The organism is Pseudomonas veronii, from assembly GCF_001439695.1.
GTDB lineage: Bacteria > Pseudomonadota > Gammaproteobacteria > Pseudomonadales > Pseudomonadaceae > Aquipseudomonas > Aquipseudomonas veronii.
Window position 1 is genome coordinate 1 of the sequence record NZ_JYLL01000018.1, and the last position, 114,611, is coordinate 114,611.

At 61.9% G+C, this 114,611-nt stretch carries 101 protein-coding genes and 2 pseudogenes; 46 read left to right on the forward strand and 57 right to left on the reverse strand.

Translation table 11 applies throughout. From position 1 onward, the window contains the following. The coding region (locus TU80_RS33120; protein ID WP_082643878.1) for a type VI secretion IcmF C-terminal domain-containing protein at positions 1–296 on the forward strand (296 nt) is incomplete at its 5' end. Between the two features lie 32 nt (positions 297–328). On the opposite strand, the gene TU80_RS20140 is transcribed toward TU80_RS33120, so the two are convergent. Beyond that, positions 329–1,276: a DUF1853 family protein gene (locus tag TU80_RS20140; RefSeq protein ID WP_046383152.1), complete on the reverse strand. Its 948-nt coding sequence runs from the start codon at positions 1,274–1,276 to the stop codon at positions 329–331. A 143-nt stretch (positions 1,277–1,419) separates the two neighbouring features. Between TU80_RS20140 and TU80_RS20145 the strand changes: the two genes are divergently transcribed. From TU80_RS20145 to TU80_RS20190, 10 genes are all read left to right on the forward strand, one after another. Beyond that, positions 1,420–2,310, forward strand: a complete 891-nt coding sequence (locus TU80_RS20145; RefSeq protein WP_003217892.1) for an NAD(+) kinase — start codon at positions 1,420–1,422, stop codon at positions 2,308–2,310. Further along, positions 2,310–3,281: a metallophosphoesterase gene (locus tag TU80_RS20150; protein WP_046383153.1), complete on the forward strand. Its 972-nt coding sequence runs from the start codon at positions 2,310–2,312 to the stop codon at positions 3,279–3,281. Before TU80_RS20145 ends, TU80_RS20150 begins: the two co-directional genes overlap by 1 nt. Continuing rightward, positions 3,278–4,150, forward strand: coding sequence for a rhomboid family intramembrane serine protease (locus TU80_RS20155; RefSeq protein ID WP_017848372.1), 873 nt, complete (start codon positions 3,278–3,280; stop codon positions 4,148–4,150). Before TU80_RS20150 ends, TU80_RS20155 begins: the two co-directional genes overlap by 4 nt. Positions 4,151–4,162: 12 nt before the next feature. Beyond that, positions 4,163–4,423 carry a YeaC family protein gene (locus TU80_RS20160; RefSeq protein WP_017848373.1) on the forward strand — a complete coding sequence of 87 codons (261 nt, stop codon included), beginning with the start codon at positions 4,163–4,165 and terminating at the stop codon, positions 4,421–4,423. Further along, on the forward strand, positions 4,420–5,250 hold the full coding sequence (locus TU80_RS20165) for a DUF2797 domain-containing protein (protein WP_017848374.1): 831 nt from the start codon (positions 4,420–4,422) through the stop codon (positions 5,248–5,250). Before TU80_RS20160 ends, TU80_RS20165 begins: the two co-directional genes overlap by 4 nt. 13 nt (positions 5,251–5,263) lie before the next feature. Then, positions 5,264–7,921, forward strand: a complete 2,658-nt coding sequence (gene pepN / locus TU80_RS20170) for an aminopeptidase N (protein ID WP_057005227.1) — start codon at positions 5,264–5,266, stop codon at positions 7,919–7,921. Positions 7,922–8,054: 133 nt separating this feature from the next. Further along, positions 8,055–8,771 carry a helix-turn-helix transcriptional regulator gene (locus TU80_RS20175; RefSeq protein WP_026140198.1) on the forward strand — a complete coding sequence of 239 codons (717 nt, stop codon included), beginning with the start codon at positions 8,055–8,057 and terminating at the stop codon, positions 8,769–8,771. 51 nt (positions 8,772–8,822) lie between these two features. Next, positions 8,823–9,158, forward strand: coding sequence for a nuclear transport factor 2 family protein (locus tag TU80_RS20180; protein ID WP_017848377.1), 336 nt, complete (start codon positions 8,823–8,825; stop codon positions 9,156–9,158). Between the two features lie 15 nt (positions 9,159–9,173). Beyond that, complete coding sequence (gene zapE, locus TU80_RS20185) at positions 9,174–10,280, forward strand: cell division protein ZapE (RefSeq protein ID WP_057005263.1); 1,107 nt, start codon at positions 9,174–9,176, stop codon at positions 10,278–10,280. 165 nt (positions 10,281–10,445) lie between these two features. Beyond that, complete coding sequence (locus TU80_RS20190) at positions 10,446–10,937, forward strand: GNAT family N-acetyltransferase (protein WP_017848379.1); 492 nt, start codon at positions 10,446–10,448, stop codon at positions 10,935–10,937. A gap of 101 nt (positions 10,938–11,038) precedes the next feature. Here the strand turns inward: TU80_RS20190 and TU80_RS20195 are convergent, their stop codons facing one another. From TU80_RS20195 to TU80_RS32750, 4 genes are all read right to left on the reverse strand, one after another. Continuing rightward, positions 11,039–11,260, reverse strand: a complete 222-nt coding sequence (locus tag TU80_RS20195) for a hypothetical protein (RefSeq protein WP_057005228.1) — start codon at positions 11,258–11,260, stop codon at positions 11,039–11,041. Positions 11,261–11,403: 143 nt separating this feature from the next. Beyond that, positions 11,404–13,641, reverse strand: coding sequence for a TonB-dependent siderophore receptor (locus TU80_RS20200; RefSeq protein WP_057005229.1), 2,238 nt, complete (start codon positions 13,639–13,641; stop codon positions 11,404–11,406). 128 nt (positions 13,642–13,769) lie between these two features. Then, on the reverse strand, positions 13,770–15,512 hold the full coding sequence (locus TU80_RS20205) for a phosphoethanolamine transferase CptA (RefSeq protein WP_046383159.1): 1,743 nt from the start codon (positions 15,510–15,512) through the stop codon (positions 13,770–13,772). 152 nt (positions 15,513–15,664) lie between these two features. Continuing rightward, entirely contained in the window at positions 15,665–15,841 is a 177-nt protein-coding gene (locus TU80_RS32750; protein ID WP_155678519.1) for a DUF6026 family protein, read from the reverse strand. 268 nt (positions 15,842–16,109) lie between these two features. Here TU80_RS32750 and gnd point away from each other — a divergent pair, with 268 nt between their 5' ends. From gnd to TU80_RS20220, 3 genes are read left to right on the forward strand one after another with little or no spacing between them, the layout of a single operon-like run. After that, on the forward strand, positions 16,110–17,093 hold the full coding sequence (gnd, locus tag TU80_RS20210; protein WP_017848384.1) for a phosphogluconate dehydrogenase (NAD(+)-dependent, decarboxylating): 984 nt from the start codon (positions 16,110–16,112) through the stop codon (positions 17,091–17,093). Beyond that, positions 17,090–18,613, forward strand: coding sequence for a glucose-6-phosphate dehydrogenase (zwf, locus tag TU80_RS20215; RefSeq protein WP_046483711.1), 1,524 nt, complete (start codon positions 17,090–17,092; stop codon positions 18,611–18,613). Before gnd ends, zwf begins: the two co-directional genes overlap by 4 nt. Further along, on the forward strand, positions 18,610–19,458 hold the full coding sequence (locus tag TU80_RS20220) for a Cof-type HAD-IIB family hydrolase (protein ID WP_057005230.1): 849 nt from the start codon (positions 18,610–18,612) through the stop codon (positions 19,456–19,458). The genes zwf and TU80_RS20220 overlap by 4 nt, the downstream gene beginning before the upstream one ends. Before the next feature lie 73 nt (positions 19,459–19,531). Here TU80_RS20220 and TU80_RS20225 read toward each other — a convergent pair whose 3' ends face one another. Then, the gene (locus tag TU80_RS20225; RefSeq protein WP_017848387.1) at positions 19,532–19,792 is read right to left on the reverse strand and encodes a hypothetical protein; all 261 of its coding nucleotides are present in this window, start codon (positions 19,790–19,792) and stop codon (positions 19,532–19,534) included. Positions 19,793–20,137: 345 nt separating this feature from the next. Between TU80_RS20225 and TU80_RS20230 the strand changes: the two genes are divergently transcribed. Continuing rightward, positions 20,138–21,463, forward strand: coding sequence for a sigma-54 dependent transcriptional regulator (locus tag TU80_RS20230; RefSeq protein ID WP_046383162.1), 1,326 nt, complete (start codon positions 20,138–20,140; stop codon positions 21,461–21,463). Between the two features lie 64 nt (positions 21,464–21,527). On the opposite strand, the gene TU80_RS20235 is transcribed toward TU80_RS20230, so the two are convergent. From TU80_RS20235 to TU80_RS20265, 7 genes are all read right to left on the reverse strand, one after another. Beyond that, positions 21,528–22,838, reverse strand: a complete 1,311-nt coding sequence (locus TU80_RS20235) for a hypothetical protein (RefSeq protein WP_057005231.1) — start codon at positions 22,836–22,838, stop codon at positions 21,528–21,530. 50 nt (positions 22,839–22,888) lie between these two features. Then, positions 22,889–23,638: a hypothetical protein gene (locus TU80_RS20240; protein ID WP_057005232.1), complete on the reverse strand. Its 750-nt coding sequence runs from the start codon at positions 23,636–23,638 to the stop codon at positions 22,889–22,891. Between the two features lie 41 nt (positions 23,639–23,679). After that, positions 23,680–24,357, reverse strand: coding sequence for a C39 family peptidase (locus tag TU80_RS20245; protein ID WP_057005233.1), 678 nt, complete (start codon positions 24,355–24,357; stop codon positions 23,680–23,682). Positions 24,358–24,419: 62 nt separating this feature from the next. Then, positions 24,420–25,115: a hypothetical protein gene (locus TU80_RS20250; protein WP_057005234.1), complete on the reverse strand. Its 696-nt coding sequence runs from the start codon at positions 25,113–25,115 to the stop codon at positions 24,420–24,422. 67 nt (positions 25,116–25,182) lie between these two features. After that, complete coding sequence (locus TU80_RS20255; RefSeq protein ID WP_057005235.1) at positions 25,183–25,746, reverse strand: hypothetical protein; 564 nt, start codon at positions 25,744–25,746, stop codon at positions 25,183–25,185. Further along, the gene (locus tag TU80_RS20260; RefSeq protein WP_057005236.1) at positions 25,743–26,192 is read right to left on the reverse strand and encodes a hypothetical protein; all 450 of its coding nucleotides are present in this window, start codon (positions 26,190–26,192) and stop codon (positions 25,743–25,745) included. Before TU80_RS20260 ends, TU80_RS20255 begins: the two co-directional genes overlap by 4 nt. Before the next feature lie 341 nt (positions 26,193–26,533). Then, positions 26,534–27,523 (reverse strand): FecR family protein, encoded by a 990-nt coding sequence (locus TU80_RS20265; RefSeq protein ID WP_046383165.1) that lies wholly within the window; start codon positions 27,521–27,523, stop codon positions 26,534–26,536. Between the two features lie 267 nt (positions 27,524–27,790). Between TU80_RS20265 and TU80_RS20270 the strand changes: the two genes are divergently transcribed. Continuing rightward, positions 27,791–28,825, forward strand: a complete 1,035-nt coding sequence (locus TU80_RS20270; protein ID WP_057005237.1) for an Ldh family oxidoreductase — start codon at positions 27,791–27,793, stop codon at positions 28,823–28,825. 59 nt (positions 28,826–28,884) lie between these two features. Here the strand turns inward: TU80_RS20270 and TU80_RS20275 are convergent, their stop codons facing one another. After that, positions 28,885–29,205 (reverse strand): ElaB/YgaM/YqjD family protein, encoded by a 321-nt coding sequence (locus TU80_RS20275; protein ID WP_017848397.1) that lies wholly within the window; start codon positions 29,203–29,205, stop codon positions 28,885–28,887. 162 nt (positions 29,206–29,367) lie between these two features. On the opposite strand from TU80_RS20275, the gene TU80_RS20280 reads away from it, so the two are divergent. Then, on the forward strand, positions 29,368–29,622 hold the full coding sequence (locus tag TU80_RS20280; RefSeq protein WP_017848398.1) for a hypothetical protein: 255 nt from the start codon (positions 29,368–29,370) through the stop codon (positions 29,620–29,622). Here TU80_RS20280 and TU80_RS20285 read toward each other — a convergent pair. Further along, positions 29,594–30,523, reverse strand: a complete 930-nt coding sequence (locus tag TU80_RS20285; protein WP_079443641.1) for a LysR family transcriptional regulator — start codon at positions 30,521–30,523, stop codon at positions 29,594–29,596. The genes TU80_RS20280 and TU80_RS20285 overlap by 29 nt on opposite strands. An 83-nt stretch (positions 30,524–30,606) precedes the next feature. On the opposite strand from TU80_RS20285, the gene TU80_RS20290 reads away from it, so the two are divergent. Continuing rightward, positions 30,607–31,533: a carbon-nitrogen hydrolase family protein gene (locus tag TU80_RS20290; protein WP_026140204.1), complete on the forward strand. Its 927-nt coding sequence runs from the start codon at positions 30,607–30,609 to the stop codon at positions 31,531–31,533. A 138-nt stretch (positions 31,534–31,671) separates the two neighbouring features. Here the strand turns inward: TU80_RS20290 and TU80_RS20295 are convergent. The 3 genes and pseudogenes from TU80_RS20295 to TU80_RS20305 form a co-directional block, all read right to left on the reverse strand. After that, positions 31,672–31,902 (reverse strand): annotated as a pseudogene (locus TU80_RS20295) (GNAT family N-acetyltransferase); the annotation flags it as partial. A gap of 6 nt (positions 31,903–31,908) precedes the next feature. Further along, entirely contained in the window at positions 31,909–32,370 is a 462-nt protein-coding gene (locus tag TU80_RS20300; protein ID WP_017848402.1) for an LEA/WHy family protein, read from the reverse strand. A gap of 12 nt (positions 32,371–32,382) precedes the next feature. Then, entirely contained in the window at positions 32,383–33,810 is a 1,428-nt protein-coding gene (locus TU80_RS20305; RefSeq protein ID WP_046383168.1) for a nucleobase:cation symporter-2 family protein, read from the reverse strand. 234 nt (positions 33,811–34,044) lie between these two features. On the opposite strand from TU80_RS20305, the gene TU80_RS20310 reads away from it, so the two are divergent. Further along, positions 34,045–35,670 (forward strand): methyl-accepting chemotaxis protein, encoded by a 1,626-nt coding sequence (locus TU80_RS20310; RefSeq protein WP_057005238.1) that lies wholly within the window; start codon positions 34,045–34,047, stop codon positions 35,668–35,670. Positions 35,671–35,806: 136 nt separating this feature from the next. On the opposite strand, the gene TU80_RS20315 is transcribed toward TU80_RS20310, so the two are convergent. The 10 genes from TU80_RS20315 to TU80_RS20360 all read right to left on the reverse strand — a co-directional run bounded on the left by TU80_RS20315 (position 35,807) and on the right by TU80_RS20360 (position 47,566). Beyond that, positions 35,807–36,784: an NAD(P)-dependent oxidoreductase gene (locus TU80_RS20315; protein WP_046383170.1), complete on the reverse strand. Its 978-nt coding sequence runs from the start codon at positions 36,782–36,784 to the stop codon at positions 35,807–35,809. After that, complete coding sequence (locus TU80_RS20320; RefSeq protein ID WP_017848406.1) at positions 36,784–38,079, reverse strand: MFS transporter; 1,296 nt, start codon at positions 38,077–38,079, stop codon at positions 36,784–36,786. The genes TU80_RS20315 and TU80_RS20320 overlap by 1 nt, the downstream gene beginning before the upstream one ends. A gap of 45 nt (positions 38,080–38,124) precedes the next feature. Further along, positions 38,125–39,066, reverse strand: coding sequence for a sugar kinase (locus TU80_RS20325; RefSeq protein ID WP_046383172.1), 942 nt, complete (start codon positions 39,064–39,066; stop codon positions 38,125–38,127). After that, the gene (locus TU80_RS20330; RefSeq protein ID WP_057005239.1) at positions 39,059–39,841 is read right to left on the reverse strand and encodes a sugar phosphate isomerase/epimerase family protein; all 783 of its coding nucleotides are present in this window, start codon (positions 39,839–39,841) and stop codon (positions 39,059–39,061) included. Before TU80_RS20330 ends, TU80_RS20325 begins: the two co-directional genes overlap by 8 nt. A 76-nt stretch (positions 39,842–39,917) precedes the next feature. Then, positions 39,918–40,934, reverse strand: coding sequence for a LacI family DNA-binding transcriptional regulator (locus tag TU80_RS20335; protein ID WP_090234923.1), 1,017 nt, complete (start codon positions 40,932–40,934; stop codon positions 39,918–39,920). 109 nt (positions 40,935–41,043) lie between these two features. Further along, positions 41,044–41,643, reverse strand: a complete 600-nt coding sequence (locus TU80_RS20340; RefSeq protein ID WP_057005241.1) for a LysE family translocator — start codon at positions 41,641–41,643, stop codon at positions 41,044–41,046. A gap of 54 nt (positions 41,644–41,697) precedes the next feature. Further along, entirely contained in the window at positions 41,698–42,537 is an 840-nt protein-coding gene (locus tag TU80_RS20345; protein ID WP_057005242.1) for an AraC family transcriptional regulator, read from the reverse strand. A 75-nt stretch (positions 42,538–42,612) separates the two neighbouring features. Then, positions 42,613–43,254, reverse strand: coding sequence for a DUF1345 domain-containing protein (locus TU80_RS20350; protein ID WP_057005243.1), 642 nt, complete (start codon positions 43,252–43,254; stop codon positions 42,613–42,615). A gap of 52 nt (positions 43,255–43,306) precedes the next feature. Continuing rightward, on the reverse strand, positions 43,307–46,396 hold the full coding sequence (locus TU80_RS20355) for an efflux RND transporter permease subunit (protein ID WP_057005244.1): 3,090 nt from the start codon (positions 46,394–46,396) through the stop codon (positions 43,307–43,309). A 12-nt stretch (positions 46,397–46,408) separates the two neighbouring features. After that, complete coding sequence (locus TU80_RS20360; RefSeq protein ID WP_057005245.1) at positions 46,409–47,566, reverse strand: efflux RND transporter periplasmic adaptor subunit; 1,158 nt, start codon at positions 47,564–47,566, stop codon at positions 46,409–46,411. 225 nt (positions 47,567–47,791) lie between these two features. Here TU80_RS20360 and TU80_RS20365 point away from each other — a divergent pair, with 225 nt between their 5' ends. The 4 genes from TU80_RS20365 to TU80_RS20380 all read left to right on the forward strand — a co-directional run bounded on the left by TU80_RS20365 (position 47,792) and on the right by TU80_RS20380 (position 51,507). Next, entirely contained in the window at positions 47,792–48,493 is a 702-nt protein-coding gene (locus tag TU80_RS20365; RefSeq protein ID WP_017848415.1) for a response regulator, read from the forward strand. 3 nt (positions 48,494–48,496) lie between these two features. Beyond that, entirely contained in the window at positions 48,497–49,801 is a 1,305-nt protein-coding gene (locus TU80_RS20370) for an ATP-binding protein (protein ID WP_046383182.1), read from the forward strand. Positions 49,802–49,859: 58 nt separating this feature from the next. Next, positions 49,860–50,630 (forward strand): class I SAM-dependent methyltransferase, encoded by a 771-nt coding sequence (locus tag TU80_RS20375; RefSeq protein WP_017848417.1) that lies wholly within the window; start codon positions 49,860–49,862, stop codon positions 50,628–50,630. 91 nt (positions 50,631–50,721) lie between these two features. Further along, the gene (locus TU80_RS20380) at positions 50,722–51,507 is read left to right on the forward strand and encodes a sulfite exporter TauE/SafE family protein (RefSeq protein WP_046383183.1); all 786 of its coding nucleotides are present in this window, start codon (positions 50,722–50,724) and stop codon (positions 51,505–51,507) included. Between the two features lie 38 nt (positions 51,508–51,545). Here TU80_RS20380 and TU80_RS20385 read toward each other — a convergent pair whose 3' ends face one another. Beyond that, entirely contained in the window at positions 51,546–52,646 is a 1,101-nt protein-coding gene (locus tag TU80_RS20385; RefSeq protein WP_057005246.1) for a peptidase C39 family protein, read from the reverse strand. Positions 52,647–52,740: 94 nt separating this feature from the next. On the opposite strand from TU80_RS20385, the gene TU80_RS20390 reads away from it, so the two are divergent. Together TU80_RS20390 and TU80_RS20395 are read left to right on the forward strand one after the other, a co-directional pair. Beyond that, a complete protein-coding gene (locus TU80_RS20390; RefSeq protein ID WP_057005247.1) occupies positions 52,741–54,327 on the forward strand; it encodes a RimK family ATP-grasp domain-containing protein in 1,587 nt (528 codons plus the stop codon). Positions 54,328–54,333: 6 nt separating this feature from the next. Then, a complete protein-coding gene (locus tag TU80_RS20395) occupies positions 54,334–55,272 on the forward strand; it encodes a magnesium transporter CorA family protein (RefSeq protein WP_057005248.1) in 939 nt (312 codons plus the stop codon). 24 nt (positions 55,273–55,296) lie between these two features. Here the strand turns inward: TU80_RS20395 and map are convergent, their stop codons facing one another. Together map and TU80_RS20405 are read right to left on the reverse strand one after the other, a co-directional pair. Continuing rightward, positions 55,297–56,052: a type I methionyl aminopeptidase gene (gene map / locus TU80_RS20400; RefSeq protein WP_057005249.1), complete on the reverse strand. Its 756-nt coding sequence runs from the start codon at positions 56,050–56,052 to the stop codon at positions 55,297–55,299. Continuing rightward, positions 56,052–56,252: a ParD-like family protein gene (locus tag TU80_RS20405; protein WP_003190946.1), complete on the reverse strand. Its 201-nt coding sequence runs from the start codon at positions 56,250–56,252 to the stop codon at positions 56,052–56,054. The genes map and TU80_RS20405 overlap by 1 nt, the downstream gene beginning before the upstream one ends. Positions 56,253–56,524: 272 nt before the next feature. Here TU80_RS20405 and ilvA point away from each other — a divergent pair, with 272 nt between their 5' ends. Both ilvA and TU80_RS20415 read left to right on the forward strand, forming a co-directional pair. Then, positions 56,525–57,547 (forward strand): threonine ammonia-lyase, biosynthetic, encoded by a 1,023-nt coding sequence (gene ilvA, locus TU80_RS20410; RefSeq protein WP_079443655.1) that lies wholly within the window; start codon positions 56,525–56,527, stop codon positions 57,545–57,547. 245 nt (positions 57,548–57,792) lie between these two features. Then, entirely contained in the window at positions 57,793–58,062 is a 270-nt protein-coding gene (locus tag TU80_RS20415) for a DUF1652 domain-containing protein (RefSeq protein WP_017848424.1), read from the forward strand. Between the two features lie 105 nt (positions 58,063–58,167). Here TU80_RS20415 and TU80_RS20420 read toward each other — a convergent pair whose 3' ends face one another. The 8 genes from TU80_RS20420 to TU80_RS20455 form a co-directional block, all read right to left on the reverse strand. After that, on the reverse strand, positions 58,168–59,106 hold the full coding sequence (locus tag TU80_RS20420; protein WP_046383188.1) for a carbohydrate kinase family protein: 939 nt from the start codon (positions 59,104–59,106) through the stop codon (positions 58,168–58,170). A 12-nt stretch (positions 59,107–59,118) separates the two neighbouring features. Continuing rightward, positions 59,119–60,600, reverse strand: a complete 1,482-nt coding sequence (gene xylB / locus TU80_RS20425; protein ID WP_046383189.1) for a xylulokinase — start codon at positions 60,598–60,600, stop codon at positions 59,119–59,121. Between the two features lie 138 nt (positions 60,601–60,738). Next, positions 60,739–62,220, reverse strand: a complete 1,482-nt coding sequence (locus TU80_RS20430) for a mannitol dehydrogenase family protein (RefSeq protein WP_057005250.1) — start codon at positions 62,218–62,220, stop codon at positions 60,739–60,741. 16 nt (positions 62,221–62,236) lie between these two features. Then, positions 62,237–63,340: an ABC transporter ATP-binding protein gene (locus tag TU80_RS20435; RefSeq protein WP_057005251.1), complete on the reverse strand. Its 1,104-nt coding sequence runs from the start codon at positions 63,338–63,340 to the stop codon at positions 62,237–62,239. 46 nt (positions 63,341–63,386) lie between these two features. Then, positions 63,387–64,217: a carbohydrate ABC transporter permease gene (locus tag TU80_RS20440; RefSeq protein WP_012723930.1), complete on the reverse strand. Its 831-nt coding sequence runs from the start codon at positions 64,215–64,217 to the stop codon at positions 63,387–63,389. A 10-nt stretch (positions 64,218–64,227) separates the two neighbouring features. Then, on the reverse strand, positions 64,228–65,118 hold the full coding sequence (locus tag TU80_RS20445) for a carbohydrate ABC transporter permease (RefSeq protein WP_046385260.1): 891 nt from the start codon (positions 65,116–65,118) through the stop codon (positions 64,228–64,230). Positions 65,119–65,252: 134 nt separating this feature from the next. Further along, positions 65,253–66,575, reverse strand: coding sequence for an ABC transporter substrate-binding protein (locus tag TU80_RS20450; RefSeq protein WP_046383192.1), 1,323 nt, complete (start codon positions 66,573–66,575; stop codon positions 65,253–65,255). Between the two features lie 178 nt (positions 66,576–66,753). Further along, a complete protein-coding gene (locus TU80_RS20455; RefSeq protein ID WP_017848432.1) occupies positions 66,754–67,659 on the reverse strand; it encodes an AraC family transcriptional regulator in 906 nt (301 codons plus the stop codon). 245 nt (positions 67,660–67,904) lie between these two features. Between TU80_RS20455 and TU80_RS20460 the strand changes: the two genes are divergently transcribed. Continuing rightward, positions 67,905–68,417 (forward strand): GNAT family N-acetyltransferase, encoded by a 513-nt coding sequence (locus TU80_RS20460; protein WP_026140209.1) that lies wholly within the window; start codon positions 67,905–67,907, stop codon positions 68,415–68,417. Between the two features lie 76 nt (positions 68,418–68,493). Here the strand turns inward: TU80_RS20460 and TU80_RS20465 are convergent, their stop codons facing one another. Then, positions 68,494–69,783, reverse strand: a complete 1,290-nt coding sequence (locus tag TU80_RS20465; RefSeq protein WP_057005252.1) for a glycosyltransferase — start codon at positions 69,781–69,783, stop codon at positions 68,494–68,496. 170 nt (positions 69,784–69,953) lie between these two features. Between TU80_RS20465 and tpx the strand changes: the two genes are divergently transcribed. The 7 genes from tpx to TU80_RS20500 all read left to right on the forward strand — a co-directional run bounded on the left by tpx (position 69,954) and on the right by TU80_RS20500 (position 82,703). Beyond that, the gene (gene tpx / locus TU80_RS20470) at positions 69,954–70,454 is read left to right on the forward strand and encodes a thiol peroxidase (RefSeq protein WP_017848435.1); all 501 of its coding nucleotides are present in this window, start codon (positions 69,954–69,956) and stop codon (positions 70,452–70,454) included. Positions 70,455–70,686: 232 nt separating this feature from the next. Continuing rightward, positions 70,687–71,985: an MdtA/MuxA family multidrug efflux RND transporter periplasmic adaptor subunit gene (locus tag TU80_RS20475; protein WP_046383194.1), complete on the forward strand. Its 1,299-nt coding sequence runs from the start codon at positions 70,687–70,689 to the stop codon at positions 71,983–71,985. Continuing rightward, a complete protein-coding gene (locus TU80_RS20480; protein WP_057005253.1) occupies positions 71,982–75,083 on the forward strand; it encodes an MdtB/MuxB family multidrug efflux RND transporter permease subunit in 3,102 nt (1,033 codons plus the stop codon). The genes TU80_RS20475 and TU80_RS20480 overlap by 4 nt, the downstream gene beginning before the upstream one ends. Further along, on the forward strand, positions 75,080–78,187 hold the full coding sequence (locus TU80_RS20485) for an efflux RND transporter permease subunit (RefSeq protein WP_057005254.1): 3,108 nt from the start codon (positions 75,080–75,082) through the stop codon (positions 78,185–78,187). Before TU80_RS20480 ends, TU80_RS20485 begins: the two co-directional genes overlap by 4 nt. Continuing rightward, positions 78,184–79,653 (forward strand): efflux transporter outer membrane subunit, encoded by a 1,470-nt coding sequence (locus TU80_RS20490; protein ID WP_017848439.1) that lies wholly within the window; start codon positions 78,184–78,186, stop codon positions 79,651–79,653. The genes TU80_RS20485 and TU80_RS20490 overlap by 4 nt, the downstream gene beginning before the upstream one ends. Positions 79,654–79,805: 152 nt before the next feature. After that, positions 79,806–81,902, forward strand: a complete 2,097-nt coding sequence (locus TU80_RS20495; RefSeq protein WP_057005255.1) for a putative bifunctional diguanylate cyclase/phosphodiesterase — start codon at positions 79,806–79,808, stop codon at positions 81,900–81,902. A gap of 54 nt (positions 81,903–81,956) precedes the next feature. Further along, entirely contained in the window at positions 81,957–82,703 is a 747-nt protein-coding gene (locus TU80_RS20500) for an SDR family oxidoreductase (protein ID WP_017848441.1), read from the forward strand. 12 nt (positions 82,704–82,715) lie between these two features. Here TU80_RS20500 and TU80_RS20505 read toward each other — a convergent pair whose 3' ends face one another. The 5 genes from TU80_RS20505 to TU80_RS33125 form a co-directional block, all read right to left on the reverse strand. Continuing rightward, positions 82,716–83,180: a hypothetical protein gene (locus TU80_RS20505; RefSeq protein WP_234427196.1), complete on the reverse strand. Its 465-nt coding sequence runs from the start codon at positions 83,178–83,180 to the stop codon at positions 82,716–82,718. A gap of 69 nt (positions 83,181–83,249) precedes the next feature. Next, a complete protein-coding gene (gene mapR, locus TU80_RS20510) occupies positions 83,250–84,659 on the reverse strand; it encodes a GntR family transcriptional regulator MpaR (RefSeq protein ID WP_017848443.1) in 1,410 nt (469 codons plus the stop codon). A 94-nt stretch (positions 84,660–84,753) separates the two neighbouring features. Beyond that, positions 84,754–86,169 carry a cytochrome c oxidase accessory protein CcoG gene (gene ccoG / locus TU80_RS20515; protein WP_057005256.1) on the reverse strand — a complete coding sequence of 472 codons (1,416 nt, stop codon included), beginning with the start codon at positions 86,167–86,169 and terminating at the stop codon, positions 84,754–84,756. Positions 86,170–86,353: 184 nt separating this feature from the next. Next, on the reverse strand, positions 86,354–86,593 hold the full coding sequence (locus TU80_RS20520) for a DUF3203 family protein (RefSeq protein WP_017848445.1): 240 nt from the start codon (positions 86,591–86,593) through the stop codon (positions 86,354–86,356). 13 nt (positions 86,594–86,606) lie between these two features. Then, complete coding sequence (locus TU80_RS33125) at positions 86,607–86,774, reverse strand: hypothetical protein (RefSeq protein ID WP_017848446.1); 168 nt, start codon at positions 86,772–86,774, stop codon at positions 86,607–86,609. Positions 86,775–86,979: 205 nt separating this feature from the next. Between TU80_RS33125 and TU80_RS20525 the strand changes: the two genes are divergently transcribed. The 4 genes from TU80_RS20525 (at position 86,980) to TU80_RS20540 (ending at position 95,913) form a co-directional block, all read left to right on the forward strand. Continuing rightward, positions 86,980–88,968 (forward strand): alpha-1,4-glucan--maltose-1-phosphate maltosyltransferase, encoded by a 1,989-nt coding sequence (locus TU80_RS20525; protein ID WP_046383200.1) that lies wholly within the window; start codon positions 86,980–86,982, stop codon positions 88,966–88,968. 145 nt (positions 88,969–89,113) lie between these two features. Continuing rightward, complete coding sequence (gene treS, locus TU80_RS20530) at positions 89,114–92,461, forward strand: maltose alpha-D-glucosyltransferase (RefSeq protein WP_046383201.1); 3,348 nt, start codon at positions 89,114–89,116, stop codon at positions 92,459–92,461. Further along, a complete protein-coding gene (glgB, locus tag TU80_RS20535; RefSeq protein WP_046383202.1) occupies positions 92,458–94,695 on the forward strand; it encodes a 1,4-alpha-glucan branching protein GlgB in 2,238 nt (745 codons plus the stop codon). Before treS ends, glgB begins: the two co-directional genes overlap by 4 nt. A gap of 51 nt (positions 94,696–94,746) precedes the next feature. Beyond that, positions 94,747–95,913, forward strand: a complete 1,167-nt coding sequence (locus tag TU80_RS20540; protein WP_057005257.1) for a GGDEF domain-containing protein — start codon at positions 94,747–94,749, stop codon at positions 95,911–95,913. A 3-nt stretch (positions 95,914–95,916) separates the two neighbouring features. Here TU80_RS20540 and TU80_RS20545 read toward each other — a convergent pair whose 3' ends face one another. The 3 genes from TU80_RS20545 to TU80_RS20555 form a co-directional block, all read right to left on the reverse strand. Then, positions 95,917–98,103 carry a GAF domain-containing protein gene (locus TU80_RS20545; RefSeq protein ID WP_057005258.1) on the reverse strand — a complete coding sequence of 729 codons (2,187 nt, stop codon included), beginning with the start codon at positions 98,101–98,103 and terminating at the stop codon, positions 95,917–95,919. Between the two features lie 158 nt (positions 98,104–98,261). After that, positions 98,262–99,116 (reverse strand): CAP domain-containing protein, encoded by an 855-nt coding sequence (locus TU80_RS20550; protein WP_017848452.1) that lies wholly within the window; start codon positions 99,114–99,116, stop codon positions 98,262–98,264. A gap of 193 nt (positions 99,117–99,309) precedes the next feature. Beyond that, positions 99,310–100,512, reverse strand: a complete 1,203-nt coding sequence (locus TU80_RS20555) for an MFS transporter (protein WP_057005259.1) — start codon at positions 100,510–100,512, stop codon at positions 99,310–99,312. Between the two features lie 113 nt (positions 100,513–100,625). On the opposite strand from TU80_RS20555, the gene TU80_RS20560 reads away from it, so the two are divergent. Both TU80_RS20560 and TU80_RS20565 read left to right on the forward strand, forming a co-directional pair. After that, on the forward strand, positions 100,626–101,507 hold the full coding sequence (locus TU80_RS20560; RefSeq protein ID WP_046383206.1) for a LysR family transcriptional regulator: 882 nt from the start codon (positions 100,626–100,628) through the stop codon (positions 101,505–101,507). 136 nt (positions 101,508–101,643) lie between these two features. After that, positions 101,644–102,321: a GNAT family N-acetyltransferase gene (locus TU80_RS20565; RefSeq protein ID WP_046383207.1), complete on the forward strand. Its 678-nt coding sequence runs from the start codon at positions 101,644–101,646 to the stop codon at positions 102,319–102,321. Positions 102,322–102,331: 10 nt separating this feature from the next. On the opposite strand, the gene TU80_RS20570 is transcribed toward TU80_RS20565, so the two are convergent. Further along, entirely contained in the window at positions 102,332–102,943 is a 612-nt protein-coding gene (locus tag TU80_RS20570; protein ID WP_046483623.1) for a TetR/AcrR family transcriptional regulator, read from the reverse strand. Between the two features lie 69 nt (positions 102,944–103,012). On the opposite strand from TU80_RS20570, the gene TU80_RS20575 reads away from it, so the two are divergent. Both TU80_RS20575 and TU80_RS20580 read left to right on the forward strand, forming a co-directional pair. Further along, positions 103,013–103,612, forward strand: a complete 600-nt coding sequence (locus TU80_RS20575; protein WP_017848457.1) for an NAD(P)H-dependent oxidoreductase — start codon at positions 103,013–103,015, stop codon at positions 103,610–103,612. 73 nt (positions 103,613–103,685) lie between these two features. Then, a complete protein-coding gene (locus TU80_RS20580; protein WP_057005260.1) occupies positions 103,686–104,063 on the forward strand; it encodes a hypothetical protein in 378 nt (125 codons plus the stop codon). Between the two features lie 67 nt (positions 104,064–104,130). On the opposite strand, the gene TU80_RS20585 is transcribed toward TU80_RS20580, so the two are convergent. The 3 genes from TU80_RS20585 to TU80_RS20595 all read right to left on the reverse strand — a co-directional run bounded on the left by TU80_RS20585 (position 104,131) and on the right by TU80_RS20595 (position 106,452). Then, positions 104,131–104,517, reverse strand: a complete 387-nt coding sequence (locus tag TU80_RS20585; protein WP_046383210.1) for a hypothetical protein — start codon at positions 104,515–104,517, stop codon at positions 104,131–104,133. A 32-nt stretch (positions 104,518–104,549) separates the two neighbouring features. Next, positions 104,550–105,806, reverse strand: a complete 1,257-nt coding sequence (aroA, locus tag TU80_RS20590; protein ID WP_017848460.1) for a 3-phosphoshikimate 1-carboxyvinyltransferase — start codon at positions 105,804–105,806, stop codon at positions 104,550–104,552. 91 nt (positions 105,807–105,897) lie between these two features. Continuing rightward, positions 105,898–106,452, reverse strand: a complete 555-nt coding sequence (locus TU80_RS20595; protein ID WP_017848461.1) for a UPF0149 family protein — start codon at positions 106,450–106,452, stop codon at positions 105,898–105,900. Positions 106,453–106,657: 205 nt separating this feature from the next. Between TU80_RS20595 and TU80_RS20600 the strand changes: the two genes are divergently transcribed. After that, positions 106,658–107,470, forward strand: a complete 813-nt coding sequence (locus TU80_RS20600; RefSeq protein WP_017848462.1) for a crotonase/enoyl-CoA hydratase family protein — start codon at positions 106,658–106,660, stop codon at positions 107,468–107,470. Between the two features lie 5 nt (positions 107,471–107,475). Next, positions 107,476–108,309 (forward strand): NAD(+) diphosphatase, encoded by an 834-nt coding sequence (gene nudC, locus TU80_RS20605; protein WP_017848463.1) that lies wholly within the window; start codon positions 107,476–107,478, stop codon positions 108,307–108,309. Here nudC and TU80_RS20610 read toward each other — a convergent pair. From TU80_RS20610 to TU80_RS20620, 3 genes are all read right to left on the reverse strand, one after another. Beyond that, entirely contained in the window at positions 108,277–109,056 is a 780-nt protein-coding gene (locus tag TU80_RS20610) for a TSUP family transporter (RefSeq protein ID WP_046383211.1), read from the reverse strand. The two genes, nudC and TU80_RS20610, sit on opposite strands and share 33 nt — an antisense overlap. 122 nt (positions 109,057–109,178) lie before the next feature. Further along, a complete protein-coding gene (gene pcsA, locus TU80_RS20615) occupies positions 109,179–109,895 on the reverse strand; it encodes a phosphatidylcholine synthase (RefSeq protein ID WP_017848465.1) in 717 nt (238 codons plus the stop codon). A gap of 148 nt (positions 109,896–110,043) precedes the next feature. After that, positions 110,044–110,970 carry a class I SAM-dependent methyltransferase gene (locus tag TU80_RS20620; RefSeq protein WP_057005261.1) on the reverse strand — a complete coding sequence of 309 codons (927 nt, stop codon included), beginning with the start codon at positions 110,968–110,970 and terminating at the stop codon, positions 110,044–110,046. 191 nt (positions 110,971–111,161) lie between these two features. Here TU80_RS20620 and mdeB point away from each other — a divergent pair, with 191 nt between their 5' ends. Further along, positions 111,162–113,852, forward strand: a complete 2,691-nt coding sequence (gene mdeB, locus TU80_RS20625; RefSeq protein ID WP_057005262.1) for an alpha-ketoglutarate dehydrogenase — start codon at positions 111,162–111,164, stop codon at positions 113,850–113,852. Positions 113,853–113,943: 91 nt separating this feature from the next. Here the strand turns inward: mdeB and TU80_RS20630 are convergent, their stop codons facing one another. Further along, a complete protein-coding gene (locus tag TU80_RS20630) occupies positions 113,944–114,432 on the reverse strand; it encodes a DUF1289 domain-containing protein (RefSeq protein WP_017848468.1) in 489 nt (162 codons plus the stop codon). A gap of 54 nt (positions 114,433–114,486) precedes the next feature. Then, positions 114,487–114,611, reverse strand: a pseudogene (locus TU80_RS33225) (ribonucleotide-diphosphate reductase subunit beta); the annotation flags it as partial.

Consider the following 114,611-nt stretch of genomic DNA (forward strand, 5'->3'; position numbering starts at 1 on the left):
TCAACTGGCCGGGACGCAGCGACTATCCCGGCGTGAGCCTCAGCTGGACCAGCGTGCATGCCGGCGAGCGGCTATTTGGCGACTACCCCGGCACCTGGGGCCTGATCCGCCTGCTGGAAAACGCCCAAGTCACGCCATTGGACGACGGCAACAGCCGCTACCGCCTGGCCCTCAAGGCGCCCGACGGCCTGAGCCTGACGTGGCACCTGCGCACCGAACTGGATGCGGGGCCGCTGGCGTTGCTCAAGCTGCGTGATTTCAGGTTGCCGCAACAGATATTTCTCAATGAGGGCTGAGCCTTCGAGTCGGTGAGACCGCTCCTTGCAGGTCAGGGAGTGCCCGGTACATTCGGCCAAAGATCCGCCACCAGAAACAACCGCTCGGCTTCCTCCCACTCCTCGCCGTTCTGAACCAGTCGCACCAGCAACTGAGCCGGTGCCATCGGTGCCAGGTCCGCCAGCCATTCCAGCATCTGTTCTTCGCTCCACACCGCTTCTGCCTGGTAATGCGCTGGCGCCAGCCACGCATGTCGGGGCAAGGGCTGCCAGCGGCCGGGCGCGCTGGCGCTGACAAAGTCCCGCCAATCACGTTGATGCAGCCAGCGCCCACGCAAATGCTGCGGGTGAGCGCCATAGGGCGGTTCAGCCTGGCCGGGCCAGGGGTAAAGCAAATAGCCGCCGAGCCACAAGTGTGCATCGAACTGCGCGATGCCCAGCGCGGCCAACACCTCGCGGCTCTCCGGTCGTGCCGAAATCGGCAACTGATGCTGGGCCAGGTGCGCCAGCTTGCGATCCAGCCGATCATGACAGCCCGGACCCAGCCACTGCGCGGTGTCCTGGCCATTGCCGTCCTGCGGGCCGAGGTAGAGTTTGATCGCCAGTTCCAGGTGATGCACGCCCTTGCGGTCGCGCAGCAGCATGTCCAGTTCGCCCAGGGTATGCCCGGCGCGGCGGATCGGTAGGTTGGCGGCCAACAGTTCCACGCCCGGCGCATGCTGCACGGCGAACTGCCACAGGCGTTCGTAGTAGAGGCCCAGGCGTCGGGTGCGCGCCAGGTTCAGCCAATGCTGTAGGGGGGTGCTGTCCTGGTCCAATTGCCGCAGCCAGTGTTCGAGACGGTCGGGCGCCTGTACCCAGTCGCTGCCGGCCAGCGGATGGCGTTGCGGCCACGGCGTTTGCGCGAGCATCGGCGGGGCGAGCATCACCCACGCAAGGTCGCGCACCTCGGGATGGCGCAGTTGGCGGGGCAGGTTGTGCAAGTCGGGGAACACGGTCATGGTCCGAGCATAGCCTTTTACACAGGGGAGGGTGGCTGAGAAGCGTTGTCATCAAGGCTTCACGGCGACAAAGGATTTTGCCTGACGCGGCCTTTCGCCCATAATCGTTCTTTTTTGCCACACCCCAATCCCGCAGGAGCCCCATGGAGCAATTTCGCAATATCGGCATTATCGGTCGCCTGGGCAGTACCCAGGTGTTGGACACCGTCCGCCGGCTGAAAAAGTTTCTGCTCGAGCGCCACCTGCATGTGATCCTCGAAGACACCATCGCCGAAATCCTCCCGGGTCATGGCCTGCAAACCTCGTCGCGCAAGATGCTCGGTGAAGTCTGTGACATGGTGATTGTGGTCGGCGGCGACGGCAGCCTGCTGGGCGCCGCACGGGCGCTCGCGCGGCATAACGTGCCGGTGCTGGGGATCAACCGTGGCAGCCTGGGGTTCCTGACCGATATTCGTCCCGATGAGCTGGAAGTCGAAGTGGCCAAGGTGCTCGACGGCCATTACCTGGTGGAGAACCGCTTCCTGCTGCAAGCTGAAGTGCGCCGCCACGGCGAAGCCATCGGCCAGGGCGACGCCCTCAACGATGTCGTGCTGCACCCCGGCAAATCCACGCGGATGATCGAATTCGAGCTGTATATCGACGGCCAGTTCGTGTGCAGTCAAAAGGCCGATGGCCTGATCGTCGCCACGCCCACCGGCTCCACCGCTTATGCGCTGTCGGCGGGCGGCCCGATCATGCACCCCAAGCTCGACGCCATTGTGATCGTGCCGATGTACCCCCATATGTTGTCCAGCCGGCCGATTGTGGTCGATGGCAACAGTGAGTTGAAAATCGTGGTTTCCAAAGACATGCAGATTTACCCGCAAGTCTCCTGCGACGGGCAGAACCATTTCACCTGCGCCCCCGGTGACACCATCACCGTGAGTAAAAAAGCGCAGAAGCTGCGGCTGATCCACCCGCTGGACCACAACTACTATGAAGTGTGCCGCACCAAGTTGGGCTGGGGCAGCCGCTTGGGGGGTGGAGGCGACTGATGCTCGATCCCGCGCGTAGCTACGACCTGATTGGTGATGTGCATGGTTGCGCCCACACCCTTGAGCACCTGCTCGACCAGTTGGGCTACCACAAGCACGCTGGCACCTGGCGCCACCCGTCGCGCATGGCGGTGTTCCTCGGCGATATCATCGACCGTGGCCCGCGGATTCGCGAGGCGCTGCACATTGTCCACGACATGACCGAGGCCGGGCAGGCGCTGTGCATCATGGGCAACCATGAGTTCAACGCCCTGGGCTGGGCCACGCCCGCGCCACCGGGCAGCGGCAAGCAGTTCGTGCGCGAGCACACCCCGCGGCATGAGCGCTTGATCCACGAGACCCTGACCCAATTCGAGGATCACCCGGCCGATTGGCACGACTTCCTCGGCTGGTTCTATGACATGCCGCTGTTCGTCGACGCCGGACGTTTCCGTGTGGTGCATGCGTGCTGGGATGACGGGTTTATCCAGCCGCTGCGCGCGACTTTTCCCGATGGCTGTATCGATCAGCATTTCCTGCAGGCCGCCGCCGTGCCGGGCAGCTTCGCCTGCAATGCCTTTGACCGCCTGTTGCGCGGCACCGACATGCGTCTGCCGGACGGTTTGACCCTGACCGGCGGCGACGGCCTGACACGCTCGTTCTTCCGCACCAAGTTCTGGGAAGAAGACCCGAAAACCTACGGCGACATCGTGTTCCAACCCGACGCGTTGCCGGAGCCCGTGGCGCGCACACCGTTGTCGTCTTCTGAAAAAAACTCCCTGCTGCGCTACGGCGTCGACGAGCCTGTGCTGTTCGTCGGGCATTACTGGCGCAGTGGCAAACCGGCGCCGATCCGTCCGAACCTGGCCTGCCTGGACTACAGCGCGGTGCTGTACGGCAAGCTGGTGGCGTACCGACTGGATCAGGAAACCCGCCTCGATCCGCATAAATTCGTATGGGTCGACGTTGAGCGCCCCGAGGTGATTACATGAGTGCCGTGCCCGTATTACGCTTGCCGCTGAGCGTCGACCTGGGCGGTTTCGTCAAACTGCTGCAACGCATGCAGGTGCCCCATCGCGTCAGTGAAGAAGCGGGCGAGCAGGTGTTGTGGGTGCCCGAGACCATCAGCGACGACGTGCGCGTCTTGTATCAACGTTTTCCGGCCGGCGATCCGGACCAGCAACTGGATATTCCGGAGCAGGCGGCGGTCACGCGCCCGGGGTTTGTTCAGCAAGTGCGCCATAGCCCGGTGACGGCGCTGGTGCTGCTGGCGAGCCTGATCGTTGGCGCGGTGACCTTGCTCGGTGAAAACCTGCAAGCGATGAGCTGGCTGACCTTCCTGCCGTTCCGGGTGATGGGTGAGTACATCCAGTTCACGCCGCTGGCCGACACCTTGGCCTCGGGCCAGTGGTGGCGGCTGGTCACGCCGATGCTGATCCACTTCGGCATCCTGCACCTGGCCATGAATGGCATGTGGTACTGGGAGCTGGGGCGGCGTATTGAAGCGCGCCAGGGCAGTATCAACCTGCTGGGGCTGACGCTGTTGTTCAGCCTGGCCTCCAATTTCGCTCAATACCTGTATGGCGGCCCCGGCCTGTTTGGTGGCTTGTCCGGCGTCTTGTATGGGCTGCTGGGGCATTGCTGGATCTATCAACTCATCTCGCCCAACCCGGCTTATCGCCTGCCCCGTGGGGTGCTGGTGATGATGCTGGTGTGGTTGGTGCTGTGCCTGTCGGGGCTGGTCTCGATGATCGGTTTCGGCGAAATCGCCAATGCCGCCCATGTCGGCGGCCTGGCCATCGGTTGCCTGACCGGCTTGTTGGGCGGTTTATACAGTCGTCGCAAATCCACTATTCGTTAAGGAAGAGCCTGAATGTCCTCTTTTGCTGAAATGATCGAAAACATCACCCCGGACATCTACCGGAGCCTCAAGCTCGCCGTGGAAATCGGCAAATGGTCTGATGGCCGCAAGCTCACCGCCGAGCAGCGGGAGCTGTCGCTGCAAGCGATGATCGCCTGGGAGATCCAGAACCTGCCGGAAGACCAGCGCACCGGCTACATGGGAACGCAGGAGTGTGAATCGAAGTCGACCACGGTGCCGAACATCCTGTTCAAGTCGGACGCGATCCATTGATTGAAATCGGTCGCGGTGCAGTCAGCAAAATGTCGGCGCAACTCGGTGAGCCGACCGTTCAATATGCGTTTCGTCTGGGCGATACCGAGGTGCCGGTCAACCCGTTGATCGGTACCCATGTGCGCCTGGAGTACCTGGGTGCGATCCATTGCAGCCATTGCGGCCGCAAGACCAAGACCAGCTTCAGCCAGGGTTATTGCTACCCGTGCATGACCAAGCTGGCTCAGTGCGACCTGTGCATCATGAGTCCCGAGCGTTGTCATTACGCCGCCGGCACCTGCCGTGATCCGGCGTGGGGCGAGCAGTTCTGCATGACCGACCATGTGGTCTATCTGGCCAATTCGTCGGGGATCAAGGTCGGCATCACCCGCGCCACCCAATTGCCCACGCGTTGGCTCGACCAGGGCGCCAGCCAGGCGCTGCCGATCGTGCGTGTGTCCACGCGCCAGCAGTCCGGTTTCGTCGAAGACCTGTTCCGCAGTCAGGTCGCCGACAAGACCAACTGGCGGGCCTTGCTCAAGGGCGATGCACAATCGGTTGACCTCAAGCAGGTGCGCGATGAGTTGTTCGCGTCTTGCGCCGAGGGCCTGGCGAGTTTGCAGGAACGCTTTGGCCTACAAGCCATCCAAACGATTGCCGACATTGAACCGATCGAAATCCGTTACCCGATCGAGCAGTATCCGACCAAGATCGTCAGCTTCAACCTGGACAAGAACCCGATTGCCGAAGGCACGCTGCTGGGGATCAAGGGCCAATACCTGATCTTCGACACCGGGGTCATCAATATTCGCAAGTACACGGCCTACCAGCTCGCCGTGCATCAGTAAAAGGATGCCACCCATGCGTACCGAACAACCGAAGATGATTTACCTGAAGGACTATCAGGCGCCGGACTACCTGATCGACGAGACGCACCTGACCTTCGAGTTGTTCGAGGACCACAGCCTGGTCCACGCGCAACTGGTGATGCGCCGTAACCCCGCACGTGGCGCCGGCTTGCCGCCGCTGGTGCTGGACGGTCAGCAGCTCGAACTGTTGAGCGTGAACCTGGCTGACCGGGAATTGACGGACGCTGACTACCAGTTGACCGACAGCCACCTGACCGTGCAGCCCACGAGTGAGACCTTCACCCTCGACACCAGCGTCAAGATCCACCCCGAAACCAACACGGCCCTCGAAGGCTTGTACAAGTCCGGCGGCATGTTCTGCACCCAGTGCGAGGCCGAAGGGTTCCGCAAGATCACTTACTACCTCGACCGTCCGGATGTGATGAGTACCTTCACCACCACCGTGATCGCCGAGCAACACAGCTACCCGGTGCTGCTGTCCAACGGCAACCCGATTGCCAGCGGTCCTGGCGAAGACGGCCGCCACTGGGCGACCTGGGAAGACCCGTTCAAGAAGCCGGCGTACCTGTTCGCGCTGGTGGCCGGTGATTTGTGGTGTGTCGAAGACCGCTTCACCACCATGACCAACCGTTCCGTGGCGCTGCGTATCTATGTCGAGCCGGAAAATATCGACAAGTGCCAGCACGCCATGACCAGCCTGAAAAAATCCATGCGCTGGGATGAAGAAACCTACGGCCGCGAGTACGATCTCGACATCTTCATGATCGTCGCGGTCAACGACTTCAACATGGGTGCCATGGAGAACAAGGGCCTCAACATCTTCAACTCCAGCGCCGTGCTGGCCCGCGCCGAAACCGCCACCGATGCCGCGCATCAGCGGGTTGAGGCTATCGTCGCGCATGAATACTTCCACAACTGGTCGGGCAACCGCGTGACCTGCCGCGACTGGTTCCAACTGTCGCTCAAGGAAGGCTTCACCGTGTTCCGCGACTCGGGCTTCTCTGCGGACATGAACTCAGCCACGGTCAAGCGCATTCAGGATGTGGCGTACCTGCGCACTCACCAGTTCGCCGAAGACGCCGGCCCGATGGCCCATGCCGTGCGCCCGGAAAGTTTTATCGAGATCTCCAACTTCTACACCCTGACCGTGTACGAAAAGGGCTCGGAAGTGGTCGGTATGATCCACACCTTGCTCGGCGCCGAAGGCTTCCGCAAAGGCAGCGACCTCTATTTCGAGCGTCATGACGGTCAGGCCGTGACCTGCGACGACTTCATCAAGGCCATGGAAGACGCCAACGGTGCCGACCTCAGCCAGTTCAAGCGCTGGTACAGCCAGGCCGGTACGCCGCGCTTGGCGGTGAGTGATTCCTACGATGCTGCGGCCAAAACCTACAGCCTGACTTTCCGCCAAAGCTGCCCGGAAACCCCGGACAAGGTGGAAAAGCTGCCGTTCGTGATTCCAGTGGCATTGGGCCTGCTGGACGGCAAGGGCGCCGCTGTCGCGTTGCGCCTGGCCGGTGAGGCAAGTGCTGCCGGTACGTCCCGCGTGATTTCGGTGACCGAGGCCGAGCAGACCTTTACCTTCGTCGATATCAACGAACAGCCGCTGCCTTCGCTGCTGCGCGGTTTCTCGGCGCCGGTGAAACTGAGCTTCGCGTACACCCGTGATCAGTTGATGTTCCTGATGCAGCACGACAGCGACGGGTTCAATCGCTGGGATGCCGGCCAGCAACTGTCGGTGCAGGTGTTGCAGGAGCTGATTGGCCAGTACCAGGCGGGTCAGCCGCTGAAGCTGGATCAGCGCCTGATCGACGCTCTGCGCACGGTATTGAGCGACGAAAGCCTGGACCAGGCGATGGTCGCCGAAATGCTCTCGTTGCCGGGTGAGGCCTACCTGACGGAAATCAGCGAAGTGGCCGACGTCGACGCCATTCATGCCGCCCGTGAATTCGCCCGCAAGCAACTGGCCGACCAGTTGTTCGACGGCTTGTGGCTGCGCTACCAGGCCAACCGCGAACTCTCCAAGCAAACCCCGTATGTAGCGGCTGCCGAGCACTTTGCCCGGCGTGCCTTGCAGAACATTGCGCTGTCGTACCTGATGCTCAGCGGCAAGCCGCAAGTGCTGGCGGCAACGTTGGACCAGTTCGACACCAGCGACAACATGACTGAACGCCTGACCGCGTTGGCGGTGTTGGTGAATTCGCCGTTCGAGGCGGAAAAAGCCAAGGCCTTGGCGGTGTTTGCCGAGAACTTCAAGGACAACCCGCTGGTCATGGACCAGTGGTTCAGCGTGCAGGCTGGCAGCGTGTTGCCGGGCGGGCTGGCGCGGGTCAAGGCGTTGATGGAACATCCGGCGTTCACCATCAAGAACCCGAACAAAGTGCGTGCACTGGTGGGCGCGTTTGCCGGGCAGAACCTGATCAACTTCCACGCCGCGGACGGCTCGGGCTATCGTTTCCTGGCGGACCTGGTAATTCAGTTGAACGGTTTCAACCCGCAGATCGCCTCGCGTCAATTGGCGCCGTTGACCCGCTGGCGCAAATACGACAGCGCGCGGCAGGCGCTGATGAAGGCGGAACTGGAACGTATTCGAGCTTCCGGTGAGCTGTCGAGCGATGTGTTCGAGGTGGTCAGCAAGAGCCTTGCGTAAACCACGCAATTAAAAAAACGGCCGACAGGCCGTTTTTTTTCGTCCCGGATAATCGGCGGCCGAACGGCTGCTGACATTTTCTGACAGGGTGCTCTGATAAGCTGTGCCACTTTCTTTTTTTGATGGGCTCAACGTGTCGCGTACCACTCGTCTACTGACTTTGCTCCAGGCTCTGCGGGGCAAGAAGCGTCCGGTGACCGCTGCCGTACTGGCGGCGCAGTTGGAGGTGTCCGAGCGCACGCTGTATCGCGACATCGCCGAATTGACCGCGCTGGGCGCGCCTATTTTTGGCGAGGCCGGAGTTGGGTATGTGTTGCGCAGCGGGCTGTTTTTACCGCCCTTGATGCTCAATGCCGAGGAAACCGAAGCCATCGTGCTTGGTCTGCGCTATGTGGATCAGCGTGGCGACGATGTCTTGAGCCATGCCGCGGCCAACGCCTTGGCAAAAATTGCCGACGTGCTGGACCCCGCCGCCCAGGAAGCGTTACGCAACCCGACGCTGCTACCTGGCCCGCCAGGGTTCGGCTACCCGGAAAACCGCGTACCGCTCAATGTGTTTCGCGAAGCCATTCGCAACCAGGCCAAGCTGCACATCGATTACGCCGACGCGAGCCAGACCCAGAGCCAGCGGCTGATCTGGCCCCTGGCGCTGGGCTTTCTCAATGAGGTGCGGGTGATCGTGGCCTGGTGCGAACTGCGTGACGCGTATCGCACCTTTCGCACCGACCGCGTGGCTGCCGCCGAGTCTCGCGGTGAGCGCTATCCGGGGCGCCGCAGTGATTGGTTGCGGGGCTGGCGCAAGTTGATGGAGCAGCAGCATTCCTCGCCGTTCACTCCTGACAAAAATTGACACAGCCCTGGTTTAGCATGGCGTCATAACTCATCACAAAGGAGCTGTGCCATGTCCCACGCTGATCTGGCCCCGGCCATCGCCGCCTACATTGCGGCAACCAATGCCTGCGACACTTCGGCCGTCGCCCATTGTTTTGCTGACGACGCCAACGTGTTCGATGAGGGCGCGCATCAGGTCGGCACCGCCGCCATCGCACGTTGGATGGAAGACACCGCGCAGCGTTATCAGCCCAGGGTCGAAGTGCTCAACGTGCAGCATCGCACCGGCAAGGTATTGGTCAGCAATGTGGTTTCCGGCAACTTCCCCGGCAGCCCGCTGGAGCTGCGCTACACCTTTCGCTTGAACGAACAGGGCAAGATTTCACGGTTGGATATCTCCTTGTAAGTCATAATGGCGCGCATGACTTTCGACTCGCCGCTCGCCGCTTATCAATACGCCACCACCCAACTGGGCTTCGTCGCCGACGATGCCCAGCGCCGTGCGGTGGATGCCCTGCAGACCTGCCACCAAGCCTTGCACCAAGGGCGCTCGCCGATTCTCGGGGTTTACCTCTGGGGCCCGGTGGGCCGGGGTAAAACCTGGCTGATGGACCAGTTTTACCTGAGCCTGCGCGTGCCTGCGCGGCGCCAGCATTTCCATCACTTCATGGGTTGGGTACACCAGCGTTCGTTCCAGCTCACCGGCACCCATGACCCGTTGCAAGCGCTGGCCCGTGAGCTGGCCCAAGAGGTACGCGTGCTGTGTTTTGACGAGTTGTTCGTCAGTGACATCGGTGATGCAATTATCCTTGGCCGTTTGTTCCAGGTGATGTTCGAAGAAGGCGTGGTGATGGTCTGCACCTCCAATCAACCGCCCGAACAGCTCTACGCTGGTGGCTTCAATCGTGAGCGTTTCCTGCCGGGCATTGCGGCGATCAAGCAGCACATGCACGTGGTGGCGGTGGACGGTGGTGAAGACCATCGCTTGCACCCGGGTGTCGGCGTGCAACGTTATTGGGTCGATCAGCCGGATGCGCTGGCGGCGGTGTTCGAGCAATTGAGCGAGGGCCAAGCGGTGCGCCATGGCCCGATCAGCGTCGGTCATCGCTGCATCGTGGCGGTGCAGGCCAGCGACACGGTGTTGTGGTGCCGGTATGCCGACCTGTGCGAGCAACCTTTGGCAGCGATGGATTTCATGCTGCTGTGTGATCGTTTCAAGGCGATCCTGTTGGGTGAGGTCCCCAACCTGAGTGCACAAAAGCGACCGGGACGGATTGCCCGAGGCACCGAGGACGGTGTCCAGCGAGTAGCGGCCGGTGATCGCGAATTGCCCGAGTTGTCAGTACACGATGACAGCGTGCGGCGCTTTATCGCTCTGGTGGATGAATGCTACGACCGCAAGGTGCCGCTGTTCATCGAGGCTAAAGTGCCGTTGGAAAGCCTCTACACCGAAGGCTATCTGGAATTCCCTTTCCGACGAACCTTGAGTCGCTTGCAGGAAATGCAATTGCAGCGCTTTGGGGGGTAGGAAAAAGCCTGGTGCAAGTCCTATGGCTGCTTTTGATGCGGGTAACCTTCGCGCCTTCTGGCAGCTATTTGTAGTTAATCTCCTTCATCTAGCGCCTGCTCCACGCTTACAATCGTCCTCCTCAAAGGGAACTGATTCCCTTGTTTGTCGTTATCGAGGACGGAAATGGATACCCCTGAAATCCTGGTGCTGCAAGCCAGCTACACCAATCCTGTGCATGCCGAGGCCATTGCCCTGCTGCTCAATCATTACGCTGAAGACCCAATGGGGGGCGGCCACAGCCTGCCCGCCGACCTGTTGCAACAACTGCCGGCTGAACTGGCCAAGCGCCCGCATGCGTTCAGTGTCCTGGCATTCGTGGGCGGCGAGCCTGCGGGATTGGTCAATTGCTTTGAAGGGTTTTCCACCTTCGCCTGTCGTCCGCTGGTCAATGTCCACGATGTCGCCGTGATGAATCGGTTCCGGGGCCTGGGGCTGAGCCAGAAAATGCTGCAGAAGGTCGAGGAAATCGCCCGTCAGCGTGGCTGCTGCAAGATCACCTTGGAAGTGCTCGAGGGCAATGCTGTGGCGCAGTCGGCGTACCGCAAGTTCGGTTTTGACGACTCGGTATTTGATCCGGCCCATGGGCGTATGTTGTTCTGGAACAAACCACTGTAATAAGGCACAGGCAAAAAAAAGGCGCCATTGAATGGCGCCAAGTTAACCTTTGCCAACAGAGCGGGTTGGCACAGGGTGATGCGAGTTAAATAAAAGTTAACTTAACTTTTAGGTTGTGCCTCGGTGCTGGATTGATCCGCTGTGTCGCGTTTTAAAGTTTTACCGTCAGCGGAGGCAGTTTGTTCATTGCTGCCGTGGAATTTCTGCTGCGTGAAGGTGAAGTTATTGTAGAACTCCTTCGAACGCTCCGAGCCGCCTTCTGCAAAAGCCGCCGCGGAAGTCAGGGTCATCAGGCCGGCAAGCATCAAAATCGAGGGTTTCATCAAGGTGTTCCCATTCAGTGTGGTCGGTATCCGCTCGGTCCTTGATCAGATTCATGGGGCGATTGTGCGGGCAGCTTATTAAGTGGGTATTAACGTGGGGAACTCCCGAAGTTAACAATGTTGTTAACTTCGGCGGAGGGTGGTTAGAGTTTCCAGTCGAGTGCCAAGGTTATCGAGCGCGGGTCGCCCCAGTACACGCCATTATAAAAACCGACGCGTTCATAGTATTTCTCATCGAATAGATTATTGACGTTAACCGAAGCCGAAACATGCTCGTCGAACTGGTAGCGCGACATCAGGTTGACCACGGTATAGGCCTGTTGGGTGATCTTGGTGGATTCGGTGAGCAGGTAACCCTCTTGGTCCCGGCCGCCGATTGGCCGCTCGGCGAAGTCGTAGAAGTCGCTCTGCCAGTTCACCGCGCCGCCCACCGTCAACCCGCGCCACTCGCCCGGTAAACGATAGGCTGTCGACACCTTCAGCATATTCATCGGCTGGCCAGTGTTGTTGCGTTGTTTATCGCCGTTGAGCGAATGGGTGTAGGTGTAGCCCGCCGTGAGATTCCAGTCCGGCATGACTTCGCCGGACACCTCCACTTCAAAGCCCTGCACCTTGTTGCCCTTGCCACCGGATTTGTAGAACTGCTCGCGGGTGATCGGGTCCGGCGGGGCCGCATTGTCGAGTTCGGCGACGTTATCCTGGGTGCTCCAGAAATACGCGGTGGCCAGGTTCAAACGTTCGTTGAGCAGGCTGCCCTTGAGGCCGATTTCGTAGTTACTGCCGACCACTGGTTCGAGGTACTGCTTGCTGGCGTTGCGCTCGTCCTGCGGGTTGAAGATGTCGGTGTAGCTGGCGTACACCGTGTATTCCGGCGTCAGGTCGTAGAGCAGGCCCGCGTAAGGTGTCCACATGTCTGTGTGGGTCTGGCTGGATTTGCTTGAGGCGGTCAATTGATTGTCGAGGTTGTACGTGGGCGAGGCGCTTTCGATTTCCCAGCTGCCATAGCGGCTGCCCAGTACCGCATGCAGCGTGTCGGTCAAGCTCAAGCGTGTGGCGAGGTAGCCGGCCTTTTGTTTTTTGCTGCTGTGTTCGCCCTTGAGGCCGGTGGTGCGGTCGGGGAATTTGCCGATGCCGCCCATGTGTTTCCAGTCTTCGATGGTCTCGTAGCCTTGGGGCGTTGCAAAACGTTGGAAGGGTGACGTGTCGCGCTGCTCGGATTCGCCATAACCCAGCATCAACGCATGCTCGCGCCCCAACAGCGCGTAGGTGCCGGCCAGGTTGAAGTCGACCACATCCATTTTCGAGGTGCCGACCATCTGGTTGGTCCAGGCCGTCATGCCGCTGCCATCGGCATTCGGAAAACCGGCGCCGCCGTAATACACCTTGCCGTCGGTATCGCTTTGCCGATGGGTGTAAGCGGCTTTCAGGCGCCAGTCCGTCGCCAGCGTGTGATCGATGGAGGCGAAGGTGGTCTTGTCCTTCAGGGGCCAGGAGCTCCAGTCGGCGGCGAGGTTGGCCGAGCGCGACAGGCGGGCCTTGCTGCCGTCACTGTTCCAGTAGGGCAGGGTGCCCCAGGAGCTGCCTTGCACGTGCTTGTTCTGGTAGTCGAAGCCGACGGCTACCACGGTGTCGTCCGTCAGGTCGGCCTCCAGAATGCCGTAGCCGACTTCCCGTTGCAGCGCGTAGTTGTCGCGAAAGGATTGGCTGTCACGGTAAGCCATCACCGTGCGCCCGCGCAGCCGTCCGTCAAACGCCAGCGGGCCGCCCACATCCAGGTAGCTGTAGTAGTTGTCATGGCTGGCGCCGCTGACGCCGGTCTTGGCTTGCCATTGCGCGGTCGGGCGCTTGCGGATCATGTTGACGGTCGCCGAGGGGTCGCCTGCGCCGGTCGTCAGGCCGGTGGCGCCGCGTACTACTTCGATACGGTCGTAGATGATGGTGTCCGAGTCGGACTTCATGCGCCCGAACGTATTGAGCATGCCGTCCACCTGGAAGTTATTGATCGAATAACCCCTGGAGGAATACCCGGCCCGGTCCGAATCCAGATGCTGGACCGTCACGCCGGTGGTCTGGCGCAAAGCGTCGGTCAGGGTATTGAGATTGAAATCGTCCATCTGTTGGCGGGTGACCACCGAAATGGATTGAGGCGTTTCCTTGATCGACAGGTTCAGCCGGGTGGCGGTACTCATCGAGCCGGTGGTATAGGCCCCTGTGTGCTCGGTATTGGCGCCCAGGCCTTCGGCGCTGATGTGGGTGCTGCCCAGCTCCAGCGCGGTGGCGGTTGTCTGTTCGGGGTCGGTTTCAGCCAGCAGTTCCGGGCTCAGCGCCAGGCTGAACAGGCCGAGGGTAACGGTCATGGAACGGGTAAAGGGCGCGAACATCGCGGAAGACTCCTTGTCGTCTTTGCGGCCTTCTCAGTATGAAAAGGCCTTGGCTCAAAGACGAAAGGAGGCGTGGAACTTTAGGTGTAAACGAGAATGATTGTTATCGTTCTGTTACAAGGCGGTATTTACTTGAGCACCACGTCGGCGTTTTCGGCCGTCTTCGGTTTGATCAGGCTAAAGTCGATCAGCGCTTTCTGCTGGCGCTCATAGGGGTTGCCGATCAACAGCGGGCGCGGTTTGAAGCTGTCGCTGACCAGGCTTTTGCTGTGGTCCAGCTCATCGAAATTCAGGCCGGCCAAGTCGGCCCAGGTGTGGATCAGCTGCGAGCTGCTGTAGGGCCGTTGCAGGTCGCCGGCAAATTTCCAGTCGTGGGTTTCGCGCCATTTCGGTGAGGCGTAGGCCATGAACGGGATGGTGTACATCGGCGCCGTCGGCTTGCCTTCGTTGCGGCCCAGGGTGGTGTGGCCGGCGGAGTCGAATACGTCTTCACCGTGGTCCGACAGGTACAGCAGGAAACCGTTGGGGTCGGTCTTGGCGTAGTCCTTGATCAGGCTCGACACCACGAAGTCGTTGTACAGCACCGCGTTGTCGTAGCTGTTGTAGATCGGCAACTGGGCATCGGTGATAGCGTCCGGAACACCCTGGCGATCGGTGAACTTCTCGAAGGTTGGCGGATAGCGGTACTGGTAGCTCATGTGCGTGCCCAGCAGGTGGACCACGATGAGCTTGCGCTCGGCGGGGTCGCTCAGGGCCTTGGCGAATGGCGCCAGCACGTCACCGTCGTATTGGCGGGCGTTCTGGTTGCGGTTGTTGTTCAGGTAGACCTGCTCGTCGGCCTGTTCGGAAAAGGTCGTGAGCATGGTGTTGCGCTTGGTCATGGTCTGCTGGTTGGTGATCCAGAAGGTCTTGTAACCGGCCTGTTTCATCACGCTGACAATCGACGGCGTCTTGAGGTACAGGTCCGGGTTCTCTTCGTCGGCGAAGGTCAACACCTGTTGCAGCGCTTCAATGGTGTAGGGGCGCGGGGTGATGACGTTGTCGAACACGGCCAACTGGTCACGCAGCTTGTCTAGCTCCGGCGTGGTATTGCGCGGGTAGCCATAGAGGCTCATGCGTTGGCGGTTGGTGGACTCGCCGATCACCAGCACCAGGGTCGAAGGCTGGCCGGCCATGCTGTCCTTGAGGTTTTTCAACGGCGGGATCTGGCTGGCGCTGGTCAGCATGCCTTGCATGTTGTCCAGTTGCTCGGTGTAGCGGCGGTAGGCGACGATCATCTGCCACGGCACGGCCGGCTCGATGCGGGTTTCAAAGCGGTCGATGGCCAGTTCCATGGTTTCGCTCGTGGCGATCTGCTTGACCAACGGGTAGCCGACGACGGCCAGCACAATGGCTACCGCTGCCAGTATCGACTGGCCGCGCGGCAGGTAAACCGGGCGCAAGCGCGTCCACAGGAAGATGGCGAAGGCGGTGTGGGCAATGAATGCCAGCACGATCCACCAGGCGAAATATTGGGTGGCGTATTCGCCCGCTTCAGAAATGTTCGACTCGAACATGATGAAGATGACGCTCTGGGAGAATTCCTGCTGATAGATGAAGAAATAACCCAGGCTGGCCATGGAGCAAGCCCACAGCACCACTCCGATCAAGGCGGCCAGCAGGCGAGTACGGCGCGGGAATAACAACATCGGCGCCAACCACAACGCACTCATGAAGAAGGCTTGGCGAAAGCCACTGAAACCGGAAGTGCCGGTCAGTTGAATCAGCAGTTGGGTAATACCCGAGAAGTACCAGAAGAACAGGAACAGCCAACCCAGGCCGGCCCAATCAAAACCTTTCGCAGACGTAGTGCTGCGTTTGAACATCGCCATCCAGCGCTCCAACCCGATAATTTTTCAGCTGACGCGCAGGGACGCACGCAGCAGAGGCCGCCCTTGTGTAAGGCGGCCCTTCGGGCGCGAGTATCGTGAAGGAGATGTGAAAACTTTGTGAGTTTTTTGTAGGAGTTACCTTACAAAACCGCTCAGCAGAGGGCGGGCTGTGTGCTGGAGGGCTGATCCAGCTGGCCTTGCAGGTGCGAGCGCAGGCGCAAGACTTCCTGTTGCAGTTGGTCGCGTTCGGCCTTCAATTGGCGCAACTCGTCGCGACGGATGCTGACGTAGAGGGTCTGTGGCGGGCGGGTCATCTGTGCTGTGCTCATTGCTTACCTCGCAAATAGCCGGTAGATCGCGGTGCCAGAACGCATGATTGGAGGTTCTGGGCATCAGTCGGAAGCAATTCTGGATTCTTTTATGTATCAAGGGAACTTTTTTATTTTTGGCGGTCGTGTGACTTTTGCGACGGTAATGGTGAAATGCTGGCTACTTTTTCTCATGAAACTATACCGATCCGCTCTGAACTAACCCTCATTAGCCTCATTGCGCTATAAACTATGTCACACATTTTTTAGTAGTTAGGAGCATCAGCACATGCAACTGGGGATTATTGGACTAGGCCGCATGGGCGGTAACATTGCGCGGCGCCTGATGCTCAATGGGCATACCACCGTTGTTTACGACCGTAACGAAGCATTTGTCAAAGGCCTGAGCGAAGAGGGCGCCACCGGCGTTGCCGATTTGAAGGCGCTGGTCGCCGGGCTGCAGAAGCCCCGCGCTGTGTGGGTGATGTTGCCGGCAGGCGACCCCACCGAAAACACCATCAATGAACTGAGCGACCTGCTGGACCACGGTGACGTGATCATCGACGGCGGCAACACCAACTACAAGGACGACGTGCGTCGTGCCAAGGCCCTGTCGGAAAAAGGCCTGCACTACGTCGACGTCGGCACCTCGGGCGGCGTCTGGGGCCTGGAGCGTGGCTACTGCATGATGATCGGCGGCGACGCCGCGACCGTGCAGCGCCTTGATCCGATCTTCGCCAGCCTGGCGCCGGGCCTGGGTTCCATCCCGCGTACCAAGGACCGCTCGGCCGCCGCAGACCCCCGCGCCGAGCACGGTTACATTCATGCCGGCCCTGCAGGTTCGGGGCACTTCGTGAAGATGATTCACAACGGTATCGAGTACGGGATGATGCAGGCGTTTGCCGAAGGCTTTGACATCCTCAAGACCAAAAACTCGGAAAACCTCGCCGAAGACCAACGTTTCGACCTGAATGTTGCCGATATCGCCGAAGTCTGGCGTCGTGGCAGCGTGGTGTCGTCCTGGCTGCTGGACCTGACCGCCGACGCCCTGGCCACCGACCCGAAACTCGAGGGCTACTCCGGCTCGGTTGCCGACAGCGGCGAAGGCCGTTGGACCATCGAAGCCGCCATGGAACAAGCCGTGCCGGTGCCGGTGCTGTCCACGTCGTTGTTTGCGCGTTTCCGCTCGCGCCAGCAGAGCACCTACGGTGACAAGATGTTGTCTGCCATGCGCTTTGGCTTCGGTGGTCACGTGGAGACGTCCAAAAAATGACCGCCAACGGCAAGAAACCCAAGGCCGAACCCGCTCCTCCCACCACGCTGTTTCTGTTTGGTGCCCACGGCGACCTGGTCAAGCGCCTGCTTATGCCGGCGCTGTACAACCTGAGTCGTGACGGGCTGCTGGGCGAGGGCCTGCGCATTGTCGGCGTTGATCACAACGCCATCAGCGATGCCGACTTTGCCAAGAAACTCGAGGACTTCATTCGCACCGAAGCCGCGAGCAAGGTCAAGGGCAATGCCGACAACGCACTGGACCCACAGCTGTGGGCGCAGTTGGCCAAAGGTATCAGCTACGTCGAGGGTGATTTCCTCGACGACAGCACCTACGCGGACATCGCCGAAAAAATCGCCGACAGCGGCACCGGCAATGCGGTGTTCTACCTGGCCACCGCGCCGCGCTTCTTCAGTGACGTGGTGCAGCGCCTGGGCAGTGCCGGTTTGTTGACGGAGAGCGACGATCACTTCCGCCGCGTGGTGATCGAAAAGCCGTTCGGTTCCGACCTGGCCACCGCCGAAGCCTTGAACGCCTGTTTGCTCAAGGTGATGAGCGAGAAGCAGATCTATCGCATCGACCATTACCTGGGCAAAGAAACGGTACAGAACATCCTGATCAGCCGTTTCTCCAACGTGCTGTTCGAGGCGTTCTGGAACAACCATTACATCGACCACGTACAGATCACCGCCGCCGAAACCGTCGGCGTGGAAACCCGGGGCAATTTCTTCGAAAAAACCGGTACCCTGCGTGACATGGTGCCCAATCACCTGTTCCAGCTGCTGGCAATGGTCGCCATGGAACCGCCGGCGGCGTTTGGCGCCGACGCTGTGAGGGGTGAAAAGGCCAAGGTGATCGGTGCCGTGCGCCCTTGGTCCGCAGAGGATGCGCGGGCCAATTCGGTGCGTGGCCAGTACAGCGCCGGAGAGATTGGTGGCAAGCCGGTTCCCGGTTATCGCGACGAAGCCAACGTCGCGCCCGACAGCAGCACCGAAACGTTTGTCGCCCTGAAAGTGATGATCGACAACTGGCGCTGGGTGGGTGTGCCGTTCTACCTGCGCACCGGCAAACGCATGAGCATTCGCGATACCGAGATCGTGATCTGCTTCAAGCCGGCGCCTTATGCGCAGTTCCGCGACACCGAAGTGAATGAGCTGCGGCCCACGTTCCTCAAGATCCAGATCCAGCCCAACGAAGGCATGTGGTTCGACCTGCTGGCGAAAAGGCCTGGGCCGACCTTGGACATGGCCAACATTGAGTTGGGGTTTGCCTACGAAGACTTCTTCGAAATGCAGCCGTCGACGGGTTACGAAACCCTGATCTACGACTGCATGACCGGCGACCAGACCCTGTTCCAGCGCGCCGACAACATCGAAAACGGCTGGCGTGCGGTGCAGCCGTTTCTCGATGCGTGGAAGGAAGACGACGGGATCCAGGCCTACAAGGCCGGTGAAGATGGTCCGGCGGCGGCCGATGCGTTGCTGGCCCGCGATGGCCGTGCCTGGCACTCGCTCGGATGAGTGATACTGCGAAGCATCCCATCCGGTTTGTGTTGAGTGATATGGACGGCACTTTGTTGCGCCCGGATCACACCCCGACCCAACGCACCCTTTCAACGGTTCGCGCCTTGCGTGAAGCCGGCGTGTTATTCAGCCTGGCCAGCGGGCGTCCGCCCAAGGCCATGATGCACATGGTCGAAGCGTTTGGCATCGATGTGCCGGTGGCGGGCTTCAATGGCGGCACACTGGTCAACCCTGACGGCAGCGTGCTGGTCGCGCACCGGCTGCCGGCGGAGGCGGCGCTGGTGGCATTGGCGCTGTTTTCCGGCGAGCCGGACGTGGAAGTCTGGCTGTTTGCCGATGGTGAATGGCTGCGGCGCGATCCGCCTGGGCCCATGGTGGCGGTTGAAACCGCGGGCTTGGGTTATGGGCCGCTGGTGGTGGAGAGTTTTGAACCGTACCTGGATCGGGTCGACAAGATCGTCGCCGCCAGTCGCAACACGCAATTATTGATGGAGCTGGAAGCGCAATTGCAGCCCAAGGTGCAGGGCTTGGCCCAGGTCTCGCGTTCGCAACCGATCTACCTGGATGTGACCGCCATGAAAGCCAACAAAGGCGAGGCCTTGAAAGCCTTGGCCGCGCACCTCGGAGTGCCGTTGGCACAGACCGCAGTGATCGGCGATGGTGGCAACGACCCGGCAATGTTTCATGTGGCCGGATTGTCGATTGCCATGGGGCAGGCTGAAGAGCCCGTCAAGCGCCAGGCCGATGTGGTCACCGGCAGCAATCTCGAGGACGGTGCGGCGCAAGCGATCGAGCGGTTTATTCTCAAGGTGCCACACAAAGTGTTCGATACGCCAAGTTAGACCATCGGCGTTTAATACTGAACTTGCGAGCCCTGTCTTTTACAATGCAGTGCTCGCAAGTTGCAGTTTTGGATTACTTCGGCATGGCCCAGGACTGCAACTGGTAGCCATCTTTATCGAGCTCGGCGCGCGCCTGTAACAACAAATCTTCCAGTTGTGCCGGGTCGGTATACGCGCTCGACGACAGTTGTTTAGTGCCGATGCGGGTATTGGTGCGGTCGATGACGCTCAGGCTGAGGGCACCGTTGCCATCGTGCCAGGCCACGCACTGGAAGGGTTGGAAAGCACGGTCTGCGATCAAAAGAGCTTCGTTGATGCGGAGCGGGGCGTTCATGTGGGTCTTCTCTCTAAATGCCCAATCAAGTGAGTGCCGTCGGCTGGGCTGACCGTGCGGCGAGTTACTTGTACTGATGCGCGATGGCGGGGTACGGGTCACATGTTAGAGCAACAATTTTCAACTTTCCGTGATTGGCGTCATGTAAGCGGCTGTTTTGAAAGCTGAATACGCGATTCGGCAGGTACAACTTTTTTGCCGGGATGTGACGGTCGAGTGGCTTTTTGCCAAGACATATAGCAAAACGATACAAGGCAACTGTCAAGATTTTGATACTGTAACTCCCGGGCGTCACAAACCTTTGTTTATAAATAACTTTAGCAATTCTGGCGCCAAGGAATAGTCATGATTGTTACACCTGTGCAGCGCCGCTTGCTCGTGGTCGACCCCTGTGATGACTGCTATGAGTTGTTACCGGGTTTGCGTGCGGCGGGGTGGGAGGTGGACAGTTGTACGTTGGCGGCCGTGGGTGAGCGATCCTGCGATGTCGGCTTGCTGCGCTTGCAGCCGTATCACCTGGAGCGGCCCGAAGCCGTCAAGGAACTGATCAGCCGCAGCGGCACCGAGTGGATCGCGGTGCTCACCCAAGAAGTGTTGCGCTTGCAGAACGTCGGCGATTTTGTCTGCGAATGGTTTTTTGACTTCCATACCTTGCCGTTCGATGTGTCCAGGGTGCAGGTCACCCTCGGCCGCGCCTTTGGCATGGCACGGCTGCGGGGCAAGGGCTACACCGCGGTGGACGAGCCCGAACATGAACTGCTGGGCGACAGCCGACCGATCCGCGAGCTGCGCAAGTTATTGTCCAAATTGGCGCCCACCGAGTCCCCGGTCCTGATCCGCGGCGACAGCGGCACCGGCAAAGAGCTGGTGGCCAAAACCCTGCACCGCCAATCCCAGCGCCATGCCAAGCCGTTTGTCGCGATCAACTGCGGCGCGATCCCGGAACACCTGATCCAATCCGAACTGTTTGGCCACGAAAAGGGCGCGTTTACCGGCGCCCACCAGCGTAAGGTCGGGCGGATTGAAGCGGCCAATGGCGGCACGTTGTTTCTTGATGAGATCGGCGATTTGCCGATGGAGCTGCAGGCCAACCTGCTGCGATTCCTGCAGGAAAAACAGATCGAACGCGTCGGCGGCAGCCAGCCGATCCCGGTGGATGTGCGAGTGCTGGCGGCGACCCACGTCGACCTGGAAGCGGCCGTTGCGAAGGGTACGTTTCGTGAAGACTTGTATTACCGTTTGAATGTGCTGCAAGTGGTCACGGCGCCGTTGCGCGAGCGCCACGGTGACGTCGCCATGCTGGCCAACCACTTTGCGCGCTTCTACAGCCAGGAAACCGGGCGCCGCCCCCGCAGCTTCAGCGAAGACGCCCTGGTGGCCATGGGGCACCACCCTTGGCCGGGCAATGTGCGTGAGCTGGCCAACCGCGTGCGCCGAGGCCTGGTGCTGGCCGAAGGGCGGCAAATCGAAGCCGTTGATCTGGGTTTGCAGAGTCAGCAGGCAATTTCGTCGCCGATGGCTACACTGGAAGACTATAAACACCGCGCCGAACGCCAGGCGCTGTGCGATGTGCTCAACCGGCACAGCGACAACCTGAGTGTCGCGGCCCGTGTGCTGGGGATTTCCCGGCCGACGTTCTACCGGTTGTTGCACAAACACCAGATCCGCTAGGGCGGGTAAACCGAAAAGCCCCGCAACGACCCTTATCGTTGCGGGGCTTTTCCCTGTGCGCGGTTTAGAAGTAGTACGGGAATTTCAGGCTGAAGGTGAAGTCCGGCGCATCATCCGTCATGCCAATGGCCAGGTTCGGCACGATCGTCAGGTTATCCGACGCCGCGATGGTCATGCCCACGTTGAAGTAACCGGCGTTGGCATCGCTGGAGACCACCGATTGCCAATCCCCGCCGCTTTGCTTGACCTTGCTCTTGCGTTGCACGAGGTCGGACACCGAGAACGACATACTCATTTTCTCGTTGAGGGCGAAGGCGACACCGACCCCTAACTGGAAGCTGTCGCCCAGACTGACCTTGCCGGGGATTTTCTGGTTGACGTTGGGGCTGATGTCGCTGAACGAATCTTCGAAGTTATGGGTGTAGGACAGCGAGCCGAACAGCACCGCCGGGTCGAAGGTCTTGACCAGGGAGATACCTGGCGTCACCGACCACACGCCGTTACCGGTCGGCAGGGTTTCCGGCACGGCGAGGTTGGTGTTGGTCGGCGATTCGATCAGCTTGATGCCATAAGGATCTTTGCCGGTAGGGGCCTTGACCCGTAACGACACCACTGCATCCGGCAGGCTTGCGCTCTCGTCGAGGAATTTATACGCAATGCCGAAGTTCACGTCGCCGATGGTCGGGTCGCGGGTAACCGAGCCTTCCGAGGTGGTGTTGGCGCTGCCGCCCGCACCGCCGGACTGGTAGGTCGACTCGCGATACACCACTGGCACGTTCACGTCGAACTGCCAACGGTTGTCCAGGTTGTAGCGCCCGGTCAGGTCCACGGTCCAGCTGTCGGACTTGATCCGGTCCAGGTTGATATTGCCGAGGAAGATCGAATCCAGCGCCAGAAAGCCGTTAAGGGATAACTGGCGTGCGTCATAGCGCGCATAGGTGACGCCGGTTTCAAAGCTGAACTTGCCATTGCCGAAGAAGCCACTGGCCTCGTTGTACAAGTTGCTCACGCTTTGTGCCGGCGCCGAGTCATCCTTCAGGCTTTGCCCATAGGAACTGCCACCGCCGGCGCCGCCCGATGCTGCCGCCGCGCCCACCCCAGGCGTGTTGCCTGCCACGGTGGTGCCGCCTTTTCTCAAGTCGGCAGGCGACTTGACCAAGCGTCTAGGGGCGGGTGTTGCGGGTTGGTCTTCTACCTGTCGAACGCGTTGCTCCAATACTGCCAGTGCTTTTTGCTGCACTTCATAACGTTGCTTGAGCTCCAGAAGTTCCTGTTTCAAGGTTTCAATATCGGTGTCCGGTGCGGCATATAGCGCGGACGCCGGCAGGAGCGTACTCAAACAAATCACGGCACGTAACGATAACGATCGATGCATGAAATAAGCCGTCCCATTCCTAATGCGTAAGTGTCGTGGCTCAGCGTAGTTCAATAACCGGAAGGGCGAAGGCCTTTGAGTTGATCTAGGTTAAGATTTTGCGTGATATTGTTCAGACCACTGTTTCCCAGCACCACATTGAGTTGGGTCAGATTGTTCACGAAGTTGCTGTTCCCTTGGATGACCGTGCCTTGCAGGACGTTGCCGCCGCCAATTTGCTGCACGACGTTGCCTTGATTGTTGCTGGCCAGCAGCGCCATCTGCAGGCCGCCGTTCTTGGCGCTCACCGTGACCTGGCCAGCGGCAGTGCTGCCGGTAATCGGCTGGCCGGCCAGTAACGCCTGGCCTGACTGGACATAGTTGGCCGGAGTCAAGCCGTCTTTGGTGACGTTGATGTCAACGCCGTTGGTGGCTGTGTTGCCATCACCCGCTGTGCGGACGCTTTGAACCACGCCCTGGCCGGTGCCGAGGCCGGAGCCACCGACGACGGTGCCGGTGCCGGTAGGCTGCTGGGTCGTGCCGTTGCCATCGCTGCCGGTAATCTGCACGTAAAATTGCGGCGTAATGGTGGTGGAGTTGACTTGCATGTTGGCAGTGCCGGTCACGGTTGCACCGGCGGCGTTGGTCCAGGTACTGCTCATCACAATGCCAAAGCTGACAATCCGCCCCGGCATCACATAGCGGCCGCGCAACTCGGCCATTTCCGAATCCTTGAGTTCAATCGGCTTGAACGCCGATGAAGCATAAACAGGTGCTGAGGCTGCCAGGCACATGACTGTCAGCCAACGGAGAGTATTCATCGTTTGCTCCTGGAGCTTCCTACCCCTTATTGCGCTTCTATCTAGAAGAAGTCGCTCTGGATAAAACCGAAGTCCATCAATTCGCTGTCGCGCACCGGGCTGAACTCGTTCAGCTTGTTCTTGGCAGTCAGTGGCGTGGGTGGGTCGAGCAAGGCGTTGGCCTTGTCGTAGCCGTCACCCAGTACGGCGAAGACGATGCCGTTCCAGCCCTTGATGAAATCGTCCTTGGCATAACGCTTGTGACCCAGCACGGGATCGCCGATATACACCCAGTCTTTGTCGGCGCGCTGCAACACCACGAAGTGCTTGTAGCCGCGAATATCAAGCAGCACGACGACCGGCACTTTGACCGTGATCAGCACTTCCGGAGTGATCCGGTAGCCCCTGGCGCGCATGTGGATGCTTTCCAGGTAGCGCTTCATGTCGAGCATGGAGAAGCCCTGGGTACGCACCAGATCCTGGTCGGCGTTGGCCAGCATGCCCTTGATGACGTGATCTTCATCCACGTCCATCCAATAGGCTTGGCGCAGGATGGTCGCCAGTGCGGCGGCCCCGCAGCTGAAATCGGTTTTCTGTTCCACCAGGTTGGCGAACTTGCGCTCACGGATGCTCTCGACCTTTTTGTAGATCAACCCACCGCCGGGCATGACCACGGCCATTTGCCCTGCCCAGGTTGGGCCGGTGAGTGCTAACAGCAGGCAGAAGGCGACGAGGCGCATGATCGTATGACCTGTTGGACACTGGAAATAAAAAGGGCCTTGTTGCCAAGGCCCGATCTGGATCAGAAGCGAGTGACTGCTACGTTGTTCTGAGCTTGGTTGTTGCTGCCAGACAGGGTGTTGGAGCCCACGATGCCGGAAGCGTGGTTGAACGAGCTGTTCACGCTCGCGTTGTTGGTAACAGGCTTGGTGCTCCAGCCGTGGCCGCTGCTGAGGTTGACGCTCAGGTTGCCCGACACGTCCTGTACGGCATTGACGGTTGCGCCGCCAGCGTTGCCATTGCCCGAGGCGATTGCAGTGCTGTTGCTACCTTGGTTCGAAGTGCCCGAGGCCACTGTGGATTGAATGATGCCCGAACCGTAGTTGCCGCTGTCGTTGACGGAGGCGTTGTTTTTGGTGCCGCCGTTGATCACCAGGTTGCCGCTGTTGGATTGAGCGGAGTTGACGGTTGCAAACACGAAGTCTGCATCGCCGGAGCCGATCGCAACGTCGTTTTTACCTTGGTTGTTGTCACCGCTCAGGGTGTTGTTGCCGACCACACCGCTGTAGTTATTCAGCGAGTCGTTGACCGAAGCGTTGTTTTTGGTTTTGTCGTTGAGCACGACGTTACCGTGGTTGCTTTGGCCGTCGTTGGCGGTCACGGCCAGCGTGGTAGGCGCAGGCTGTGGATGATGATAAGTCTCACCCGCTTGAGCAGCAACAGCCATGAGAGCAGCGAGAGCGAAAGCCAGTGGTTTAAGAGCCATTGTAGGTTTCATGGTGTATCTCCTTGCTTCTATTTAGTTGGTTAAGTGTTGGTGCGGTGTAGCTGGCGACTCAGCTCCATCAGTTGAGTCGGACATTCAGGGTGTTAGCCACTCGGTTCCCCACCCCGGCGCTCTGGTTGACCTGTACCACTCCACGGCTGCCGGTGAAGGCCTGGTCGCTGGTAACGACCTGGCGGCTGCCAGTGATAGGGTTCAACCCTGAGTCTGTTGCAAGTGCAACGTTCTGTTGCGACATGACACTGTCGTCGATGCTCTGCGGGCCAGCGTTGATGCTGATTCGCACGGCATTGATCATCTGGTTCTGGGCCCCGGCCGACTGGTTGACACTCAGTACACCGTTGCCATTGCTGAAGGAGGTGCCGTGGATCGCCGCTTTGGCATCCATGGCGCGGTCTGCGGCAGCGCCGCTGATTTTTTGCGTGATGGCGATGTTCGCCTGGGCGTTGTGGCCCACCGCGATCGCGACGTTGTTGCTCAGTTGTTGCTGGTCGCCTGCGGCCTGGTTGAGCGTCACGACGCCGTTGTATTGCTTGGCAGAGTTATCAATCGTCGCGTTGTTGCTGCTGTCGGCCATTGCCGCCGTGCAGCCCAGTACCGCGAGGAGCATCCAGGAAGCCTTCATTTCATTGCCCCCCCGATCATGCCGCCGATATTGCTCACCGGGGCCAGGCCGCGGGATACCGCGCCGTTGACCGTACCGGCGATACCGCCGCCGCCATGGCCGGCTGCGCTGCCTGCGCCTAGGCCGATGCTATTGGTGTTGGTCAAGCCGGCCAGGTCGCCATTGGGCATGATGTTGCGAGTGATGCTGACGCCACTGCTCACACTGGAGAAGTCGTTGTCGCTGAGTTCGCTGTTGGCGGCGCGAGAGATAACTGCGGACTGGTTGGCGTTGACTGTGCTGGGGTTTGGATCGGTGCCGCGTGTCCGACCTATTGCATAAGGTTGGACCTGGCGTTGAATCACGATCACACCATCGCCTGCCGCGAGCACTGGAAGGCTCACGCCGGTACTCAGTACACAGCTGATCAGCAGGAGGCTCAATGAGCCTGGATTATGCGTGTCCACGGCAGTATTCCTTATTCACCGCGCTGACCCTAAACAGCGCTGTAAGGGATAGAGCAGAAGGCGTGCCGCTTTCAATTTATTATTGTTAATCAAATAGTTATGAAGCTTAGCAGGCTAAGTGATGGCCATACTGTTTCAGCGTTGATACAGCCGGCCGACGCCGGCCGGCAATTTCCGATACGCCTGGCGCGCAGGCGGTGAGTTCGGGAGCCTGTATCAGCGCTGTAACACTTCGTGTAACAAAACCGGGAGTTCGCGCCGGTCGGGCCGTTCAGGGCAGGGAGGTGTTTCAAAAATGGACACTGCGGGCGCAATCAGGCCCGCAGGGACAGGCAGAAGCCTCAGCCCTTGGGCGCTTTACGTGGGATGGAGTTGAGGACGGGATTGCCATCCTGGTTCTGGGTCAGGTAGACCGGCAAAACCTTGGGCAGGGAGGGGACGAGGTTGTTGACCTCGCTGATGTTATAGATGCCGCCGATGCGGATCGTTCCGGTGCCGATATCGGCCAGCATCACCGGTTTGTTCAGGTAGCGGTTGATCAACGGTAACGCGTCGGCCAGGGCCAGGTTGTCCAGGACCAATTTGCCCTGGCGCCAGGCGAGGGCGCTGTCGTTGGGGTTGATCGGGCGCACGCTTGGGGTGGCATCGCCTGGTTGATAGCTGGCTTGCATGCCTGGAGTCAGCGGCACGCTGCCGTGTGCCGGGTCGCTGGAAATCTGCACCGAGCCTTCGAGCAGCATCACCCGCACCTGATTTTCGTATTTCCACACGTTGAATTGGGTGCCGGTCACGCGCACCTGTCCTTCTCCGGCCTTGACGACAAACGGATGGGTGCTGTCATGGCTGACCTTGAAAAACGCCTCGCCCTTGCTCAGTGTGACCCGGCGCTGGTCCTTGTAATCGGCGTAGACCAGTTCGGTGCCCAGGTTGAGCTCAACCTGGCTGCCATCGGCCAGGGTGACCTGGCGCAGGCCATTGCTGGCCTCGAACCGTTCATAGGCAGTCGGCAACCAGCCCGCTTCCCAGCCGGTGAACGCCGCCAGGGGCAGCGCGGCCAAGCACACTGCGGCAGCCACCGCGTAATCGCGCAGCCGGCGACGCGGTCTGAACGGCGCTACGAGCGGCGCATGGCGTGGCAAGTGATCGGCCACGTCCCAGATTTCCAGCATCGCCGCGTATTCGAAGGCATGCAGCGGATGAGCATCGTGCCATTGTTGAAAGGCCTGTCGTTCGTCCGCCGTGCAATCACTTGCATGCAAGCGCATGCACCAATGCGCGGCGGCGTCGGTGATGGCGTCATATTCGGCTTCTAAAGCAGACTTTTCGGTCATTAATTCATCCTGATTTCCCACATTCTAACCTCCCGAGACCGAGGGCGAGAACAGCCTTCATGGCAATTGCGCATCAATTGAACTTTTATTCTCGTTGGGGCACGCCCAAACAGGCTGGTGACGGAGTTGCGACACACCGTAATGGACGGCGAAGCGCGTCAGGCAGTAGATAACTCAAGCGCCCGTTGACAGCAGGCACGGGAGGCGTTGTTTAATCGTCGGTCTGGATTCTTGTTGTCTCTTCCAATTACAAAATCGGAGCTACAGATGTCTGCCCAGTCCCCGAGAGTTGACGATTCTTCAGCGTTCATCGGTTTCAACGACCTGGTGGGGTTGCTGCACGCGGTGTTTGTGAAGCACGGCACGTCGCCGCAAGTGGCGCAGATCCTCGCGCACAATTGCGCCAGCGCCGAGCGCGACGGCGCCCACAGCCATGGCATCTTTCGGATGCCCGGATATATCAGCACGCTGGAGAGCGGCTGGGTCGATGGCAAGGCCACGCCGGTGGTCACGGATGTCGCTTCCGGCTTCGTGCGGGTCGACGCCGCGAATGGCTTCGCCCAACCGGCGTTGGCGGCGGCCCGTGCGTTGCTGGTGGACAAGGCCCGCAGCGCCGGTATTGCGTTGCTGGCGATACACAACTCCCATCACTTCGCCGCGCTGTGGCCGGATGTCGAACCCTTCGCCGAGCAAGGCCTGGTGGCGCTGAGCGTGGTCAACAGCATGACCTGCGTGGTGCCCCATGGCGCCGATCGCCCGCTGTTCGGTACCAACCCGATCGCGTTTGCCGCGCCACGGGCGGACGGCGCGCCGATTGTGTTCGACCTGGCCACCAGCGCCATCGCCCATGGTGACGTGCAGATTGCTGCGCGCAACGGCGAGCGCCTGCCGCCGGGCATGGGCGTCGACAGCCTGGGCCAGCCGACCCAGGACCCCAAGGCCATCCTCGAAGGCGGTGCGTTGTTGCCGTTCGGCGGGCACAAGGGCTCGGCGCTGTCGATGATGGTCGAGTTGCTGGCCGCGGCCCTGACCGGCGGCAACTTCTCGTTTGAGTTCAACTGGGCCGATCACCCTGGCGCCCGCACGCCGTGGACCGGCCAGTTGTTGATCCTGATCGACCCGAGCAAAACCGCCGGGCAAAACTTCGCCGAGCGCAGCCAGGAACTGGTGCGGCAGATGCACGCGGTGGGGTTGCGGCGGTTGCCGGGGGATCGACGTCATCGCACGCGGGCGAAGTCGTTGGCGGCAGGCATTGAAGTGGACGCGCAGGCGTTGAATCAACTACGTGAGTGGGCCGTCTGATAACCCGCGTAGCCGCTACCTCGCCAGGGTTCGGCAGTGGCTACGCAAGGCCTACAGTATTAGTTGCGACGACCGAGCAGCAGGCCGACCACCAGGCCAAAGCCTGCCGAGATCGCCACGGTCTGCCACGGGTGACCGCCGATGTAGGTTTCGGTGGCATCCACCACCGGCTTGCTGCGCTCGCGCACATTGGACACCGAATCGAGCGCTTGCTTGAGCTTGATAGCGACCTGCTCGCGCAGCGTTTCACCTTCTTCGCCGACCAGGGAAGCACTGTTTTTGAGCAGTTTGTCCGACTCTTCGATCAGTGCAGTCAGTTCGCTGAACGCTTGATCCTTGATTTGATCTTCGACGACTTGGGCGGCAGATTTACGGGCCATTGTGTGACTCCTTGCAGGTAAATGTGACAGTGAACAATGGAGTGTCGGGCGGCGGCAAAAGTTGCAGTTTTTTGCCGGCCGGCGTGGGTATGCGAAATCCGAATCAGGAAACTTAGACCTACAGTGTAAGATGTCACCTATTTGTGCAGCAGGAAATTCAACATGAGCTTCAATCTCGCCAACAAGACCCTCGCCGAACGCGCCGAGCTGGAAGATGAAAAGTCCCGTCTCTACGACCTGTGGCAAAGCAACCTGGGCAAGGCCAAGGGCGAAGCCGCGCGCCTGTTCGGCGAGCGCGCCAAACGCAAGGGCAAGTGGGCCGAATGGGTTCGCGCGGAACTCGACGGCATGTCGCCGCCGGAGTTCTCCAACATGGTGCGCAGCGAAGTCAACAAGCTGATGGCGGCGGCGAAGTAAAGCTGGCGACAATCGCCTCGCGCACTTTCAGCAACATCGGATCAAGCTGAGCCTGAGTGCGCCAGCCCAGTTCCACCGGGTAGCGCGGCAGCGCCAGCGGGCACGGCAGAACCTGCAAGCCGGTCATGCCGGCGATGGCTTCGGCGGCGTGCCCGGGAATGGTCGCCACCGCCTGGCTGCCCTTGAGCAGAAACGGCAACGCGGCGAAGTGGCTGGTGGAGGCACATACCTGGCGGCTCAGCCCTTGTGCCGCCAGCCCTTCATCGGTGATCCCGATAAAACCGCCGGATGACACCAGCACATGCTCGCGGCTAACGAACGCGTGCAGGTCGATGCATTGCTGGCCTGGCGCCAGGCTGTGCGGGTCGACCAGGCAGCGGTAATCACCTTCTCCCAGCACCTGCCGGCTTAGGCGGCGTTCGGCAAAGCCGCCGGCGGTAATCGCCAGGTCGAGGCTGCGGTCGAGCAGGGCGGCGGCGACGATCTGGCTGTGGGTCTGACGGAAAATTACACGCAATTTCGGCAACCGCTGGGCAATTTCCGCCATCAGGCGGCGGCCGTAGGCAATCTCGAAGTCGTCGGATAAACCCAGCACCACGGAGCGTCCCTGATACTGCTGGGTGTCCGGGTGGGTCATCGCCAGGCTCTGTCGGCAGCGGTCCAACGCCTCACTGATCACCGGCTTCAACTGGTTGGCCCGCAAGGTCGGCGCCAGGCCACGGCCGGTTCGCACGAACAGTTGGTCGCCATACACCTCGCGCAAACGCCGCAGGCCCGCGCTGATTGCCGATTGGGTGACGCCCAGGCGCAACGCTGCGCGGCTGGCGCTGGATTCGTCGTGCAGGGCTTCGAAGGTTTTCAGCAGGTTGAGGTCGACTTGGGTGATATTTATCTGGCTCATATCATTCAGCACTGAGGTGGGCTTTATTCATGATCCGGGCTGGCTGGAGAATGGGCAACCCCTCATTGTTCGGAGTGATCCTGATGCCTGTTTCTATTGTGGCCGCCTTGCAAATCGGTTCCTTGCCCGGCGGCAAGGCTGACACCCTGGCGCAAATCCTGGCCTATGAAGAGCCGATCCTGCGCAGTGGCGCGCAATTGGTGGTGATGCCCGAGGCGCTGCTGGGCGGTTATCCCAAAGGCGAAGGCTTCGGCACGCAACTCGGTTATCGCCTGCCCGAAGGTCGCGAAGCCTTTGCGCGATATTTTGCCAACGCCATCGACGTGCCCGGCGCCGAAACCGAAGCGTTGGCCGGTTTGTCGGCGCGCACCGGTGCCAGCCTGGTCCTGGGCGTGATCGAGCGCAGCGCCAGCACCTTGTATTGCACCATGCTGTACTTCGAGCCGGCGCACGGCCTGGTGGCCAAGCACCGCAAGCTGATGCCCACCGGCACCGAGCGGCTGATCTGGGGCAAGGGCGATGGGTCCACACTGCCGGTGATCGACGCGGCGGTCGGGCGCATCGGCGGCGCGGTGTGCTGGGAAAACATGATGCCCCTGCTGCGAACGGCGATGTACGCCAAGGGCGTGCAGGTGTGGTGTGCGCCCACGGTGGATGAGCGCGAGATGTGGCAGGTGAGCATGCGTCACATTGCCCACGAGAGCCGCTGTTTTGTGGTCAGTGCGTGCCAGGTGCAGGCATCGCCCGCGGCGCTGGGCGTTGAGGTTGCCAACTGGCCTTCAGATCGTCCGTTGATTGCAGGCGGCAGTGTGATTGTCGGCCCTATGGGCGACATCCTGGCTGGGCCGCTGCTGGGTGAGGCCGGGCTCTTGAGCGCGCAGATCAATACCGACGATCTGGTGCGCGCACGGTATGACTATGACGTGGTGGGGCATTACGCCCGGCCGGATGTTTTCGAGCTGGTGGTCGATGAGCGGGCCAAGCCGGGCGTGCGCTACATCACGGACTGAGTGCGGTAAAACCGGTGGGAGTCAGCCTACTCCCACCGGTTGATATCTATCGCTTGAAAGAGCGGCGATCCAGCCACTCTTCACGGGTCATTTCCCAGATGTCCCGTGGAAAAATGCCCTCGACAAACTCACCTTCGTCGGCGCGCTTTGCAGGCGGATCGCCCAATGCCATTCCTCGCCCCGGGCCATGGCGGGCAACGCGATGTGTTCCAGGTAGTGACGCGCGCCGTCAGCCGGGTAGGGCCACGGCACCAGGGTATTGAGATAACGCACCACTTCCCAATGGGGGAACTGTTGCTGGATGCCCTCGGCATCGTCGAGCGTCAGCGGGCGCAGAATCAGGCGTTGGGTGACCAAGGTCGGTTGCATGGGGGGTTACCAAGTGGCGGTATTCGGCAGGTCCAGTGTTCCACGATCGACAAACCGCATGGTGCCGAACAGCCCACCGGCCAATTTGCCGCGCAATACGTAGGGCAGGTTGTTCAAACTCTGGGTCTGGCTCAGGCCGAGGGTTTGCCGCAACACGGAAAACGCTGAAACGCTGACCGGCACCATCAGAACCGTCTCGGAAAAGCGTGGGATGCTTCCGCGCTGATCACTCACCCCCGACGCCAGCGGCCGGCCATTGACCTCCAGGTCCAGGGCCACGCCGTTGTAGTCGATTGCCGTTTCATTGGGGTTCTGCACCCGCAGCTTCACGGCGAAGCGCACTTCCAGGTCCTGGCTTTGCAGCGGCTCGATGCCCACCACGTTGATAGTGACCGGGTCGCGATTGGGGAACAGGGCGCAAGCGCTCAAGGTCAGCAGCAGTATCGATAGAACCATGAGCTTACGCATACGAAGGTGCTCCTAGTGCGTGACGTCCGGGTCTTGCATCACTTTGAGGGTTGAGGACTCCGGATCAAATTCATCTTCTTCCAGTTCTAAGAACTCTTCCGGCAGGAAAATGTTCAGCAGGATTGCACAGAACGCGCCTACGGTGATCGGCGATTCGAAGATGTTGTGCAGCGCCTTGGGCAGGTCGCGCAACACTTCCGGCACGGCGGCGACACCCAGGCCCATGCCCAGGGAGATCGCCACGATCAGCATATTGCGGCGGTGCAGGCCGGCTTCGGCGAGGATCTTGATCCCCGCCACGGCGACGGTGCCGAACATGATCAGCGTCGCGCCGCCCAATACCGGCTTGGGCATCAGTTGCAGCACCGCGCCGATCATCGGGAACAGCCCCAGCAGCACCAGCAGGCCGGCAATGAAGTACGCCACATAACGGCTGGCTACGCCGGTGAGTTGGATCACGCCGTTGTTCTGGGCGAACGTTACCATCGGCAGGCTGTTGAAGGTCGCGGCCATCGCCGAGTTGAGGCCGTCCGCCAGCAGGCCGGACTTGATGCGCTTGATGTACAGCGGGCCCTTGACCGGCTGTTGGGAAATCATCGAGTTGGCCGTCAGATCACCGGCGGCCTCCAGGGGCGAAATCAGGAAGATCACCGCCACCGGGATAAACGCCACCCAGTCGAACGAGAAGCCATACTTGAACGGCACCGGCACGCTGATCAACGGCACCTGGGGCAAGGCCGCCATATCCACACGGCCCAGCCACCAGGCCACGATGAAGCCCAGGGTCAGGCCGATCACGATCGAACCCAGGCGCAGGAACGGGTTGTTGAAGCGGTTGAGTACCACGATGGTGAGCAGCACCAGCGCGGCCAGCCCCATATTGCTCGCGGCGCCGAGGTTGTCGGCGCCGAAGCCGCCGGCCATGTCGGTGACTGCCACCTTGATCAGCGACAAGCCCATCAGGGTGATGATGGTGCCGGTCACCACCGGGGTGATCAGCTTGCGCAACTTGCCGATGAACTGGCTGAGCACGACTTCGATAAACGCCGCGAAAAAACAGATGCCGAAGATCGTCGAGAGAATCTCATCGGTGCCGCCACCCCGGGCCTTGACCATGAACCCGGCACTGAGAATCACGCTGATAAACGAAAAACTGGTGCCCTGCAGGCACAACAACCCCGAACCGATCGGGCCGAACGTGCGCGCCTGCACAAAAGTGCCGAGCCCCGACACGAACAAGGCCATGCTCACCAGGTACGGCACCTCGCTTTCCAGGCCCAGCACGCCGCCGACGATCAGCGTAGGGGTGATGATGCCGACAAAACTCGCCAACACATGCTGCAAGGCGGCAAACATTGCGGCAGAGAAGTGCGGACGGTCTTCCAGGCCATAGATCAGGTCGGATTTATAGCGCGGGCGCGGGGCTTGAGCGTCAGACAAAATGCGGGCTCTGGACAGAAAATGGAGGCGCAGGATGCCAGAAACCGGAGATCGTCAGAAGTGTAAAAAAATATTTATGGAGGCCCTGCGAAAACCGCTGGGCCTGCCGATATCTTTTATAGGCCCACCCAACAATGACAACAAGTGGTGACCAAGGTCAGAGCAGCGTGTTGACGCCAGCTGATCAATCCGCTGCAGGGATGCGCGCAGACACTCCTTCTTGAGAATACCTCTATGTCTCTTCGTCATCTGAATATTGCCCCTCGAGCGTCTCTCGGTTTCGCATTCATTGCGTTGTTGGTGGTTGTATTGGGAGTGTTTGCAGTCAACCGCATGACGCTGATCCGTCAGGCGTCGGTGGATATGAGCAGCAACCAACTGCCCAGCGTGGCCTACTTGGGCAGCCTCACGGAAAACGTGTTGCGCATGCGTATCTTGTCGTTTCGCGTGCTGGTCAACCGTGAACCGGCCGCGTTGCAAGAGGCGCAAACGCGCATCGCCGCACTGATCGACAAGGTCAGAGCCGCCCAGGCCGGTTACTCAGCGTTACCTTCCGTGCCTGAGGAAGCGGCCCTGTACAAGACGTTTGTCGGCACCTTGGACAACTACCTGACGGCCCAGGCCGAGATGCTGGCCCTGTCCCAGCAAAACAAGGTCGATGAGATGCGCGACTTGATCAATACCCGGATCAAGAACGGCACCGATCAGATGGGCGAGCAGTTGAACAAGCTGATCGCCCTCAACTCCGCTGGCGCCAAGCAGGCCAACGAGCAGGCCGGACGCAGCTATGACAGCGCGATCAGCGGGATCGTCGTGGTGGCCGTGGCCGCCGCCTTGCTCACGGTACTGTTGGCCTGGTTGCTGACCCGCAGCATCGTCACGCCGCTGCGCAAAGCCGTGGAAGTGGCGCAAACCATTGCCGGCGGCGACTTGAGCAAAGTCATTGAAGACGATGGCAAGGATGAACCGGCGCGTTTGATCAGTGCGTTGTCGGCCATGCAAACCAACTTGCGCCAGACCATCCAGCACATCGCCGGTTCGGCCACGCAATTGGCCTCGGCGGCGGAAGAGTTGAGCGCCGTCACCGAAGAAGCCTCCAAAGGCTTGCAGCAACAAAACAACGAAATCGACCAGGCCGCCACGGCCGTCAATGAGATGACCGCTGCCGTGGAAGAGGTGGCGCGGAACGCCGTGTCCACCTCCGAAGCCTCCACGCAGTCCAACCAGGCGGCACGGGAAGGCCGCGACCGGGTGGTTGAGACCGTCGGCGCGATCCAGACCATGACCCAGGATGTGCAAAACACCTCGTTGCTGATCGAAGGTCTGGCCACTCAGGGGCGCGACATCGGTAAGGTCCTCGACGTGATCCGGGCGATTGCCGAGCAGACCAACCTGCTGGCGCTCAACGCGGCGATCGAAGCCGCCCGTGCCGGTGAAGCCGGGCGCGGCTTCGCGGTGGTGGCCGACGAGGTGCGGGCCCTGGCCCATCGCACCGCGCAGTCGACCCAGGAAATCGAGAAAATGGTCGCCGGTATCCAGAACGGCACCGGTGAAGCCGTGCAATCCATGCAACAGAGCAACCAGCGCACCCATAACACCCTGGAAATGGCCCGCGCGGCCGGCGTGGCTCTGGAGCAGATCACTCAGTCGATCAGCCTGATCAACGAGCGCAACCTGGTGATCGCCAGCGCCTCGGAAGAACAGGCCCAGGTGTCCCGTGAAGTAGACCGCAACCTGGTCAACATCCGTGACCTGGCGACCCAGTCGGCGGCGGGCGCCAACCAGACCAGCGCGGCCAGCCATGAGCTGTCGCGCCTGGCGGTGGATTTGAATGCGATGGTGGCCAGGTTCGTTATCTGAGCCACTTTGCAGTGCAATCCCAATGTGGGAGGGAGCTTGCTCCCGATAGCAATGGGTCAGTCAACTCATCTACTGACTGATCCAGCACCATCGGGAGCAAGCTCCCTCCCACATTTGCTCTGTGTGGTGTCAGAAGCTATTGCATCCAGGCGCCTGGATTCACCAGGTTTTTCGGCTTCTGACCGGCGAGCGCCGCGAGCAGATTATCCACCGCGCACTCGGCCATCGCTTCCCGCGTCTCATGGGTCGCCGAGCCGATATGCGGCGTGGCCACCACATTGTTCAAGCGCAGCAACGGCGAGTCGTGGGGCAGCGGCTCGCGCTCGAACACATCCAGCCCCGCCGCGCGAATCGTGCGCTGCTGCAAGGCCTCGACCAGCGCGGCTTCATCCACCACCTTGCCGCGGGAGATATTGATAAAGATCGTCTCCGGGCCCATCAGGGCGAATTCTTGCGCGCCGATCAACCGCTCGGTTTCGGCGGTGAGCGGCAGTGTCAGGCAGACGAAGTCTGCTTGTTGCAGCAAGTCGTTCAGGCGACGGTACTGCGCGCCGAACCGTTCTTCCACCTGTGGCTTGGGCGAGTGACTGTGGTAGAGCACCGGCATGCCGAAGCCGAAATGCCCGCGCTGGGCCAGCGCTTCACCAATGCGGCCCATGCCGATGATGCCCAGGGTCTTGCCATGCACGTCGCTGCCGAAATGCGCCGGGCCGATGTTCTTGTGCCACTGGCCGGCACGCACCATATCGGCCAGTTCGACCACCCGGCGTGCGGTGGCGAGGATCAGCGCGAAACCGGTGTCGGCGGTGGTTTCGGTCAGCACATCGGGCGTGTTGCTGAGCAGGATGCCGCGCCGGGTCAGGTACTCGATGTCGTAGTTGTCGACGCCGACGGACACGCTGGCCACCGCCTCCAGTTGCGGTGCCAGGTCCAGCAACGCGGCGTCCAGGCGCAGGCTCGCGCCCAGCAACCCATGGGCGCCGGGGAGGGCGTCGCGCAGTTTGGCCAGGCCGGGCGGGTCGAGCGCGTCGATCAGCGTGACCTCGGCGTGCTCATGCAGCCGGGCCATCAGCGGCGCGGAGAGTTTTTTGTACAGAACGACAGACTTTTTCATCAGGTCTTCACCTTTAATTCGAGGGACTGCAACGGCGCGCGCTCGCGGTCGCTGGCGCCGGGCTTGAGGAACATCGTCAGCACCACCGAAACCATCAACGCGCCGCTCATCAACAGGTAAGAGGCGCCGGGGGAACCGGTGCTGCTATTGAGGTAACCCACCAGGTACGAACCGCCGAACGAACCGAGCGCGCCCATGCTGTTGATCAACGCCATGGCGCCGCCGGCGACGTTGGCCGGCAGGATCTCCGGGACAATCGCGAAAAACGGTCCATAGGGCGCGTACATGCACGCGCCGGCAATCACCAGCAGGGTGTAGGACCACCAGAAATGTTCGGCGCCGAGCACGTAGGACGCATAGAAAGCGATAGAGGCGATCAACAACGGCGGCCACACAAACCGCTTACGTTTTTGCAGCTTGTCCGAACCCCACGACACCACCAGCATGCCGATCACCGCCGCGAGGTACGGCAGCGCCGACAACCAGCCGGCCTCGACCATGTCCATCTGCAAGCCGGCCTTGAGGATCGACGGCAGCCACAGCACAAAGCCGTACACGCCGATGCTCCAGCAGAAGAACTGCAGCGCGAGGATGATCACCTTGGGCGAGCGAAACGCTTCGGCGTAGTTCTTCACCGCTTTGATCCCCACCTGTTCGGCGGCGAGGGCGGTTTCCAGCTGGTGCTTTTCGCTGTCGCTCAACCACTGGGCATCCTTGGGCCGCTCATCGGCCAGGCGCCACCAGATAAATGCCCACAGCACCGCCGGCAGGCCTTCGACGATGAACATCCAACGCCAGCTGAAATGCTGCACCAGGTAGCCGGACACCACCGACATCCACAGCATGGTCACCGGGTTGCCGAGGATCAGGAACGTATTGGCCCGCGAGCGTTCGGCACGGGTGAACCAGTGGCACAGGTACACCAGCATCGCCGGCATCACCGCCGCTTCGACCACGCCGAGCATGAAGCGAATGGCGACCAGCATGTAGGCGTTGGACACCACGCCGGTCAGGGTGGCCAGGCCGCCCCAGAGGATCAGGCTGACGAAAATCAACTTCTTCACGCTGCGCTTTTGCGCGTAGATCGCGCCCGGCACCTGGAAGAAAAAGTAACCGAGGAAGAACAGTGCGCCGAGCAGGGACGACATGCCGGGTGTGATCATCAGGTCTTCAGCCATGCCGCTGGCGGCGGCGAAACCGTAGTTGGCGCGGTCCAGGTACGCCAGGCTGTAGGTGATAAAGACGATGGGCATGATGTACCACCAACGGCGGGTGGCGAGTTTCAAGGTATCCATGGGGTTGCTCCTGAGCTTGTTGTAGTTGTGGCAACAGGGAGTGGGTCAAGCAACGGATCGGGTCGGCAGCTCCGTGCGTGTGGGTAAGCCTTCCATATCGCCGCGGCTCTGCACGGCACGGCTGCCGATCCAGTTGCCGCGGTGTACCGCCTCGGGGAAGCTGAGGTTTTCCAGCAGGGCGCTGATCATGCCGACGGCAAAGCCATCACCGGCGCCGACGGTGTCGACCACTTTGTCCACGCTCACGGCGGCGACAAAGCCTTGGTCCAGTTGGGTGCGGTAATACGCGCCGTCCGGGCCGAGCTTGATGGCCACGGCTTCGGCGCCCTGGTCCAGGTAAAACGCGGCGATGTCCGCCGGGTCGTCGAAACCGGTAAGCAGGCGACCTTCGCTCAAGCCCGGCAAGACCCAATCGGCCAAGCCTGCGAGGGCGTTGATCTCGCGGATCATCTGCTGCTGGCTGGGCCACAGCGCCGGGCGCAGGTTCGGGTCGAACGACACGCTGCGCCCGGCCTTGCGCATTTGCGTCATCAGCTCGCGGGACAACTCGCCGGTGGCCTTGGACAAGGCCGGCGGGATGCCGGTGGCGTGCAGGTGGCGCGCCTGCAGCAGCGCCGGGCTGATGGCTGCGATGGATAAGTGACTGGCCGCCGAGCCCTTGCGGAAGTACTCGACCTGGGGATCATCGCCGGCTTCTTCGCGGGACTTGAGCTGAAAACCGGTGGGGTGCAGCGGGTCGACCGCCACGTGCCGGCAATCCAGGCCTTGTTGCTTGAGCGTGTCGAGCACAAAGCGGCCCAGGGAGTCGTTGCCCACCCGGCTCAGCCAGGCGACGTTGAAGCCCAGGCGCGACAGGCCGATGGCGACATTGCTGTCGGCCCCGGCGATGCGTTTGTGGAAGTGGCCCACCTGGGCCAGGTCGCCGCTCTGTTCGGCGACAAACATCGCCATGGTTTCGCCGAACGACAGGATATCGATCTCAGACATGGGCGTACTCCGCACGGGGTTGGCCAAGCAGGGCGAGGGTGGCGACCTGCTGGGCGGTGACTTCGACCAGGTCGTCGCCTTGCAGCGGGAATTCCACCGCCCGGGTAATACCTTGAGTCATGTGGCCCAGCAGTTGTTCCCACAGATGCAGGTCGGTGGCGCCGGGCGGCAGTGCCACCAGCTTGCCGTCCGCGCGACGCGCCACGGCCTTGCAGTGCAGGTAGTCGACATGCCGGCCGAGCAGGCGCGCGGCGGTGAGCGCGGACTGGTCCTGCCAGTGCCAGTTACCGATATCGAACGTCATCTTCACCGGCAGGCCAAGGCGCTCGACTTCGCTGAAGAAACGTTGCAGCGGTTCGATGCGACCGCCATGCAGGGTCTGGTCGTTTTCCACCAGCAACTTGACCGGGTGGCGGTTGAGCAGGGCGTGCAGGCTGTGCAGGTCGTTGGTGTCGGTGAAGTAGCCGAGGGAGACTTTCAGCCAGCGCGCACCAAAGGCCTGGGCGCGATCAAGGGTGGCGGCGAGCTCGGCATTCGGCTGGGCGCGGCCGGCGACCCACAGTTCCAGCGGCGAAGAGAACACGCACTCCAGGCCTTGTTCGGCCGCCGCCCGGGCCAGTTGTGCCGGTTGTTCAATGGTCAGCAGCTCTTCGCGCCACTCGATGCGCCGGGCACCGGCCGCCGCCAGCAGGGCGACAAAACTCAATTGGCCCTGCTGGCGGACGAGGTCGGCGCCGTAGCTGGAAAGGCTGATGGAGACGGGGTATTCATGCATGATTGTGTACCTCTGAAACCGGTTTCATTTTTCTGCGCAACCTATTGAATTGACGCCCGCGAGGGCTCGACAGCGGCTACGAGGTGGGTTGGGTGGAACCGCGAACGATCAGTTCGGGCAGGAAATCCAGGGTGCGGGCCGGCGCCGTATCGCCGCGCAGGCGCTTGAGCAGGCAGTCGAAGGCACTCGCGCCAATCGCCTGCGTCGGTTGGGCGAGGGCGGTGATGCCGGTGCCCACCAGCGGGTACCAGTCCAGGTCATCCAGGGCGATCAGGCCGACGTCCGCGAACAGGTCGCACTCCAGCGCCTTGAGCGCGCGGGTGCAGGCGAGGGCGGCGATGCCGTTGGCGCAGAACACGGCTTTGGCGCCGGGCTTGGCCAGGAAACTGCGCAGGCGCTTTTCCAGCGCGCCGTCCAGTTCCAGCACCGTGCCACTCAACGCCGGGCGGCGGGCAATCTCGGCGGTGAAACTGTCAAGGCGCTCCAGGCGCGAACTGGTGCCATCGGTGGCCTCGCTGACCAGCACTATCTCGCGGTAGCCCTGTTGCTCAAGGTGTTCCAGCGCCATGCGTACCGCGGCCGGGTTATCCAAACCCACCAGGTCGCTGCGCAACGGTGCGACCTTGCGGTCCACCAGCACCAGGGGCATTTCCCGTTGCAGTTCCAGCAGTTGTTCGAGGTGGTGGCCGAGGGTGTTCACGATCAGCCCTTCGATGTTGTACGAGCGTAGCGCCGCCAGGTGCTGGCGTTCCTGCTCGTCATCGCGGTCGGTGTTGCACACCACCAGGCTGTAGCCGTGCTGGCGGCAGGCAGTTTCGACACCGTGCATCACGGCGATGGAATAGGGGTTGCGGATATCGGCCACCAGCATACCGATCAGGCGCGTGCGCCCGCGTTTCAAGCCACGGGCCATCTGGTTGGGGCGGTAGCCGAGTTCGGCGATGGCGTGCTCGATGCGCAGGGCGATGGCATCGGAGAGCAGGGCGCGATCGTCGCCGATGAAGCGCGACACGCTGGCTTTGGACACGCCGGCGCGCTGGGCGACGTCGAGCATGGTCACGCGGCTGCGCTGGGCGGCAGAGAAACTGTTCACGGTCATCGACCTTCTATTTTTATTGGAATGACTGAAACCGGTTTCAGGAAACCACTAAAGTACGAAAGCCGTCAAGAAGTTGTAGGACAAAGCCAGATAGCCGGTGTGTTCAGGCCAGCACACTTAACCAAGCCGCCGCCAGCAGCAGCACGGCCATACCGCGGTTGAAACGCTGCATGGCGCTGGTCGAACGCAACACCCGTGCGGACCCGGCACCCAACAGCGCCCAGGTGCCCAGGCAGGGGATCGATATCAGGAAAAACGCCAGGGAGAGGTACACCACCTGGCTTTGGCGCTCCGCACCATTGCCGGTAAAAACGCTGACTACGGCCAGTGCCATCATCCAGCTTTTCGGGTTGATCAATTGCAGGCTGGCGGCGCCGATCGGGCTCAGGGGTTTTTGGCGTGTATCCGCTTCGATGGTCCGGGTGGGGGCGCTGAAAATCTGCCAGGCCAGGTAATTCAGCCAGGCAATGCCGATCCATTGCATGGCGGTTTGTACCTTGGGTAGCTGCACCAAGGATCGGCCAAACCCCGAGCCCACCACCAGCACGAGCAGCGCCGCGCCGGCGCAGGCGCCCAGGATGATTGGCAGCGTGGCCCTGAAACCGAAACGGGCGCTGTTGCTCAGTACCAGGATATTGGTCGGGCCGGGGGTAATTGAGGCGACGAAGGCAAACAGCATGAAAGGCAACAGCGTGGACAGCATGGGGGACGACTCCGATAGACCCATTGATGGCGTCGATCTTCACAAGCCCGCGTATCACCTGTCTGGAAGATTTGAGCAGCGCTTGCGGTAGGCCGCCGGTGTCAGGCCATAGGCGCGCACGAACCAGCGGCCCAGGTGGCTCTGATCGGCAAAACCCAGGGCGATCGCCACATCGGCCGGTTGTTCACCCTTGGCCAGCAAGTGCCGCGCGCGGGCCAGGCGCAGTTGCACCAGATAAGCATGGGGCGGCAGGCCAAACGCGCTCTTGAACGCGCGGGTCAGGCGGAAGCGGTCGACGCCGCAGGCCAGCGCCAGGGCATCCATGCCTACATCGTGATGCAGGTGGGCATGCAGGTATTCCCGGGCTTTGTGGGCGACCAGCGGCAGGCGTGGGTCGTCACGGTAACGGCTGCGCCAGTGGAGCTGGCCGGTGAGGCGTTCGAGCAACTGGTCCATGGCCCGTTGTCGCACGATGCGCAACTCGCCGCTGTGCAGGGTGCGAAAGGCTTGGCTGGTGGCGAGGGCCAGGCGCGGGTCGTTGGTCAAGGTCTCGGCAAAACTCAGCTGGCTGTTGACGGGAGCCTCTTCGAAGACCGCGCTCACTTCCCGCGTCAACCACTGCGGGTCGAGGTAGAGCATGTGGTAGGTAAAACCGTCGGCCGTGGGCGCGTCGCCGTCATGCAACTCGCCGGGTTCCACCAGGAACACCTGGCCGGGCACGCTGTTGTGGCGCGTGCGGCGGCAGTTGAATTGCTGCACGCCTTGTTCGGTCACGCCGATCAGGTAGCTGTCGTGCCAATGGGGATCGTAGGCATGGCCTTCGAAATGCGCGCGCAGGGTCTCGATGCCGGTGTCGGCGTCCTGGGACAGATCGATCCAATTGTGCGCGGCCATCACAACACCGAGGCGGAATAGACGATGTTATCTAGCGCCCATCGAGTCGTGGGCGTCTAGAAGGTTTGTGCGGCGTCAACTGAACAGTCCCGCGGCAATATTGATCGAGAACCCAAGGATCGCTGTGTTGAACAGAAACCCGATCAGCGATTGCCCCAGCACCACCTTGCGCATGGTGCGGGTGGCAACGCCCACGTCTGCTGTTTGCACGGCGACGCCGATGGTGAAGGAAAAGTACAGGAAGTCCCAATAGTTGGGGGTCAACAACCCCTCGGCAAAGCGCAGCGCCGGCTCTTTGCCGGCCCAGGTGTAATAGAGCCGGGCGTAGTGAACGCTGAAGATCACCCCGATCAACAACCATGAGCCGATGACCGTCAGGCCGGTAAAACCGTAGTGCAACAGCCGCTCGGCGGTGCTCAGGTCCTTGCTGCCGACCAGTTCGAAGGTGATGGTGGCCAGGCTGGCGATGGCTGCGATGCACACCGTGAACAGCACCAGGCCGGCGTTTTCATCCTCGATCTCGGCGATGCGTTTGACGTCTTCGGCCTTGGCGCGGATGGTCAGCCACAGCATCAGCACCAGGTAGATCCAGACGCCGGCATTCCAGCCGATCAGGATTTTGCTCACGAGTGTATCGGCGGGTACCAGGATGCCAACGGCAAGGCCCAGGACGGCGGCGCAAGAGAGGCGAGGGTGGGTGCGGGCGAGGAAGGGCATGGGTGCTCACAACAAGGGCGGTTGTGAGCACCATAGCGCATTTTTGCGCGGGTTATGGACGCTTGCGCACCAGCTTCATGACGACCACAAAGAACACCGGCACAAACACCACCGCCAGCGTCGCAGTGATCATCCCGCCGATCACCCCCGTACCGATCGCTTGCTGGCTCGCCGAACTGGCGCCGGTGGCAATCGCCAGGGGCACCACGCCGAGGATGAACGCCAGCGAGGTCATGATGATCGGCCGCAAGCGCAGCCGCGCGGCCTTCAAGGTCGCGTCGAGCAAGTCTTCGCCCTGCTCGTACAGGTCCTTGGCGAACTCGATGATCAGGATCGCGTTCTTCGCCGACAGGCCGATGATGGTGATCAGCCCGACCTTGAAGAACACATCGTTGGGCATGCCGCGCAAGGTCACGGCCAACACCGCGCCGAGCACGCCCAGCGGCACCACCAGCAGCACCGACGTCGGGATCGACCAGCTTTCATACAGGGCGGCCAGGCACAGGAACACAATCAGCAGCGACAGGCCCAGCAACAGCGGCGCCTGGGAGCCGGACAGGCGTTCCTGCAACGACAGGCCGGTCCATTCCTGGCCCAGGCCCGCCGGCAGTTGGTTGACCAGGCGCTGGATTTCTTCCATCGCCTCGCCCGTGCTGTGCCCCGGTGCCGCTTCACCGGAAATGGCGATGGCCGGGTAGCCGTTGTAACGGGTCAACTGCGTCGGTCCCTGGGTCCACTTGGCTGCGACGAACGCCGACAGCGGCACCATCTCGCCGGCCTTGTTGCGCACGTTGATCTTCAACAGATCCGCGACCTGGCTGCGTTGGTCGCCTTCGGCCTGCACCACCACGCGCTGCATGCGCCCCTGGTTGGGGAAGTCATTGATGTAGGCCGAACCGATGGCCGACGACAGTACATTGCCCACATCGGCGAAGGACACGCCCAGCGCGTTGGCCTGCTTGCGGTCGACCTGCAACTGCACTTGCGGCGCTTCGGCCAGGGCGCTTTCACGCACGTTGGCCAGGATCGGGCTTTTTCCCGCAGCGTCCAGCAGTTCGGTACGCGCCGCCATCAACGCCGCGTGGCCGACGCCGCCACGGTCCTGCAAGCGGAACTCGAAACCGCTGCTGGTGCCGAGGCCGTCCACCGGTGGAGGCAGGATCGCATAGGCAATCGCGTCCTTCAGTTCAGTGAACGCCATGTTGGCGCGGTCGGCAATCGCGGCGGCCGAATCGTCGCTGCTGCGTTGCGACCAATCCTTGAGCGTGGTGAACGCCAGCGCCGCGTTCTGCCCGGAGCCGGAGAAACTGAAGCCCATGATCATGGTGGTGTCGCCAACCCCGGGCTCTTCGGCGTTGTGCGCTTCGATCTGTTCGGCCACCTGCACCGTGCGGTTCTTGCTCGCGCCCGGCGGCAACTGGATATCGATGATGGTGTAACCCTGGTCTTCCACCGGCAGGAACGAGGAGGGCAGGCGACTGAACATCAGCCCCAGGCCCACCAGCAGCACCAGGTAGATCAACAGGTAACGGCCGCTGCGCTTGAGGGCATACGCCACCCAGCCTTCGTAGCGGTCGGTGAGCCGTTCGAAACGCCGGTTGAACCAGCCGAAGAACCCGCCCTTGGCGTGGTGCTCATCCTTGGCGATCGGCTTGAGCAGGGTCGCGCAAAGTGCCGGGGTCAAGGTCAGGGCGAGGAACGCCGAGAACAGGATTGAGGTGGCCATCGACAGCGAAAACTGCTGGTAGATCACCCCCACCGAGCCTGGCATGAATGCCATCGGCAGAAACACCGCCACCAACACCAACGTAATGCCGATGATGGCCCCGGTGATCTGGCCCATGGCCTTGCGCGTGGCCTCTTTGGGCGACAGGCCCTCGCTGACCATGATCCGCTCGACGTTCTCCACCACCACGATCGCATCGTCCACCAGGATACCGATGGCCAGCACCATGCCGAACATGGTCAGCACGTTGATCGAGAACCCGAGCAACAGCATGGTGGCGAAGGTGCCCATCAACGCAATCGGCACCACCAGGGTCGGGATCAGCGTGTAGCGCACGTTCTGCAGGAACAGGAACATCACCGCGAACACCAGCGCCATCGCTTCGAGCAGGGTGTAGACCACCTTGGTGATCGAGACTTTGACGAACGGCGAGGTGTCATACGGGATCTTGTATTCGACATTGGCCGGGAAGTAGCGCGACAGCTCATCCATCTTCGCCCGCACCCGGTTCGCGGTGCTCAGCGCATTGGCGCCCGGCGACAGTTGCACACTGACGGCGGTGGACGGCTTGCCGTTCAGGCGTGTGGAAAACTGGTATTCCTGGCTGCCGACTTCCACCCGCGCCACATCGCCGATACGCACGGTGGAACCGTCAGGGTTGGCCTTGAGCACGATGTCGGCGAACTCGGCCGGCGTGGACAACTGGCCCTTGACCAGGATCGCCGCGGTGATTTCCTGGGTCTTGGTGCCCGGCAAGTCGCCGATGCTGCCGGCGGAAACCTGGGCGTTCTGCGCGCTGATCGCGGCATTCACGTCGGCCGGGGTCAGGTTGAAACCGATCAGCTTCTGCGGGTCGATCCACACCCGCATGGCCCGCTCGGCGCCATACAGCTGGGCCTTGCCCACCCCGTCGAGGCGCTTGAGTTCGTTCATCACGTTGCGCGCCAGGTAGTCGCTGAGCGCCACGTCATCGAGCTTGCCGTCGCTGGAGGTCAGGGTCACCAGCAGCAGGAAGCCGGCGGAGACTTTCTCCACCTGTAAACCCTGCTGGGTCACCGCCTGGGGCAAGCGCGATTCCACGGCCTTGAGGCGGTTCTGCACGTCGACCTGGGCCATCTCCGGGTTGGTGCCCGGCTGGAAAGTCGCGGTGATGGTGGCCGAGCCGAGGCTGCTCTGGGATTCGAAATACAGCAGGTGATCGGCGCCATTGAGCTCTTGCTCGATCAGGCTGACCACGCTTTCATCCAGGGTCTGCGCCGAAGCGCCGGGGTACACCGCGTGGATTTCGACTTTCGGCGGCGCGACGTTGGGGTACTGGGCCACCGGCAACTGCGGGATGGCGAGCGCGCCGGCCAGCAGGATAAACAGGGCGACCACCCAGGCGAAGATCGGGCGGTCAATAAAGAACTGCGGCATGGTCAAAGATCCTTATTGGCCGGAAGCCTGGGCGGGCGGTGGCGGGCTGTCATCCACTTGAACTTTTTCACCGGGACGCGCGTGTTGCACGCCCTCGACGACGATGCGGTCACCGGCCTTGAGCCCGGCGCTGACGACCCAGCGGTCATCGATCACCGCGCCCAATTCCACCGGTTGCAAACTCACGGTTTGTTCGGCGTCCAACAACAGCACCATCGGGATGCCGGCGCTGTCGCGGGTGATCGCGCGTTGCGGCACGCTGATGCCTTGGCGGTCGACCGCCTGTTCCAGGCGCACGCGCACGAAACTGCCGGGCAGCAGGTCGAGGTCCGGGTTGGGGAACTCGCTGCGCAGGATGATCTGCCCGGTGCCGGGGTCGACGCTGATCTCGGCGAAGAGCAATTTGCCCGGCAGCGGATACAGGCTGCCGTCGTCCTGGATCAGCGTGGCCTTGGCCTGGTCCTGGCCGACTTGTTTCAGACTGCCGGCGCGGAAGGCGCGGCGCAGCTCGTTCAACTCACGGGTGGACTGGGTCAGGTCGGCGTGGATCGGGTCCAATTGCTGGATGATCGCCAGCGGCGTGGCCTCGTTCTGGCCGACCAGCGCGCCTTCGGTCACCAGCGCACGCCCGATGCGCCCGGAAATCGGCGCGGTGACGGTGGCGTAGCCCAGGTTCAGTTTGGCCCGTTCGACGGCGGCCTTGTTCGCGGCGACCTCGGCGTTGGTCTGGCGCAGGGCGGCGCGGGCGTTGTCGTAGTCCTGGCCGCTGATGGCGTTGCCTTCGACCAACTGGCTGTAGCGCTGTTCTTGCAGGCGCGCCTGGAACGCATTGGCCTCGGCCTTGCTCAGGTTGGCCTGAGCGCTGTCCAGATCGGCCTTGAACGGTGCCGGGTCGATGCGAAACAGCACGTCGCCCTGTTTCACGTCATGGCCTTCCTTGAACACCCGCTGCATCACCACCCCGGCGACCCGCGCGCGCACTTCGGCAATGCGCGGCGCGGCAATGCGCCCGCTCAGTTCACTGCTGATGGCCAGGGGTTTGGCCTCGAGGGTTTCGATGCGGACTGTGGCCAGGGGCATTTCCGGTGCTTCGGCGGACGACTCGTCACACGCACTCAGGGCGAGTGTCAGTGCCAGCAAGCAAAACGGCGCAAACAGATTCTTCGACATGCTCTTATCCCAATATTGACTGGTGCATCCTAATGTCGCCGGCACTGCGCTGCTGTGAAGCTGTGTAGGTCGTCTGTGAAGAAATGTAAGGTGCAGCCCACGTTCGGCCGCGGGCGTATATCCTTGCACAACCTTGCAAACACTGAAGATCAAATGTGGCAGGGCGCAAGTCCCCTCCCACGTGGGATTTGTGTAAGACCCATAACCGCATTATTTGGAAACACCATGCCCAACATCCTCCTGGTCGAAGACGACGCCGCGCTCTCCGAGCTGATTGCCAGCTACCTGGAGCGCAATGGCTACCACGTCAGCGTGCTCAGCCGGGGCGACCATGTTCGCGAACGCGCGCGGCTCAACCCGCCGGATCTGGTGATCCTCGACCTGATGCTGCCCGGCCTCGACGGCCTGCAGGTGTGCCGTTTGCTGCGCGCCGATTCGGCGGGCCTGCCGATCCTGATGCTGACCGCCCGCGATGACAGCCACGACCAGGTGCTGGGCCTGGAAATGGGCGCCGACGACTACGTCACCAAACCCTGCGAGCCCCGCGTGCTGCTGGCCCGGGTCCGCACGCTGTTGCGCCGCAGCAGCTTGTCCGAACCGCAGGTGGCCAACGACCAGATCGTCATCGGCAACCTGTGCATCGACCTGTCGGAACGCACCGCGACCTGGCGCGAACAGGCGGTGGAGTTGTCCAGCGGCGAATACAACCTGCTGGTGGTGCTGGCGCGGCATGCCGGTGAAGTGCTCAGCCGCGACCAGATCCTGCAACGCCTGCGCGGGATCGAGTTCAACGGCACCGACCGCTCGGTGGACGTGGCCATCTCCAAGCTGCGCCGCAAGTTCGACGACCACGCCGGGGAAGCGCGCAAGATCAAGACGGTGTGGGGCAAAGGCTATCTGTTCAGCCGATCAGAGTGGGAATGCTGAGTCATGTTTCGTGTGCTGCTGCGTCTCTATCTGATCACGATCGTCACCTACAGCGCGGCGATCTTCCTGATTCCCAAGCTGGTGATCCAGGTGTTCGAGCACCGCTACGTGGACTACAACGTCGAACAGTCCCGCGGCCTGCAGAAACTCATCGTCAAGCAATACCAGCGGGCGCCGGTGGAGCGCTGGTCCCAGGTCACCGAACAACTGGGCCGTGACTTCGCGCCGCTCAAGGTCGAACTGCTGTTGCACCAGGACGCGCGCTACACCCCCGAAGAAGAGCAGCTGCTGGCCCAAGGCAAGCCGGTGATCCGCCTGGGCGAGTGGGGGTGGATGGCCGAGGTCAGCTCACCGATCAACCCGCAGTTTGCGGTCAAGCTGACGATCCCGCCGGACTCGCTGGACATGAACCTGCTGTACTGGTCGATGAACGTACTGATCGGTGCCGCGCTGCTCGCCTGCCTACTGGTATGGCTGCGCCCGCACTGGCGCGACCTGGAGCGCCTGAAAAGCACTGCCACGCAGTTGGGCAAGGGGAATTTTGGCGAACGCACGCGCATTCCGCCAAGTTCCAATATCGGCAGCCTGGCGACGGTGTTCGACACCATGGCCGACGATATCGAACACCTGTTGAACCAGCAGCGTGACTTGCTCAACGCGGTCTCCCACGAACTGCGCACCCCCCTGACGCGCCTGGACTTCGGCCTGGCCCTGGCGTTGTCCGAAGACCTGCCCCAGGCCAGCCGCGAGCGCCTGCAAAGCTTGGTGGCGCATATCCGTGAGCTGGATGAGCTGGTGCTGGAGTTGCTCTCCTATAGCCGCCTGCAAAACCCTGCGCAGCTGCCGGAGCGGGTCGAGGTGGTGCTCGACGAGTTTGTCGACAGCGTGCTGGGCAGCGTCGACGACGAACTGGAGCACCCCGAGATTGTGATCGACGTGGCGCTCGACTGCAGCGTCGAGCGCTTCAGCCTCGACCCGCGCCTGACCGCCCGCGCCCTGCAAAACCTGCTGCGCAATGCCACGCGCTACTGCGACAAACGCATCCAGGTGGGGGTCAAGGTATGTCCCACGGGCTGCGAAATCTGCGTGGACGATGATGGCATCGGTATTCCGCCGGACCAGCGCGAACGCATCTTCGAGCCGTTCTATCGCCTGGACCGCAGCCGCGACCGCTCCACCGGCGGGTTTGGCCTGGGCCTGGCGATCAGCCGGCGCGCCCTCGAAGCCCAGGGCGGCACCCTGACCGCGCAGGCTTCACCGCTCGGCGGTGCGCGGTTTCGTGTGTGGTTGCCGAGTGTGACGGATTAGAAAAACCGGGTGGGAAGGCGCACACTGTGTCCCCGCTTTACCCGAGGAGAGATTGGCAATGACCGGTGTTCACACGTCTGCGCAACAGGGTTTTTCGACCCAGGCCGTCACTTACGCCCAGGGCCGACCGAACTATCCGCGGCAACTCACGGGATGGCTGGCTGACGTACTGCGCATCGACGCGCAGTCGACGGTGATCGACCTTGGCGCCGGCACCGGCAAGTTCACGCGCCTGCTGAACGCCCTGGCGCCGACGCTGATTGCCGTCGAACCCGTGCAGGCGATGGCTGCGCAATTGGCCAGGTTGTTGCCGGATGTGCGCTTGGTCAACGGCACCGCTGAATCCATCCCCCTGGCGTCCGCCTGCGCCGATGCGCTGGTCTGCGCCCAGTCCTTCCACTGGTTCTCCACCCAGGCCGCGTTGGCGGAAATTCACCGCGTGCTCAAGCCCGACGGGCGTCTGGGGCTGGTGTGGAATGTGCGGGATGAATCGGTGGACTGGGTGGCAGCGATCACCGCGATCATCACGCCTTACGAGGGCGATACGCCGCGCTTTCACAGCGGAAAATGGCGCGAGGCGTTCACCGGCGAGTATTTTTCCGCCCCCGAGATGACCTGTTTTCCCTACAACCACGTCGGCAGTCCGCAGGAAGTGATCATGGATCGCTTCCTCTCCGTCAGCTTTATCGCGGCACTGCCCGCCGCTGAAAAAGCCGAGGTCACCGCGCAATTACGCAACCTGATCGCCACTCACCCGGCGTTGAAAGGCCGCGATACCGTGGCCTTTCCCTATCAGACCCAAGCCTACGTTTGCCAGCGACTGACGTAAAAGGCATAAAGTCAGATCATATTGATATAAGTGGTTATAAGAAAAATCGCTATCCTGCGGCCAGAATTTTACAAGGCCGCAGGTAGCTGTGATGGATGTGGGTAACGTTGGTTTCGTAGTTGCAGGCCTGATCGTTGGTTTTATCGTCGGCATGACCGGTGTCGGCGGGGGCTCCTTGATGACCCCGATCCTACTGTGGTTCGGCATTAACCCGGCCACCGCCGTGGGCACCGACTTGTTGTACGCCGCCATCACCAAGTCCGGTGGGGTGCTGGTGCATGGCAAAAACAAGAATATCGACTGGACCATCACCGGCTGGCTCACCTTGGGCAGCGTGCCCGCGGTGCTGCTGACCCTGTGGTTCCTCGCCAGCCTGCACACCGACCCCAGCGCGATGAACGCGGTGATCAAACAGGCGCTCGGCGTGGTGTTGCTGCTGACCGCCCTGGCGATTCTGTTCAAGCATCGCCTGTTGGCCTTCGCCCAGCGCCATGCTGGCGACGATTACCACATGCACCCGCGCAACCTGAACGCGCTGACGGTGGTCACGGGGGCGGTCCTCGGCACCATGGTGGCACTGACCTCGATCGGCGCCGGAGCCCTCGGCACCGTGGCGCTGTTTATCCTTTACCCGTTCCTCGCCACGCGGCGCCTGGTCGGCACCGAGATCGCCCACGCCGTACCCCTGACGCTGGTAGCGGGCCTGGGCCACGCCGGCATGGGCAATATGGATTGGCACCTGCTGGGCTTTTTGCTGATGGGGTCGCTGCCGGGTATCTACATCGGTAGCCACATGGCCGGTAAAGTCCCGGACGGCGTGCTGCGCCCGTGTCTGGCGATCATGTTGATGAGCATCGGTTATAAGCTGGCTTTCTAAGGTACGCGGTCGCGTATTGCCGCTGCTCACCGCCTCGATCAAGCAGGTGGCTTGAACAGCACCACCGCCGCGCGCAATTTGTTGTTGCCGAACCGGCACATGCGCTCGAACTCCGCGTGGCTGACCGGCAGGTGCTGGCAGTCCAGGGGCTGGCGGTGCTGGCTGTGGTCCACATCCGGGTCGTGCAAGTAGACGAAGTCGTCGTCGCAGTCGGTGACCATCACCCAATGCGGCGACTTGGAGCGGGTCAGCCGATAGCTGCTGATCAGCACCAACGGCTGCCCGCCGTCGCGCAGTACCCTGGGCAGATCCAGCGCGCCGCCGAGCACTTGCTCGACCGTGCTGGTGGCCAACTCTTCCTCGAAGGCGTCATGCACTAAACGCATGACATCCTTTTTATGCTGATCGCGCACGCCGTCGAGAAACAACGGCCCGCGTACATTCACCTGCATCCGCACACGAAAGCCCCGACGCCAGGCGGCCAGCGCCAGGCCTTGAGGGCTGCAACCGCCATGGCCGGCGGTCATGAACACGGTGGTCGCTTCACGCCAGATTTGCAGTTCTTCGCGGCGTGTGGCGACGCGCTCCGGCACCAACGCGCCCATGGCCATCAGCAGGCAGGCGGCGCCACAGGTGAAGTCGGTGGTTTGCGGGTAATACGGTACACGCTCCACGCGCGCGTCCTGGTGCTGGACGATGCGTTTTTCCAGGCGCAGGGCGGGAGCGTGGTCTTCGTAGTAATCGTTGATCAGCGCAAAGCGCCGGTAGCCGTTGCGTTCATACAGGGCGAGGGCGCCGGGGTTGTCGCTGCGCACTTCGAGGCGCAGGTACGCACAGTCGTGCTCCACCGCGCAGGCCTCGATGCGACTCAGCAACTGCTTGCCCAGGCCGAGGCCGCGCGCGTGTTCGGCGATGGCAATCGAGTACAGCCGCGCCAGGGACGTGCCGCGATGGAACAACACCAGCGCATACCCGAGCAATTGGCCGTCCTGTTCAGCCACCAGCAACTCGCCATGGGCGCGGCTGATCATCCAGTGAAAACTGCGCGGCGACAGTCGATCGGTGGTGAAACAGTGCTGTTCCAGTGCCACCAATGTCGGCACATCGCTGGGGCTTGCAACGCGAAAGAAAAGAGCCATATGACCGCCGTAAAAGTTGCGTAATGAAACGGGACTTCTCTAAAAGATCGTGCTTAATAGAAAAGGTCGAGTTCTCTAAAGCGGATCAAATATTATGTCGGCGGTACAAAGTCATTGGCGTGAAGTATCCGAGCAAACAGTCGCGGCGACAATAACTTCCAAAGGTTATTTTTCTGCTCCGCCCAGAGGCACGAGCCAAGTGGTGATCATTGTCGAACGCAAGGAAGACTGGGCCTCCTACTTCCCCAGCGAAGACATCGTCACGGCCCAGGAATATCTCGAACAAACCCGCGAAAGCGAGACCGGCAAGCGTGTGCAGGTGATCAACCTGTGTCGCGGCTACAAGTACCTGGGGCACGGTTACTACTGCTCACTGTTGGCCGAGGCTCGCGGGCACAAGGTGATTCCATCGGTGCGGACCATCAGTGAACTGACCAAGAAGTCACTGTACGGGCTGGCCCTGGACGACCTGGATAAAACCCTCGATAAAGCCTTGAGTCATCATCTTTACAGCAATACCGAAGGCTTTACGCTGACACTTTATTTTGGCCGAACGAATATAGAGCCGTTGCAGGAGTTGGCCCGCCAACTGTTTGAAGCGTTCCCGTGTCCGATCTTGTTAGTTGAGTTCAAAAAGAATAACGGCTGGCATATCGAAGGGGTCAAGTCTGGCATCTTGCACAAGTTGCGCGATGACCAGGAAGACCAATTCGCCCACGCCCTCGACAACTTCAGCCGCAAGATCTGGCGTCAGCCGCGCTCACGCCGATTGGCCCGCTATGACCTGGCGATCCTGCATGATCCCCAGGAGCAATTGCCGCCGTCCAACGCCAGGGCCCTGGAAAATTTCATCAGGGTCGGCAAGGGTTTGGGTATCGATGTGGAGCTGATCGAGCGCAAGGACTACGCGCGCCTGGCCGAATACGACGCCTTGTTGATCCGCGAGACCACCAGCGTCGACAACCATACCTACCGTTTCGCCAAGAAAGCCGAAAGCGAAGGTCTGGTGGTGATGGACGACCCCGCGTCGATCCTGCGCTGTACCAACAAGGTCTACCTCACCGACCTGCTCAACAGCCATCAACTGGGCATGCCGGCCACCGAGATTCTCTACAAGGAACGACCGGAAGACTTCGAACGGGTCGGCGAACGCCTCGGCTTCCCCCTGGTGCTGAAAATCCCCGACGGCTGTTTCTCCCGCGGGGTGATCAAGGTCGAAAGCCAGGAAGCGTTGCTCAAGGCCACCGCCGAACTGTTCGAGCATTCGGTGCTGCTGTTGGCCCAGGAGTTTTTCTACACCGAGTACGACTGGCGCATTGGCGTACTCAACCGCAAGCCGATCTTTGCCTGCCAATACTTCATGTCCAAGGGCCATTGGCAGATCTACAACCACAAGGCCATCGGCGCGGACATCAACGGCGAATGCCGCACCCTGGCGGTCCACGAGGCGCCCAAGGTCGTGGTGGAGCTGGCGGTGAAGACCGCCAACCTGATCGGCGACGGCCTCTACGGCGTGGACCTCAAGCAATCGGGCGACAAAGTGGTGGTGATCGAGGTCAACGACAACCCCAACCTGGATGCCGGTATCGAAGATGCCTACTTGCAGGACGACTTGTATGGCCTGGTGCTGGAGGAATTCGTCCGACGCCTGGAGTTGAAGCGTCAGGGCCAGGTCTGGTGAGTCGCGATGATCCAGCGCTTTGAATTGATCGATGGAAAGTTGCGCAGCGGGGACAGTGACGAGGCCCCGATCATGTTGTTCAGCAACCCTGACCATGCCGAGCGCAACTGGCTGCTTGAGCACCACAAACTGGACGAGCATGCCCTGGCCTCGGCGCTCGACCCGGATGAAGTCTCGCGCATCGAATTTCACCCCGACAACCTGTTTCTGATCTGGAAGCGCCCGGAGAACTACTCCGGCGGTGGCAACCTGGTGTTTGAAGTGTCGTCCTGCGGCCTGCTGTTTTCACCCGGCCGGCTGTTGGTGATCGCCACCGATGAAACCCCGCTGTCCGGGCTCGGCGCCCGCCGCCCATTGCACACACCGCTGGATGTGCTGCTCGACCTGCTGCTCAACAACATTCACCACTACCTCGGCCACCTCAAAGTGATCAAGCTGGTCGCGCGGGAGTTGCAGCAACAGTTCAACGCGTCCATGAGCAACCATCATCTGATGCAGATGTTCAACCTCAGCGAAAGCCTGATCTATTACATCAACGCGCTGCACAGCAATGGCGCCGTGCTGTCGCGGCTGCGCAACCACGGCGAGAAAGAGCATTTCAGCGCCGAGATTCTCGGCCTGATCGACGACCTGATCATCGAGAACCACCAGTGCTACAAACAGGCCGAGATCTATTCAAACGTGTTCTCCGGGCTGATCGACGCGCGCGGCAACCTGATGAACAACAGCATGAACAACCTGTTGCGCAAGCTGACGTTGATCAACGTGGTGTTTCTGCCGCTCAACCTGATCGCCAGCATTGGCGGCATGTCGGAGTTCAGCATGATGACGGCGGGTACGCCGTGGTGGGTGTCGTACCCGCTGTTTTTGTTGGCGATGGGCTTGGGCGCGGGGTTGATGGTGCTGGGGCTCAAGCGGATTGCAGGCGGCGCGAATGGGAGGTGACCCCCCATCCCTGGGGGGGCCGGCTCAGGACGTGGCTTGCAGGGTCAGCACCTCGAACCCGTCCGCCGTCACCGCCACGGTGTGTTCCCACTGGGCCGACAGGCTGTTGTCCTTGGTCACCACCGTCCAGCCGTCCTTCAGGCTGCGCACCTTGGCGCTGCCCTGGTTCAGCATTGGCTCGATGGTAAACACCATGCCTTCGCGCAGCTCCAGCCCGGTGCCGGGGCGGCCGAAGTGCAGGATCTGGGGGTCTTCATGCATCTGCCGGCCGATGCCGTGGCCGCAGTATTCACGTACCACGCTGTAACCATTGGCCTGCGCATGGTGCTGGATCGCATGGCCGATGTCGCCCAGGCGGGCGCCGGGCTTGACCTGGCGGATACCGGCCCACATCGCCTCGAAGGTCATCTCCACCAGGCGGCGTGCCTTCGGCGAGACGGCACCGATCATGTACATCTTGCTGGAGTCGGCGATAAAGCCGCCTTTTTCCAGGGTGATGTCGATGTTGACGATGTCGCCGTCCTTGAGGACTTGCGTGGCGCTGGGCATGCCGTGGCACACCACTTCGTTGACCGAGGTGTTGATGGAGAAGGGGTAGTCGTATTGCCCGAGGCTCGCCGGGCGGGCTTTGAGCTCGTGGCGGATGAAGGCTTCGACGGCGCTGTCCAGCTCCAGGGTGGAGCGTCCGGCGGCGACAAAACCGTCGAGCATGCTGAACACCTGGGCCAGCAGGCGCCCGGATTCGCGCATCACGGCGAGTTGTGCGGCGGTTTTGATCATCAGCTGCGCCCCCGGATCAGGTCCGGCTTGTCCAGCAACAGCTTGTTGATCAGCTCGTTGTAGGGCAAATGCGGGTTGAGTTCGGCGAGCAGGCCGATCTTGATCCAGAACTCGGCCTGGGCGTTGATGGAACGGTCCATGGCCGCACTGGCCAGGCGTAGTTGTTCGTGCAGTTGGTCGGTGATCTTGACGATGCCCATGTGCTTCACTGTGTCAGATGAATATACGGATCGTATACGTTTCGTATGTCCATCGTAAAGCCCCGTCAGTGAAATGGCCCCTTGCCATTGACTTGACCGGCCACCGCCGGGTAATTTCGTGACATGACATTTCAAACCCTGCGTTGCCAGCCAATTATTATTACCGCCATTCCTCATTTGGCGGGATAGCGCTCGGCTGCACCCAAACCCGCCCTAGAGGCGGGTTTTGTTTTTCCGTCTCCAGGTGCCCTTACCCAAGCCAGGAGACTCCCATGAGCACTTGCCCCGTCCCATCTACCGCTGTCTCGGGACTGCTTGAGCACTACGTCAAAAAGATCCTCGCCGCGCCGGTCTACGATTTGGCCGTGCGAACCCCCTTGCAGGTCGCCCCGGCGCTGTCGCTGTTGCTCGACAACCAGGTGTTGCTCAAGCGCGAAGATCTGCAACCGACCTTTTCCTTCAAGATCCGTGGCGCCTACAACAAGCTGATGCAACTCAGCGCCGAGCAGAAGGCCTGCGGCGTGATCACCGCATCGGCCGGCAACCATGCGCAAGGCGTAGCGCTGGCGGCGCGGGAATTGGGGATCAAGGCCACGATCGTCATGCCGTGCAGCACGCCGGAGTTGAAGGTGCTGGGTGTGCGCTCGCGAGGGGCGCAAGCGGTGCTGCACGGTGAGAGCTTTCCGTTTGCCCTGGCCCATGCGTTGCAACTGGCCGAAGCCTGCGGTTGTACGTTTGTCTCGCCGTTCGACGATCCGGACGTGATCGCCGGCCAAGGCACGGTGGGCATGGAAATCCTGCGCCAGCAGCAGGGCGCGCTGGACGCGATCTTCGTGCCGGTGGGCGGTGGCGGCCTGATCGGCGGGATCGCCGCCTACGTCAAATACTTGCGGCCCGAGGTACGCATCGTCGGCGTCGAAGCCGAAGGCTCGAGTTGCCTGTTGGCAGCCTTGCGCGCCGGTGAACGCGTGGTGCTGCCCAGTGTGGACGGGTTTGCCGATGGCACGGCAGTGGCGCAGATCGGCGCCTATGGCTTTGAGATCTGCCGGGATTGGGTGGATGACGTCATCACGGTCAGCAACGATGAACTGTGCAGCGCCATCAAGCTGATCTACGACGATACGCGTTCCATCGTCGAGCCGTCCGGCGCCTTGGCTGTGGCGGGCATTCGCCGTTATGTGGGGCAACACCGCGTGCGCGGGCAGACGCTGGTGGCGGTCAACTCAGGGGCCAATATCAACTTTGATAGTTTGCGACATGTTGCTGAAAGAGCCGCAGCACACAGTGCCGGTTAACGCAAAGCCCAGGGTTAAACGTTTAATCGAAGCTGTTCGGCGATGATGTTCGTCGAGTGAATTTGAGTTGAACAAAGTTATACAAGACTGGGTACTGCTTATGAGGAAAGGTTACAACGAGAACGGATTTTGCCGAGTAGGCTTATTGATTGTAAACGTCTTCCAGGGTTGGCAGGACGTGGCGGGCGAGTGCCTGCAAGACTTATAACAATCGATTGGCAGTCTCAAGAAAGGAGAGGTTGACCATGCTTTCGGAATTAGAACTTCGCAGTATCATTGAAGGAAGTTTCCTGCCTAAACGGTGCGAATGCACCAAAGCTGAAGATGCCTCGTTGACGATCAAGGTCTATGACGATCGCGACCGTGACCGGGTGGATCTGGAAGTCAAAGGCATCAATGCTGACAAACTCGACAGCAGTCGAGCCATTTGCAACCTGATCACCGGGTTGCGCGAAGACCTCAAGCAATCGCAGGGGCCTGCACTGCAAAGAGCAGCAGGGCGCGGCCACTACTAGATAGCGAGCGTTGCTTTCACCGATCTGCGGGCCTGGTAAATACCAGGCCCGATGCTGTTGCTACCCGTCAATCCATGCTGAATGCCGCAGCCTGTGATCGTTTGTTCACCCCAACTGTTGCCGATAGGGCAGGTCCGGGCCCGTTTTGCCGCAGGTCATGGCGGCCGCACGGATCGCAAAGCCCAGCATCGCGTCGATCTGGGCGCGGGTCAGTTGCTGCAGGCCCTCTACCGAATCCAGTTGCTGCTCGGTCAGCCAGGCAATCAACGCCGCCTGGAAGGTGTCCCCGGCACCCACGGTATCGGCCATCACCACCTTCACCGCCGGTTGCGACCAGTGTCCGTGCTGGCGGCTGAACACGCTGGCGCCGTTACCGCCGCGAGTGAGGAAGACCAACTGGCAGCGGTGTTGCAACCAGCCCTCAAGCACGCTTTCCGGCGATTGGTCGGGGTAGAGCAGGTGCAGGTCTTCATCGCTGACCTTGATCAGGTCGGCGTACTTGACCAGTTCGGCCACGCGCTCGCGCCACAGCTGGATATCCGGTTGCGGGTTGAGCCGCACGTTGGGGTCGAGGCTGATCAAGCGCTTGCCGCTTTCGCGCTGGACCAGGGCCAGCAGGGTGTCGCCAATCGGTTGCACCACCAGGGAGAACGAACCTACATGCAGCCCGCGAACCTCATCGCCTAGGGTTGGCAGGTGTGCGCGCGTCAATTGGCGGTCGGCGCAGCCTTCGCCGCGAAAGCTGTATTGCGGGGAGCCATCGGCGCCCACGGCGACCATCGCCAGGGTGGTCGGCGCGGCGAATTCCACCAGGAACTGCGGGTTGACGCCTTCGTCCCTGAGCACCTGCAACAAGCGCTGCCCGAGGAAGTCGGTGGACACGCCGCCGAACAGCGCGGCCTCGATGCCGAGCCGGCGTAAACCGACGGCGACGTTGAACGGCGAACCACCGGCAATCGCCTTGTAATTGAGTTTGGAGGCTTGCCCGCTGGGATCGTCCTCGCTGAAAAAATCAAACAGCGCTTCACCGCACACCAGATACATAGTCGTTCGCTCTTAAAGGGTTGCCACGTGCTGTTGATAGCGCTCGTAGGCGTGTTGATAGGCGCTGACATTGTCGGCCACCGGCAGGGTCCGGCTGGCCGGGTCGACGCTCACGCATTTTTCGCACAGGCTGGCCAGGGACTCGCCGGACTGGCTCCACGCCGCCTGGATCGCCGCGCCCAGGGCCGCCGCTTCGCTTTGTTCGGTGCAGATCACTTCGGTGTGCATGATATCGGCAACCATCTGCCGCCACACCGGGCTTTTCGAGCCGCCGCCGATCAGGCGGATGCTCTGGCTGTGCAGGCCGGTCTGGCGCAACAGATCAAGGCCGTAACGCAAGCCGAAGGTGGTGCCCTCGACCACCGCGCGACACAGGTTGGCGCGGGTCAGGTTGGTCATGGTCAAGCCATGCAGGCTGCCGGTGGCGTGGGGCAGGGCGGGCACGCGTTCGCCATTGAGGAACGGCAGCATGCTCACGCCGTCGGCACCGATCGGCGCCTGCTCGACCAGGGCGTTGAAGGCGTCGAGGTCGAGGTCGAACAGTTCGCGAATCACCCCGGTCGCGTTGGTCAGGTTCATCGTGCAGATCAACGGCAACCAGCCGCCGCTGGAGGAACAGAAGGTCGCGACCGACGCCTGGGGGCTGACGTTGGGCTGGTCGGCGAAGGCATACACGGTGCCCGATGAACCCAGGCTCATGGTGATCACGCCGGGGGCGATGTTGCCGGTGCCGATGGCGCCCATCATGTTGTCGCCGCCGCCGCTGGACACGATGGCGTCGGGGTTGATGCCCAGGCGTTCGGCGATGGCCGGCAGGATCGTGCCGACGGCTTGGTCGGCTTCGATCAGCGTCGGCAAGGCTGCCTGCAGGCGGCCGCTGGGGTCGATGTGCTGGAGCAGCGCCACGTCCCAGGTACGGCTGCGCACGTTGAAGTAGCCGGTGCCCGAGGCATCGCCGTATTCCGCGACGGCGCGGCCGGTGAGCCAGTAGTTGAGGTAGTCGTGGGGCAGCAGGATATGCGCGATGCGCGCGAACACCTCGGGGTGCTGCTCGCGGGTCCACAGCAGTTTGGACACGGTGTAGCCCGGCGCGATCGCGACGCCGAGACGCTCCAGCGAAGCGCTTTCGCCCCCCAGGTATTGCAACAGGCGCTCGTTTTCGGCGGCGGTTTCGGTGTCGCACCACAGCTTGGCCGGGCGCAGCACCTGGCCGCTGTCATCGAGCAACACCAGGCCGTGTTGCTGGCCGGACACGCCGATGCCGAGGATATCCTGGCCGTCCACGCCGGCCTGTTGCAGGGCGCGGTGGGTGGCTTCGGTAAAGGCGTCCAGCCACTCCTGGGTGTGCTGCTCGCGCCGGCCGTTGGCGCCGCTGATCAGTGTGTGTGCCGCGGCGCCCAGGCCCAGCACCTTGCCGCTGGAGGCGTCGAGGACGATGGCTTTGGTGCCTTGGGTGCCGCAGTCGATGCCGAGGAACAGGTTTTGCTGGGTCATGAGGGTTTGCTCAGCATTGTTGTTGGATTGTAAATGCGCTTCAAATGTGGAAGGGGGGCTTGTCCCTGATGGCGGTGTTTCAGTGTAAATGTTCTTTACTGACCCACCGCTATCGGGGGCAAGCCCCCTCCCACAGGTTTAAACCGGTTTCTTCAGGAGTTGCTGCAGTGTTTTTGTGACGCCGTTGTCGCGCAGGCTCGCATAGCACCGCTCGAACGCTGCCACAAACTCAGCCGACTTGGGAATAGCTGTGCCGAAAATCTCCTCCACGCCGAGCAGGCGCTGACTGATTCGCGCATCGTCACTCACCAGTCCCTGGCAAAACTCGGCGCGCGGGTCGGGGATTTTGTAGACCACGCCAGTCTCGTCGACACCCTTGAGGTACAACGCCCACGCGGCCACCACCAACGCTGCGCGCTCGGTCTCACGCCCATCGGCAATCAGGCGATTGATCGTTGGCACGGTGAACTTGGGAAACTTCGACGAGCCATCGGAACACACGCGCTCCAACTGGTCGGCAATCGCCTGGTTGGAGAAGCGATCGACCAGGGTCTGCTTGTACTGCGTGAGGTCGATGCCCGGCACCGGCGCCAGGTTCGGCGTGACGTCCAGGTCCATGTAGGCGCGCATGTACGCGACGAACAACGGGTCATTCATGGTCTCGTGAACGAACCGATACCCCTTGAGAAACCCCAGGTAAGTCAGGGCCAGGTGGCTGCCGTTGAGCAGGCCGATCTTCATTTCTTCATAGGGCGTGACGTCATCGGTGAACTGCACGCCGACCTTTTCCCAGGCCGGGCGGCCGTTGACGAAGCGGTCTTCCAGCACCCATTGCACAAACGGCTCGCACACCACCGGCCAGGCATCGTCGATGCCGTGCTCATCGTGCAATTGCAGGCGATGCGCGGTACTGGTCATCGGCGTGATGCGGTCGACCATGGCGTTGGGGAACGTCACGTTGGCCTGGATCCAGTCATGCAGTTCGGCGTCGTGCAGGGCGGCGAAGGCCAGCAGGGCCTTGCGCGTGACGGCGCCGTTGTGCGGCAGGTTATCGCAGGACATCACGGTAAATGCCGGGGTGCCGGCGGCGCGACGTTGGGTCAGTGCGGCGCAGATAAAGCCGAACACGGTTTTCGGCGCCTGCGGGTGTGCCAGGTCGTGCTGGATCTGCGGCAGGTGGGCCATGAACTCGCCATTGCTGTCGTCGATGCAGTAGCCGCCTTCGGTGATGGTCAGCGAGACGATGCGGATGTGCGGGCTGGCCAGTTTGTCGATCAGCCCCTGGGCGCCGTCCTCGGCCAGCAGCATGTCGCTGATCGAGCCGATCACGCGCACTTCGGTGTCGTCGCTGTCGCCCAGTTCATACAGGGTGAACAGGTAGTCCTGGCCGGCCAGGTCGTCGCGGGCCTTGCGGTCCTCGCTGCGCAGGCCGATGCCGCAAATGCTCCAGTCCAGGCCCTCGCCGGTATTCATCAGCGCATCGGTGTAATACGCCTGGTGCGCGCGGTGGAAACCGCCGACGCCGATATGGGCGATACCCTGGCGGGTATCGGCAATGGCGTAGGTCGGGATTTTCACTTCCAGCGCCAATTGGGTGAGGTTGTGTTTATTCAGTTTCATCATAACTCTCGCGAAATCAGGCGGCGGCGTGCAGTGGGCGGGTGACGGCCACGCCGTCGGTGTCGAACAGATGGCAGTGCGCCGGGTCCAGGTGCAGGTGCAGCGTCTCGCCATACTGGCTGGCCATGTCGCCGCGAATCCGCATGGTCAGCGGCTCGCCGTTGGCGGTGATGACGTGGCAGAAGGTGTCGCTGCCCAGGCGCTCGCCGACGTCGGCGGTGACGGTCAGGCCGGCCTGGCCCGGTGCGGCGATCTCCAGGTGTTCCGGGCGAATGCCCAGGGTCACCGCGCTACCCACGCTCAAGGTGGCGCCGCTCAGCGGCAGGCTGATCAGGCTGCCGGCGTCCAGTTGCACGTCGCAGCCCTGGCCCTCGACCCGCGTGACCTTGCCCTTGAGGAAGCCCATTTTCGGCGTGCCGAGAAAGCCCGCGACAAACAGGTTGGCCGGCTGGTGATACAGCTCCAGTGGCGAGCCGACCTGCTCGATGCGGCCGCTGTTGAGCACCACCACTTTGTCGGCCAGGGTCATGGCTTCGACCTGGTCGTGGGTCACGTAGATCATGGTTGCTTGCAGCTCTTTATGCAGGCGCGCCAGTTCCAGGCGCATCTGCACGCGCAGCGCAGCGTCGAGGTTGGACAGCGGTTCGTCGAACAGGAAGATCTTCGGGTTGCGCACAATCGCCCGGCCGATCGCCACGCGCTGGCGTTGGCCGCCGGACAGCTGCTTGGGCTTGCGCTCCAGCAGTGGGCCCAGTTCGAGGATGCGCGCCGCTTCGCTGACTTTGCTCTCCACCAGCTTTTTGTCGACGCCGGCCAGGTCGAGGGCAAACGACATGTTCTTGCGCACGCTCATGTGCGGGTACAGCGCGTAGGTCTGGAACACCATCGCCAGGTCGCGCTTGGCCGGGGTGACTTCGGTGATGTCGCGGCCATCGAGCTCGATGGTGCCTTCGCTGACTTCTTCCAGGCCGGCGATCAGCCGCAGCAGCGTGGATTTACCGCAACCCGACGGGCCGACGAAGACCACGAACTCCTTGTCGTTCACTTCCAGGTCGATGCCCTTGATGATGGAAAAGCCTTCGAAGCCTTTTTGCAGATTCTTGATTTTCAGGTTGGCCATGGGATGGGCCTCCGCTTCTGAATTCGTTTTTGTTAGAGAGAAGCCGTTATTTCACGGCGCCGAAGGACAGCCCGCGCACCAGCTGTTTCTGGCTGATCCAGCCAAAAATCAGGATCGGCGCGCAGGCCAGGGTCGACACGGCCGACAATTTGGCCCAGAACAAGCCTTCGGGGCTGGAGTAGGAGGCGATCAGCGCGGTCAGCGGCGCGGCAGTCGACGAGGTCAGGTTCAGCGACCAGAACGCCTCGTTCCAGCACAGGATCAGCGACAGCAGCACCGTGGACGCCAGCCCGCCCTTGGCAATCGGCAGCAGCACGCGGACCATTTCCTGCCACAGGGTGGCGCCGTCCAGGCGGGCGGCTTCGAGGATGTCTTTGGGGATGTCCTTGAAGTAGGTGTAAACCATCCACACCACGATCGGCAGGTTGATCAGGGTGTAGATGATGATCAGCGCGATACGCGTATCCAGCAGGCCAAAGCTCTTGGCCAGCAGGTAGATCGGCATCAATACGCCCACCGGTGGCAGCATCTTGGTCGACAGCATCCACAGCAGGGTGCCCTTGGTGCGTTGGGTCTCGTAGAACGCCATGGAGTAGGCCGCCGGCACCGAGATCAGCAGGCACAAGGCGGTGGCGCTGAACGAAATCAGCACCGAGTTCCACGCGTAGCTGAAGTAATTGCTGCGTTCGTTGATGTGCAGGTAGTTCTCCAGCGTCGGCGTGAAGATGAACTGCGGCGGCGTGGCGAACGCGTCGATCTCGGTCTTGAAGCTGGTCAGCACCATCCAGAAGATCGGGAAGAAGATCAGGATCGCGATGGCCCAGGCCAGGGTGCCGAGCAGCAGGCTTTGCAGGCGGCGGGATTGTTGAAGCGTCATGGCGCGGCCCTCAAGGCTTGTCAGTCAGGTTTTTGCCGATCATCCGCACCAGGATGATCGCCGCGATGTTGGCGATGACCACGGCAATCAAGCCGCCGGCCGAGGCCATGCCCACATCGAACTGCACCAGCGCCTGGTTGTAGATCAGGTAGGCGAGGTTGGTCGAGGCGTAGCCGGGGCCGCCGTTGGTGGTGGTGAAGATTTCGGCGAATACCGAGAGCAGGAAGATCGTTTCGATCATCACCACCACGGCAATCGGGCGCGCCAGGTGCGGCAGGGTCAGGTGCCAGAAGATCGCGATGGCGCCGGCACCGTCCAGGCGTGCGGCTTCCTTTTGTTCCTGGTCGAGGGACTGCATGGCGGTCATCAGCAGCAGGATCGCGAAGGGCAGCCATTGCCACGAGACGATGATGATGATCGACAGCAGTGGGTAATGCGCCAGCCAATCCACCGGCTGCGCGCCGAACAGCTTCCACACGGCGGCGAGAATCCCCGACACCGGGTGGAAAATCAGGTTCTTCCAGATCAGCGCACCGACGGTGGGCATGATGAAGAACGGCGAGATCAACAACACCCGCACCAGGCCGCGGCCGAAGAACTCACTGGCCTCCAGCAGGGCGCTGATCAATACGCCGAACACCACGCTGATCAGCAGCACGCTGCCCACCAGCAACAGGGTATTGGTGGCGCCGGGCAGGAAGCCCGAATCGGTGATGAAGTAGGTGAAGTTCTCCAGCCCCACGAACTGGTTTTCGCCGGGGTAGAGCAGGTTGTAGCGGATCAGCGAAAAGTACAGGGTCATGCCCAGCGGCACGATCATCCACAGTAGCAGCAAGGCTACCGAGGGGCTGACGAGAAACCAGCCGGGGTTGGCCAGGCGGCTTTTGCGTGTTGTATTCATGGTGATCAAGACCGATTAGAGGCAGGTGCGCAAAACTCCTGTAGGAGCGAGCTTGCTCGCGAAGGTATTTCAGGCGCATGTCGGCGTCGGATGTACCTTTTTCGCGAGCAAGCTCGCTCCTACAGAATCGGGGGTTACTTGGGATAACCGGCCCGCTTCATTTCACGCTCGGTGGTGGTCTGCGCGGCGCTCAAGGCTTGATCCACGGTTTGCTGACCGGTCAGCGCACCCGAGAAGAACTTGCCGACCTGGGTACCGATCGCCTGGAACTCAGGAATGGTCACCAGTTGGATACCGATATACGGCACCGGCTTGAGCGTCGGTTGGGTCGGGTCGGCGACTTTCAGCGATTCCAGGGTGACCTTGGCGAACGGCGCGGCCTGCATGTACGCGTCGCTGTAGGTCGACTTGCGCGTCCCTGGTGGGACGTTGGCGATGCCGTCGGTCTTGGCAACCAGGGCGCCGTATTCCTTGGAAGTCGCCCAACTGGTGAACAGCTTGGCGGCGTCCTTGGCTTTGGAGCTGGTCGGGATCGCCAGGCTCCAGGAGTACAGCCACGAGGTGCCTTTGTCGGTCTTCTCGTGGGGGGCGAAGGTGAAGCCGACGTGGTCCGCCACCTTGCTTTGGGTCTTGTCGGTGACGAACGAGCCGGCCACGCTGGCGTCGACCCAGATCGCGCACTTGCCGCTGTTGAACAGCGCGAGGTTTTCGTTGAAACCGTTGCTCGAAGCGCCCGGCGGGCCGGATTTCTTCATGTTGTCGACGTAGAAGTTCAGCGCGTCCTTCCATTCGGGGCCATTGAATTCAGGCTGCCATTTTTCGTCGAACCAGCGCGCGCCATAGCCGTTGGCCAGGGTGGTGATCAGCGCCATGTTTTCACCCCAACCGGCTTTGCCGCGCAGGCACAGGCCGTATTGCTCTTTGGTTTTGTCGGTGAGCTTTGCCGCGTATTCACCGATCTGCGTCCAGGTCGGGTGCTCGGGCATGCTCAGCCCGGCGTCCTTGAACAGGTCGGTGCGGTAATAGGTGATCGAACTTTCGGCATAGAACGGTAGGGCGTACAGCGAACCCTTGACGGACAAACCGTCACGCACGGAAGGGAACACATCGTCGAGGTCGTAGGACGCCGGCAGGTCCTTCATCGGTTCCAGCCAGCCCTTGGCGCCCCAGAGTGCGGCTTCGTACATGCCGATGGTCAACACGTCGAACTGCCCGCCCTGGGTGGCGATGTCGGTGGTCAGGCGTTGGCGCAGGACGTTTTCTTCGAGCACCACCCAATTCAACTTGATGTCCGGGTGCTCGGCCTCGAAGGTCTTCGAGAGCTTTTGCATGCGGATCATGTCGCTGTTGTTGACGGTGGCAATGGTCAGGGTTTGCGCGCCAAGGCTGACGGCGCTGAGGGTCATGCATGCCGTCATGCAAGAACAGGCAAGCAGTGTTTTTGCTGTGAACTTCATCGCGCACTCCTTTTCTGCGCCCAGGGGCTGCAGAAGGACAGTTATTGTTGTTGTGTCTTCCCACGCGGAGCCAGGAAGAGTGTGCGTTGATTACAGCCCTCAAATGGGGGGTGTGACAAATCCTTGGGCGCACTGGGACTGATACTTTTTTGTACTCGCTCACCAAAAGCCGAAACGATTAAGCCAGGTTCTGTTCGGTGAGCCGCTGCACCGCCAGGCGCCGGTAGTGGGAAGGCGTCATGCCTTTAAGTTGCTGGAAGCGGCGATTGAAGTTGGAAATGTTGTTGAACCCCGACTCGAAGCACACATCGGTGACGGCTTTGTCGCCATCGGCCAGCAGTTCGCAGGACTTGCTGATGCGCAGGCGATTGACGAATTCGATAAACGTGCGCCCGGTGGCCTGCTTGAACACCCGCGAGAAATACGTCGGTTTCATCCCCAGGTAATCGGCCACTTCCTCCAGTGACAACTCCCGTGCGTAATGCGCAAAGATGTAGTCCACCGCCCGGTTGGTGCGGTCGATGCTGTGTTCGTCGGCCAGTTGCGGCGTGGTCACGCCGGACAGCAGTTGGTAGTCCTCACACGCGCTCAACACGTCCAGCAGGATAAAGAAGTGCCCCAGGCGCGCCATGCCCTGGGCGTCCTCGATGCGTTGCATGAGCGTCATGGCCTGGGCGATGGTCTTCTTGCAGCGAAACTCGATGCCGGACTGCGCCCGCTCCAGTAGCGGCGCGAGGGTCTTGAGCTCAGTAAAAATGTGACTGCCGTTCTCAAGCAGCTCATCGGTGAAATTCACCAGCATGTCGCGCTTGGGCACCACTTCGTCTTCCTCGACCTGGCTGATCCAGTTGTGAGGCAGGTTGGGGCCGGTAAGGAACAGGCTTTCCGGGTAGAAGTTGCCGATGTAGTCGCCGATGAACACCTTGCCGGAACTGGCGACGATCAGGTGCAGCTCGTATTCCTTATGGAAATGCCAGCGCACCAACGGGCAAGGGAAACCGTGCTGGCGATAGATGATGGACAGACCGTTGTGATCGTCCATCAGCTCGTAGGAAGGGTCGGTGATTCGCGTTGCTCGGGTCATGCTGCCGTCGCTTTATTGTGGTTGTGCTTCGCAATAATGCCCCCTTGTGTGCTGTCGCTGCCAGCGGCAAGTTGGTTGGAGCATCCCTGAAGGCCGTTTTGGGTTATCGGCGACTTAATATATTTCACTGGCCTGTGCTATTAACAAAAGCGTTTACGAGCAGGCGTCGTGCTAATCGAGAGGGCATGGTCGCTAGGAGCAAAGAAGCGTTTTATCTGAAACAGAACACGAACAAGGAGTTGGTTATGATTCGTGATGCACTGCCCAAGGACGCGAAGAGCATTGCTGATGTTCATGTCAGTAGCTGGCAACACGCTTATGCGAATCTGATGCCGGCTGATTTTTTGGCCTCGCTGACTGCGACATTGCCAAAAAGGGAGGCTTATTGGGCTCAGGCAATCGAAAGCAAAGACTCTGACGTTTTAGTTTCAGAGGTGGATGGAAACGTTGTCGGTTGGATTTCAGTGGGCCGTTGCCGTGATGAAGACAAGCCCGCAGCGGAGTCGGGAGAGGTCATGGCTATCTATATTTTGGCAGCGTATTGGGGTAAAGGAATCGGTGCCAAATTGTGGGAGTCAGGTTTAAACCGTTTGTTTGATCAAGGTTATAAAAATATTACCTTATGGGTTTTATCTGCAAACGAAAGAGCTGTTCGCTTTTATCAGGGGCTCGGCGGAAGAGAAGAGCCTGGCAGCCGTCGCACGCTGGTCCGTGGTGGCGTGTCGCTGGATGAGGTGAGGTATGTTTGGGGACGTTAAGGTTTAGGGCTGCCCCGAGTGACGTGCCGCGCAGCGGCGGCACGTCGAAGTTACGATATTCACGCTTCCCGATGCGCTAAAGGTTACGGTTTTTTGCCTCGATCCACTGCGACATGTATTGCGTACTTTTGTGGGCATGGTGGCGCAGCATGCTACCGGTGAAATTATTTCGGCGGTGGGCGGCGAGGTCGTTGCGGCACTGCTCCAGGCATTCCACCAACGCGGGGCCGTGGATGTTTTGGTCATACCGGCGGGCCAGGAGTTGGCGCCCGTGCTCCTGGGCCTGGGTCCAGCGTTCGCGGTCTTGGTAAAGGCTCACGGCGGCATCGGCCAACGCCATGGCGCTGTGGGCGATTGCCCCCGGCCACGGTTGCTCGTCGCCCATGGCTTCGGCGCCGACCGGTGTGGTGATATTCGGCGTGCCGCAGAGCATGGCATCCACCAGCTTGCCCTTGATCCCCGCACCGAAGCGCAACGGCGCCAGGCAGATGCGCGCCGCTGTCATCACTTGCAGGGCATCCTCGGCCCAGTTCATCACATGAAACCCCTGGGCCGCGTTGTGTAGGGCCGTCGCCTTGGGCGGGGTGTAGGCACCATAGATATGCAACTGGGCGCCTGGCAGTTGCTGGCGGATCAACGGCCACAGACTGTTCTTCATCCAGAGCACGGCATCCCAGTTCGGCGCGTGACGGAAGTTGCCGATGCTGAGGAAGTGCGCGCGCTCGTCAAAGGGGGCGAATGCTTCGGTTGGCGGCTCGAGCATCAATGGGCACCAGTGGAGCAGGGCGGCGGGCACCTTGAAGTGTTCGGTGAGCAGGCGGATTTCCACGTCGGAGATCATCAGGCTGATGTCGCAGCGATAGATGGCCGCGATCTCGCGCTTGGCCAGGTCAGTGTCGGCCATGCGCTGGAACTCGTCTTCCAGGCCCGGTGCGAACAAGGCGCTGAAGTCATCGTTGCCCGGTTGCGCCTTGAGGTCGTCCTTGAGCCGCTGCTGGCGTGCGTCGCGCAGGCTTTGCAGGTCGGAGGTTTCCAGCACCCGCAACGCTGCGGGGCAGTGCTTCTCGACGCGCCAGCCGAACTGTTCTTCCATCATGAAGCGGTCGAACAGCACGATGTCCGGGGCCAGTTCGCGGATAAAGTCGTCGAAACTGCTGTTATTGAGTTCGATGGCGCACTCGGTGATACCGAGTGCCGGCAGGTCGGCTTTGTGCTCGCCGATGGTCGCTGGGCTGCTGAAGGTAATATCCCAACCTTGTGTAAGAAAAGTTTCGAGAATCTGCATCATATGCCCGCCGGCAGCCGAGGAGCGCGGTTCCGGCCAGACATAACCAATGACCAGGACTTTGGTGGCGGGCTGATTCATCAACAACAGATTCCTTGAGCGGGGACGAAAACCGCGCAATTAAACCACAACCGCCCGCGTGCCCGGCCAGACATGACAATTTGTGTCTGGCGGTAGGTCGCCACGGCACTTTGTGGTTAACTTCCGCCTCTCGAATTCGTTTAACCAAACCCAGCATAAGGATTCCGTTCATGGCTCAAGTCACCCTTCGTGGTAACCCCGTCCAAGTTGAAGGCGAACTGCCGCAAACCGGCTCCAAAGCGCCAGACTTCACCCTGACCGCCGGCGATCTGTCGGACGTGACCCTGGCCACCTTCGCCGGCAAGCGCAAAGTGTTGAACATCTTCCCAAGCGTCGACACCCCGACCTGTGCCACGTCGGTACGCACGTTCAACGCCCAGGCCGACAAAGTAGCCAACACCGTGGTGCTGTGCATCTCCTCCGACCTGCCGTTTGCCCAGAAGCGTTTTTGCGGCACCGAAGGCCTGGACAACGTGCAGAGTCTGTCGGACTTCCGCAACGCCGATTTCGCCGTTGACTACGGCGTTTCGATTGCTGACGGCCCGCTCCGGGCTCTGACCGCCCGTGCCGTCGTTGTGCTGGATGAAAACGACAATGTGCTGCACAGCGAACTGGTCCCTGAAATCGGCCAAGAGCCAAACTACGAAGCAGCCCTGGCTGTTTTGAAGTAACTGTTTCTGCGCATTACTGTCGTTATGCAGTAACACTGCGCGGTACATAATTGCGGCCTGGCCTAGTCCAGGCCGTTTTTATTTGCTGGTCAGATGTTTAGCGAAATAGCCGGTGGACTAAGCTCAAAAGTTAAAAGTTGTAAGCCCAAGGTAAATAGCCGGTAAAGGCGCTTTTCTTAACGCGCCCCAGTGCTTATCTTTCAGCCTCCCAAAGAAGAAGCCCTCGCGCCCAATGGTTGATCACTCCATGCAATCCTCCCCCCGCAACTCCCGTCGCTGGCTGTTCGGCCTGCTCGTGCTGCTGGTTATCGCCGGCCTGTGCTGGAAATTCTGGCCCACCGGCGCGCCCCATCCAGAAGCGCCAGCCGGCCGCACCGGTAAAACGGGCATGGCGCGCCCTGGTTTCGGCGGCTCCACCGGCCCGGTGCCGGTGCGCGTGGCGCCGGCGGTGCTGGGGGAGTTCCCGGTGTACTACAAGGCATTGGGGACGGTCACCGCGCTCAACACTATTAATGTACGCAGCCGGGTGGGCGGCGAGTTGGTGAAGATCGCCTTTGAAGAAGGGCAGATGGTCAAGGCCGGCGACCTGCTGGCGGAAATCGACCCGCGCAGTTACCAGAACGCCTTGCTCCAGGCCCAGGGCACGCTGATGCAGAACCAGGCCCAGTTGAAAAACGCCCAGGTCGATGTCGAGCGTTATCGCGGCTTGTATGCCCAGGACAGTATCGCCAAGCAAACCCTGGACACCGCCGAAGCGCTGGTCCTGCAATACCAGGGCACGGTCAAGACCAACCAGGGCGCGGTCGACGACGCCAAGCTCAACCTCGAATTCACCAAGATCCGCGCGCCGATCACCGGGCGCGTCGGCCTGCGTCAGCTCGACGTCGGTAACCTGGTGGCCGCCAACGACACCACGGCGCTGGCGGTGATCACTCAGACCCAGCCGATCAGCGTGGCCTTCACTCTGCCGGAGAACAGCCTGGAAACCGTGCTCGCCCGTTACCACGCCGGCAACAAGCTGCCGGTGGAAGCCTGGGACCGCGGCGACGCCAAGCGCCAAGCCACCGGCGTGCTGCAGAGCCTGGATAACCAGATCGACGTCACCACCGGCACCTTGAAGTTCAAGGCGCGCTTCGATAACAAAGACCAGGCGCTGTTCCCCAATCAGTTCGTCAACGTGCATCTGCTCGCCGACACCCTGCACAACGTCGTACTGGCACCGTCCGCCGCCATCCAGTTCGGCAACGCCGGCACCTTTGTCTACAAGCTCGACGGCGACAAGAAGGTCAAGGTCCAGCCCCTGGTGGTCGGCGATAGCGACGGCGACAATACCGTGATCAAGCAAGGCCTGGTCGCCGGCGATCGCGTGGTGCTGGAAGGCACCGACCGCCTGAAGGACGGCAGTGAAGTCGAAGTGGTCAACGACAGCAGCCAAGTCCCGACCACGCCGACCGAGCACCTGCAAGGCAAGCCCGCGGCCAAAGGGGAGACCGGCGCTGACGCCGGCAAGGCGCAAAAGGTCGGTTCATGAACCTGTCGCGGCTGTTTATCCTTCGCCCGGTCGCTACCACGCTGAGCATGCTGGCGATTGTCCTGGCAGGGATCATCTCGTACCGCTTGTTGCCGGTCTCGGCCTTGCCCCAGGTGGACTACCCGACCATCCGGGTGATGACCCTGTACCCCGGCGCCAGCCCGGATGTGATGACCAGCGCAGTCACCGCGCCCCTGGAGCGCCAGTTCGGGCAAATGCCCGGCTTGACCCAGATGGCCTCCACCAGCTCCGGCGGGGCCTCAGTGCTGACCCTGCGCTTCAACCTCGATATCAATATGGATGTCGCCGAGCAACAGGTGCAGGCCGCGATCAACGCCGCGACCAACCTGCTGCCCAAGGACTTGCCGGCGCCGCCGGTGTACAACAAGGTCAACCCGGCGGATACCCCGGTGCTGACCTTGGCGATTACCTCCAAGACCATGCTGCTGCCCAAGCTCAATGACCTGGTCGACACACGCATGGCGCAAAAGATCGCGCAGATCAGCGGCGTCGGCATGGTCAGCATTGCCGGTGGCCAGCGCCAGGCCGTGCGTATCAAGGTCAACCCCGAGGCCCTGGCGGCCAACGGCTTGAACCTGTCGGATGTACGCACGCTGATTACCGCGTCCAACGTCAACCAGCCCAAGGGCAACTTCGACGGGCCGACCCGCGTGTCGATGCTCGACGCCAACGACCAACTGGTGTCGCCGCAGCAATACGCCGAACTGATCCTGGCCTACAAAAATGGCGCGCCGCTGCGTCTGAAGGACGTCGCGCAGATCGTCGACGGCGCCGAAAACGAACGCCTCGCCGCCTGGGCCAACGAAAACCAGGCCGTGCTGCTGAATATCCAGCGCCAGCCCGGTGCCAACGTGATCGAGGTAGTCGACCGTATCAAGGCCCTGCTGCCGAGCATCACCGATAACCTGCCGGCCGGCCTGGATGTGACGGTGCTGACCGACCGTACCCAGACCATCCGCGCCTCGGTCACCGACGTGCAGCACGAATTGCTGATCGCGATTGCCCTGGTGGTGATGGTGACCTTCCTGTTCCTGCGCCGCGTCAGCGCGACGATCATCCCGTCCATCGCCGTGCCACTGTCACTGGTGGGTACCTTTGGCGTGATGTACCTGGCGGGTTTCTCGATCAACAACCTGACGCTGATGGCCCTGACCATCGCCACTGGCTTCGTGGTCGACGATGCGATCGTGATGCTGGAGAACATCTCGCGTTATATCGAGGAAGGTGAAACCCCGCTGGCCGCCGCGCTCAAGGGCGCCAAACAGATCGGCTTCACCCTGATTTCCCTGACCCTGTCGCTGATCGCCGTATTGATTCCGTTGCTGTTCATGGGCGATGTGGTCGGGCGGCTGTTCCGCGAGTTCGCCATCACCCTGGCGGTGGCGATCCTGATTTCCCTGGTGGTGTCCCTGACCCTGACGCCGATGATGTGCGCGCGCCTGCTCAAGCGTGAGCCCGAGGAAGCAGAACAGAGCCGTTTCTACAAGGCCAGCGGCGCCTGGATCGATTGGTTGATCGCGGCCTACGGGCGCAAGTTGCAGTGGGTGCTCAAGCACCAGCCGCTGACGTTGCTGGTGGCCATCGCCACCCTGGGCCTCACCGTGGTGCTGTACCTGGTGGTGCCCAAGGGCTTTTTCCCGGTGCAGGACACCGGGGTGATCCAGGGCATTTCCGAAGCGCCGCAGTCGATTTCTTTCGCAGCCATGAGCCAGCGCCAGCAGGAGTTGGCGAAGATCATCCTGGCCGACCCGGCGGTGGAAAGCCTGTCGTCCTACATCGGTGTGGATGGCGACAACGCCACCCTCAACAGCGGTCGCTTGCTGATCAACCTCAAGGCCCATGGGCAGCGGAACTTGAGCGCGGCCCAGGTGATCACCCGCCTGCAGCCGCAAATCGACAAACTGGTGGGCATCCGCCTGTACATGCAGCCGGTGCAGGATCTGACCATCGAAGACCGCGTCAGCCGCACCCAGTACCAGTTCAGCATGTCGTCACCCGATGCCGAACTGCTGGCGTTGTGGAGTGAAAAGCTGGTCCATGCCTTGAGCCAGTTGCCGCAGCTCACCGACGTCGCCAGCGACCTGCAGGACAAGGGCCTGCAGGTGTACCTGGTGATCGACCGCGATGCGGCCTCGCGCCTGGGCGTCAACGTGTCGACCATCACCGATGCGCTGTACGACGCCTTCGGTCAGCGGCAGATTTCCACCATCTACACCCAGGCCAGCCAATACCGCGTGGTGTTGCAGGCCCAGTCGGGCGAGACCCTGGGGCCGGATGCGCTAAACCAGATCCACGTCAAGACCACCGACGGCGGCCAGGTGCGGCTGTCGAGCCTGGCCCATGTGGAACAGCGCCAGGCGCAGTTGGCGATTGCGCATATCGGCCAGTTCCCGGCGGTGATGATGTCGTTCAACCTGGCCCCTGGCGTCGCACTGGGCAAGGGCGTGGAGTTGATCAAACAGACCCAGAAAGATATCGGCATGCCGGTCGGCGTGCAGACCCAGTTCCAGGGCGCGGCCCAGGCGTTCGAAGCCTCGCTGTCGAGCACCTTGCTGCTGATCCTGGCGGCGGTGGTCACCATGTACATCGTGCTCGGCGTGCTCTACGAGAGCTACATCCACCCGGTCACCATCCTCTCGACCCTGCCTTCGGCGGCGGTGGGGGCGTTGCTGGCGTTGCTGCTCAGCGGCAATGACCTGGGCATGATCGCGATCATCGGCATCATTTTGCTGATCGGTATCGTCAAGAAGAACGCGATCATGATGATCGACTTCGCCCTCGACGCCGAACGCAACCAGGGCCTTGACCCGCAGACCGCGATCTATCAGGCGGCGCTGTTGCGCTTCCGGCCGATCCTGATGACCACCCTGGCCGCGCTGTTCGGCGCGGTGCCGTTGATGCTGGCCACCGGTTCCGGTGCGGAGCTGCGTCAACCCCTGGGCCTGGTGATGGTCGGCGGTTTGCTGGTGAGCCAGGTATTGACCTTGTTCACCACGCCGGTGATCTACCTGTACTTCGATCGCCTGGGGCGGCGCTGGCGCAAAGAGCCGCAACGCCTGGAGCCGGTTGAGTCATGAACCTGTCCGGACCTTTCATTCGCCGCCCGGTCGCGACCATGCTGTTGAGCCTGGCGATCATGTTGCTGGGCGGTGTCAGCTTCAATCTGCTGCCGGTGTCGCCGCTGCCGCAGATCGACTTCCCGGTGATCGTGGTGTCGGCCAGCCTGCCCGGCGCCAGCCCCGAGGTGATGGCGTCCACCGTGGCCACGCCGCTGGAGCGCTCGTTCGGCGCGATTGCCGGTATTACCACCATGAGCAGTTCGTCGAGCCAGGGTTCGACCCGGGTGATCCTGGCGTTCGATTCCGACCGTGATATCAACGGCGCGGCGCGGGAAGTGCAGGCGGCGATCAACGCTTCGCGCAACCTGCTGCCCAGCGGTATGCGCAGCATGCCGACCTACAAGAAGATCAACCCGTCGCAGGCGCCGATCATGGTGCTGTCGCTGACCTCGGACGTATTGCAGAAGGGCCAGCTGTACGACCTGGCGTCGACCATCCTGTCGCAAAGCCTGTCCCAGGTGCCGGGCGTGGGTGAAGTGCAGATCGGCGGCAGTTCCCTGCCGGCGGTGCGGATCGAACTCGAACCCAAGGCCCTCGACCAGTACGGCGTGGCCCTCGACGATGTGCGCAACACCATCGCCAACGCCAACCAGCGTCGGCCCAAGGGTTCCCTGGAAGACGCCGAGCGCAACTGGCAGATCCAGGCCAACGACCAGCTGGAAAAAGCCAAGGACTATGAACCGCTGCTGATCCGCTACCAGAACGGCGCGGCCCTGCGCCTGGGCGATGTGGCGAAGATCAGCGACGGTGTGGAAGACCGCTACAACAGCGGCTTCTTCAACAACGACTCGGCCGTGCTGCTGGTGATCAACCGCCAGTCCGGTGCCAACATCATCGAGACCGTCCGGCAGATCAAGGCGCAGTTGCCGGCATTGCAGGCGGTGCTGCCGTCCAGCGTCAAGCTGAGCCTGGCGATGGATCGCTCGCCGGTGATCACCGCCACCCTGCACGAGGCCGAGATGACCTTGCTGATTGCCGTAGGGCTGGTGATCCTGGTGGTCTACCTGTTCCTCGGTAACTTCCGTGCGTCGCTGATTCCAACCCTGGCGGTGCCGGTGTCGCTGGTCGGCACCTTCGCGGTGATGTATCTGTTCGGTTTCTCGCTGAACAACTTCTCGCTGATGGCGCTGATCCTCGCCACCGGCCTGGTGGTGGACGATGCCATCGTGGTGCTGGAGAACATTTCCCGGCATATCGACGAGGGCGTGCCGCCGATGAAGGCGGCGTACCTGGGCGCCAAGGAAGTTGGCTTTACCTTGCTGTCGATGAACGTGTCGCTGGTGGCGGTGTTCCTGTCCATCCTGTTCATGGGCGGGATCGTCACCAGCCTGTTCCGTGAGTTTTCCATCACCTTGTCGGCGGCGATCATCGTGTCGCTGGTGGTCTCGCTGACCCTCACGCCGATGCTCTGCGCGCGTTGGCTCAAGCCTCATATCAAAGGCCAACTGACCGGTTTGCAGCGTTGGAGCCAGAAGGTCAACGACCGCATGGTCTCGGCCTACGCCACCAGCCTGGACTGGGTGCTGCGCCATCGGCGCCTGACCTTGCTCAGCCTGCTGATCACGGTGGGGGTGAATATCGCGCTGTATGTGGTGGTGCCGAAAACCTTCATGCCCCAGCAGGACACCGGGCAATTGATCGGCTTTGTGCGCGGCGACGATGGGCTGTCGTTCAGCGTGATGCAGCCGAAGATGGAGATTTTCCGCAAGGCCGTGTTGCAAGACCCGGCGGTGCTCAGCGTGGCCGGTTTCATCGGCGGCAACAGCGGCACCAACAACGCGGTGATGCTGGTTCGACTCAAGCCCATCAGCGAGCGCAAGGTCTCCGCCCAGGCGGTGATCGAGCGTCTGCGCAAGAACGTGCCCTTGGTGCCGGGCGGGCGGCTGTTCCTGATGGCTGACCAGGACCTGCAATTCGGTGGCGGGCGTGACCAGACCAGTGCGCAGTATTCCTACATCCTGCAAAGCGGTGATCTGTCTGCGCTGCGCCTGTGGTACCCGAAGGTCGTGGCCGCACTGCGTGCGTTACCCGAACTCACCGCCATCGACGCCCGCGAAGGCCGGGGCGCGGCCCAGGTGACGCTGGTCGTCGACCGCGACCAGGCCAAGCGCCTGGGTATCGACATGAACATGGTCACCGCGGTGCTGAACAACGCCTACAGCCAGCGGCAGATCTCCACGATCTATGACAGCCTCAACCAGTATCAGGTGGTGATGGAGGTCAACCCGAAATACGCCCAGGACCCGATCACCCTGAACCAGATGCAGGTGATCACCTCCACGGGCGCGCGGGTGCCGTTGTCGACCATTGCCCATTATGAGAGCAGCCTGGCGGACGACCGGGTCAGCCACGAAGGCCAGTTCGCCTCGGAAAACATCGCCTTCGACATAGCGCCCGGCGTGACGGTGGAGCAGGGCACTGCGGCCATCGAGCGGGCGATTGCCAAGGTGGGCTTGCCGGAGGACGTCATCGCCAAGATGGCCGGCACCGCCGATGCCTTCGCGGCGACCCAGAAGGGCCAGCCGTTCATGATCCTCGGCGCGCTGGTGGCGGTGTACCTGGTGTTGGGTATTCTGTATGAAAGTTATATCCACCCGCTGACGATCCTCTCGACCTTGCCGTCGGCCGGCGTCGGAGCCTTGCTCTCCATCTACCTGCTGGGCGGCGAGTTCAGCCTGATCTCCTTGCTCGGCTTGTTCCTGTTGATCGGGGTGGTGAAGAAAAACGCGATCCTGATGATCGACCTGGCGCTGCAACTGGAGCGCAATGATGGCCTGAGCCCGCTGGATTCGATTCGCAGCGCCTGCCTGTTGCGTCTGCGGCCGATCCTGATGACCACGCTGGCGGCGATTCTCGGTGCCTTGCCGTTGTTGCTCGGCAGGGCCGAAGGTGCGGAAATGCGCCAGCCCCTGGGCCTGACCATTATCGGCGGGCTGGTCTTCAGCCAGATCCTGACCCTTTACACCACCCCGGTGGTTTACCTTTATCTCGACCGCGCGCGCCATCGTTTCAACGCTTGGCGCGGCGTGCGTACCGATGCTGCCCTGGACACTGCGCTATGACCGATTCAATTTTCGCCACATTGGCCATGCCCCGTGGTTCCCGCGTCGCCAGCCTGGTGCTCTGCGGGGTGTTGCTCAGCGCTTGCGCCGTCGGCCCCGACTACACGCGCCCGGAGGTCATCGAGCCGGCGCAGTTCAAGCAAGCCCAGGGCTGGCGCCAGGCTACGCCGAGCGATGCGCTGGCCCGTGGCGCCTGGTGGGAGCTGTACGGCGACCGTCAACTCAATGACCTCGTGGTCCGGCTGAACAACGCCAACCAGACCGTCGCCCAGGCCGAAGCGCGCTTCCGCCAGGCCCAGGCGCTGGTGCGCAGTTCCCGTGGGGCGTTTTACCCGACGGTGGACCTGAGCGTCGGGAAAACCCGCGCCAGCCAAGGCACCGGCAGCAGCAACGCCAGCCTCAGCAGTTCCAGCAGCGGCATCCGCGACACCCTCAACGCGCAGTTGGGCGTGAGCTGGGAAGCCGATGTCTGGGGCAAGTTGCGCCGGGGCCTGGAAGCCAAAGAGGCCAGCGCCGAAGCCAGCTCGGCGGACCTGGCCGCGATGCGCTTGAGCCAGCAGTCGGAGTTGGTGCAAAGCTACCTGCAACTGCGCGTCATGGATGAGCAAACCCGGTTGCTGCAAGCCACGCTGGACACCTACCAGCGCTCCCTGCAAATGACCGAAAACCAATACCGCGCCGGCGTCTCCGGCAAGGAAGCCGTGGCCCAGGCGCAAACCCAGCTCAAGTCCACCCAGGCCAGCCTGATCGACCTGATCTGGCAGCGTGCCCAGCTGGAAAACGCCATCGCCGTGTTGATCGGCGAGGCGCCGGCCAACTTCAACCTGGCCGTGAGCAAGGACATTCCGGCCTTGCCGCAGATTCCGGTGAGCCTGCCGTCGCAATTGCTCGAACGGCGCCCGGACATCGCCTCGGCCGAACGCTCGGTGATCGCCGCCAACGCCAATATCGGCGTGGCCAAGGCCGCCTATTACCCGGACCTGAGCCTGAGCCTGGCTGGCGGTTATTCCAGCAGCACCTATTCAGACTGGATCAGCCTGCCGAACCGCTTCTGGTCGGTCGGGCCGAAACTGGCGATGACCCTGTTCGACGGCGGCCAGCGCTCGGCGGAAGTCGACCGCACCGTGGCCAGTTACGATGAAACCGTGGCCAAGTACCGCCAGACCGTGCTGGATGGTTTTCGCGAAGTGGAAAACTACATGGTCCAGCTCAAGGTGCTGGAAGACGAAGCCGTGGTCAGCAACGAAGCCCTGGAGGCCGCTCGCGAATCGCTGCGCTTGACCCAGAACCAATACAAAGCGGGGCTGATCGCTTACCTGGATGTGGTCACCGTGCAGGCGACGGCGCTGAGTAACGAACGCACCGTGCTGACCTTGCTGCAGACGCGATTGGTGGCCAGCGTGCAACTGATCGCCGCGTTGGGCGGTGGTTGGGATGGGCAGACTCAAGTGGCGGAAAAGGAGTGAAGTCCGGGCCTTTTTGAATGGGCAGATTGACCTCAAAATGCCGGTGCTGGTCCTATTATAATTAATCGCCTGTTCAATAATTATTCTCGCTACAATCCGCGGCTTTGCCACCCGGGGCGGGTGTTTACAACCCGTCGCTCTCGAGAAGTTCCATGCTCATCGGTAGTTATTCTCCCTCTCTGGTCGTGATCTCCCTGTTCGTCGCGGTGCTTGCTTCCTACACCGCGCTCGACCTCTCCGGTCGCATCGCCACGGCCAAGGGTCGCGCCATCTACTTGTGGATGCTGGGCGGGGCATTGGCCATGGGCGTGGGCGTGTGGTCCATGCACTTTATCGGCATGTTGGCGCTCAGGCTGCCGTTCGCCCTGGGTTTTGACCTGGACATTACCGCGTTGTCGCTGTTGATCGCGGTGTTGTCCTGCGGCTTTGCCTTGTGGCTGGTCAGCCAGCAGCGCCTGCCTATGTGGCAACTGGGGTTTGGCGCGCTGATCATGGGCGCCGGCATCAGCAGCATGCATTACACCGGCATGGCCGCGATGCGGATGCTGCCGGGCATCGATTACGACCCCGCGTTGTTTGGCGCCTCGTTGCTGATCGCGGTGGCGGCGTCTGGCGCGGCACTGTGGATCGCCTTCAATCTGCGGCGCAACACGCCTTATGTGCGTCTGGCGCGCGGTGGCGCCGCCGTGGTGATGGGCGTGGCCATCGTCGGCATGCACTACACCGGCATGGCGGCGGCGCGTTTTGCCGACGACAGTTTCTGCGGCGCCGCGCTGACCGGCTTGAGCGGCAAGGGCCTGGATAACCTGGTGTTGGTCACCAGCCTGGCCGTGCTGGTTATCGCGCTGCTCACGTCGTTGCTCGACGCGCGCCTGGAGGCGCGTACCGCGGTGCTGGCCGACTCGCTGACGTTGGCCAATCAGGAACTGACCCACCTGGCCCTGCACGACACCCTGACCGGCCTGCCCAATCGCACCCTGCTCGCCGACCGGATTCAGCAAGCCATGCAGGCGGTGAAAGAGCAGGGCGGTTGCCTGGCCCTGATGTTTATCGACCTGGACGGCTTCAAGCCGGTCAACGATGCCTTCGGCCATCACATGGGCGACCAGTTGTTGCGCGAAGTCAGCCAGCGCCTGCGTGAAGATCTGCGCAGCCAGGACACCCTGGCGCGCATCGGCGGAGATGAGTTTGTGCTGCTGGTGCAACTGACGCAGCCCAATGATGCCCTGGGCCTTGCCGAACGCCAGGTGGTGCTGATCAATCGCGCGTTCCAGGTGGCCGAACACGTGCTGAAAATTTCAGCCAGTGTGGGTATCGCGATGTTCCCGGGCAACGGCAGTACGCCCCAGGAACTGCTGATGAACGCCGACGCCGCGATGTACCACGCCAAGGGCATGGGCAAGAATGGCTACAGCTTCTTCGATGTGTCGATGAACTCTAACGCGCGCAAGCAACTGCAGTTGTTGCAGGACTTGCGCAACGCAGTCGAGCAGCAGCAGTTCCGCTTGTACTACCAGCCCAAGTTCGACGCCGTCAGCGGTGCCCCGATAGGCGCCGAAGCCTTGCTGCGCTGGGAGCATCCGCAAGAGGGCTTGTTGCTGCCGGCGGCCTTTATCGAGCTGGCGGAAAAGACCGGGCTGATCATTCCGATTGGCGAGTGGGTGCTTGACGAAGCCTGCCGTCAGATGCGCGTGTGGTACGCCCAGGGTTATGAAGACTGGCGAATCGCGGTGAACCTGTCGGCGTTGCAGTTTTGCCACGCCGGCCTGGTCAAGAGTGTCGCCACCGCGTTGGATCGCCACCAGTTGCCGGCCAACAGCCTGACGCTGGAGATTACCGAAACCACCGCTATGAGTGATGCCGATGCGAGCATGACGGTGTTGCAGCAGCTGTCGGAAATGGGGGTCGATCTGTCCATCGATGACTTCGGCACCGGCTATTCCAGCCTGATGTACCTCAAGCGCCTGCCGGCCAACGAACTGAAGATCGACCGTGGCTTTGTGCGAGACCTGGAACATGACGGCGACGACGCCGCCATCGTCTCGGCCATCGTCGCCCTGGGCCAGGCCCTTGGGCTGCGGATTGTCGCTGAAGGGGTGGAAACCGATGTCCAGCAGAGCTTCCTCACCCGCCTGGGGTGCAACGCGTTGCAGGGCTATTTGCTCGGGCATCCGTTACCGGCGGATGGCTTCATGGCCGACATCCTGCGGGCACAAGCAGCGCTGGCGCCTGACAAGCAGCGTGCTTGACGGGTATTCTTGGGGCCAACTCTAAACATTTGGTTGATTCAGGAGAGCGTAGGCATGGACAAAGTCCTCATCATCACCGGGGGCGGTCGTGGGATTGGCGCCGCGACGGCATTGCTGGCGGCTCGCCAGGGCTATCGCATTTGCATCAACTTCCAGTCGGACGAAGAGGCCGCTCATCGCGTGCTCGACCAGGTCCGCGCGCTGGGTGCCCAGGCCATTGCGGTGCGCGCCGATGTGAGCATCGAGGATGAGGTGATCGCGCTGTTCCATCGTGTTGACAACGAGCTGGGGCGGGTGACGGCACTGGTCAACAATGCCGGCACCGTGGGGCATAAATCCCGTGTTGATGAAATGTCCGAGTTCCGCATCCTGAAGATCATGAAGACCAACGTGCTCGGCCCGATTCTGTGCGCCAAGCACGCGGTGCTGCGTATGTCGCCCCGGCATGGTGGGCAGGGCGGCAGCATCGTCAATGTGTCGTCGGTGGCGGCGCGCCTCGGTTCGCCGGGTGAATATGTCGACTACGCCGCCTCCAAGGGCGCGCTGGACAGCTTTACCATCGGGCTGGCGAAGGAAGTGGCGGGCGAGGGCATTCGTGTCAACGCGGTGCGCCCCGGCTATATCTACACCGACTTCCATGCCCTGAGCGGTGATCCGGACCGGGTCAGCAAGCTGGAGTCCGGGATTCCCATGGCCCGTGGCGGCCGGCCGGACGAGGTGGCGGAGGCGATTGTCTGGTTGTTGTCGGACAAGGCGTCCTATGCCACCGGGACGTTCGTCGACCTGGGCGGCGGTCGTTGAGGCCCTCGGCCTTCAGCTCGGCAGATGGCGCAGCACTTCATAACCTTTAAAGGAAAACGCCTTGAGCCGGCTGGCTTCGGAGTTTTCCAGGGTGCCATAGCCGTCGTTGAAGAAACCGTCGATACGCCCGTTGCGGGCCTGGCTGCCGTGCAAGGTGTGGTCGTTGAGGTTATCGACAAAGCGCAGCACTTGTTCCAGGTTGTAGGCCGCGCCCGCCCGTGCATTGGCGTCTGTATTGGATAGGCCCCAGTCACCGACCTGCTGCTTGAGGTCGTCGCCGATCGCGTAACTGTCGCGGCCTTGCAGGAAGTGCGTCATGACCGGGCTCTGGTCGATGATCTGCTGTGCCGAGCGCAGGTCGCCGGCCGGTCGGTCCAGCGGAGCGTACATCTCGCGAACCTGCTTTTGTTCGACGGCACGCATGTAGTTGGGCGGGATGGGCAGGTGTGCAAGCCTTGGGGGTACAGAAACGCTCATAGGAAACCTCCAGTTCGAACCAGGAATAGTGAGTGTCCTGTGTGGTACGTGCGTCGATCTGGTTCCGCGTCAAAACGAGCGCACAATGCGTCCCAACGTCTCCATCGCTTTTTCCGATGCTTCCGACCACGGGCTGCCGTAGTTCAGGCGGATACAGTTCCTGAAACGCTGGGTCGCCGAAAAAATCGGCCCCGGCGCGATGCTGATGCCCTGGGCCAAGGCCATCTGGAATAACTTCAATGAATCCGTCTGCTCCGGCAATTCCAGCCAGAGGAAATACCCGCCGGCCGGCTGGCTGACCCGCGTCTGCGCCGGAAAATACCGGGCAATGGCCGCGAGCATGGCGCTTTGCTGTTCTTCCAGGGCGTAGCGCAATTTGCGCAAGTGCCGGTCATAGCCGCCATGTTGCAGGTAGTCGGCAATCGCCGCCTGGGCGGGCATCGACGGGCACAACGAGGTCATCAGCTTCAAACGCTCGACCTTCTGCGCATAGCGCCCGGCCGCCACCCAGCCAATGCGATAACCCGGTGCGAGGCTCTTGGCGAAGGAGCCGCAGTGCATCACCAGGCCCTCGGTGTCGAAGGCCTTGGCGGGTTTCGGTGCCTGTTGTCCGTAGTACAACTCTGCGTAGACGTCGTCCTCGATCAACGGCACCTGATGGCGGCGCAGCAGCTCCACCAATTCCTGTTTCTTCGCTTCCGGCAGCGTGGCGCCCATGGGGTTCTGGAAACTGGTCATGGTCCAACAGGCTTTGATCGGGTAGCGCTCCAGACTTTGCGCCAGGGCGTTGAGGTCGATGCCGTCACGCGGATGCACGGGGATTTCCACCGCTTTGAGTTTCAGGCGTTCGAGCACTTGCAGGCAGGCATAAAACGCCGGCGCTTCAATGGCCACCAGATCGCCCGGCTCGGTGACGGCCTGCAGGCACAGGTTCAGGGCTTCGAGGGCGCCGTTGGTGATCAGCAGCTCTTCCATCGGCAACATCAGGCCACCGACCATATAACGCAGGGCAATCTGCCGGCGCAGTTGCGGGTTGCCCGGCGACATGTCGGTAACCACCAGGCGCGGGTCCATCTCACGGGCGGCGCTGGCCAGGGAGCGGGCCAGGCGGGGCAGCGGGAACAGCATCGGGCTGGGGAAGGCCGAGCCGAACGGTACGGTATTCGGGTCTTTGATGGACTCGAGCACCGAGAACACCAATTCGCTCACATCGACTTCGGTGGATTCATGCACGTGTTCACTCACCACCGGTTCGGAGAACGGGCTGGGCGCATGGGTGTTGACGAAGTAGCCGGAACGCGGTCGTGCCCGGATCAGGCCGCGGCGTTCCAGCAGGTAGTACGCCTGGAACACCGTGGACGGGCTGACGCCGTAGGTCTGGCTGGCATAGCGCACCGAAGGCACTCGCTGGCCAGGGCCGAGCACGCCGGAGCGGATCAGTTCTGCGATGTCGTCGGCGAATTTTTCGTAGCGTTTCATGGTAGCCAAATTAATCTTCTCAAGATGTACGCAGGGCGAAATGTGGCCGCCGGCTGAGCGGCTGCCACATTTGATCTCTTATGCCGGCCAACCCTCAGCGGTTCAACGGTGCCACGAAACGGCTGTCGGCAGCGCTGTAGACCCATGGTTCGTCGACGTCGGTGACCTTGAAGCGCAGGATCTGCGAACTGCTCGTCGGCTTGTCCGCCAGCAACGCCACCGACACCGGCACGTCGCTGATTTCCCCCGGCGCCAGGCTGATCTGGGTCTTGCCTTGCAGCTGGAAGCCTTCGCCATCCAGCAGTTCCAGGCGGTAGTCCTGGGGTTGCTGGGTCTTGTTGATGACCTTGAGGCTGTAGATGTTTTCGATCAGGCCCTGGCTGTTTTCGCGGAACATGCCGCGGTCCTTGGTCACGTCCAGCGACACCATCGGCCGCTGCACCAGTGCCACGACCAACGCCGCGATCATCACCAGCAGCACCGCACTGTAGCCGATCAGACGTGGTCTGAGCAGGTGGGTCTTGCCGCCTTGCAGTTGATGTTCGCTGGTGTAGCTCACCAGGCCGCGGGCGTAACCCATTTTGTCCATGATCGAGTCGCAGGCATCGATGCACGCCGCGCAGCCGATGCATTCCATTTGCAGGCCGTCGCGGATATCGATGCCGGTGGGGCACACTTGCACGCACAATTGGCAATCGATGCAGTCGCCGAGGCCGACGTCCGCCGGTTTGGCTTCACGCTTGCGCGGGCCGCGGTGTTCGCCACGGGCCGCATCGTAGGAGATGGTCAGCGTGTCTTTGTCGAACATCACGCTCTGGAACCGCGCATACGGGCACATGTGCATGCACACCGCTTCGCGCAGCCAGCCGGCGTTGAGGTAAGTGGCGGCGGTGAAAAACACCACCCAGAACAGGCTCACGCCGCCCATCTGCCAGGTCAGCAGTTCGCTGGCCAGCGGGCGAATGGGTGTGAAGTAACCGACAAAGGTCAACCCGGTCAGCACGCTGATACTCAGCCACAGCGTATGTTTGGCCGAGCGCCGCGCCAGTTTGTTCAGGCTCCAGGGTGCCGCTTGCAGCTTGATACGCTGGTTGCGCTCGCCTTCGGTGACTTTTTCGCACCACATGAACAGCCAGGTGAACGAGCTTTGCGGGCAGGTGTAGCCGCACCACACCCGGCCGGCGAACACGGTGATCGCAAACAGGCCGAAGGCGCAGATGATCAACAGCGCCGACAGCAGGATGAAGTCCTGCGGCCAGAACGTGGCGCCGAATATGTGGAACTTGCTTTCGGCCAGGTCCCACAGTACGGCCTGGCGCCCGCCCCAGTTCAGCCACACCGTGCCGAAAAACGCCAGGAACAGAAAGCCTGCACCGGCCACGCGCAAGGTGCGGTACAGGCCGGTGAAGCTACGGGTATGGATCTGGTTATCGCTGGATTTGGCCGTCACCTTCTTCGGGGGCGCAGGCTCGTGGATTTCCACGGTTCGGACGGGGATCATTTCGCTCATGGTCGTTTGCTCATCAGCCTCCATCAGGCCGGTGAACTATGCTCGTCGTGCTGTTTGCATAACAGACTCAGGTGTGGCGATAAAAAGCGGATCAGATGCGCTGCAAAGGCCCTGCTGCGACAATGTGCTGCACCCCGTGGCGCCTGGGGCGCAGCTCGATTCAGCGTGTGCTGATACAGATCAATCAAATCACCGAATCACTGTCGCTGGCCTTCAGGTGTTTGCGCCCATCCTGGGCGCCGGCGACGGTCAGCGCGTCGGCCTCGACCTCGGTGATGTAGATCCGGTCGTCGTTCAGCGCCACAAAAGACATGGATTTTTCGCTGTCGGTACTGACGGTGACCTGGGACGCCGGCAGGCTTTGTTCCTGGCCGTTGTCATCGACCGTGAAGTAGCAGATCTGGTTTTCGATACGTACAGGCATGGTGAACTCCTTGTCATCGTCTGGTGATGGTGAGCGGGTAGCCTTGCGCCAACGGTTCCTCCACCCGCACGGGCGGGTCTTGCGGCGGTTCCTCCTCAGGAGGCGCAGCCGGTTCGGTGGGCGGCAGGGTCGGCTTGTCGATATTCGGATCGGGCGTTTGCGCGGGAATCGGGATATTCATCGGTGTGGCCTCCTTTGTGCTTTGCTCTATCGGTGGACAGCCGCCCGGGGGAATTGATTCCCCCCGTCGATGGCGGCACATCCACCTGAACTTTTCACCCGGCCCCGGGCTCGGACCTTATGTGGCCCTGCTCAGGGAGAGCGGTGCCGTATCAGAATTCGGATCAAGCAAAGAGCGTCCACAGGGCGTAAGGGGAAGATGCTCGATGACTGCTGAAACACTGACTCCAGACGATTGTGTATTGCCGCTGTCCCAGGCGTTATTGCTGCCTCGCATAGCGATTGAAAGCACCATGCCGGTGATCGACGGCGGCGAATTTGCGGTCAAGGCCGTGGTGGGCCAACGCATCAATGTCACCAGCAAGGTGTTCGCCGACGGCCACGACACGCTCGCGGTGCTGATCCGCTGGCGCGCCTTGCACGATGAAAGCTGGCACAGCGAGGTCATGGCCGATATCGGCAACGACGGTTGGGAGGGCGCGTTTACCGTCACCGCCCAAGGGCCCCATGAATATTGCATCGAAGCCTGGATCGATACCTTTGCCAGCTTCTGCTACGAACTGCGCAAGAAACATGAGGCTGGCGTGCCGGTCAGCCTTGAGTTGCAGGAAGGCCGCAGCCTGGTGCTGCTGGCCGCCGAGCGCAGTGACAGTGAGCTGCGCGAGCGCCTGATGCGCTTGCACCACGAGCTCTCCGGCCTGCTGGAAACCGAGCAGGTTGCGCTGTTCCTGCACGAAGACAGTGCGTACCTGATGACCCGGGCCGATCACCGCGCCTATTTGAGCATCAGTCCCGCGTACCCGCTCGACGTGGAGCGCGAGCGTGCGCAGTTTGCCAGTTGGTATGAGCTGTTTCCGCGCTCTATCACCGACCATCCAGCGCGTCACGGTACGTTCCTCGACGTGCATTCGCGGCTGTCGATGATCCATGACATGGGGTTCGACGTGCTGTACTTCCCGCCGATCCACCCCATCGGCCGCAGCCACCGTAAAGGCAAAAACAATGCCTTGAGGGCCGAGCAGCACGATCCGGGCAGCCCCTACGCGATCGGCAGCGAGGAGGGCGGCCACGACGCGATTCATCCGCAACTGGGCAGCCGCGACGATTTTCGGCGCCTGGTCAAGGCCGCCGCCGACCATGGCCTGGAAGTCGCCCTGGACTTCGCCATTCAGTGCTCCCAGGACCACCCGTGGCTCAAGCAGCACCCGGGCTGGTTCAACTGGCGCCCGGACGGCACGATCAAATACGCGGAAAACCCGCCGAAAAAGTACCAGGACATCGTCAACGTCGATTTCTACGCCGCCGATGCGATCCCCAGCCTATGGACTGAACTGCGTGACATCGTGCTCGCTTGGGTCGAGGAGGGCGTGAAGACATTCCGCGTCGATAACCCTCACACCAAGCCGCTGCCATTCTGGCAATGGCTGATCAGCGATGTGCGGTCCAAGTACCCGGAGGTGATCTTCCTCGCCGAAGCATTCACCACACCGGCGATGATGGCGCGCCTGGGCAAGGTCGGTTACTCCCAGAGCTACACCTATTTCACCTGGCGCAACACCAAGGCCGAGCTGAGCGAGTACCTGGCGCAATTGAACGAGTCGCCCTGGCGCGAGTGCTACCGGCCGAACTTCTTCGTCAACACCCCGGACATCAACCCCGCTTTCCTGCATGAGTCCGGGCGCCCGGGTTTCTTGATCCGCGCCGCGCTGGCGAGCATGGGCTCGGGGTTGTGGGGCATGTATTCCGGCTTCGAACTGTGCGAAGCCGCGCCGGTGCCGGGCAAGGAAGAGTACCAGGACTCGGAAAAATACGAGATCCGCCCGCGGGACTTCACCGCACCCGGCAACATCATCGCCGAGATCGCCCAACTCAACCGCATCCGCCGGCAAAACCCGGCATTGCACACGCATTTGGGGCTGACGCTCTACAACGCCTGGAACGAGAACATCCTGTACTTCGGCAAGCGCAGCGAAGACGGCAGCAATTTCATCCTGGTGGCGGTCAACCTCGACCCATTCAATGCCCAGGAAGCGCAATTCGAATTGCCGCTGTGGGAGCTGGGCTTGCCGGACGACGCCCACACCCAGGGCGAAGATTTGATGAACGGCCATCGCTGGACGTGGTACGGCAAGACCCAATGGATGCGGCTGGAGCCGCAGATGCCGTTCGGGATCTGGCGCATCACCACGTACTAAGGAGCGACATGTGGGCGGGGGCTAGCTCCCGAAAGCGCTATGCCAGCCAATGGATCAAGTGACTGTCCTGCCGCTATCGGGCGCAAGCCCCCGCGCATCGACCCGCTTCAGTCTGCAAGAATCCTCGAGTTTTCAGGAGTTTCCAATGGCGAAGAAACCCAAGGCTGCCACCTTTATCAAAGACCCGCTGTGGTACAAGGACGCGGTGATCTATCAGGTTCACGTCAAATCCTATTTCGACTCCAATAACGACGGCATCGGTGACTTTCCCGGGCTGATCGCCAAACTCGACTACATCGCCGACCTCGGTGTGAACACCATCTGGCTCCTGCCGTTCTACCCCTCGCCACGTCGCGACGACGGTTATGACATCGCCGAGTACCGCGGCGTGCACAGCGACTACGGGACCATGGCCGACGCCCGGCGCTTTATCGCCGAAGCCCACCAACGCGGGCTGCGGGTGATCACCGAACTGGTGATCAACCACACCTCCGACCAGCACCCGTGGTTTCAGCGCGCACGCAAGGCCAAGCCCGGTTCGGCGGCGCGGGACTTCTACGTGTGGTCCGACGACGATCAGAAGTATGACGGCACGCGCGTCATCTTCCTCGATACCGAGAAGTCCAACTGGACCTGGGACCCGGTGGCCGGCCAGTACTTCTGGCACCGTTTCTATTCGCACCAGCCCGACCTCAACTTCGACAATCCGCAAGTGATGAAAGCCGTGCTGTCGGTGATGCGCTTCTGGCTCGACATGGGCATCGACGGCCTGCGCCTGGACGCGATCCCGTACCTGATCGAGCGCGACGGCACCAACAACGAAAACCTGCCGGAGACCCACGACGTCCTCAAGCAGATCCGCGCCGAGATCGACGCTCATTACCCCGACCGCATGCTGCTGGCCGAAGCCAACCAGTGGCCGGAAGACACGCAGATGTACTTCGGTGACAAAAAGGGCGACGACGGCGATGAATGCCACATGGCCTTTCACTTCCCGCTGATGCCGCGCATGTACATGGCGTTGGCCCAGGAGGACCGTTTCCCGATCACCGACATCCTGCGCCAGACCCCGGAAATCCCGGCCAATTGCCAATGGGCGATCTTCCTGCGCAACCACGATGAACTGACCCTGGAAATGGTCACCGACAAAGAACGCGACTACCTGTGGAACTACTACGCCGCCGACCGTCGCGCGCGGATCAACCTGGGCATTCGCCGGCGCCTGGCGCCGCTGATGGAGCGTGACCGGCGTCGCGTCGAACTGCTCAACAGCCTGCTGTTGTCGATGCCGGGCACGCCGACCCTGTATTACGGCGATGAAATCGGCATGGGCGACAACATCTACCTGGGCGACCGCGACGGCGTGCGAACGCCGATGCAGTGGTCCATCGACCGCAACGGCGGCTTTTCCCGCGCCGACCCGGCCAGCCTGGTGCTGCCGCCGATCATGGACGCGCAATACGGCTATCAGTCGGTCAACGTCGAAACCCAGGCCCAGGACCCGCATTCGCTGCTCAACTGGACCCGCCGCATGCTCGCGGTGCGCAAGCAGTCCAAGGCTTTCGGCCGCGGCAGCTTGAAGATGCTCTCGCCGAGCAACCGGCGCATCCTCGCGTATACCCGTGAATTCACCGGGGACGACGGCCGCACCGAGATCATCCTGTGCGTGGCCAACGTCTCGCGCAGCGCCCAGGCGGCCGAGTTGGACCTCTCGGCCTTCGCCGGCATGGTGCCGGTGGAGATGCTCGGCGGTAATGCGTTCCCGCCCATCGGCCAGTTGAATTTCCTGCTGACCCTGGCGCCGTATGGCTTCTACTGGTTCGTGCTGGCGGCGGAAAACCAGATGCCCAGCTGGCATGTGGAACCGGTGCAAAGCATGCCGGACTTCACCACCCTGGTTCTGAAAAAACGCATGGAGGAGCTGCTCGACGCACCGTGTCGCGCCGTCCTGGAGCACACCTCGCTGCCGGCCTGGCTGCCCAAGCGCCGCTGGTTCGCCGGCAAGGACACGGCCATCGACAGCGTGCATATCGCTTACGGCGTGCGGTTCGGCGACCTGCAGCACCCGGTGCTGCTCAGCGAAATCGAGGTGAGCGCCGGGGGGCAGGTCAGCCGTTACCAGTTGCCGTTCGGCTTTCTCGGCGAAGACCAGTTCACCAGCGCCTTGCCGCAACAACTGGCCCTGGCCCGTGTGCGGCGCGTGCGTCAGGTGGGGTTGGTGACCGATGCGTTCAGCCTGGAACACTTTATCCGCGCGGTGATCCAGGCCTTGCAGGCCGGCACCGTGTTGAACAGCAGCGAGGGCGAGCTGCGCTTTGAAGCCACGCCGCAGCTGGCCAGGCTGCCGCTGACCGATGAGTCGCCCGTGCGCTACCTGGCTGCCGAGCAGTCCAACAGCTCGGTGGTGGTGGGCGAGAGCCTGGTGCTCAAGTTGATCCGCAAGGTCAGCGCCGGGGTCCATCCGGAGCTGGAGATGAGCGCCTACCTGACCGCAGCCGGTTACCCGAACATTTCGCCGTTGCTCGGTTCGATGATTCGGCGTGACGGCCAAGGCCAGGACAACCTGTTGATGATTGCCCAGGGCTACCTGAGCAACCAGGGCGACGCCTGGGGCTGGACCCAGAACAACCTGGAGCGCGCGATCCGCGACGAACAGGCCGAAGCGATGTCCGAACAGGAGCAGCATTACAACGCCTTGGGCGAGCTGGCCGACTTTGCCGCTTTGCTCGGGCAGCGCCTGGGTGAAATGCACGGCGTGCTGGCGGCGCCGACGGCCAACCCAGACTTCCAAGCCGAAGTCACCACCGCCAAGGATGCCGAGGCCTGGGCCAAGGACATCGCGGCGCAGATCGAGCGCGCCCTGCAATTGCTCAAACTGCATCAAAACCAATTGAACCCGGCCGATCAGGCGCGGGTCAGTGAATTGTTGGAGCAGAAAAAAGCCATCGGCGCTCAGGTCCGGGCGTTGGCGCAGGCCACGTTGGGCGGCTTGCGCATTCGCGTCCACGGTGACTTGCACCTGGGCCAGGTGCTGGTAGTGAAAGGCGACGCCTACCTGATCGACTTTGAAGGGGAACCGGCGCGGCCGCTGCACGAACGGCGCGGCAAGCACAGCCCCTATAAAGACGTCAGCGGCGTGCTGCGTTCGTTTGATTACGCGGCGGCCATGGCCCTGAATGTGCAAGGTGTGGACCACTCACCCGCAGCGGACGCGGCGCGCCAGCGTGTGACCGAGCGCTACCTGATTGAGGCGCGTCTGGCATTTATCAAGGCTTATCACGCGGCGACGGCTACACTGGCGCATGACTGGCAGGATGCCAAAGGCCAGGACGCAGCGCTGACCTTGTTCAGCCTGGAAAAGGCCGCGTATGAAGTGGCTTATGAAGCGGAAAACCGCCCGACCTGGCTGCCGGTGCCCTTGCAGGGTTTACACGGTTTGCTCAGCGGGCTCATACCTGGATCGAAATCTGTACGCGGTGGGGAGACGTCATGAGTTTTACGAATAAAGAACCGCTGCAGCCGAAACTGACAGCAATGCCGGCGTCCAACGACGTCGAAGCGCTGGTGCGCGCCGAACACCATGATCCGTTCTCGATTCTCGGGCCCCATGATGACGAGCAGGGTGGCCAGTTTGTCCGTGCGTTCCTGCCCGAGGCCTTGAGTGTCCAGCTGCTGAGTCGCGACACTGGCGAGCCGATCGGCAGCCTCGACGCGACCCAGGTGCCGGGTCTGTTTATCGGGCATTTCAGCAGTCGCCAGGCCTACCTGTTGAAGATCCAATGGGCCGGTGGCGAACAGATCACCGAAGACCCTTACAGTTTCCAGCAACTGCTGCTGGGGGAAATGGACCTGTACCTGTTTGCCGAAGGCAATCACCGTGACCTCAGCAGTTGCCTGGGCGCCCAGTTGACCACGGTCGATGGCGTGCAGGGCGTGCGGTTTGCCGTGTGGGCACCGAACGCCCGGCGCGTGTCGGTGGTCGGTGACTTCAATATCTGGGACGGCCGCCGCCACCCGATGCGCCTGCGCCATCCGGCCGGTGTGTGGGAGATCTTTATCCCACGCTTGCAAGCGGGCGCGGCCTACAAATACGAGATTCTCGGGGCCCACGGCATTTTGCCGCTCAAGGCCGACCCGATGGCCCTGGCCACCCAGATGCCACCCGACACGGCATCGAAAGTCGCGTCGCCGTTACAGGTCGACTGGCAGGATCACACGTGGATGCAGGCGCGTGCGCAAAAGCAGAAGCCCACGGCGCCGCTGTCGATTTATGAGTTGCACCTGGGCTCCTGGCAGTGCGAACTGGACGAGGCCGGTGAGGTTTCGCGCCAGTACGGCTGGGGTGAACTGGCCGAGCGGCTGATTCCGTATGTGCAACAGTTGGGCTTTACCCATATCGAGCTGATGCCGATCATGGAACACCCGTTCGGCGGTTCCTGGGGCTATCAAGCGTTGTCCCAGTTCGCGCCGACTGCGCGCTTCGGTTCGCCGCAGGCATTCGCCGAGTTCGTCAATGCCTGTCACCAGGCCGACATCGGCGTGATCCTCGACTGGGTGCCGGCGCATTTTCCCACCGATGCCCACGGCCTCGCGCAATTCGATGGCACGGCGCTGTACGAATACGCCAACCCGCTGGAAGGCTTCCACCAGGATTGGGACACACTGATCTACAACCTGGGTCGCACCGAAGTACATGGCTTTATGCTGGCCTCGGCGCTGCATTGGCTCAAACACTTCCACGTCGATGGCCTGCGCGTCGATGCCGTGGCCTCGATGCTGTATCGCGACTATTCGCGCAAGGCCGGCGAATGGGTGCCCAACCGCCATGGCGGCCGCGAGAACCTCGAAGCCATCGACTTCCTGCGGCACTTGAACGACGTGGTCGCCCTCGAAGCCCCCGGCGCGCTGGTGATCGCCGAAGAATCCACGGCCTGGCCGGGCGTCAGCCAGCCAACCCAACAGGGCGGCCTGGGCTTCAACTACAAGTGGAACATGGGCTGGATGAACGATTCCCTGCATTACATCCAGCAAGACCCGGTGTACCGCGCCCACCATCACAATGAACTGAGTTTTGGCCTGGTGTATGCCTGGTCCGAGCGTTTCATCCTGCCGATCTCCCACGATGAAGTGGTCCACGGCAAGCACTCGCTGATCGACAAGATGCCCGGCGACCGCTGGCAGAAATTCGCCAACCTGCGGGCCTACCTGAGTTTCATGTGGACGCACCCGGGCAAGAAGCTGCTGTTCATGGGCTGCGAGTTCGGCCAATGGCGCGAGTGGAACCACGACCAGCAACTGGACTGGTACCTGCTGCAATACCCCGAACACCGTGGGGTGCAGAAGCTGGTGAGTGACTTGAATCGCCTGTACCGCGAGGAACCTGCCCTGTATGAACAGGACGACGCGCCCCAGGGCTTCCAGTGGCTGATCGGCGACGATGCGATCAACAGCGTCTACGCCTGGCTGCGCTGGAGCAAGGACGGCAGGCCGGTGCTGGTGGTGGCCAACTTCACCCCGGTGCCCCGTGAAGCCTACAAGGTCGGCGTACCGTTCGCCGGGCGTTGGAGCGAGGTGATCAACAGCGATGCGGACACGTATGCCGGTTCGAATTATGGCAATGGCGGAGGGGTCTTCACCGAGGATGAACCGCATCATGGTCAACCGGTGTCGCTGTCGTTGAATCTGCCGCCATTGGGCGTGCTGATTTTGCGTCCGCAAGACAGTTAACGGCGCCAAGGTGCTGGCGTCTATTGTCCGCGCTAGTGGCAGGGTGCCACAATGGCACCTTTGTCGCGGCAGTTGAATCAGGCGGTTTTCATGAATGGCCTTGGGCATGAGCAAGACCAGGATTGCGTTATTGAGGGGCAGGTGCGAACCGACCGTTTGCATCAGCTGTTTCGTCAGTCATTTGCCGCCATTTTCGGCAGTTATTTCGCGGCGGCGATGCTTTGCTGGCTGTGTTGGGACCGTTTTGACCACCAGGTCATGCAGGTATGGCTGGCGGTGCTGGCGGCGTCATCGCTGCTGCGGGTGAAAATGTTCCTCGAGTGGTTTCGCAGCCCCCACAGCGAGCGCACGCCGGAACGCTGGGAGCGCCGTTACTGGCTCACCTTGATACTGTCCGCGAGCATCTGGGGCGCCGGCGCCTTTGCGGTAATGCCCAGCGACGACCGGATGTCCCAAGTACTGGTGATGTTGTTTACCGTGGGCATGTCCGTCAGCGCTGTCTCGTGCTATTCGGCCTATCGCTACATGACCATGGTGTCCATGGGCCTGGTGTTGCTGCCGTGTACGCTGTGGCTGCTGTTTCAGCCGTCGTCGATGCAGGTCGGCGTGGCGATTGCGGTGCTGGTGTTTTCCTCGTTTGTGGTCAGTGCCACGCGCAAGTTGTCCGGCGCCCTGGAAAAAGCCTTCCGCCTGACCAGGCAGATGGAACGCGCCCACACTATTTCCGCGCGCGCCGCACAGACCGATGAACTCACCGGGCTGATGAACCGTCGCGCGTTTTTCGAACATGCACAATTGCTGTACGCGCAGTGCCGCCTCAACCGGCAGCCGCTGTGTGCGTTGATGATCGACATGGACCACTTCAAGCAAATCAACGACACCTATGGCCACCAGGCCGGCGACCAGGTATTGCGGCAGATCGGCGGAGTGATCACCGCGTCGTTTCGCCAGGCCGATGTGTACGGTCGCCTGGGGGGCGAGGAGTTTGCGGTGTTGCTGCCCAATACCTCGCTGGAAACCGCCCGGGGTATCGCTGAGCAGTTGATCAAGGCCATCTCCTGCATGGCTTCCGAACCTGTGCAGGGCATGACCGCCAGTCTCGGCGTGGCGTCGACCTGCACCTTGGATGGCGACCTGCACGCGTTGATGAACACCGCCGACAAGGCGCTGTACCGCGCCAAGGCCCTCGGCCGTAATCAAGTGGTCGTGGCGGAGTAGGGCTCAGTCCTTGAACATGGCCTTGGCCAGCACCCGCGCCACCTGGTCGGCGGAGTAGGGCTTGGCGAGAAACTCGAACCCTTCGTAGCCGCTTTCCGCGAGTTCTTCGCTGTAGCCGGAGGTGAGCACCACCGGCAGGTCGGCGCGACGTTGGCGCAGGAGCTTGGCCATCGCCACGCCGGTCATGCCCGGCATCACCACGTCGGAGAAAATCGCGTCGAAAGCCGCGGCATCCGGACCGGCCAGCGCCAGCGCCTGTTCGGCATTGGTCGCCCAGGTGGTCTGGTAACCGAGGTCCTGGAGGATCTGGTTGGCGAAACGGCCTACGTCCAGGTTGTCTTCCACGATCAGGATATTGCGCAGGCTCGTGTCGTGGGGCGGTGTCGGGTCACTAGGGGAGGGCTCGTGGCGGGCGTCCTCCGGCTCGACCTCGGGCAGATACAGGGTAAACACCGTGCCCTGGCCAAGACAGCTGGCCACGTCGACATTGCCACCGGACTGCTTGGCGAAGCCGAACACCTGTGACAACCCCAGGCCCGTGCCTTTGCCCACGGCCTTGGTGGTAAAGAACGGCTCGAAAATGCGCTCGAACGTTTCCCCCGGAATGCCGCTGCCGGTGTCGGCCAGGGCCACCGTGACAAACGGCTGGCAGGCTTGGGCATCGCCCCGGATGCGCGGCATCGCGTCCACCGTGCCCACGCGCAGGGTCAGGGTGCCCTGGCCGTCCATGGCATCGCGGGCGTTGAGTGCGATATTGATCAGCGCGGTTTCGAACTGGCTCGAGTCGACCCGGACATGGCACGGCCGCTCGGGCAATTGAACCTGCACATGAATGCGCGCACCGGTGACACTCTCGAGCATCTCGCCAATGTCCTTGACCCGCTGCGCCACATCGAAGACTTCCGGGTTCAGCGGTTGGCGGCGCGCGAACGCAAGCAACTGGCTGGTCAACTTGCTGGCGCGCTCGACGGTGTCCGACACTGCGCGCATGTAGCGTTGGCGCCGTTCTTCGGGCAGCCCGGGCTGACGCAAAAAGTCCACCGACGAACGAATGATGGTCAGCAGGTTGTTGAAGTCATGGGCCACGCCGCCGGTCAATTGGCCGATGGCTTCGAGTTTCTGCGATTGACGCAACGCCGCTTCGGCCTGGGCCAGCGCAGCGGTGCGTTCTTCCACGCGCTGCTCGAGGGTGGCGTTCAATTCGGTAAAGGCTGCCAACCCTTCGCGCACGGCGGCATCGGCGCGCACCCGTTCGATGTGCGCCCAGGACCGTTCGGTGACTTCGGCCAACAGCGCCAGGTCATACGGCGACCAGGTCCGCCCTGCTGTGCTGTGAACCGCCATCAAGGCCGTAAGGCGACCGTGTTTGATCAGTGGTATGCAGATCGTGGCGGTGATGCCCAGGGCCTGGAACGCCGCGGCTTCCTGTGCGGGCAGTTCAAGCCGGTTGTTGCCGATCACCAGCGGCTCACCGGCCCGCAGGCACTTGACCGCGGTTTGCCCGAAGGCCTGCAGGCGGTAGTGGCCGACGATGCTGGGCGAGCCGGGAGCCGTCCAGTTGTCACGGATGGTGAAGCCGTCTTCATCGGCGTCCATATCGGCGTAGGCGCAGATGGACACTTGCAGGTGCTGCGCCAGCAGGTGCGTGGTGGCGGTCATGATGGCTTCGGCATCGGTGGCATTGGCGACCGTGCTGCCGATGGTATCCAGCACCGCAAGGCGGCGCGAAAGGAACACCGTGGCGGTGGTTTCGGTCACGGTGTCGAGCATGCCGACGACGTGGCCCCGCGGGTCGCGGATCGGGCTATAGCAGAACGTGAAGTACGCTTGTTCCGGCGCCGCGCCGCGTTCGATCACCAGCGGGAAGTTTTCGATATAGGTCGCATGGCCCTGGAAAGCCGCATCGGCGATGGGGCTGATGTCGTCCCAGACCTCGCTCCAGATCTCGCTGAACGGACGCCCCAGGGCATAGGGTTTATTGCCCAGTATCGGAATGAACGCGTCGTTATAGAGGGTCGTCAATTGAGGCCCCCACACGATGGCTTGGGGGAAACTTGAAGCAAAGCACAGCGCCACGGTGGTCTTGAGCACATCCGGCCAGTGTTCCAGCGGACCCAGGGGCGTACTGGCCCAGTCGTGCTGGCGTACCCGCTCGGCCATGTCGCTGCTGCTTTGCAGCCAATTCATCATCGGGTGAACACCTTGTTTGCCACGGTCTGTTTGGATGCCTGATGCGTCAGGCCAATAAGCAACAGACAGAAATGATTGCTGCCGGTTCAGCGCAATTATCCATGAGATGGCACTTTGATGCTTCACCCGCTGGGATAGATCTCATCGCGGGTGTTCACTTACTGTTGTGTTCCGAACACCGCTGTCCAATAAATGCCTGCATCGCTCTTCGGGTCCATGGCGTAGGCGGCGCCCACTTCACGGAATTGCGGGTTCATCAGGTTGGCGCAATGGCCGGGGCTGGCGAGCCAGCCGTCCACCACTTTGCGCGGGGTGTCGAGGCCGGCCGCGATGTTTTCGCCGATGTTCTTCGCGCTGTACCCGGCCAGCTCGGCACGGTCGCCCGGGGTGCGGCCGTCGTGGTCCAGATGGTCGAAGAAATTGCCGTTGGCCATGTTGCGTGTGTGGCTGTTGGCGGCACTGGCCAAGGTGTCGTTCCACGACAGTGGCGTGGTCGCGGTGAACGCCTGGGGACCGCATTGGCGCGGTTGTGTGCGGGCGGCGTTGATCAGGTTCAGCAATTGCCTGCCTTCGGTCTGCCAATCGCCCAGGCCGCTGGACAGCAGCGGGCGGGCGAGCACGATGCGCCAGTCCTGGCCGCTGTTGCTCACGCCGATGTCGACGAATTGCGGGTCCAGCACCACGCGGCAGAAACTCTCGCGCACGGCTTTCATGGCCGCCTGGGCATCCTTGGGCCCGGACAGGCTGATTGCCTGCACGTTGACCATCGGGTACGCCGCGCGGGCCAGGGCCTGCTGCAAGTCGCCGACATTACTGGCCGGCAGCACCAGGCGCGTATCGCTGGCCAGCGGTGGCAGTTCCTGGGAACCTTGGTCGCCGCAGCGTTGCACCTGGCTGCGGTAAGCGTTGATCTGTTGCACCAACTGACTTTCTTCATTCGCCATCGCGCTGGCGCAGAACACCAGGCTGGCGGCCAGCGTCGTCAGACCCATCATCAATGACAGCACGCGCATGGACGTTACCCTTGAACTTGAAAGTGCCCATGATGCGCGATGTAGGGGCGTCCATGCACCCGTTGGTCCGAACTTTTTTCCTCGGGTTTTGAATGCCGGATGTTCACGGCCCTGATCATACAAGGCAAACGCCACCACCCGCCGCGCCGGCATGGCGAGGCTGATCAACCCGTCATGAGCGAGGATATTCGGCTCACGCCAGCTGACGCGCGGGCTGCCGCCGCCATGCCATGGCGCTGGCGAGCAGGATCAATGCGAATGCCGCGGTAAAGGTTGCGTGCAGACCGTCAGCCACGGATTGCGGCGTGGCGTGGGTGACATCGGGAGTGGTCCAGGCAAACATCGCGCCCAATGCCGACGCACCGAAAATCAGCCCCAGGTTGCGTGACAGGTTCAGCAGGCCTGAGATCGTGCCTCGGCGTGCCGCATCGGCTTCGCTCATCACCGCAGTGTTGTTGGCGGCCTGGAACAGGCTGTAGCCCGCCGTCAGCGTAATCAGTGAGGCAAGATAAGTGACCAGCCCGGACGCCAGGCACAGCGACAGGGCGCCACTGCCGCAGACAGCCAGCCCCACGAGTGTCATGACGTGGCTGCCAAAGCGTTCGCTCAGACGACCGGCCGGAATGCCGGTGAGCGCCGCGACACCAGGGCCGACGGCCATTGCCAGGCCCATCCCGGCCGGATCGAGCCCAAGCCCTCGGGACAAGTAGAACGGCCCGACGACAAAGGTGGCCATGATCACCGCCGACACCAACGCACTCATCACCAGGCCGGCGCGCAACGAGGTCGACTGCAATAAGCGCCAAACGCCACCGCCGCCGACCAGTGGCGCGGGTGGCTGATCCACCGGCAAGTAGCGCCAGGCGAGGGCGGCCGCGAGCAAGCCCAGCGGCATCCCCACCAGAAACAGCGCGCGCCAGCCCCACACACTGAGCAACAGGCCGCCCACGCCGGGGCCCATGGCGGTACCGACGGCTGACATCGTGCCGAGCAAGCCCATGACACGCGCAATGCGCGCTTGGGGGACGGTGTCGCCGACCATCGCTAACGTCATCGCCATCATGATCGCCGCGCCCAAACCTTGCAGGCTGCGCGCTGCAATCAGCCACCGCAGGCCAGACGCGACACCGCATAGCCCGCCGGCCAAGGCGAACAGCAGCAAGCCGGCGATCAACAGCCGCCGTCGCCCCAGCCGATCGCCCAGGCGCCCGGCATTGACGATGACTGCCGTGATCGCCAGCAGGTAGGTGAGCACCACCCATTGCGTCGCGTGAAAGGATGCATTGAAGGCCTGCGCGAGGCTGGGCAGGCCGACATTGGCGATGCTGGTGCCAAGGGCGGCCAGCAACATGGACAGGCACAGGCTGACAAGACCGCCACGGGAAGAGGTATGCATGGAAGATTCCTTGAATGAACGAAACTGTCGTAAATCTACGGCGTGGCCTAACATGGCGGAAGACGCATGAGTTGCACTAAATACCTGCATATGACGCCTGCCATGGAGCGCTGATGCCCGATCTCAATTTGCTGATCACCCTGGATGTATTGCTCGCCGAAGGCAGTGTCGCCCGTGCGGCCAAGCGCCTGCGGTTGAGCCCTTCGGCCATGAGCCGGGCGTTGGCGCGCTTGCGTGCGACCACCGGCGACCCGTTGCTGGTCCGCGCTGGCCGTGGCCTGGTGCCGACGCCCCGGGCGTTGGCACTGCGCGAACAGGTCAGCCAACTGGTGCAGGGCGCCCAGGCGGTGTTGCGCCCGGCACAGGCGCTGGAGATGGCCCACGTGGTCCGCACCTTCACCCTGCGAACCAGCGAGGAGTTTGTCGAAGGCTTCGGTTCGGCGTTGCTCGCCCGTCTCGCCGAGGACGCCCCCGGCGTGCGCCTGCGCTTCGTCAGCAAGACCGACAAGGACACTGCGCAACTGCGCGAAGGCAGCGTCGACCTGGACATCGGCGTGGTCGACCCCACGGCCAGCCCTGAAGTGCTGACCCAGGCGCTGTTTCGCGATCGCCTGATCGGCGTGGTGCGCAGCGGCCATCCCCTGAGCCAAGGCGAGATCAGCGCTGCACGGTTTGCCGAGGGCCGACACCTCTACGTATCGCGGCGCGGCCAGGACCGCGGCCAGATCGACGACGTCCTCGAAGCCCAGGGCCTGACGCGGCAGATCGGCAGCATCGTCGCCAGTTTTTCCAGCGCCATCGCCCTGGCACGCAACACCGACCTGATTGCCTCGGTGCCCGAGCGCTATACCCCAGACCGGCGCGACCTGTTCTGTTTTGCGCTGCCGGTGGCGTTACCCGCGTTTACCGTGGCAATGCTCTGGCACCCACGGTTGGACGCCGATCTGGCCCATCGTTGGTTGCGCGGGTGTTTGCGTGAGGTGTGCGGACGATGACAGTGCGGCCCGTCCCCGGGGCGATGTGCATGCGAGCCGCCAGGCATGCAGATCATGGCGGGTATGCCTATCGATCCCGAACCTGCTGCAACAGGTACAATCCCATCTGCCTTGACGCGAAACTCCAGGAATTTGCATGTTCAGCCTTACCCGCTACACCACGCCGTGCCCCGAACCGATCAACAGCCAGATCCTGCAGATGGTGGTCGACAACCTCACCGACATCAGCAGCGTCGCGCTGCCGCCGAGTAACCTGCTCTACAACATTTACCAATATGCCATCGGCTTTGAGGTGCATTTGTACCTGCAGGCGCTGGACGGGTCGAAGGGGATCGCGGTCGAACTGATCGTCGCGACGTCTGCGCAAGACCCGGAAAAAGTCATTGGGTTTTTGCTGTACTTGCCGGTCAAGGACGACCCAGAAGCCTGCGGTGTGGCGTTCATGGCCGTACAGGCAGGCAGCCGGCGCCAGGGCGTGGCGCGGGGCATGATGCAAGAGGTGCTGGCACGTTACCCTCACGCCGAACTGGCCTGCGCCGTGGACAAAGTGCCGGCCTTCGCGGCGATGGGCTTTCAGGTGCGCGGCGCGCGCGGCACGCAGGTGCTGATGAACACCCGCGCCTACGCCACCGATGGCTTGATGGGCGTGCTGGATGTGGCCGCTATCTATAGCTCATTGGAAGTGCGGCAGATTCATACCTACCTGCTGCAAAAACATGGCAAGCGCGCCATGGTGGATGCCGAGAAGCAACGCGACCGGCACCTGGATCAACTGGCGCACAAGGTCCGCTTGTTTGTGCAGGGGCGAGGCTGAAAAACGCCTCTCAACGGGCGCTGTGCGCCCCGCGATTGACCATTGCCAGAATGGTCGCCAGCAACTCCTGTTGCGCCTCTTCACGGCTGAGCTCACCGCTGGCCGCCGCATGAGACAAGGCCTCCGCCGCCCCGAGCATGGCCCGCAGCCCCGCCTGGGACACGCTGCCGCCCGGCGCGAAGGGGGCCATGACGTCGCGGCACTTATCGAGAAAGAGTGCTTCGTACTTGCGCTTGAGGCTTTCCAACTCCGGTGAGCTGCTCAGCGCCGCGATCACCCCCGGAATTTCCCGGCCCTGCAACAACACGCAGTCGACATAGGATGAGGCGATCACCCACGCGCGATCTTCCAGGGTCGGGCTGCTGGCTTCGAGGGCGTCGGCAAGCACCTGATTCTGGCGCCCATCGAAATCCTCATACAACGCCGCCAGCAACCCCGCGCGGGTAACGAAATGGTCATAGACCACCGGCTTGGTCACGCCCGCTCGTTCCGCCAGGTGGCCGAGGGTCAGGGCTTCGGTGCCTTCTTCACGCACCAGTTGCCAGGCCACGTCCAACAATTGGCGCAGACGATCTTCACGCGACAGCCGACGACGTGGGGCAGGGGATTCACTGCTTGACATGCTTATATACCAAAAGTAACTTACCAAAGGTAACTTAAGCCCAGCATAAACCCAATGGGAGTCACTGTCATGCACGCACTGATCGTTGTTGCTCATCACGACCCGCAATCCCTCACCCACAGCCTCGCCGCGCAAGTCGCCGCCGGGCTGAGCGCGTCTGGCCATACGTTCGAAATCGCCGACCTTGCCGCCGAAGGCTTCGACCCGCGCTACAACGCTGCCGACCAGCGCGTACATCGCACCCGCGCCGAACCGCCGGCTGACGTCGCCGCCGAACAAGCCCGCATCGACCGCGCCGACGCCCTGGTCTTGGTGTTCCCCATTTACTGGTGGTCGCTGCCAGGCCTGCTCAAGGGGTGGATCGACCGCGTGTTCGTCAACGGCTGGGCGATCGACTACGGCCCCGACACTCCGGTGGTGAAGAAACTGCGGCACTTGCAGGTTCACCTGCTGGCACTCGGTGCTGCCGATCAAAGCGCGTTTGAGCGCCATGGTTATGCCAAGGCCATGCACACGCAGATCGATTACGGGATCTTCGATTACTGTGGCGCGCAGGTGCTGACGTCAGCGTTGCTGCTGGAGTCGGAAAGCGGCCAGGTGCAGGTGCATCTGGATCACGCCAAGGCAGTGGGCCAGGGTCTGTTCGAAACCGAGACGGTCGCCGGATGATTTCGTTGCGAGCAGGGAACCAGAAACCGTTGGACAACCAATCAAGGCGTTCACAATCACTGGAGATTTGATAATGACTTCAATTTCTGCTGCATCTGGATCCGCACTGATTGCTCCTCCCATTGACACATCCCAGGAAAAACCCACACAAGATCAAGTGAGACAAGAGCAGGAAAACAATGCGAACCAAGACAGTCCGTTTCCAAATCTATCGAATGGCGACCTGCAAAACTTGACCTTTGATCAACACAATACGCTCGATAAATATCCCAATATGAACTTTCAGCAAGTGGTGGATGCACATGGGAAAGAGTTTCCAAATATATCGCCTAGAGAAGTTCAAGATTTGAACTCCGAGCAAGTGGACAGGCTTATCAAGTATCCCACTATGTCTTACCAAGACGTGCTTAATGGGCATGGCGTGAAAGGCGGCGATAATTTCATCTGGTAACTACGTTAGTTGCGGCACGCCTCAGGCCTGGAGCAGCAGCTTGGTGGCGATGCACTGAAAGGACCGACTAGAGTCCAAGCAGGTCATGTGCATCCAGCAGCCGGTAGGCAATCTCCGGTCGTTTCTCCAGGCCTCGGCGAATCGCCGCCGGGATCGATTGCCGGGTCTTGCGGCACAGCCCGGGCAGTTCGTCGATGACGATCTGAATCCCGCGCATGCTCTTGACCTCGGTGTGCCCCGGCGCGACCTGCACGCGGATACCCAATAGCGCGTACATGCGCTGCTGCATGTGTTCGAGGTCTTGCAGGCTTTGCAGGTCTTCCAGGCGTTCGATCAGGCGTTTTTCTTCCTGGCGCGTCAGGTTGAGGATGCGCAGGTCGGCGCCTGGGGTTTGCAGCAGCTGTTCGCGGTCACAGACACAGGCGCCGGGCGGGCAGGGTTGGCGAATGTTCATGATCAAGCCCTCCCCATCTCGACGTCGCGGACTCAGTAGCGCAGGGCGACACCCAGGCTGCCCAGTGCCTTCCAGTAGTCAGGATAGGTCTTGGCCACGCAGTCCGGGTCCTGAATACGAATACCCGAGACCTTCAGCCCGGCCAGGGCGAAACACATGGCGATGCGGTGATCGGCGTGGGTGTCGATCAGTGCAGTGCAGGCCGTGCCTGCCAGTGCCGGATCGCTGGCCACCAGCAGGTCATCGCCTTCGATGCGGGCCAGGCCTGGGCGGATCTGGTTGAGGCCGTCGTGCAGCGCCTGCACGCGATCACATTCCTTGACCCGCAGGTTGGCCAGTTCGGTGAAGCGCACCGGGCTGTTGTTGAACGCGGCCAGTACGGCAAGCGTCGGGATCGCGTCCTGCATTTGCGAACCCACCACTGTGGCCTGCATGTTCGGGAACTGCGCGATCAGCGCCTGGGCCTTGGCGTCCGGCTGGGTGAAGTCGTGTGCGGCGACACCGATATCGATGTGCCCGCCGGTCAGCACTTCAGCCGCCCACAGATAGGTGGCGGCGGAGGCGTCCGGTTCGATCAGGTAGTCATGGGCGGTGTAGCCGCTGGGAGCGACGCGCCAGGTGGTGTCGTCGACCACCTCGACCTGCGCGCCGAATGCACGCATGCAGTCGAGGGTCAGGTCCACATAGCCGCGGGCGCCGATGTCCTTGCCGGTCAGCGCCACTTCAATCGGCGCTGCGCCGCAGGCCGCGAGCATCAGCAAGGCCGATACATATTGGCTGGACAGACCACCGTCGATCTCAAAGCGCTTGGCCTGGACCTTGCCCACGCCATGCACGGTAACCGGCGGGCAACCGGTCGGGCTGTCGACCTGGATGCCGTTCTGACCGAGGGTGGCGAGCAGCGGGCCGATCGGGCGTTTGCGCATGTAGTCGTCGCCGTCCAGCACCACGGTGCCTTGCACGGTGGCGACGGCGGCGGTGAGAAAACGCATCGCGGTGCCGGCATTGCCGAGGAACAGCGGCTGCGCAGGCAATTGCAGCTGGCCTTGGCCCGTGACCACGAAGGTGGTGTCGTCCGGCTCGTCGATGATCACGCCCATCTGGCGCAGGGCCACCGACATGTGCCGGGTGTCATCGCTCTTCAATGCGCCGCTGAGGCGGCTGGTGCCCTTGGCCAGGGCGGCGAGCAACAGCGCGCGGTTGGTAATGGATTTGGAGCCGGGGGGCGCGACCTTGCCATTGAGGGGGAAAGTGGGCGGTGTAACGGTCACGGTTTTCTGCGAACTCAAGGTACAAGGCTCCTGATTCAAGGCAAGGTGGCACGGAGTGGCCGACGGGCGGACCCGAATAATCGGGCATAGACGTCACGCTTGTCGAGGCTTAGCGCTGGGCGAGCGAGTAATCATGCAGCGCCCGCGCCGCCGGTTCGATCTCGCTGACGCGCTGCTGATGCGCCTGTACATCGAGGTCCGCCGGCAGTTCGAAGTTGTCCTGTTCGGCGCACCAGGAGATTTTCTCCAGCAGTGCGGCCTGTTCGGCGGGCAGTTCAGGCCAGTTGCCGATAGCGGCGCCACGGATATAGCCAAAGCACCATTCTTCGGCGAGGGTCAGGGTCTGGCCCTGATGCTCCGTGTCGTCGAAGCGCGCCCGGAAACCTTTGGCGTCGGTGGCCAGTTGGGCGGCGCGGGCGTTCATGTGGCGAACGCACAGTTCGAGGAACTGCTTGGCTTCTTCGGCACTTTCCCACTGCGGGTTCTGCCCGCCCCAGATCGCCGGGAACCACTCGGCGATATCGACCGGTGCCGGGCTGGACACCAGTGCGCAGAAGTAACCATCGAGTTCGGCGAGGTTCAGCACCGAGTGGTCGTCACCGTACTTGAGCAGGGTTTCTTCGATCAGGTCGAAATCGGCGGGGGCCAGAGGTTGGGTGAGCATGGGGCGTATCCTTTAAACGTCGAGCGCCGCTGCGGCAGCGGCTTAAAGCGCGAAGGATGGCGCCTGAGGCGGTTTTTATCCAGCCTTTTCCAAGGCCGACGGCCCGTCCCGGATGAATTTTAGCAGTCCCGTTTTTGGCTGATGCGCCGTGGCTCACCCTTGTTATAGTTCGGCTCTTATTACTCGCCAGTCAGGGATCACTGCCATGTCCGAATACCAAGCCTTCGTCGTCGAGCTCATTGGCAGCGTTGCCCATGTGCAGATCAACCGCCCGGAAAAGATCAACGCCATGAACGCGGCGTTCTGGACCGAGATCATCGATATCTTCCGCTGGGTCGACGACACCGACGCCGTGCGCGCCGTGGTGCTCAGCGGTGCCGGCAAACATTTCTCGTCCGGCATCGACCTGATGATGCTGGCCTCGGTGGCCAATGATTTTGGCAAGGACGTGGGCCGTAATGCACGCCTGTTGCGGCGCAAGATCCTCGAACTGCAAGCCTCGTTCAACGCCGTCGACACCTGCCGCAAGCCGGTGTTGGCCGCGATCCAGGGCTACTGCATCGGCGGTGCCATCGACCTGATCAGCGCCTGCGACATGCGTTACGCCGCCGAGGACGCGCAGTTTTCCATCAAGGAAATCGACATCGGCATGGCGGCCGACGTCGGCACCCTGCAGCGCCTGCCGCGCATCATCGGTGATGGCATGCTGCGCGAGCTGGCCTACACCGGTCGCCAGTTCGGCGCCGAGGAAGCGCGCAGCATCGGTCTGGTCAATCGCGTGTATCCCGATCAGGAAAGCCTGTTGGCCGGCGTACTGGACATCGCCCGGGAAATCGCCGCCAAATCGCCGATTGCCGTGACCGGCACCAAGGCCATGATCAGCTACATGCGTGACCATACAGTCAATGACGGTCTGGAATACGTTGCCACCTGGAACGCGGCTATGTTGCAATCCAACGACTTGCGCGTGGCCATCGCGGCCCATATGAGCAAGCAGAAACCCGAATTCGTGGATTGACTGATATGACCCCAGGCTGGATTACCACCACACTGCTGGACAACCAAACCCCCGGCGGCTGGGCCGTCGCGCGCAGCCGCGAGGGTTTTTTACACGACACCAATGGCGCGCTGTTCCCGCGGGAATGGCTCAAGCGCCAGGACCTGGCGGTGTTCGCCGAACACGGTATCGGCCATCTTGACGGCGAGCCGGTGTACCTGCTCGAACTCAATGCCGCCAGCGACGTGCCTGGATGCAGTTGGCAAGGCCTGCGCGGCTTCATGCTGCAAGGCGATCACCGGCTGTACAAAGTGCTGGCCTATGCCGCGCAGATCGGCACCTGGGCGCGGGAACACCGTTTTTGTGGCAGTTGCGGCCAGGCCATGGTTCAGGTGCCTCGGGAGCGGGCGATGTTCTGCGAGGCTTGTGACCTGCGCAGCTACCCGCGCATCTCGCCGAGCATGATTGTGCTGGTGACCCGTGGCGACGAGATCCTGCTGGCGCGGTCGCCGCGCTTTGTCCCCGGGGTCTACAGCACGCTGGCGGGGTTTGCCGAGCCGGGTGAGTCGGCCGAAGACTGCCTGATCCGCGAAGTTCACGAAGAAGTGCAGCTGGAAGTCCGCAATATCCAGTACGTGGGCAGCCAGTGCTGGCCGTTTCCCCATTCGATGATGCTGGGCTTCCATGCCGAGTACGCCGGTGGCGATATCGTGCCCCAGGCCGATGAGATCGAGGACGCGCAGTGGTTCAACATCCACGACTTGCCGCCGTTGCCGGCGTCACGCTCGATTGCGCGTTACCTGATCGACCTCTACGTGGCCCGCCGCTTAGGCCACGCTGAACCAGTGCTGCCAGGCTAGGCGCACCGTCAGGCCGAGGACCACGGTGATAAACACCGGGCGAATGAATTTGGCGCCGCCGCTGATTGCGCTGCGTGCGCCAAAGAACGCGCCCACCATCACCGACACGCCCATGGCCAGCCCGACGATCCAGTCCACCGAACCGTTGATGATAAACACCGACAGCGCCGCCGCGTTGCTGACGAAGTTCATGCTGCGCGCCACGCCGCTGGCTTTGACCAGGTCGATGGGGTGCAGCAGCATCGTGCTCACCGTCCAGAACGCGCCGGTGCCGGGGCCGGCCACGCCGTCGTAGAAGCCCAGGCCGAAGCCTTGGGTGGCCTGCCATTTCTTCTTGATCGGTGCGTCGCCCTCCAGCGGCGCCTTGGGCGTGCCGCCGAACAACAGGTACAGGCCACAACCGAAGACGATCACCGGGAGCATCTTGTTCAGGGTTTCGGCGGGCAGGTAGTGGGCGACGATGGCGCCGGCAAGGGCGCCGATAAACGTACCGACGATGGCATGTACCCACTGGCGCGGGTGAAACAGCTTGCGTCGGTAAAAGGTGAAACTGGCGGTGGCCGAGCCGAAGGTGGAGCTGAGTTTGTTGGTGCCCAGTACCAAATGGGGCGGCATGCCGGCGGTGAGCAGGGCCGGAGTGGTGAGCAAGCCGCCACCGCCGGCGATGGCGTCGATGAAGCCGGCGATGAACGCAACGACGGCCAGGATGGCGAGGGTAGTGAGGTCTACGCTGAGTTCGAAGGGCATGGGCAGGGCTTATGGTTGGCAGGGCGCTATGCGAAAGGCGGCCATCTTACCTGCCCGATGTACGCAAATCCAAATGTGGGAGGGCGCAAGCCTCCTCCCACATTCAAACGGTGCCGGCCTGGCTATTTGTGGGTGCCCAGCCACTCCAGCGCGGTGCGCCAGATGCAGATCCCGAGGAAGTACGCCGACATCAGCGACCACAACCCAAACGTCCACGGGTTGGTGTTCGGGTAATCCACCACCATCAAGAAGCTGCACAGCAACCAGAGCGTGGTCACCGCGATGTTGATCGGCATGAACCGCTTGACCCGGAACGGGTGCAGGAACTTCATCGGCGTCACGGTCAGCAGCGCCAGGCCAATCACCGTGAGCAACGTCACCCACGCGTCGGGCTGGATGATATACACGCAGAGGGCCACCACGTTCCAGGCGGCGGGGAAGCCGACGAAGTAGTTGTCCTTGCTTTTCATGTTCACGTTGCAGAAGCAGAACAGCGACGACACCAGGATCACCGACACCGTGAACAGATGGGTAAAGTCCGGCAGGTCGATATAGCGGTAGATAAACAGTGCCGGGATAAACACATAGGTCAGGTAATCGATCACCAGGTCCAGCACCGAGCCGTCAAAGCTGGGCAGTACCGTGCTGACATTCACGCGGCGGGCCAGGGAACCGTCGACGCCATCGACCACCAGTGCCAGGCCCAGCCACAGCAGGCACGCCTTGGGTGAGTTCTCCAGCAAGGCCAGCGTGGCCAGGAAGGCCAACACCACTCCGGTGGCAGTGAAGCCGTGGGCGCCCCAGGCTTTCAGTCTGGCTACATGCAGGGTCGATATCACGGGCGGTTCTCCAAAGGGTGAAACGGGGCAGCCGACGCTGTGGCAGCGTCGAGTCTGGCCAGGGGATGCAGGTATCGACCGGGAAGGGGAGGATAAGGTTCACCACCCCGGTGATTGCTTAGCGTAGCAAGCGTCGGACGTTTCGGCATCAGCCTTGGCGGAACACCAAGGCTTTCAAGCCGCTTTGCCGATCGATATCCGGGAATTCCGGTGGGTTTTCCAGCCGTTCGACAAAGCGCAGGCCCGGTGCTTCGCGGGTCACGCCGTCGATCAGGAAGTCCTCGCCGAACGCCGGGTCATTCATGCACGCCAGCACCGTGCCTTGTGGCGTGAGCAAATCCGGCAGGCGGCGCAGCACGCGCTGGTAATCCTTGGTCAGCAGGAAACTGCCTTTCTGGAAGGACGGCGGGTCGATGATCACCAGATCATAGGGGCCGCTGTGGATGACCTTGGCCCAGGACTTGAACAAGTCGTGGCCAAGAAAGGTAACGCGGCTCAGGTCATGCCCATTCAGGCGATGGTTGTCGCGACCCCGGCTGAGGGCGCCGCGGGCCATGTCCAGGTTCACCACATGCTCGGCGCCGCCTTCGATGGCCGCCACGGAAAACCCGCAGGTGTAGGCGAACAGGTTGAGTACCCGCAGCCCCTTGGCCTGTTCGCGCACCCAGTTGCGGCCGTAGCGCATGTCGAGAAACAGCCCGCTGTTCTGTTTTTTACCGAGGTCGATCAGGTAGCGCAGGCCGCCTTCGGTAATCGTCAGCTCATCGATCGCATCGCCCACCAGCCATTCGGTGGTGCTTTGCGGCAGGTAGCGGTGCTGCAGGGCTACCGTGTGGGCGCCGGACTGCGCCCATTCGAACTGAACCAGCAGTTGTTTCAGCGCGACCAGGTGCGCCGCCTCCGGCTCCTTGAACAGCGCGACCAGCACCACGCCCTGCAGCCAGTCCACGGTCAGTTGCTCCAGGCCCGGCCAGCAACGGCCGCGCCCGTGGAACAGGCGCCGGGTTTCGGTCGGTGGCGTGGCCAGGGCGGTCAGCAGGTGGGCGTGCAGTGTGGCGAGGGCGTCGGGGTTCATCGTTGAGCGTCGTTCGTTGAGCGGGCGGCATTTTAAACACAATGGCGAGGTTTCGGGGGGTTAGAGCACAACGTGCTGGGAAACGTCTGATTGGCAGCGATTCATGCTCAAAATACGCTTTGGTACGCCTGACATCAGGCAAAAAATCCTCAGTCATCGACATAAACTGGAAAAAAAGCCTGGAGGTGCCCATGAACGGTTTTGCGAGCGCAGTGAATCACACCACAACGGATCAGCTCGCCGGTGATCAAATCGAGCAGGACGAGTGGCGCGACGCCCTGGCCTCGCTGGTGGCCAACGCCGGCCCCGCGCGGGCGCGGCAGATCCTCGACGTGCTGGCCCGTGAAGGCGGCGCCCCGCACATCGACTGGAAACCCCGTCACGGCACCCCGTATATCAATAGCATCAGCGTCGAGCGGCAGCCGGCGTTTCCCGGCGACCTGGCCACCGAAGAGCGCCTGGCCTCGCTGGTGCGCTGGAACGCCCTGGCCATGGTGGTGCGCGCCAACCAGGCGTATGGCGAGCTCGGCGGTCATATCGCCAGCTACGCCAGCGCGGCGGATTTGTTCGAAGTGGGCTTCAATCACTTTTTCCGTGCCCGCCACGAGGGCTTTGGCGGCGACCTGGTGTTCTACCAGCCGCATTCCGCGCCGGGCATTTATGCGCGGGCGTTCCTGGAGGGGCGCCTGAGCGAGCAGGACCTGGCGCACTACCGGCAGGAAATCGGCGGGGCCAAGGTCGGCGCGCGCGGTTTGTCGAGTTACCCGCACCCGTGGTTGATGCCGGACTTCTGGCAATTTCCCACCGGCTCCATGGGCATCGGCCCGATCAGCTCGATTTTCCAGGCGCGCTTTATGCGCTACCTGCAGCACCGCGGCTTGCAGGACACCACCGAGCGCCACGTCTGGGGCGTATTCGGCGACGGCGAAATGGACGAGCCGGAAAGCATGTCGGCCCTGACCCTGGCCGCTCGCGAAGGCCTGGACAACCTGACCTGGGTGGTCAACTGCAACCTGCAACGCCTCGACGGCCCGGTGCGTGGCAATGGGCGGATCATCGATGAACTGGAGGCGTTGTTCGGCGGCGCCGGCTGGAACGTGATCAAGCTGGTGTGGGGCTCGGACTGGGACGCCTTGCTCGCCAAGGACAGCGACGGCGCCCTGGTCAATACGCTGTCGCAGACCGTGGACGGGCAGTTCCAGACCTTCGCCGCCAAGGACGGCGCCTACAACCGCGAGCACTTCTTCGGCCAGAGCGCGTCCCTGGCCAGGCTGGTCGAGGGCATGAGCGATGAACAGATCGACCGCCTCAAGCGCGGCGGCCACGACATGGTCAAGATCCACGCCGCCTACCACGCGGCGCGGCGGGTCAAGGGCAAACCCACGGTGATCCTGGCCCAGACCAAAAAAGGCTTCGGCATGGGCGAAGCCGGGCAGGGCAAGATGACCACCCACCAGCAGAAGAAACTCGATCGCGAGGCGCTGATCGCCTTCCGCAATCGTTTCCAGTTGCCGCTGACGGATGAGCAGACCGAGTCGTTGAGTTTCTTCAAACCGGCCGCTGACAGCCTGGAGTTGCGCTATCTGCATCAACGGCGCAACGCCCTGGGCGGCTACGTGCCCAGTCGCTGCCAGGCCGCCGCGCCGGTCAGTGTGCCGCCTCTGGCCGGTTACGCCGGCTTTGCCACGGCTGCCGCGGGTAAGGAAATGTCCACCACCATGGCCTTCGTGCGTATGCTCACCAACCTGCTCAAGGACAAGCACCTGGGGCCACGCATCGTGCCGATCGTCGCCGACGAGGCGCGTACCTTCGGCATGGCCAACCTGTTCAAGCAGATCGGCATCTACTCCAGCGTCGGCCAACGCTACGAGCCGGAAGATATCGGCTCGATCCTCAGCTACCGCGAAGCCACCGACGGGCAGATCCTCGAAGAGGGCATCAGCGAAGCCAGCGCCATCAGCTCCTGGGTCGCGGCGGCCACCAGCTATTCAGTGCATGGCCTGCGCATGTTGCCGTTCTACATCTATTACTCGATGTTCGGCTTTCAGCGCGTGGGCGACCTGATCTGGGCCGCCGCCGATCAGCGCGCCCGTGGCTTCCTGCTGGGCGCCACTGCCGGCCGCACCACCCTCGGCGGCGAGGGCCTGCAGCATCAGGACGGCAGCAGCCACCTAAGCGCCGCCAGCGTCCCCAACTGCCGTGCCTACGACCCGGCGTTTGCCGGGGAGTTTGCGGTGATCCTCGACCACGGCATGCGCCAGATGCTGGAGCATGATGTCGACGAGTTCTACTACGTGACCCTGATGAACGAAAACTACCCGCAGCCGAGCCTGCCCGAGGGGGTGGAAGCGGCGATCATCAAAGGTATGTACCGCTTGCAGGGCGCGCCTGACGCCCAGGTGCGCCTGCTCGGTTCGGGTACGCTGGTGCGTGAAGCCCAGGCGGCTGCGCAGCTATTGGCGGACGATTGGCAGGTGGCGAGTGAGGTCTACAGCGTGACCAGCTTCAGCGAACTGGCACGGCAGGCGCGGGAGGTGGAGCGTTGGAATCGCTTGCATCCGCAGGCGATCCAGCGCGTCAGTCATGTGAATGATTGCTTGCCCAAGGGCGCCCCGGTGGTTGCAGTGTCGGACTACGTGCGGGCGGTGCCGCAGATGATTGCTTCGTACCTGGATTCCCCCTACACCGTACTCGGCACCGACGGTTTCGGGCGCAGTGATACACGGGCGGCGTTGCGGGATTTTTTTGAGGTCGATCGCCATCACCTCGTGCTGGCCGCGCTGACGGCATTGGCGGAGCAGGGCAGTCTGGATCGGCAGGTATGCCAGCAGGCGATTGAACGCTATGGCCTCCAGGCGGAGCGTGCAGCGTCCTGGATCTAAATGTGGGAGGGGGCTTGCCCCCGATTGCGCCGGGTCAGTGCGCCATAAGCTGACTGACACACTGCTATCGGGAGCAAGCCCCCTCCCACATTTAGAGCGTGGCGATCAGGGCTGGCCCAAAGGCCTCTTTCAAGAACACGGGGGCGATATACCGCTGGTAATGCGCCTCGGACAGCAGGAAAAACTCGCGATCAATTCCATCGCGCAAATCCGCCAGGCTGTGCTCGCGAAATTCCGGCAGCAACACCAGGCCATAGGCGTCCAGCCTGGTAATCACCCGCGCACCCCGGGCAATCAACTGGTAGGCCCAGCAGTACGGCGACTGGTGCGGCATAAAGCGAATCTTGCGGCTTTCCAGTTGCTGGCGCAGGCGCTGTGGGTCGAACACGTCCAGCTTGGAGGCCATCACCTGCACCAGCAGTTGCTCAAGGCGCAGCCACACCGCCTGTTTTTCCTCGGCGTTGTAGCCATTCCACTGGATGACTTCATGGTGATAACGCTTGCACCCGCGGCAGACCAGATCACCGTAAACGGTGGAGCACAGGCCGACGCAGGGGGTCTTGATGGTTTGATTGGGCATAAAAAAACATCGACAGGTGAAACAACACGGCCCCTGAAGGGGCCGTTTTTTCAATCAATCCCAGCTCAACGCACCGCCAGTCTGGTACTCGATCACACGGGTCTCAAAGAAATTCTTCTCTTTCTTCAAGTCCATGATCTCGCTCATCCATGGGAACGGGTTAGTCGTCCCTGGATACT

Coding starts and splice junctions, on each gene's coding strand:
- TU80_RS20330 (WP_057005239.1), bottom strand. CDS start 39,841: ATGCATGAATACCCCGTCTCCATCAGCCTTTCCAGCTACGGCGCCGAC.
- TU80_RS20275 (WP_017848397.1), bottom strand. CDS start 29,205: ATGGCCCGTAAATCTGCCGCCCAAGTCGTCGAAGATCAAATCAAGGAT.
- TU80_RS20280 (WP_017848398.1), top strand. CDS start 29,368: ATGAGCTTCAATCTCGCCAACAAGACCCTCGCCGAACGCGCCGAGCTG.
- TU80_RS20440 (WP_012723930.1), bottom strand. CDS start 64,217: ATGACGCTTCAACAATCCCGCCGCCTGCAAAGCCTGCTGCTCGGCACC.
- TU80_RS20600 (WP_017848462.1), top strand. CDS start 106,658: ATGTCCGAATACCAAGCCTTCGTCGTCGAGCTCATTGGCAGCGTTGCC.
- TU80_RS20490 (WP_017848439.1), top strand. CDS start 78,184: ATGACCGATTCAATTTTCGCCACATTGGCCATGCCCCGTGGTTCCCGC.
- TU80_RS20235 (WP_057005231.1), bottom strand. CDS start 22,838: ATGCATCGATCGTTATCGTTACGTGCCGTGATTTGTTTGAGTACGCTC.
- TU80_RS20585 (WP_046383210.1), bottom strand. CDS start 104,517: ATGAACATTCGCCAACCCTGCCCGCCCGGCGCCTGTGTCTGTGACCGC.
- TU80_RS20240 (WP_057005232.1), bottom strand. CDS start 23,638: ATGAATACTCTCCGTTGGCTGACAGTCATGTGCCTGGCAGCCTCAGCA.
- map (WP_057005249.1), bottom strand. CDS start 56,052: ATGATCAAAACCGCCGCACAACTCGCCGTGATGCGCGAATCCGGGCGC.
- TU80_RS20325 (WP_046383172.1), bottom strand. CDS start 39,066: ATGTCTGAGATCGATATCCTGTCGTTCGGCGAAACCATGGCGATGTTT.
- TU80_RS20150 (WP_046383153.1), top strand. CDS start 2,310: ATGCTCGATCCCGCGCGTAGCTACGACCTGATTGGTGATGTGCATGGT.
- TU80_RS20220 (WP_057005230.1), top strand. CDS start 18,610: ATGAGTGATACTGCGAAGCATCCCATCCGGTTTGTGTTGAGTGATATG.
- TU80_RS20395 (WP_057005248.1), top strand. CDS start 54,334: ATGATCCAGCGCTTTGAATTGATCGATGGAAAGTTGCGCAGCGGGGAC.
- TU80_RS20255 (WP_057005235.1), bottom strand. CDS start 25,746: ATGAAGGCTTCCTGGATGCTCCTCGCGGTACTGGGCTGCACGGCGGCA.
- TU80_RS20265 (WP_046383165.1), bottom strand. CDS start 27,523: ATGACCGAAAAGTCTGCTTTAGAAGCCGAATATGACGCCATCACCGAC.
- TU80_RS20430 (WP_057005250.1), bottom strand. CDS start 62,220: ATGAAACTGAATAAACACAACCTCACCCAATTGGCGCTGGAAGTGAAA.
- TU80_RS20145 (WP_003217892.1), top strand. CDS start 1,420: ATGGAGCAATTTCGCAATATCGGCATTATCGGTCGCCTGGGCAGTACC.
- glgB (WP_046383202.1), top strand. CDS start 92,458: ATGAGTTTTACGAATAAAGAACCGCTGCAGCCGAAACTGACAGCAATG.
- TU80_RS20420 (WP_046383188.1), bottom strand. CDS start 59,106: ATGTATCTGGTGTGCGGTGAAGCGCTGTTTGATTTTTTCAGCGAGGAC.
- TU80_RS20245 (WP_057005233.1), bottom strand. CDS start 24,357: ATGCGCCTCGTCGCCTTCTGCCTGCTGTTAGCACTCACCGGCCCAACC.
- TU80_RS20140 (WP_046383152.1), bottom strand. CDS start 1,276: ATGACCGTGTTCCCCGACTTGCACAACCTGCCCCGCCAACTGCGCCAT.
- TU80_RS20320 (WP_017848406.1), bottom strand. CDS start 38,079: ATGGATACCTTGAAACTCGCCACCCGCCGTTGGTGGTACATCATGCCC.
- TU80_RS20560 (WP_046383206.1), top strand. CDS start 100,626: ATGCCCGATCTCAATTTGCTGATCACCCTGGATGTATTGCTCGCCGAA.
- TU80_RS20415 (WP_017848424.1), top strand. CDS start 57,793: ATGCTTTCGGAATTAGAACTTCGCAGTATCATTGAAGGAAGTTTCCTG.
- TU80_RS20555 (WP_057005259.1), bottom strand. CDS start 100,512: ATGCATACCTCTTCCCGTGGCGGTCTTGTCAGCCTGTGCCTGTCCATG.
- TU80_RS20570 (WP_046483623.1), bottom strand. CDS start 102,943: ATGTCAAGCAGTGAATCCCCTGCCCCACGTCGTCGGCTGTCGCGTGAA.
- TU80_RS20270 (WP_057005237.1), top strand. CDS start 27,791: ATGTCTGCCCAGTCCCCGAGAGTTGACGATTCTTCAGCGTTCATCGGT.
- TU80_RS20390 (WP_057005247.1), top strand. CDS start 52,741: ATGTCGGCGGTACAAAGTCATTGGCGTGAAGTATCCGAGCAAACAGTC.
- TU80_RS33125 (WP_017848446.1), bottom strand. CDS start 86,774: ATGAATATCCCGATTCCCGCGCAAACGCCCGATCCGAATATCGACAAG.
- TU80_RS20180 (WP_017848377.1), top strand. CDS start 8,823: ATGTCCCACGCTGATCTGGCCCCGGCCATCGCCGCCTACATTGCGGCA.
- tpx (WP_017848435.1), top strand. CDS start 69,954: ATGGCTCAAGTCACCCTTCGTGGTAACCCCGTCCAAGTTGAAGGCGAA.
- ilvA (WP_079443655.1), top strand. CDS start 56,525: ATGAGCACTTGCCCCGTCCCATCTACCGCTGTCTCGGGACTGCTTGAG.
- TU80_RS20300 (WP_017848402.1), bottom strand. CDS start 32,370: ATGCGTAAGCTCATGGTTCTATCGATACTGCTGCTGACCTTGAGCGCT.
- TU80_RS20620 (WP_057005261.1), bottom strand. CDS start 110,970: ATGAACCCCGACGCCCTCGCCACACTGCACGCCCACCTGCTGACCGCC.
- TU80_RS20380 (WP_046383183.1), top strand. CDS start 50,722: ATGGATGTGGGTAACGTTGGTTTCGTAGTTGCAGGCCTGATCGTTGGT.
- treS (WP_046383201.1), top strand. CDS start 89,114: ATGGCGAAGAAACCCAAGGCTGCCACCTTTATCAAAGACCCGCTGTGG.
- TU80_RS20290 (WP_026140204.1), top strand. CDS start 30,607: ATGCCTGTTTCTATTGTGGCCGCCTTGCAAATCGGTTCCTTGCCCGGC.
- TU80_RS20345 (WP_057005242.1), bottom strand. CDS start 42,537: ATGGCCGCGCACAATTGGATCGATCTGTCCCAGGACGCCGACACCGGC.
- ccoG (WP_057005256.1), bottom strand. CDS start 86,169: ATGAGCGAAATGATCCCCGTCCGAACCGTGGAAATCCACGAGCCTGCG.
- TU80_RS20350 (WP_057005243.1), bottom strand. CDS start 43,254: ATGCCCTTCCTCGCCCGCACCCACCCTCGCCTCTCTTGCGCCGCCGTC.
- TU80_RS20475 (WP_046383194.1), top strand. CDS start 70,687: ATGGTTGATCACTCCATGCAATCCTCCCCCCGCAACTCCCGTCGCTGG.
- TU80_RS20540 (WP_057005257.1), top strand. CDS start 94,747: ATGGCACCTTTGTCGCGGCAGTTGAATCAGGCGGTTTTCATGAATGGC.
- TU80_RS20485 (WP_057005254.1), top strand. CDS start 75,080: ATGAACCTGTCCGGACCTTTCATTCGCCGCCCGGTCGCGACCATGCTG.
- TU80_RS20505 (WP_234427196.1), bottom strand. CDS start 83,180: ATGAGCGTTTCTGTACCCCCAAGGCTTGCACACCTGCCCATCCCGCCC.
- TU80_RS20610 (WP_046383211.1), bottom strand. CDS start 109,056: ATGCCCTTCGAACTCAGCGTAGACCTCACTACCCTCGCCATCCTGGCC.
- TU80_RS20360 (WP_057005245.1), bottom strand. CDS start 47,566: ATGTCGAAGAATCTGTTTGCGCCGTTTTGCTTGCTGGCACTGACACTC.
- TU80_RS20565 (WP_046383207.1), top strand. CDS start 101,644: ATGTTCAGCCTTACCCGCTACACCACGCCGTGCCCCGAACCGATCAAC.
- TU80_RS20575 (WP_017848457.1), top strand. CDS start 103,013: ATGCACGCACTGATCGTTGTTGCTCATCACGACCCGCAATCCCTCACC.
- TU80_RS20545 (WP_057005258.1), bottom strand. CDS start 98,103: ATGATGAATTGGCTGCAAAGCAGCAGCGACATGGCCGAGCGGGTACGC.
- mdeB (WP_057005262.1), top strand. CDS start 111,162: ATGAACGGTTTTGCGAGCGCAGTGAATCACACCACAACGGATCAGCTC.
- TU80_RS20230 (WP_046383162.1), top strand. CDS start 20,138: ATGATTGTTACACCTGTGCAGCGCCGCTTGCTCGTGGTCGACCCCTGT.
- TU80_RS20200 (WP_057005229.1), bottom strand. CDS start 13,641: ATGTTCGCGCCCTTTACCCGTTCCATGACCGTTACCCTCGGCCTGTTC.
- mapR (WP_017848443.1), bottom strand. CDS start 84,659: ATGAAACGCTACGAAAAATTCGCCGACGACATCGCAGAACTGATCCGC.
- TU80_RS20310 (WP_057005238.1), top strand. CDS start 34,045: ATGTCTCTTCGTCATCTGAATATTGCCCCTCGAGCGTCTCTCGGTTTC.
- TU80_RS20580 (WP_057005260.1), top strand. CDS start 103,686: ATGACTTCAATTTCTGCTGCATCTGGATCCGCACTGATTGCTCCTCCC.
- TU80_RS20450 (WP_046383192.1), bottom strand. CDS start 66,575: ATGAAGTTCACAGCAAAAACACTGCTTGCCTGTTCTTGCATGACGGCA.
- TU80_RS20375 (WP_017848417.1), top strand. CDS start 49,860: ATGACCGGTGTTCACACGTCTGCGCAACAGGGTTTTTCGACCCAGGCC.
- TU80_RS20455 (WP_017848432.1), bottom strand. CDS start 67,659: ATGACCCGAGCAACGCGAATCACCGACCCTTCCTACGAGCTGATGGAC.
- TU80_RS20250 (WP_057005234.1), bottom strand. CDS start 25,115: ATGAAACCTACAATGGCTCTTAAACCACTGGCTTTCGCTCTCGCTGCT.
- TU80_RS20500 (WP_017848441.1), top strand. CDS start 81,957: ATGGACAAAGTCCTCATCATCACCGGGGGCGGTCGTGGGATTGGCGCC.
- gnd (WP_017848384.1), top strand. CDS start 16,110: ATGCAACTGGGGATTATTGGACTAGGCCGCATGGGCGGTAACATTGCG.
- TU80_RS20550 (WP_017848452.1), bottom strand. CDS start 99,116: ATGCGCGTGCTGTCATTGATGATGGGTCTGACGACGCTGGCCGCCAGC.
- TU80_RS20405 (WP_003190946.1), bottom strand. CDS start 56,252: ATGGGCATCGTCAAGATCACCGACCAACTGCACGAACAACTACGCCTG.
- TU80_RS20465 (WP_057005252.1), bottom strand. CDS start 69,783: ATGAATCAGCCCGCCACCAAAGTCCTGGTCATTGGTTATGTCTGGCCG.
- TU80_RS20435 (WP_057005251.1), bottom strand. CDS start 63,340: ATGGCCAACCTGAAAATCAAGAATCTGCAAAAAGGCTTCGAAGGCTTT.
- TU80_RS20385 (WP_057005246.1), bottom strand. CDS start 52,646: ATGGCTCTTTTCTTTCGCGTTGCAAGCCCCAGCGATGTGCCGACATTG.
- TU80_RS20630 (WP_017848468.1), bottom strand. CDS start 114,432: ATGCCCAATCAAACCATCAAGACCCCCTGCGTCGGCCTGTGCTCCACC.
- TU80_RS20160 (WP_017848373.1), top strand. CDS start 4,163: ATGTCCTCTTTTGCTGAAATGATCGAAAACATCACCCCGGACATCTAC.
- TU80_RS20525 (WP_046383200.1), top strand. CDS start 86,980: ATGACTGCTGAAACACTGACTCCAGACGATTGTGTATTGCCGCTGTCC.
- TU80_RS20595 (WP_017848461.1), bottom strand. CDS start 106,452: ATGCTCACCCAACCTCTGGCCCCCGCCGATTTCGACCTGATCGAAGAA.
- TU80_RS20190 (WP_017848379.1), top strand. CDS start 10,446: ATGGATACCCCTGAAATCCTGGTGCTGCAAGCCAGCTACACCAATCCT.
- TU80_RS20445 (WP_046385260.1), bottom strand. CDS start 65,118: ATGAATACAACACGCAAAAGCCGCCTGGCCAACCCCGGCTGGTTTCTC.
- TU80_RS20195 (WP_057005228.1), bottom strand. CDS start 11,260: ATGAAACCCTCGATTTTGATGCTTGCCGGCCTGATGACCCTGACTTCC.
- zwf (WP_046483711.1), top strand. CDS start 17,090: ATGACCGCCAACGGCAAGAAACCCAAGGCCGAACCCGCTCCTCCCACC.
- TU80_RS20365 (WP_017848415.1), top strand. CDS start 47,792: ATGCCCAACATCCTCCTGGTCGAAGACGACGCCGCGCTCTCCGAGCTG.
- TU80_RS20370 (WP_046383182.1), top strand. CDS start 48,497: ATGTTTCGTGTGCTGCTGCGTCTCTATCTGATCACGATCGTCACCTAC.
- TU80_RS20520 (WP_017848445.1), bottom strand. CDS start 86,593: ATGCCTGTACGTATCGAAAACCAGATCTGCTACTTCACGGTCGATGAC.
- TU80_RS20355 (WP_057005244.1), bottom strand. CDS start 46,396: ATGCCGCAGTTCTTTATTGACCGCCCGATCTTCGCCTGGGTGGTCGCC.
- nudC (WP_017848463.1), top strand. CDS start 107,476: ATGACCCCAGGCTGGATTACCACCACACTGCTGGACAACCAAACCCCC.
- TU80_RS20225 (WP_017848387.1), bottom strand. CDS start 19,792: ATGAACGCCCCGCTCCGCATCAACGAAGCTCTTTTGATCGCAGACCGT.
- TU80_RS32750 (WP_155678519.1), bottom strand. CDS start 15,841: ATGAGCACAGCACAGATGACCCGCCCGCCACAGACCCTCTACGTCAGC.
- TU80_RS20315 (WP_046383170.1), bottom strand. CDS start 36,784: ATGAAAAAGTCTGTCGTTCTGTACAAAAAACTCTCCGCGCCGCTGATG.
- TU80_RS20480 (WP_057005253.1), top strand. CDS start 71,982: ATGAACCTGTCGCGGCTGTTTATCCTTCGCCCGGTCGCTACCACGCTG.
- TU80_RS20155 (WP_017848372.1), top strand. CDS start 3,278: ATGAGTGCCGTGCCCGTATTACGCTTGCCGCTGAGCGTCGACCTGGGC.
- zapE (WP_057005263.1), top strand. CDS start 9,174: ATGACTTTCGACTCGCCGCTCGCCGCTTATCAATACGCCACCACCCAA.
- TU80_RS20460 (WP_026140209.1), top strand. CDS start 67,905: ATGATTCGTGATGCACTGCCCAAGGACGCGAAGAGCATTGCTGATGTT.
- pepN (WP_057005227.1), top strand. CDS start 5,264: ATGCGTACCGAACAACCGAAGATGATTTACCTGAAGGACTATCAGGCG.
- TU80_RS20495 (WP_057005255.1), top strand. CDS start 79,806: ATGCTCATCGGTAGTTATTCTCCCTCTCTGGTCGTGATCTCCCTGTTC.
- TU80_RS20205 (WP_046383159.1), bottom strand. CDS start 15,512: ATGGCGATGTTCAAACGCAGCACTACGTCTGCGAAAGGTTTTGATTGG.
- TU80_RS20340 (WP_057005241.1), bottom strand. CDS start 41,643: ATGCTGTCCACGCTGTTGCCTTTCATGCTGTTTGCCTTCGTCGCCTCA.
- TU80_RS20285 (WP_079443641.1), bottom strand. CDS start 30,523: ATGAGCCAGATAAATATCACCCAAGTCGACCTCAACCTGCTGAAAACC.
- xylB (WP_046383189.1), bottom strand. CDS start 60,600: ATGACCCAGCAAAACCTGTTCCTCGGCATCGACTGCGGCACCCAAGGC.